The sequence below is a fragment of the Chitinimonas violaceus genome, assembly GCF_052601015.1.
Window position 1 is genome coordinate 1 of sequence record NZ_JBQXDJ010000006.1, and the last position, 115,343, is coordinate 115,343.

101 protein-coding genes (1 of these 101 running past the window's edge) are annotated in these 115,343 nt (G+C 53.0%); 32 read left to right on the forward strand and 69 right to left on the reverse strand.

Translation table 11 applies throughout. The features are described from left to right. The 6 genes from ACUHMQ_RS03320 to ftsY form a co-directional block, all read right to left on the reverse strand. A partial coding sequence (locus tag ACUHMQ_RS03320; RefSeq protein WP_445294027.1) for a transposase occupies positions 1-192 on the reverse strand: 192 nt, incomplete at its 3' end. 206 nt (positions 193-398) lie between these two features. Then, a complete protein-coding gene (locus ACUHMQ_RS03325) occupies positions 399-1,301 on the reverse strand; it encodes a carbonic anhydrase (protein WP_445294028.1) in 903 nt (300 codons plus the stop codon). 87 nt (positions 1,302-1,388) lie between these two features. Further along, positions 1,389-1,814: an arsenate reductase (glutaredoxin) gene (arsC, locus tag ACUHMQ_RS03330; protein ID WP_445294029.1), complete on the reverse strand. Its 426-nt coding sequence runs from the start codon at positions 1,812-1,814 to the stop codon at positions 1,389-1,391. A 30-nt stretch (positions 1,815-1,844) separates the two neighbouring features. Next, entirely contained in the window at positions 1,845-2,750 is a 906-nt protein-coding gene (ftsX, locus tag ACUHMQ_RS03335; protein WP_445294030.1) for a permease-like cell division protein FtsX, read from the reverse strand. Further along, complete coding sequence (gene ftsE, locus ACUHMQ_RS03340) at positions 2,747-3,400, reverse strand: cell division ATP-binding protein FtsE (protein WP_445294127.1); 654 nt, start codon at positions 3,398-3,400, stop codon at positions 2,747-2,749. The genes ftsX and ftsE overlap by 4 nt, the downstream gene beginning before the upstream one ends. Positions 3,401-3,431: 31 nt before the next feature. Beyond that, entirely contained in the window at positions 3,432-4,661 is a 1,230-nt protein-coding gene (ftsY, locus tag ACUHMQ_RS03345) for a signal recognition particle-docking protein FtsY (RefSeq protein ID WP_445294031.1), read from the reverse strand. 20 nt (positions 4,662-4,681) lie between these two features. Here ftsY and rsmD point away from each other — a divergent pair, with 20 nt between their 5' ends. After that, positions 4,682-5,284, forward strand: a complete 603-nt coding sequence (gene rsmD / locus ACUHMQ_RS03350; RefSeq protein ID WP_445294032.1) for a 16S rRNA (guanine(966)-N(2))-methyltransferase RsmD — start codon at positions 4,682-4,684, stop codon at positions 5,282-5,284. An 80-nt stretch (positions 5,285-5,364) separates the two neighbouring features. Beyond that, positions 5,365-5,646 (forward strand): pyrimidine/purine nucleoside phosphorylase, encoded by a 282-nt coding sequence (ppnP, locus tag ACUHMQ_RS03355; protein WP_445294033.1) that lies wholly within the window; start codon positions 5,365-5,367, stop codon positions 5,644-5,646. Between the two features lie 197 nt (positions 5,647-5,843). Here ppnP and ACUHMQ_RS03360 read toward each other — a convergent pair whose 3' ends face one another. The 4 genes from ACUHMQ_RS03360 to queG form a co-directional block, all read right to left on the reverse strand. Continuing rightward, a complete protein-coding gene (locus ACUHMQ_RS03360) occupies positions 5,844-7,343 on the reverse strand; it encodes a YdgA family protein (RefSeq protein WP_445294034.1) in 1,500 nt (499 codons plus the stop codon). A 21-nt stretch (positions 7,344-7,364) separates the two neighbouring features. After that, positions 7,365-8,732, reverse strand: coding sequence for an adenylosuccinate lyase (gene purB, locus ACUHMQ_RS03365; protein ID WP_445294035.1), 1,368 nt, complete (start codon positions 8,730-8,732; stop codon positions 7,365-7,367). Between the two features lie 246 nt (positions 8,733-8,978). Continuing rightward, complete coding sequence (murI, locus tag ACUHMQ_RS03370) at positions 8,979-9,788, reverse strand: glutamate racemase (protein ID WP_445294036.1); 810 nt, start codon at positions 9,786-9,788, stop codon at positions 8,979-8,981. A gap of 82 nt (positions 9,789-9,870) precedes the next feature. Beyond that, the gene (queG, locus tag ACUHMQ_RS03375) at positions 9,871-10,965 is read right to left on the reverse strand and encodes a tRNA epoxyqueuosine(34) reductase QueG (protein ID WP_445294037.1); all 1,095 of its coding nucleotides are present in this window, start codon (positions 10,963-10,965) and stop codon (positions 9,871-9,873) included. On the opposite strand from queG, the gene tsaE reads away from it, so the two are divergent. The 5 genes from tsaE to miaA all read left to right on the forward strand — a co-directional run bounded on the left by tsaE (position 10,960) and on the right by miaA (position 16,332). Beyond that, a complete protein-coding gene (gene tsaE / locus ACUHMQ_RS03380; RefSeq protein WP_445294038.1) occupies positions 10,960-11,457 on the forward strand; it encodes a tRNA (adenosine(37)-N6)-threonylcarbamoyltransferase complex ATPase subunit type 1 TsaE in 498 nt (165 codons plus the stop codon). The two genes, queG and tsaE, sit on opposite strands and share 6 nt — an antisense overlap. Then, positions 11,409-12,680 (forward strand): N-acetylmuramoyl-L-alanine amidase, encoded by a 1,272-nt coding sequence (locus tag ACUHMQ_RS03385; RefSeq protein WP_445294039.1) that lies wholly within the window; start codon positions 11,409-11,411, stop codon positions 12,678-12,680. The genes tsaE and ACUHMQ_RS03385 overlap by 49 nt, the downstream gene beginning before the upstream one ends. A 75-nt stretch (positions 12,681-12,755) precedes the next feature. Continuing rightward, a complete protein-coding gene (gene mutL, locus ACUHMQ_RS03390) occupies positions 12,756-14,627 on the forward strand; it encodes a DNA mismatch repair endonuclease MutL (RefSeq protein ID WP_445294040.1) in 1,872 nt (623 codons plus the stop codon). Further along, entirely contained in the window at positions 14,624-15,397 is a 774-nt protein-coding gene (locus ACUHMQ_RS03395) for a hypothetical protein (protein WP_445294041.1), read from the forward strand. Before mutL ends, ACUHMQ_RS03395 begins: the two co-directional genes overlap by 4 nt. Continuing rightward, positions 15,394-16,332 carry a tRNA (adenosine(37)-N6)-dimethylallyltransferase MiaA gene (gene miaA, locus ACUHMQ_RS03400; protein WP_445294042.1) on the forward strand — a complete coding sequence of 313 codons (939 nt, stop codon included), beginning with the start codon at positions 15,394-15,396 and terminating at the stop codon, positions 16,330-16,332. The genes ACUHMQ_RS03395 and miaA overlap by 4 nt, the downstream gene beginning before the upstream one ends. A gap of 256 nt (positions 16,333-16,588) precedes the next feature. On the opposite strand, the gene ACUHMQ_RS03405 is transcribed toward miaA, so the two are convergent. Further along, the gene (locus ACUHMQ_RS03405; protein WP_445294043.1) at positions 16,589-18,505 is read right to left on the reverse strand and encodes a ricin-type beta-trefoil lectin domain protein; all 1,917 of its coding nucleotides are present in this window, start codon (positions 18,503-18,505) and stop codon (positions 16,589-16,591) included. A gap of 704 nt (positions 18,506-19,209) precedes the next feature. Between ACUHMQ_RS03405 and ACUHMQ_RS03410 the strand changes: the two genes are divergently transcribed. From ACUHMQ_RS03410 to ACUHMQ_RS03435, 6 genes are all read left to right on the forward strand, one after another. After that, positions 19,210-19,356 (forward strand): hypothetical protein, encoded by a 147-nt coding sequence (locus tag ACUHMQ_RS03410; protein ID WP_445294044.1) that lies wholly within the window; start codon positions 19,210-19,212, stop codon positions 19,354-19,356. Between the two features lie 389 nt (positions 19,357-19,745). After that, the gene (locus ACUHMQ_RS03415; protein ID WP_445294045.1) at positions 19,746-20,702 is read left to right on the forward strand and encodes an aKG-HExxH-type peptide beta-hydroxylase; all 957 of its coding nucleotides are present in this window, start codon (positions 19,746-19,748) and stop codon (positions 20,700-20,702) included. A 222-nt stretch (positions 20,703-20,924) separates the two neighbouring features. Then, a complete protein-coding gene (locus ACUHMQ_RS03420) occupies positions 20,925-21,992 on the forward strand; it encodes a cupin-like domain-containing protein (protein ID WP_445294046.1) in 1,068 nt (355 codons plus the stop codon). Between the two features lie 113 nt (positions 21,993-22,105). After that, entirely contained in the window at positions 22,106-23,290 is a 1,185-nt protein-coding gene (locus ACUHMQ_RS03425) for an MFS transporter (RefSeq protein ID WP_445294047.1), read from the forward strand. 106 nt (positions 23,291-23,396) lie between these two features. Further along, positions 23,397-24,503: a HesA/MoeB/ThiF family protein gene (locus ACUHMQ_RS03430; protein WP_445294048.1), complete on the forward strand. Its 1,107-nt coding sequence runs from the start codon at positions 23,397-23,399 to the stop codon at positions 24,501-24,503. A gap of 31 nt (positions 24,504-24,534) precedes the next feature. Beyond that, positions 24,535-25,779: a YcaO-like family protein gene (locus ACUHMQ_RS03435; protein ID WP_445294049.1), complete on the forward strand. Its 1,245-nt coding sequence runs from the start codon at positions 24,535-24,537 to the stop codon at positions 25,777-25,779. Positions 25,780-25,939: 160 nt separating this feature from the next. On the opposite strand, the gene ACUHMQ_RS03440 is transcribed toward ACUHMQ_RS03435, so the two are convergent. Then, entirely contained in the window at positions 25,940-28,693 is a 2,754-nt protein-coding gene (locus tag ACUHMQ_RS03440) for a TonB-dependent receptor plug domain-containing protein (protein ID WP_445294050.1), read from the reverse strand. Positions 28,694-29,113: 420 nt separating this feature from the next. Continuing rightward, positions 29,114-31,933, reverse strand: a complete 2,820-nt coding sequence (locus tag ACUHMQ_RS03445; RefSeq protein WP_445294051.1) for a TonB-dependent receptor domain-containing protein — start codon at positions 31,931-31,933, stop codon at positions 29,114-29,116. Between the two features lie 299 nt (positions 31,934-32,232). Between ACUHMQ_RS03445 and ACUHMQ_RS03450 the strand changes: the two genes are divergently transcribed. Then, a complete protein-coding gene (locus ACUHMQ_RS03450) occupies positions 32,233-34,047 on the forward strand; it encodes a phosphoenolpyruvate carboxykinase (GTP) (protein ID WP_445294052.1) in 1,815 nt (604 codons plus the stop codon). Between the two features lie 203 nt (positions 34,048-34,250). Continuing rightward, positions 34,251-35,138 (forward strand): class A beta-lactamase, encoded by an 888-nt coding sequence (gene bla / locus ACUHMQ_RS03455; RefSeq protein WP_445294053.1) that lies wholly within the window; start codon positions 34,251-34,253, stop codon positions 35,136-35,138. Between the two features lie 400 nt (positions 35,139-35,538). Here the strand turns inward: bla and ACUHMQ_RS03460 are convergent, their stop codons facing one another. The 11 genes from ACUHMQ_RS03460 to ACUHMQ_RS03510 all read right to left on the reverse strand — a co-directional run bounded on the left by ACUHMQ_RS03460 (position 35,539) and on the right by ACUHMQ_RS03510 (position 43,924). Continuing rightward, the gene (locus tag ACUHMQ_RS03460) at positions 35,539-35,967 is read right to left on the reverse strand and encodes a hypothetical protein (RefSeq protein WP_445294054.1); all 429 of its coding nucleotides are present in this window, start codon (positions 35,965-35,967) and stop codon (positions 35,539-35,541) included. A 574-nt stretch (positions 35,968-36,541) separates the two neighbouring features. Then, positions 36,542-37,801 (reverse strand): 6-phosphofructokinase, encoded by a 1,260-nt coding sequence (locus ACUHMQ_RS03465; protein WP_445294055.1) that lies wholly within the window; start codon positions 37,799-37,801, stop codon positions 36,542-36,544. 79 nt (positions 37,802-37,880) lie between these two features. Beyond that, positions 37,881-38,450 carry an SRPBCC family protein gene (locus ACUHMQ_RS03470; RefSeq protein ID WP_445294056.1) on the reverse strand — a complete coding sequence of 190 codons (570 nt, stop codon included), beginning with the start codon at positions 38,448-38,450 and terminating at the stop codon, positions 37,881-37,883. A gap of 422 nt (positions 38,451-38,872) precedes the next feature. Next, positions 38,873-39,493: a PAQR family membrane homeostasis protein TrhA gene (gene trhA, locus ACUHMQ_RS03475; protein ID WP_445294057.1), complete on the reverse strand. Its 621-nt coding sequence runs from the start codon at positions 39,491-39,493 to the stop codon at positions 38,873-38,875. Continuing rightward, positions 39,472-39,912 carry a fosfomycin resistance glutathione transferase gene (fos, locus tag ACUHMQ_RS03480; RefSeq protein ID WP_445294058.1) on the reverse strand — a complete coding sequence of 147 codons (441 nt, stop codon included), beginning with the start codon at positions 39,910-39,912 and terminating at the stop codon, positions 39,472-39,474. The genes trhA and fos overlap by 22 nt, the downstream gene beginning before the upstream one ends. Positions 39,913-39,982: 70 nt before the next feature. Further along, entirely contained in the window at positions 39,983-40,639 is a 657-nt protein-coding gene (gene adk, locus ACUHMQ_RS03485) for an adenylate kinase (protein WP_445294059.1), read from the reverse strand. Between the two features lie 87 nt (positions 40,640-40,726). Beyond that, on the reverse strand, positions 40,727-41,494 hold the full coding sequence (gene kdsB / locus ACUHMQ_RS03490) for a 3-deoxy-manno-octulosonate cytidylyltransferase (RefSeq protein WP_445294060.1): 768 nt from the start codon (positions 41,492-41,494) through the stop codon (positions 40,727-40,729). Next, positions 41,491-41,676, reverse strand: coding sequence for a Trm112 family protein (locus ACUHMQ_RS03495; protein ID WP_445294061.1), 186 nt, complete (start codon positions 41,674-41,676; stop codon positions 41,491-41,493). Before ACUHMQ_RS03495 ends, kdsB begins: the two co-directional genes overlap by 4 nt. Before the next feature lie 39 nt (positions 41,677-41,715). Then, positions 41,716-42,750, reverse strand: coding sequence for a tetraacyldisaccharide 4'-kinase (gene lpxK / locus ACUHMQ_RS03500; protein WP_445294062.1), 1,035 nt, complete (start codon positions 42,748-42,750; stop codon positions 41,716-41,718). 148 nt (positions 42,751-42,898) lie between these two features. Beyond that, complete coding sequence (locus ACUHMQ_RS03505; RefSeq protein ID WP_445294063.1) at positions 42,899-43,312, reverse strand: ExbD/TolR family protein; 414 nt, start codon at positions 43,310-43,312, stop codon at positions 42,899-42,901. 3 nt (positions 43,313-43,315) lie between these two features. After that, positions 43,316-43,924, reverse strand: a complete 609-nt coding sequence (locus tag ACUHMQ_RS03510; RefSeq protein WP_445294064.1) for a MotA/TolQ/ExbB proton channel family protein — start codon at positions 43,922-43,924, stop codon at positions 43,316-43,318. 345 nt (positions 43,925-44,269) lie between these two features. On the opposite strand from ACUHMQ_RS03510, the gene xseA reads away from it, so the two are divergent. Continuing rightward, complete coding sequence (xseA, locus tag ACUHMQ_RS03515; RefSeq protein WP_445294065.1) at positions 44,270-45,625, forward strand: exodeoxyribonuclease VII large subunit; 1,356 nt, start codon at positions 44,270-44,272, stop codon at positions 45,623-45,625. Between the two features lie 297 nt (positions 45,626-45,922). On the opposite strand, the gene recG is transcribed toward xseA, so the two are convergent. Genes recG through ACUHMQ_RS03530 form a run of 3 tightly spaced genes read right to left on the reverse strand, consistent with a single transcriptional unit; the run spans position 45,923 to position 49,532 of the window. Beyond that, on the reverse strand, positions 45,923-47,953 hold the full coding sequence (gene recG / locus ACUHMQ_RS03520) for an ATP-dependent DNA helicase RecG (RefSeq protein WP_445294066.1): 2,031 nt from the start codon (positions 47,951-47,953) through the stop codon (positions 45,923-45,925). Continuing rightward, a complete protein-coding gene (gene tsaA, locus ACUHMQ_RS03525; protein WP_445294067.1) occupies positions 47,950-48,645 on the reverse strand; it encodes a tRNA (N6-threonylcarbamoyladenosine(37)-N6)-methyltransferase TrmO in 696 nt (231 codons plus the stop codon). The genes recG and tsaA overlap by 4 nt, the downstream gene beginning before the upstream one ends. Then, on the reverse strand, positions 48,642-49,532 hold the full coding sequence (locus ACUHMQ_RS03530) for a Rossmann-like and DUF2520 domain-containing protein (RefSeq protein WP_445294068.1): 891 nt from the start codon (positions 49,530-49,532) through the stop codon (positions 48,642-48,644). The genes tsaA and ACUHMQ_RS03530 overlap by 4 nt, the downstream gene beginning before the upstream one ends. A gap of 172 nt (positions 49,533-49,704) precedes the next feature. Here ACUHMQ_RS03530 and ACUHMQ_RS03535 point away from each other — a divergent pair, with 172 nt between their 5' ends. Further along, positions 49,705-50,223, forward strand: coding sequence for a DUF4124 domain-containing protein (locus ACUHMQ_RS03535; protein WP_445294069.1), 519 nt, complete (start codon positions 49,705-49,707; stop codon positions 50,221-50,223). A gap of 68 nt (positions 50,224-50,291) precedes the next feature. Here ACUHMQ_RS03535 and ACUHMQ_RS03540 read toward each other — a convergent pair whose 3' ends face one another. From ACUHMQ_RS03540 to ACUHMQ_RS03605, 14 genes are all read right to left on the reverse strand, one after another. Further along, a complete protein-coding gene (locus tag ACUHMQ_RS03540; RefSeq protein WP_445294070.1) occupies positions 50,292-50,777 on the reverse strand; it encodes a type II secretion system protein in 486 nt (161 codons plus the stop codon). Next, complete coding sequence (locus tag ACUHMQ_RS03545) at positions 50,764-51,153, reverse strand: type II secretion system protein (RefSeq protein WP_445294071.1); 390 nt, start codon at positions 51,151-51,153, stop codon at positions 50,764-50,766. The genes ACUHMQ_RS03540 and ACUHMQ_RS03545 overlap by 14 nt, the downstream gene beginning before the upstream one ends. Before the next feature lie 5 nt (positions 51,154-51,158). Further along, positions 51,159-51,647, reverse strand: a complete 489-nt coding sequence (locus tag ACUHMQ_RS03550) for a prepilin-type N-terminal cleavage/methylation domain-containing protein (protein WP_445294128.1) — start codon at positions 51,645-51,647, stop codon at positions 51,159-51,161. Between the two features lie 140 nt (positions 51,648-51,787). Then, a complete protein-coding gene (locus ACUHMQ_RS03555) occupies positions 51,788-53,707 on the reverse strand; it encodes a secretin GspD/PilQ domain-containing protein (protein ID WP_445294072.1) in 1,920 nt (639 codons plus the stop codon). Beyond that, complete coding sequence (locus ACUHMQ_RS03560; RefSeq protein WP_445294073.1) at positions 53,704-54,249, reverse strand: hypothetical protein; 546 nt, start codon at positions 54,247-54,249, stop codon at positions 53,704-53,706. Before ACUHMQ_RS03560 ends, ACUHMQ_RS03555 begins: the two co-directional genes overlap by 4 nt. Further along, on the reverse strand, positions 54,246-54,806 hold the full coding sequence (locus ACUHMQ_RS03565; protein ID WP_445294074.1) for a hypothetical protein: 561 nt from the start codon (positions 54,804-54,806) through the stop codon (positions 54,246-54,248). Before ACUHMQ_RS03565 ends, ACUHMQ_RS03560 begins: the two co-directional genes overlap by 4 nt. Continuing rightward, positions 54,803-55,345 carry a PilN family protein gene (locus tag ACUHMQ_RS03570; RefSeq protein WP_445294075.1) on the reverse strand — a complete coding sequence of 181 codons (543 nt, stop codon included), beginning with the start codon at positions 55,343-55,345 and terminating at the stop codon, positions 54,803-54,805. The genes ACUHMQ_RS03565 and ACUHMQ_RS03570 overlap by 4 nt, the downstream gene beginning before the upstream one ends. A gap of 1 nt (position 55,346) precedes the next feature. Continuing rightward, entirely contained in the window at positions 55,347-56,135 is a 789-nt protein-coding gene (locus tag ACUHMQ_RS03575) for a hypothetical protein (RefSeq protein ID WP_445294076.1), read from the reverse strand. Continuing rightward, positions 56,116-57,807, reverse strand: a complete 1,692-nt coding sequence (locus ACUHMQ_RS03580) for a GspE/PulE family protein (RefSeq protein WP_445294077.1) — start codon at positions 57,805-57,807, stop codon at positions 56,116-56,118. The genes ACUHMQ_RS03575 and ACUHMQ_RS03580 overlap by 20 nt, the downstream gene beginning before the upstream one ends. After that, positions 57,804-58,994 carry a type II secretion system F family protein gene (locus ACUHMQ_RS03585; RefSeq protein ID WP_445294078.1) on the reverse strand — a complete coding sequence of 397 codons (1,191 nt, stop codon included), beginning with the start codon at positions 58,992-58,994 and terminating at the stop codon, positions 57,804-57,806. The genes ACUHMQ_RS03580 and ACUHMQ_RS03585 overlap by 4 nt, the downstream gene beginning before the upstream one ends. 6 nt (positions 58,995-59,000) lie before the next feature. Next, positions 59,001-59,420 (reverse strand): type II secretion system major pseudopilin GspG, encoded by a 420-nt coding sequence (gene gspG / locus ACUHMQ_RS03590; protein WP_445294079.1) that lies wholly within the window; start codon positions 59,418-59,420, stop codon positions 59,001-59,003. Between the two features lie 107 nt (positions 59,421-59,527). Continuing rightward, a complete protein-coding gene (locus ACUHMQ_RS03595; RefSeq protein ID WP_445294080.1) occupies positions 59,528-60,112 on the reverse strand; it encodes a hypothetical protein in 585 nt (194 codons plus the stop codon). 89 nt (positions 60,113-60,201) lie between these two features. Then, positions 60,202-62,193 (reverse strand): M12 family metallopeptidase, encoded by a 1,992-nt coding sequence (locus ACUHMQ_RS03600; RefSeq protein WP_445294081.1) that lies wholly within the window; start codon positions 62,191-62,193, stop codon positions 60,202-60,204. A gap of 32 nt (positions 62,194-62,225) precedes the next feature. Beyond that, entirely contained in the window at positions 62,226-64,109 is a 1,884-nt protein-coding gene (locus tag ACUHMQ_RS03605; RefSeq protein WP_445294082.1) for a M4 family metallopeptidase, read from the reverse strand. A 437-nt stretch (positions 64,110-64,546) separates the two neighbouring features. Between ACUHMQ_RS03605 and ACUHMQ_RS03610 the strand changes: the two genes are divergently transcribed. Together ACUHMQ_RS03610 and ACUHMQ_RS03615 are read left to right on the forward strand one after the other, a co-directional pair. Then, positions 64,547-67,402 carry a collagenase gene (locus ACUHMQ_RS03610; protein ID WP_445294083.1) on the forward strand — a complete coding sequence of 952 codons (2,856 nt, stop codon included), beginning with the start codon at positions 64,547-64,549 and terminating at the stop codon, positions 67,400-67,402. A gap of 464 nt (positions 67,403-67,866) precedes the next feature. Next, positions 67,867-68,349 (forward strand): NirD/YgiW/YdeI family stress tolerance protein, encoded by a 483-nt coding sequence (locus ACUHMQ_RS03615; RefSeq protein WP_445294084.1) that lies wholly within the window; start codon positions 67,867-67,869, stop codon positions 68,347-68,349. 283 nt (positions 68,350-68,632) lie between these two features. Here the strand turns inward: ACUHMQ_RS03615 and ACUHMQ_RS03620 are convergent, their stop codons facing one another. The 13 genes from ACUHMQ_RS03620 to trbB form a co-directional block, all read right to left on the reverse strand. After that, complete coding sequence (locus ACUHMQ_RS03620; protein WP_445294085.1) at positions 68,633-69,301, reverse strand: hypothetical protein; 669 nt, start codon at positions 69,299-69,301, stop codon at positions 68,633-68,635. 26 nt (positions 69,302-69,327) lie between these two features. Then, positions 69,328-69,933: a lytic transglycosylase domain-containing protein gene (locus ACUHMQ_RS03625; RefSeq protein WP_445294086.1), complete on the reverse strand. Its 606-nt coding sequence runs from the start codon at positions 69,931-69,933 to the stop codon at positions 69,328-69,330. A gap of 45 nt (positions 69,934-69,978) precedes the next feature. Beyond that, positions 69,979-71,874: a type IV secretory system conjugative DNA transfer family protein gene (locus ACUHMQ_RS03630; protein ID WP_445294087.1), complete on the reverse strand. Its 1,896-nt coding sequence runs from the start codon at positions 71,872-71,874 to the stop codon at positions 69,979-69,981. An 89-nt stretch (positions 71,875-71,963) separates the two neighbouring features. Beyond that, positions 71,964-73,760 carry a TcdA/TcdB catalytic glycosyltransferase domain-containing protein gene (locus ACUHMQ_RS03635; protein WP_445294088.1) on the reverse strand — a complete coding sequence of 599 codons (1,797 nt, stop codon included), beginning with the start codon at positions 73,758-73,760 and terminating at the stop codon, positions 71,964-71,966. Positions 73,761-73,862: 102 nt separating this feature from the next. Continuing rightward, positions 73,863-76,997 carry a hypothetical protein gene (locus tag ACUHMQ_RS03640; RefSeq protein WP_445294089.1) on the reverse strand — a complete coding sequence of 1,045 codons (3,135 nt, stop codon included), beginning with the start codon at positions 76,995-76,997 and terminating at the stop codon, positions 73,863-73,865. A 276-nt stretch (positions 76,998-77,273) separates the two neighbouring features. Then, a complete protein-coding gene (locus ACUHMQ_RS03645) occupies positions 77,274-78,473 on the reverse strand; it encodes a TraB/TrbI/VirB10 family type IV secretion system protein (protein ID WP_445294090.1) in 1,200 nt (399 codons plus the stop codon). A 3-nt stretch (positions 78,474-78,476) separates the two neighbouring features. Beyond that, positions 78,477-79,649, reverse strand: a complete 1,173-nt coding sequence (gene trbG, locus ACUHMQ_RS03650) for a P-type conjugative transfer protein TrbG (protein ID WP_445294091.1) — start codon at positions 79,647-79,649, stop codon at positions 78,477-78,479. A 32-nt stretch (positions 79,650-79,681) separates the two neighbouring features. Next, positions 79,682-80,443 (reverse strand): VirB8/TrbF family protein, encoded by a 762-nt coding sequence (locus tag ACUHMQ_RS03655; protein WP_445294092.1) that lies wholly within the window; start codon positions 80,441-80,443, stop codon positions 79,682-79,684. 11 nt (positions 80,444-80,454) lie between these two features. Beyond that, entirely contained in the window at positions 80,455-82,281 is a 1,827-nt protein-coding gene (gene trbL, locus ACUHMQ_RS03660) for a P-type conjugative transfer protein TrbL (protein ID WP_445294093.1), read from the reverse strand. Then, a complete protein-coding gene (locus ACUHMQ_RS03665; RefSeq protein WP_445294094.1) occupies positions 82,278-84,737 on the reverse strand; it encodes a VirB4 family type IV secretion/conjugal transfer ATPase in 2,460 nt (819 codons plus the stop codon). Before ACUHMQ_RS03665 ends, trbL begins: the two co-directional genes overlap by 4 nt. Before the next feature lie 2 nt (positions 84,738-84,739). Next, a complete protein-coding gene (gene trbD, locus ACUHMQ_RS03670; RefSeq protein ID WP_445294095.1) occupies positions 84,740-85,054 on the reverse strand; it encodes a conjugal transfer protein TrbD in 315 nt (104 codons plus the stop codon). Positions 85,055-85,069: 15 nt separating this feature from the next. Further along, positions 85,070-85,354, reverse strand: a complete 285-nt coding sequence (locus tag ACUHMQ_RS03675; protein WP_445294096.1) for a TrbC/VirB2 family protein — start codon at positions 85,352-85,354, stop codon at positions 85,070-85,072. Between the two features lie 27 nt (positions 85,355-85,381). Beyond that, positions 85,382-86,422 (reverse strand): P-type conjugative transfer ATPase TrbB, encoded by a 1,041-nt coding sequence (gene trbB, locus ACUHMQ_RS03680; protein WP_445294097.1) that lies wholly within the window; start codon positions 86,420-86,422, stop codon positions 85,382-85,384. Between the two features lie 1,192 nt (positions 86,423-87,614). Here trbB and ACUHMQ_RS03685 point away from each other — a divergent pair. The 9 genes from ACUHMQ_RS03685 to xth all read left to right on the forward strand — a co-directional run bounded on the left by ACUHMQ_RS03685 (position 87,615) and on the right by xth (position 97,301). Further along, on the forward strand, positions 87,615-89,234 hold the full coding sequence (locus tag ACUHMQ_RS03685) for a type I restriction-modification system subunit M (RefSeq protein ID WP_445294098.1): 1,620 nt from the start codon (positions 87,615-87,617) through the stop codon (positions 89,232-89,234). After that, entirely contained in the window at positions 89,231-90,538 is a 1,308-nt protein-coding gene (locus ACUHMQ_RS03690) for a restriction endonuclease subunit S (protein WP_445294099.1), read from the forward strand. The genes ACUHMQ_RS03685 and ACUHMQ_RS03690 overlap by 4 nt, the downstream gene beginning before the upstream one ends. Next, complete coding sequence (locus ACUHMQ_RS03695; protein ID WP_445294100.1) at positions 90,528-91,031, forward strand: hypothetical protein; 504 nt, start codon at positions 90,528-90,530, stop codon at positions 91,029-91,031. The genes ACUHMQ_RS03690 and ACUHMQ_RS03695 overlap by 11 nt, the downstream gene beginning before the upstream one ends. 208 nt (positions 91,032-91,239) lie before the next feature. Beyond that, positions 91,240-91,830: a nucleotidyltransferase domain-containing protein gene (locus tag ACUHMQ_RS03700; protein ID WP_445294101.1), complete on the forward strand. Its 591-nt coding sequence runs from the start codon at positions 91,240-91,242 to the stop codon at positions 91,828-91,830. Continuing rightward, a complete protein-coding gene (locus ACUHMQ_RS03705; protein ID WP_445294102.1) occupies positions 91,802-91,999 on the forward strand; it encodes a hypothetical protein in 198 nt (65 codons plus the stop codon). The genes ACUHMQ_RS03700 and ACUHMQ_RS03705 overlap by 29 nt, the downstream gene beginning before the upstream one ends. 120 nt (positions 92,000-92,119) lie before the next feature. Then, positions 92,120-92,386 (forward strand): hypothetical protein, encoded by a 267-nt coding sequence (locus ACUHMQ_RS03710; RefSeq protein WP_445294103.1) that lies wholly within the window; start codon positions 92,120-92,122, stop codon positions 92,384-92,386. A gap of 30 nt (positions 92,387-92,416) precedes the next feature. After that, entirely contained in the window at positions 92,417-95,701 is a 3,285-nt protein-coding gene (locus ACUHMQ_RS03715; RefSeq protein ID WP_445294104.1) for a type I restriction endonuclease subunit R, read from the forward strand. Positions 95,702-95,704: 3 nt separating this feature from the next. Continuing rightward, on the forward strand, positions 95,705-96,415 hold the full coding sequence (locus ACUHMQ_RS03720) for a YgjP family zinc-dependent metalloprotease (RefSeq protein WP_445294105.1): 711 nt from the start codon (positions 95,705-95,707) through the stop codon (positions 96,413-96,415). Between the two features lie 118 nt (positions 96,416-96,533). Further along, positions 96,534-97,301: an exodeoxyribonuclease III gene (gene xth / locus ACUHMQ_RS03725; RefSeq protein ID WP_445294106.1), complete on the forward strand. Its 768-nt coding sequence runs from the start codon at positions 96,534-96,536 to the stop codon at positions 97,299-97,301. Positions 97,302-97,491: 190 nt separating this feature from the next. On the opposite strand, the gene ACUHMQ_RS03730 is transcribed toward xth, so the two are convergent. The 6 genes from ACUHMQ_RS03730 to ACUHMQ_RS03755 all read right to left on the reverse strand — a co-directional run bounded on the left by ACUHMQ_RS03730 (position 97,492) and on the right by ACUHMQ_RS03755 (position 102,338). Beyond that, complete coding sequence (locus ACUHMQ_RS03730) at positions 97,492-98,619, reverse strand: flavin monoamine oxidase family protein (protein ID WP_445294107.1); 1,128 nt, start codon at positions 98,617-98,619, stop codon at positions 97,492-97,494. A 1-nt stretch (position 98,620) separates the two neighbouring features. Then, on the reverse strand, positions 98,621-99,298 hold the full coding sequence (locus ACUHMQ_RS03735; protein WP_445294108.1) for an SDR family NAD(P)-dependent oxidoreductase: 678 nt from the start codon (positions 99,296-99,298) through the stop codon (positions 98,621-98,623). Positions 99,299-99,349: 51 nt separating this feature from the next. After that, positions 99,350-99,934, reverse strand: coding sequence for a TetR/AcrR family transcriptional regulator (locus tag ACUHMQ_RS03740; RefSeq protein WP_445294109.1), 585 nt, complete (start codon positions 99,932-99,934; stop codon positions 99,350-99,352). Positions 99,935-100,162: 228 nt separating this feature from the next. Continuing rightward, positions 100,163-100,933 carry a type 1 glutamine amidotransferase domain-containing protein gene (locus tag ACUHMQ_RS03745; protein WP_445294110.1) on the reverse strand — a complete coding sequence of 257 codons (771 nt, stop codon included), beginning with the start codon at positions 100,931-100,933 and terminating at the stop codon, positions 100,163-100,165. Between the two features lie 41 nt (positions 100,934-100,974). Next, positions 100,975-101,529, reverse strand: coding sequence for an OsmC family protein (locus tag ACUHMQ_RS03750; RefSeq protein WP_445294111.1), 555 nt, complete (start codon positions 101,527-101,529; stop codon positions 100,975-100,977). 29 nt (positions 101,530-101,558) lie between these two features. Then, positions 101,559-102,338: an SDR family NAD(P)-dependent oxidoreductase gene (locus ACUHMQ_RS03755; protein ID WP_445294112.1), complete on the reverse strand. Its 780-nt coding sequence runs from the start codon at positions 102,336-102,338 to the stop codon at positions 101,559-101,561. 807 nt (positions 102,339-103,145) lie between these two features. Here ACUHMQ_RS03755 and ACUHMQ_RS03760 point away from each other — a divergent pair. Both ACUHMQ_RS03760 and ACUHMQ_RS03765 read left to right on the forward strand, forming a co-directional pair. Beyond that, a complete protein-coding gene (locus ACUHMQ_RS03760) occupies positions 103,146-103,919 on the forward strand; it encodes a substrate-binding periplasmic protein (protein ID WP_445294113.1) in 774 nt (257 codons plus the stop codon). A gap of 357 nt (positions 103,920-104,276) precedes the next feature. Then, on the forward strand, positions 104,277-105,218 hold the full coding sequence (locus tag ACUHMQ_RS03765) for an IS481 family transposase (protein WP_445294114.1): 942 nt from the start codon (positions 104,277-104,279) through the stop codon (positions 105,216-105,218). 15 nt (positions 105,219-105,233) lie between these two features. On the opposite strand, the gene ACUHMQ_RS03770 is transcribed toward ACUHMQ_RS03765, so the two are convergent. The 5 genes from ACUHMQ_RS03770 to ACUHMQ_RS03790 form a co-directional block, all read right to left on the reverse strand. Then, on the reverse strand, positions 105,234-105,860 hold the full coding sequence (locus ACUHMQ_RS03770) for a lytic transglycosylase domain-containing protein (protein WP_445294115.1): 627 nt from the start codon (positions 105,858-105,860) through the stop codon (positions 105,234-105,236). Between the two features lie 19 nt (positions 105,861-105,879). After that, positions 105,880-107,592: a proline--tRNA ligase gene (locus ACUHMQ_RS03775; RefSeq protein WP_445294116.1), complete on the reverse strand. Its 1,713-nt coding sequence runs from the start codon at positions 107,590-107,592 to the stop codon at positions 105,880-105,882. Positions 107,593-107,740: 148 nt separating this feature from the next. Then, positions 107,741-108,745: a hypothetical protein gene (locus tag ACUHMQ_RS03780; RefSeq protein WP_445294117.1), complete on the reverse strand. Its 1,005-nt coding sequence runs from the start codon at positions 108,743-108,745 to the stop codon at positions 107,741-107,743. Further along, on the reverse strand, positions 108,745-109,191 hold the full coding sequence (locus ACUHMQ_RS03785; RefSeq protein WP_445294118.1) for a DNA polymerase III subunit chi: 447 nt from the start codon (positions 109,189-109,191) through the stop codon (positions 108,745-108,747). The genes ACUHMQ_RS03780 and ACUHMQ_RS03785 overlap by 1 nt, the downstream gene beginning before the upstream one ends. Positions 109,192-109,193: 2 nt before the next feature. Then, positions 109,194-110,831, reverse strand: coding sequence for a leucyl aminopeptidase (locus ACUHMQ_RS03790; RefSeq protein ID WP_445294119.1), 1,638 nt, complete (start codon positions 110,829-110,831; stop codon positions 109,194-109,196). A 212-nt stretch (positions 110,832-111,043) separates the two neighbouring features. Between ACUHMQ_RS03790 and lptF the strand changes: the two genes are divergently transcribed. Further along, positions 111,044-112,102 (forward strand): LPS export ABC transporter permease LptF, encoded by a 1,059-nt coding sequence (lptF, locus tag ACUHMQ_RS03795; protein ID WP_445294120.1) that lies wholly within the window; start codon positions 111,044-111,046, stop codon positions 112,100-112,102. Beyond that, positions 112,099-113,175: an LPS export ABC transporter permease LptG gene (gene lptG / locus ACUHMQ_RS03800; RefSeq protein WP_445294121.1), complete on the forward strand. Its 1,077-nt coding sequence runs from the start codon at positions 112,099-112,101 to the stop codon at positions 113,173-113,175. Before lptF ends, lptG begins: the two co-directional genes overlap by 4 nt. Positions 113,176-113,184: 9 nt before the next feature. Here the strand turns inward: lptG and ACUHMQ_RS03805 are convergent, their stop codons facing one another. From ACUHMQ_RS03805 to rpoH, 4 genes are all read right to left on the reverse strand, one after another. Further along, positions 113,185-113,688, reverse strand: coding sequence for a DUF456 domain-containing protein (locus tag ACUHMQ_RS03805; protein ID WP_445294122.1), 504 nt, complete (start codon positions 113,686-113,688; stop codon positions 113,185-113,187). Positions 113,689-113,856: 168 nt separating this feature from the next. Beyond that, positions 113,857-114,054 (reverse strand): hypothetical protein, encoded by a 198-nt coding sequence (locus tag ACUHMQ_RS03810; RefSeq protein WP_445294123.1) that lies wholly within the window; start codon positions 114,052-114,054, stop codon positions 113,857-113,859. A gap of 156 nt (positions 114,055-114,210) precedes the next feature. Further along, on the reverse strand, positions 114,211-114,528 hold the full coding sequence (locus ACUHMQ_RS03815; protein ID WP_445294124.1) for an MGMT family protein: 318 nt from the start codon (positions 114,526-114,528) through the stop codon (positions 114,211-114,213). 152 nt (positions 114,529-114,680) lie between these two features. After that, positions 114,681-115,343: the 3' portion of an RNA polymerase sigma factor RpoH gene (rpoH, locus tag ACUHMQ_RS03820; protein ID WP_445294125.1), read on the reverse strand. 183 nt of this gene lie beyond the right edge of the window; the window shows 663 of its 846 coding nt (coding positions 184-846); its start codon lies off the right edge, out of view — the gene reads right to left on this strand; the stop codon is at positions 114,681-114,683.

Here is a 115,343-nt window from a genome sequence, read left to right on the forward strand (position 1 = left end):
ATTGAAGCGTTTGTAGATGGTGTTCCAGCCGCCAAAAGCACTGGGCAGATCTCGCCATGGACAGCCCACGCGCATCCGGTAGAGCATTCCCTCAACGGTCATTCGCAGATACGGCTTGTGGTAAATGGTTTGCTGAAGCAGAATTTTCTCCAGCTTCGACCAAAGCTCGTCACTGAGCATCAATCGGGGCATAGCAAACCCGCAGGGTGATTGGTATAGGAACCGTAATTCTGCGGGTTTGCTGCGCTTCTTCAATATACCGAAGTCAAAACGTCAACAGACCCTAAGAACCTTGTATGGAAGTTCTGTTATGAAACGTCAATGGTGCTACAGGTTCCGGAGAAACAACCAGGGCCGCTATGCGGCCCTGGTTGTGATCAAGCTGGATACGCCGTGACTTACTGACTTTCAAGAATTTCACGGTCGTTTGTGGGTTGTAGGGGCCGCGCATTCATGGGGAACTCCTGCCTGAAGCGTTCCAACTGCGCGCTGGAGATTTCGGCAGGTGTTTTCAGGACCAGCCAGCGGACTTCTTCTGAACAGGGTGGTGTGGTGAGCGAGCCCTTGAACGTATAGAACTTCATGTTATCTGGCAGCAGGCTGGCCGGACTCAATACTCGTTCGCTATAGCTGCGGGTTTCACCAGGCTCTGTGGGGAGTCGGGGCCAGATTGCGTCCAATATGGGGTTGGCCCGGCCCTCTTTGAACAGCACGGCAATGACGGCCAGGGTATTGGCTTCGCTCATGTGGACGAAATGGGCGACCAGCGGATAACGTCGGCCCATGATGGATTCTTCACTAGGGGTATGAAAGTGAAATTGCTTGAGCTCGTAGCGCTCGCCCAGTGCTTCCAGCCAGCTGCCTGGCTCGATATTCACTTGAAAGGTGTGACCGGTGTTGAGGATTGTAAGTTTGCTTAAGCCGTAGGCGATCTTCAATGGGTCGATTTTCTGTTGAACTGCGCCCTCGATATTAATTGGCGATTGGGTTTTGCCCTCGCTACATAACGAATAGGCTGAATTCATTGTGCCCCATCTGGCGGGCCCGGTCAGCTTGCCCTCATAGCTCCAATGGCTCAGGTCTTCTTCTTCATGTGGTGTTAGCTTTTTGCCCGCAGCGGCGCGTTCACCGTGTTCTGCTGCAGCGGGTTTTGCGGCTCTCATGCCCGCACGGAGCTGTGCTTTGGTTGGCGCCAGTGTCTTGTCCGTTTTGGCTTTACTATCGGCTGCGCTGTGGGCTGGCTCGTTCGCCAATGTGACGAGTGATATTGCCAGTAAACAAAGCGAGGTAATGAACCGCATGGTGACAACTCCCTGGTAAGAGGTGTCTTGAAGCTTAGCTGGTGAAATCGGACAAGCTATTGTAGTTCAGCGGCTTCTTGCAGATGGTTACTTGGTGCGTTGCCCTTTTGCATTGATGACCACTTCACCATCTTCCTTGGTAAAAGGACGTAGAGTCTGATCAGGCAAGAGATCTAGCACCAGCTCCGAGGGCCGGCATAATTTTGCACCAGCGGTTGTTACCACGATGGGGCGGTTGATCAGCATCGGATGCTGCAACATAAAGTCGATGAGTTGCCCATCCGTCCACTTTGGGTCGTCCAACCCAAGTTCTTCGTAGAGATTGCCTTTCTTACGCAACAACTCACGCGGGGTGATATTCATCGCAGCGATCAACCCTAGCAGCGTGTCACGGTCTGGCGGGGTATCCAGATAGTGAATGACTTCGGGTTCTACGCCGACATGGCGAATCAAGGCCAACACATTGCGGGAAGTACCGCAACTCGGATTGTGGTAGATAGTGACCTTGCTCATGTTTCCTGGATTTCCAATGTTGCTGGATGCTCAGGCATCCAAGAGGCGCAAATGCTTGCGTACAGACAAGGAAGCGCCAGCCAGACTGAGCGCTGCGACGCATAGCAGGCTAAGTGCCAGCGTAGCGATTGCAGGCAGAGACAATTGAAAAGACTGACCATACAGTCCTGCCAGCTGCGCAACCGGTCCATTAAGGCGGCTCAGACCTGCTGCCACAAGACCAATACCGATCAAACTACCCAGTACGCCTTGCACTGCTGCCAAGTAAAGAAAGGGGCGGCGGATAAAGCTGTTTGTCGCACCGATGAGTTTGCTGACTTCGATTTCTTCTCGTCGGGTGAGTATCTGCATGCGGATCAGGTTGGCGGTGATCAACAGCAGGGCAGCGCCGAACAATCCGGCTACTGTGATGGCTGCCTCATGGCCCAAGCTGACGATGCTGCTCAGACGTTGTGCCCATTCCGAATCGAGCTGGATATGTTCGACAGCCGGGTCAGCCTTCAGTCGCTCGTTCAACTCGGCAAGCGCATTGGCATCGCCATGCTTGAGTGTGAGCTCAAAACTATCGGGCAACGGGTTGTTACCCAGGCCCGCCAACAGATCGCCCATGCCGCTGGTTTGTTCCAGATCTTTGAGAGCCTGGGTTTTATCGATATGCCGGCTTTGCTTCACATTGGCATCGCTGGCGAGCAATGACTTGATTCTGTTGATATCCGCTGTGGTGGCTTTCGCCTGCAGGAATATACTGGCTTGCGGTTCTGTAGGCAATTGTCCCGCCATGCCTTGCAGGTTGCTCACCAGGGTATAAAGCCCTAGAGGCAGGGCAACTGCGATACCGATAACCAACAGATTGAACAAGGAGCCCAGCGGGTTTGCCGCCAAGAGGCGCAGAGTGGCCAGAAAAGCCAGGTAATGAAGACGTAGCCAATGGGTCATTGGGTGAATTGTCCCTTGTTGAGTCGCAGGATGCGGCGGCCGTAATCAGCCATCAGGCTTTCATCATGCGCTGAAATCACGATGGTGACACCCACCTGGTGGAAGCTCTTGAACAACTCCATGATATCGAGCGCATAGGCCCGATCGAGGTTGCCTGTGGGTTCGTCGGCCAACAGTACAGATGGCCGGTGTACTACGGCTCGCGCAATACACAAGCGTTGTTGTTCACCACCGGAAAGAGAGATCGGGCTCGTCTTTTCGCGACCTAGCAAACCCACCTTATCCAGCGCCGCCCGGGCACGTCGCGCTGCTTCACGTCTGTCATAGCCGACAATATCGAGCGGCAGCATGACGTTATCGAACACGGTACGGTCGAACAGGATCTTATGGTCCTGGAAGATCAGGCCGATATGCCGGCGCACAAAGGGCAAAGCACCGCTGCTGATGCTGGAGAGGTTTTGTCCGTTGACCACGACCGACCCTGTCGTCGGCCGGTCAATGCCTGCGATCAACCTGAGCAGGGTAGATTTGCCCGCACCGGAATGCCCGGCCAGAAAGACAAGCTCACCGGTTTCGATTTGAAAGCTGAGGTTCTTCAGCGCTTCAAAGCCGCCGGTATAGCGTTTGCTGACTTGATTGAACTGGATCATGGTAGCTCGGGCCATTTATGGGCCCTGGTCCTCACTCGATTAAGGCGTCAACATAGTCCTTGGCCTCAAAGGGGCGCAAGTCGTCTATGCCTTCGCCTACACCGATAAAATGTAATGGAATCGGGTTTTGTTTGGCGATGCCGGCGATCACGCCGCCCTTGGCGGTGCCATCGAGCTTGGTTAGCACGAGGCCTGTCAGCCCTAGGGCGTCGTTGAAAGCCTTCACCTGCTGTAGTGCGTTCTGGCCAGTATTGGCGTCGAGCACCAGCAGTATTTCGTGCGGACCCGTTGGGTCCGCCTTTGCGATTACCCGCTTGACCTTGGCAATCTCATCCATCAGGTGCAACTGTGTGGGCAAGCGGCCGGCGGTATCAGCCAATACGATGTCGATGCCACGTGCCTTGGCGGCATTGATGGCATCAAAGCAGACTGCGGCAGAATCGCCGCCATCCTGCGCGATCACGGTGACGTTGTTGCGTTCACCCCACGCCATTAGCTGCTCGCGTGCGGCTGCACGGAAGGTATCTCCCGCAGCCAGAAGCACGCTCTTTCCCTGGCTTTGGAAGTACTTGGCCAGTTTGCCGATGCTAGTCGTCTTACCTGCACCGTTGACCCCTGCCACCATGATGATGAAGGGCTTATGGCTTTCAATCTGCAGCGGTTTTTCGAGCGGCGCGATCAGGTCGGTCAGTGCGCCTTTCAGTGCACCCCGTAGCTCGCTGGCGTCTTTGAGGCCGGAGAAGGTGACGCGCTGGCGCACATCTTTCAGCAGATGCACAGTGGCATCCACCCCCATATCGGCAGTGAGGAGTACGGTTTCCAGCTCTTCATAAAGGTTTTCGTCGATCTGTCCGCCACCAAAGAGCGCGGCCAACTCTTTGCCGAATTTATCGCGCGTTTTGGCCAAGCCAGCCTTCAGCTTGTACTGCCAGACCTCCTTGGACGCCTGGGCGACATCTTTGGCCAGAACTGTCACATCGGTGTTGAGCACCTCGACGGTTTTTTGCCAGAAGGATTTTTCCTCCGATACCGGGTCCTGTGGTACCGCAGCGATGCTTACCTCCGGCGCCGCAGCTTCAGGGGGCGGTGGGGTAGCGGGCTTCTCGTCGGTACGTCCGCCCAGGTCGGTGTTAAGCGCCTTCCAGAGCTTCTTGCCCCAGCCGATATCGTTGTTTTGTGTCGGTGTTTGTTCAGACATGCAATCGTAGCTTTCCAGTGCCGGTTTAACCGGTGAATTGGGGTAGGATTCTAGCCTGTTCAATCCCTTATCCCAACCTTCGCATGCCGAAGCTCGCACCTAAAACCACCAAGCCCATACGCGGCACCAATCAATTACGCATCATCGGGGGAGAGTACCGCCGCCGCATATTGCCGTTTCCCGACGGCGAGGGTTTACGCCCAACACCCGATAGGGTGCGGGAGACATTGTTCAACTGGCTGGGACAGGAACTAGATGGCCAAGTGTGTCTTGACCTGTTCGCAGGCAGTGGCGCCTTGGGTTTTGAAGCCGCATCACGTGGCGCAAGCCGTGTAGTGATGCTAGAAATGGCGCGGCCGGCATTAGCGGCATTACAGGCCAATCGCAGCCTGTTGCAAACCAACAAGGTGGAGATAGTAGGTACGGATGCACTGGCTTGGCTGACAAGAAACAACGAACAGTTTGATGTTGTTTTTCTCGATCCACCCTTCGCCAGTGATCTCCTTATACGGGCGCTGGCCGCAATCTCGCCGTGTTTGCGGGACGATGCGCGAGTCTATATCGAAACTGCTGATTGGCCGGTCCTGGACGGTTGGGAAGTGTTGCGTAAAGGCAAGGCGGGGGTAGTGCATTACGGATTATTACGTCGCGAGGCTGAACAAGCCGGTGATAGTCAAACCAAATAGTTCTCAGCCCAGCTTGTGAGATAGTGAACAGCTTATTTGGCATACTGGCCAGCCAGACTTACATCGTATGAGAGACAAGCATGTTCAAGGTAAACGAATACTTCAGCGGCAGTGTTAAATCGATTGCTTTTGGCATGCCTGAAGGCCCCGCCACGGTAGGGGTGATGGCACCCGGTGACTATGAATTCGGCACTACCCAACGCGAGGTGATGCACGTGGTGACTGGCGCATTGATGGTGAAGCTGCCGGACAGCGGCGGATGGGAAACATTTGTAGCCGGCAGCCAATTTGTAGTGCCCGCCGATAGCAAGTTCCAGCTCAAGGTGGTGCAGAACACAGCTTACTTGTGTGAGTACCGCTAGGCCGATCGTTTACTGGTGAGTATGGAGGCCAGCATGTAAGGCTTCAGACATAAAAAAAAGCCCGATTGTTTGATCGGGCTTTTTTATGCTTTAGAGCCTGTTCAGGATCTGTCGCGAGCAGCTGTCAGCAGAGTACAGAGCAGCACATAAGCCCTGATCACCGCTGCGCAGTAAGATTACGGACAGGTTCTTGGTCTTTATTTCTTTGCCGGCGCTTCCTTGGACGGCTTACCCGCATTAGCCGCAGCCTGCCACGGTAAGGGGATCACGCTGCCATTCACATTAAGGCGGCCGGCTTTCCATTCGGCGCTGGCGCTGAGTGTATCGCCTTCCGCTTTGATCAGGTTCTGCGCTGTCAGCTTGCGAATCTGGCTTTCCATCAGGTTACGGGCCAGATTATCCAGGTCGGCTGTATCAGGGTGCTCACCTTCTTCGGTATCCACGGCAATCATCCCGCGCGCCTGCCAAAGCACATAGGTCTCGATGACCTGCTTGGGCACTTTCAAATCTGCGCTAGCTTGCAGGCGTTCCAATAGCTTGATGGGCATATCAAGGTCTGCGTCCTGAAAACCCTTCAGCGCCAGATTGGCTTTAAGGAATACTTCACCCTCCGGCAGCTTGATCGACAGTTTCTTCACCGATAATGCCGGGTCGTTGCGCAGCAGCGGCAGGCCATCTTTACGCAAGGTGGCGAAGATCTTCGCCGCTTGGTCCGATGGATCAGCTACGGTCCTTTGGATATCACCGATGGTTTTGGATAGATTGGCCAGCGTGGGTGCATGCAGATGGTTGGCGGCTACCGACAATACGGCTGGGCCATAGTGCTTTCCGTTCAAGGTAAGAGCCTGTAGATTGACGTCACCGCTGGAGTTCAGGAAATCACCGGCTTCGCTGGTGTTGACCAGATAACTGAATTTATCGACGGCGATATCAAGTTCGGGGGCTTCTTCGCTACGTTTGAAAGTGGCGGAAGCAAGCGTCAGCTTGCCATCACCCAGCATCAAGCCAGCCTTGCCTCGTACATTGTGCGCCTCGAACCGAAGATCTTTGATGTCCAGGGTGCCTTTAGGGCCTGCTTCAAAATACAGGCCGGGGGCGACGACATTGATATCAACCTTGTTGAAGTCACCACCGTAGGCAATGGTCGCGTCCAGGCCTTGCCAGACCGACCTCACTTTGGCGAGTGTCTCTTCGTAGTTGAAGTTGGGTACTTTGATCCGTACGACGCCATCATTGTTGAAGGCGATCCGGTTTTCGATCTGCAATGCTTGTTGATCGCCAAACACCTTCTTCAATAAGGTCTGTGTGTCCGCATTGAAGACAATTTCGGTAGTGACCGCGGCTTGCAAAGGCGTGAGATTGCCTTTGCTCAACAGCGGGAGCGGGCCGTGTTTGATGGTCTGCACATAGGTCAGCTCCAACTTCACATCGCCCAGCTCCTGCAGTTGCAGCATCTGGTAAGGCTTGAGCAGGTTGGGGCTCAAGGCTACCGTCGTGCGCTCGTTTGAGCTGAAAATCCCGCGTTGGTAGTCGCGTGACTTGACCACGAAGTAAGGCAGATCAGCCAGTAGCTGATGCTGCTTGGCCAGCGTGGTTTCGGTCTGTTTGCCGACCCACCAGCTTGTACCTGTATAGGCGATGGCAAGCGCACCAATCGCGGCGCCGGCAATGAGAGGATTCTTCAGCTTGGGAGTCACGGACAAAAGGGCCTTGGGGAGTTAGATGTTACGGGCAAGCTCAATAGCACGGCCCAAATAGCTGGCTGGTGTCAATTCGAGCAGCCGCGCTTTTTCTGGTTCCGGAATGGCTAGAGTTTTAATAAATGTGTGCAATGTGTCGCGATTGATACCGGCCTTGCCACGGGTAAGGTCTTTCAACTGTTCGTAAGCGTTGGGCACGGCATAGCGGCGCATAACGGTCTGGATAGGCTCGGCGAGCACTTCCCAGTTGGCATCCAGGTCTTCAGCCATGGCGACAGGGTTGGCTTGCAGCTTGTCCAGGCCCTTGATCGCAGAAGCATAACCGAGCAGGGTATAACCCAGTGCCACACCCATATTACGAAGCACGGTGGAATCGGTAAGGTCCCGCTGCCAGCGCGAGATGGGCAGCTTCTGGCTCAGATGGGTCAACATGGCGTTGGCCATACCCAGATTGCCTTCGGCATTCTCAAAATCGATAGGATTGACCTTGTGCGGCATGGTCGAGCTGCCGATTTCGCCTTCCTTGAGTTTTTGTTTGAAGAAGCCCAGCGAGATGTAACCCCAGATATCGCGGTTCATATCGATCAGGATCGTATTGGCGCGGGCAAAGCTGTCATACAGCTCGCTCATGTAGTCGTGCGGTTCGATCTGGATCGTATAGGGGTTGAAGCGGATACCGAGCGATTCGACAAAGCGTTGGGCGAAGGCGGGCCAATCGACTTCTGGGTAGGCAGACAAATGCGCATTGTAGTTACCGACAGCGCCGTTGATCTTGCCTAGCAGTTCCACGTCTGCAATGCGCTGGCATTGGCGTTCGAGCCGATAAGCGATATTCGCCATTTCCTTGCCCATCGTGGTCGGCGTGGCTGGCTGGCCATGGGTGCGGGACATCATCGGTTTATCGGCCAACTCATGCGCCAGGGCCTTCAAACGGGCGATGATGCCCTGAAACTGCGGCAGCATGACTTCACGGCCGGCCTTCAGCATCAGTGCGTGCGACAGGTTGTTGATGTCTTCCGATGTGCAAGCAAAATGCAGGAATTCGCTGATCGGGCCGATTTCCGGGTTACCGGAGAGGCGCTCCTTCAACCAGTACTCAATGGCTTTGACATCGTGATTGGTGCGGCTTTCAATGGCCTTCACCTCTACGGCGTGGGCTTCGGAAAAATTGGCGACAACTTCATCGAGTTCGGCGATCGTGCTGTCAGAGAAAGCCGGGACTTCAGCGATGACAGATTCAGCCGCCAAGGCTTTTAGCCATTCCACTTCTACTTTCACCCGGTACTTGATGAGGGCATATTCACTGAAGCAGCTGCGCAGTGCACTGACCTGCTTGTGATAGCGGCCGTCGAGCGGGGAAAGGGCGGTGAGGGTAGAAAGCGTCATGGCGTAATTTAAAAAGTCCAATCAAAACAAGCGTGGGATTCTAGCATGCCCGCTCTTCTCTCCGAATGGAGACAAACGGAAAGCTGCCGGCAGGTAGGCGAATTAGTCGATGCTAATCAATGGCTTTCTGTCGAGCGCGTTGTCCGCGCTGTGATAAATGCCGTCTGGGGCAACACGCAATTGACTGCATCACCAAATTGGCGATGTGCTTTTCGATGTCTGTTCACGACAGAGCGTAAACAGAATTTACAGTTGCACCATCTCCAGATGTTTCAGGCTGCGCCCCAAAAAACGTTCCCCCATGGTTTGAAAGCGTAAGGGGATGTCGGTGACGTAATACCGATAAACTGGCTCGGTGCGCTGTGGATTGGCTAGGTCGAGCTCAACGAGCGTAGAAGCAACCTGTTCGGCAACGCTGACGGCAGAATCGACCAAGCGGACTTGCTGACCTACTTCCTGCGCCAACAGGGGTTTAAGGAGCGGGTAGTGGGTACAGCCAAGCACTAGGGTGTCGATGCCTTCGGCCAATACCGGTTTCAGGTATTCCTGCACGGTAAGCCTTGTGACGGGATGGTCGAGCCAGCCTTCTTCCACCAAAGGCACCAGTAGCGGGCAAGCCTGAGAATAGACACGTGCATCGGCATTCAAGGCATGCACACCACGGGCATACGCATTCGAGTTGACCGTTGTCGGTGTGGCAATCACGCCAATCGCGTCGTTCTGCGTAACCGAGACGGCATCATGCGCACCAGCTTCGATAACGTCGATCACCGGGATACCGACCCGGCCGCGGATTTTGTTCGCAGCCACTGCCGAGATTGTGTTGCAGGCAATCACCAATACTTTCACTTCCTGTTGCATCAGGAAATCGACAATCTGCTGAGTGAACTGCTCAATGGTTGCGACCGACTTCACGCCATAAGGCACACGGGCGGTATCGCCAAAATAGACGATGTCCTCGAAGGGCAGTCGCTCCATGAGCGCGCGGGTGACGGTAAGGCCGCCAATACCTGAATCGAAGACACCAATCGGGCGGGATGCTTGCTGGGGTGGCATGGGAAGCAATGCGGTGAAGAGGGAGCTAGCTATTCTACGTCAGAACCTATCCGCGATCTTACTGCGCAGCTGTGATCAGGGCTCATGGGCGTCTCACTTCCTGGTGACGCGCCAACGCCCAGGCCACATGCTCACGCACTAGTTCGGAAGGGTCATCCTGACGGTTGTGCAACGCTTGGATTACGGCGGTACTGCAGGGTGCATTGCCAAGACCCACGGCGATATTCCGTAACCATCGTTCGTAGCCGATGCGGTAAATGGCGGTGCCAGCAAGCCTGTTCCGAAAATCCTGCTCGCTCCAGGCGAACAACTCGACGAGGCTTACATCGTCCAGCCCGTTGCGTACAGCGAAGTCGCTTTCATTGCTGTCGACGGCGAAGCGGTTCCATGGGCAGGTCAGCTGGCAGTCATCACAACCATATACCCGGTTCCCAATCAGAGGGCGCAGTTCGGTTGGAATTGCACCCTTAAGTTCGATGGTGAGGTAGGAAACGCAACGTCGTGCATCAACCTGGTAAGGTGCGACGATCGCTTGTGTGGGGCAGAGATCAATACAGCGCGTACAACGGCCGCAATGTTCTTGTGCGAGCGGTGGGTCGATAGGAAGTGGCAGGTCGGTAAACAGCTCCCCAAGAAAGAAAAACGAGCCATGTTCGCGGGTGAGCAGCAGTGTATGTTTTCCACGCCAACCAAGGCCGGCCCGCTCTGCGGCGGCAACTTCCATGACGGGGGCTGAGTCTACAAACGCCCGGTAGCCGAAGTCGCCCGCTGCTGCGACGATACGTTCAGCCAATTTTTGAATACGATTACGCAAAACCTTGTGATAATCGCGCCCCAGGGCATAGCGCGAAACAAACGCAGCTTCGCCATTTTGCAACACTGCATCGCTGGATTTGGCGGCTGGGGGGCGGTAGTTCATCCGTAGAGAAATCACCCGACGCGTGCCGGGCACGAGTTCGGCAGGCCGGGCGCGCTTGCTGCCATGCGCGGCCATATAATCCATTTCGCCGTGGTAGCCGGCGTCCAGCCAGGCTTGTAGATCCTGCTCAGCCTTGGGGCCAAGGTCGGCATCGCAGATCATGGCCGCATCAAAGCCGAGCTCCATTGCCCAGCGTTTGATATCGCTGGCCAGTGCAGCCCAATCCCGTTCAACTCCAAGTGTACTGACATCATGCATAGCCAAGATCATACCCTGAGCGTCTTCCTGGCCGATGAAGCGGCGACTTTGGGTATGGGGAAATCCCTTGCACCGGTTATGCGCGGCGGGCTGACGATCTACCTGCAAGGGGACCTGGGAGCAGGCAAAACAACGCTTACGCGGGGTATATTGCATGCCTTGGGTCATCAGGGACGGGTGAAGAGTCCGACCTACACCTTGGTTGAACCTTACGTAATTTCTAACTTATACTTCCATCACTTTGATTTGTATAGGTTTGGTGAGCCGGACGAATGGGAGGATGCGGGCTTTCGGGAAATGTTCAACCCCGACAGTATCTGTCTTGTGGAATGGCCGGATAAAGCGGCTGGTCTGCTGCCTCCCCCGGATTGGATCATCAGCCTGGAACCTGAAGCCGACGGCCGGCGTTTTAACCTGCAGGCACCTACGCTTACTGGAAAAGCATGTTTAGCAAGTTTGACCGATTTACCCCTCAGCCCCAACGCCGCCTGATTCTGCAGGGGGCAGTCGCATCCCTGCTATTTGGTCTGGCGCCGCGTGCCTTTGCTGGCAGTGCGGTGGTGGCGGTGCGTGTGTGGCCTGCCAAAGCCTATACACGCATCACGTTGGAGGCCAATGCACCGTTGCAATTCAAGCATTTCATGGTGCCGGACCCGGACCGGTTGGTGATCGACCTTGAAGGTGCGGATTGGGGCGAGGAGCTGAGCAATATCGCCGCTCGAATTGGTACTGAAGACCCGTACGTCAAGCAGTTGCGGGCGGGGCGTTATAAACCGGGCACCGTACGTGTGGTATTGGACCTTAAGACGGAAGTGAAACCGCAGGTGTTTTCGCTTGAGCCGTTCGGGGAATACAAACATCGGCTGGTTATCGATCTTTACCCAGCCAAGGTAGAAGACCCGTTGCTGGCATTGTTGGATGACAACAAGCAATCACCTGTGCAATTGGAAAAACCGTCCAAGGAACCGAATACCAATACCAAAGAAAAGCTGCAGGTTGACCGGCTGGTCACCATTGCCATTGATCCTGGCCATGGTGGTGAAGACCCGGGTGCGGTGGGCAAGGGAGGTACCTACGAAAAAACCGTTACGCTGGCGATAGGCAAGAAGCTCAAGTCTTTGATCGACAAAGAGCCCAATATGCGTGCTGTTCTGACCCGGGACGACGATTACTTCGTGCCGTTGGCGCAGCGCGTAGTGAAAGCCCGTAAGGTGAATGCCGACCTCTTCATGTCCATTCATGCCGATGCATTTGTCCGGCCGGATGCGAACGGGTCGTCGGTATTTGCGCTCAGCGAAGGTGGGGCAACCAGTACGGCTGCCAAGTGGTTGGCCAAGACGCAGAACGAGTCGGACTTGATCGGTGGTGTGCGTTTGGATGTAAAAGACCCACATCTTGCCAGGACACTGCTGGACCTGACCCAGACCGCTACGATCAACGACAGTCTCAAACTAGGCAAAGCGATGTTGACTTCACTGGGTGAGATCAACCGCCTGCATAAGCCGAATGTCGAGCAGGCGGGCTTTGCGGTGTTGAAGTCGCCCGATATTCCTTCGGTATTGGTGGAGACTGCGTTTATCTCCAACCCTAATGAAGAGAAGAAGCTGGCCGATGATGCCTACCAGACCAAGATGGCTGAGAGCCTTTTGGCGGGTATTAAGCGTTACTTGTCCAAGAACCCGCCTCTGGCGCGGAACAAGCTGGCGCAGAGTTGAAGTCGGGTAGCAATGAGTCTCGGGGGTGGCAAGCTGGCTGATATACTGCCTGCCTGAATTCAAAGTGGTTGTCTGATGTCCAAAATCCGTCTTTTACCCGACCATCTCGTCAACCAAATCGCGGCTGGCGAAGTGGTTGAGCGGCCGGCGTCCGCACTGAAGGAGCTGTTGGAAAACAGCCTGGATGCCGGTGCCGGCGTGATCACTGTCGATTTGGCTGAGGGCGGCAGCAAACTGATTCGCGTCTGCGATGATGGCTATGGGATCGCCCGCGATGAGTTGGCGCTTGCCCTCTCCCGCCATGCCACCAGCAAGATCGCCTCGTTGGAAGATCTGCACAAGGTGCGCACGCTGGGTTTCCGTGGCGAGGGTCTCGCCAGCATTGCCTCGGTTTCCCAGCTGATCATGACTAGTAGGCAACAAGGCAGCGAGCAAGCCTGGCGTGTGGAAGCCGATAATGGTGTGATCCACGATGCGGAGCCTGCGGCGTTATTGGCTGGGACGTCGGTGGAAGTGCGGGACTTGTACTTCAACGTGCCAGCCCGGCGGAAATTCCTGAAAACCCAGGCTACCGAATATGCCCATTGTGAAGATGTATTCAAACGCGTGGCGTTGTCCTGGCCCGATTTGGCGCTGACCTTGACGCACAATGGCAAAGTGCAGTGGCGGTTGAAGTCTGAAACCGCTGCCGAACGTATGCGCGCAGTGCTGGGTAATGAATTTGCCGACAGCATGCTTGCTATCGAAGAGGCGGCGGGCAGCTTGCGTCTGGCGGGTTTTGCCGGTTCTCCCACGCTTTCCCGCGCGGGGCGCGATGCCCAGTTTGTCTTCGTCAATGGCCGTTTTGTGCGCGACAAGGTGGTGCTGCATGCAGTGCGTCAGGCGTATCAGGATGTGTTGCATCTCGATCGCCAGCCACTGTACGTCTTGTTCATTGAACTCGACCCCGAAGCGGTGGATGTCAATGTTCACCCAACCAAGACAGAAATTCGCTTCCGTGAATCGCAAGCCGTACACCGCTTCCTATTCCACTCGTTGAACAAAGCATTGGCAGAGACCCGCGCCGGCGCTCAACCTGCCAGCGCCAATGGTGATGTACCTGTTGGTGAGTTACCGGCTAGTACAGCACAGCCCAGCTACCCAAAGCCGGTTTTCGAGCAGATGCGCATGCCCCTGCGTGTTAGCGAGAGTGCGACCAACGATTTCTATGGTGCGATGTTTGGTGGCATGCGGGAGGTTGCACGGGCGGAGCAGGGCGCAGCGGACGACGATGTTGCCATCAAGCCGTTCGAAACCAATATCGCAAGGCCGGGATCGGGTAGCCAGCCAATACGGCCCGTTTTGCCGCCGAGTGATGACGATTTTCCCCCATTGGGGTTTGCCTTGGCGCAACTGCATGGCGTGTATGTGCTGGCCCAGATACGGGAAGGGCTGATTGTCGTAGATATGCACGCCGCCCACGAACGTGTGGTGTACGAGAAGCTCAAAACTGCGCTCGACACTGATGAAATGCCCACGCAACCGTTGCTGATTCCGCTGGCGTTTCCGGCAGACAGGCTTGATGTGGCAACGGTGGAGGAACATGCCGACACCTTGCGCCAGATCGGGTTTGAAATGGCGGTGCTGGGGCCAAACCAGCTGGCTGTGCGCGCTATCCCCATGTTGCTGCGTGATGCAGACCCCATTGAGCTCGCCCGTTCGCTGCTGGCAGATATCCGTACTGCCGGTGCGAGCCGTATGTTGACGGAAAAGCGTGATGAACTATTGGCGAGTATGGCGTGTCATGGTGCTGTGCGAGCCAACCGTAGTCTGACCTTACAAGAGATGAATGCATTGCTGCGCGAGATGGAAGCCACTGAGCGATCTGGCCAATGCAACCATGGTCGGCCAACCTGGTTTCGCCTGAGTATGGGGGAGTTGGATAAGCTCTTCATGCGGGGACAATGATGTCGATTGTCTTTCTGGTAAAGGTACTGGCCGCCCCGCTGATGATTGCGGCGGCAAGTGTGGCGGGCAAGCGTTGGGGGCCGAATATTGCCGGTCTGATGGGTGGTCTGCCCCTGGTAGGCGGGCCGGTGGTGCTGGCCTTATGGCTGGGTCAAGGCCCGGAATTCGCGGCGCAAGCAGCTATGGCTGCGCCCGTTGGGGTATGGGCCAATATTGTCTATATGTTGCTGGTGGCGTACGCCAGTGCCCGCTTTGCCTGGTATGCCGCTATTCCTATTGGTTGGGTAGGCTATGTAGCGGGTGGTTTGCTGCTGAATGAGCTGGGATTGGCGCATTCGCTCTGGTTTGGCCTGGCAGTGATACCGGGCCTATGGTTTGCGGCTACCCGGGCCATGCCTAAGCCTCTAGCGCCACCTCGTGCTGCCCACTTACCGCGTATTGAAATCGTTACCCGTATGGCTGCCGCTGCTGTGTTGGTACTGTCGCTCACCGGGGTTTCCAGCCTGTTTGGCCCTACCTTGACCGGCATTTTTACAGGTGCGCCCGTGGCTGCTACGGTGATTCCCGCGTTCACTTTCGCCAACGCCGGGCGTGATGCCCTGTTGCTGGCTTTGCGTGGTTTCCTTACCGGTTTGATGGGTTTTGCTGTGTTCTTCTATGTATTGGCCTACTGCATACCCGTGCTTGGTCCGTGGGCGTTTTTGCCAGCGCTGATAGCAGGGGTGGCGGTAGGGCTGTTTTCCACGCAAATGGCAAGGCGGGTTGGATGAGTACGCTGCCCAAAGCGATTTTCCTGATGGGGCCGACGGCCAGTGGCAAGACCGCGATAGCCGTGGAGCTTGCCCAGCGCTTGCCGGTGGAGCTGATCTCCGTTGATTCTGCCCTGGTGTTCCGCGATATGGACATCGGTACCGCAAAGCCTGATGCCGAAACACTCGCGATAGCGCCCCATCACCTGATCGACATTATCCCACCGACTGAGGTCTACTCGGCCGCCCAGTTCCGTAACGATGCCTTTCGCCTGATGGCCGATATCACTGCACGTGGCAAAGTGCCGCTGTTGGTGGGGGGGACGATGCTCTATTTCAATGCGCTGGAATACGGACTGCATGATTTGCCGCGTGCCGATGCGGCAATACGTGCTGAGCTGGAGGCTAAGGCTACCGAGCTTGGATGGCCTGCCATGCATGCCAAACTGGCAGAGGTGGATTCGGCAACTGCGGCTAGACTGAGCCCTAACGACAGTCAACGCCTGGGTCGGGCGTTGGAGATCTACCGTATCAGCGGCAAGCCTATGTCGCAGTGGTTGGCAGAGCAAACCAACGAAGCACTCCCGTACGACCTGCTCAAGCTCGCGCTATTACCGGCTGACAGAGCCGTCTTGCACAAACGTATCGCCTTGCGCTTTGAACAGATGCTGGCAGGTGGATTTATCGACGAAGTAGCGGGGCTGCGCGAAAACTATCCGCTTCAGCCGGATATGCCTTCTATGCGCTGTGTTGGCTACCGGCAGGCTTGGCAATATCTTGAAGGTGAAATTGATCTTGCCAGCCTACGTGATACCGGCATCTATGCCACCCGCCAGTTGGCCAAGCGACAAATCACCTGGCTGCGTGGAATGGAAGGGAATTTGGCGTTTGATTTGGAAGCTGCGCAGCAGGGAAGGGTGGTGCAGCTGATTCGGCAGTACGTCGAATCCGCGTAGAAACGGGTTCAAGGCCTGCTGTGCTTTAGCAATACGGTGTTGAAAATGCTCTCGGAATGCTCATCACACATATAGATTCCCTTTCCTCGGCGTTTGCCATTATGCTTTAGTTTGTGAGCCTTTGAACAGGTACTACGGGTTGGCACTGTAACCCGCTATCAGGAATATTCAAGTTTTGGCGCTCGGGTAGCCTGAGAGTGGAATACCCTCGGGCTACTTGAATCCATATGCTTTGTGTTTGCCAAATGAATAAAGATCACTCTGGGCGAATTACATAGGGTTTCCATGATCTAGTGGCCGCAGTGGAAGGCTGGGTATGCCCATCATCATTGGTCAGCCTGATAAGCGCCGTATCGGAAGAAGAGCTAGTTGAAGCAATATTCAACCACTTTTCTTCAAACTGGTTGATGAGCTTACTCTTGTCATTCTCTTCACCACCCCATGTCCATTCCTGGTGCGCACCTTGTTCGCATGCCTTGGTAATTAGGCGATCATAATTTCCGCTCATATCCAGACTAAGGCATTGCTGCGGATTTTCGAACGAGAGATATTGATTATTGGAAGTATATCCCCATGTCTGCGCTTTACTTCCATTACAGGCTTGCCCTTGTACTTCCCTATTTTCACCCACCATGGTCAGGCAATATAAGCCACGGTTGCGATGTGCCTTCAAGATGACAGGCACTTCTGATAAGAAATAAGGGGAGTTCCAATCAATGGTGACTTCGTTGAGCAAAGAGATATTATTAAAGTCTAAATAGGTAGGCATGTCATTGCTATTGTATGGAACATAGGTATAAATCATTCCTACCTCTGCTTCTGAGTAGACCTTAAATGTTGACTTTGCCTTCTTGCTAAAGGGGGCAAGGTAAGTAGCAATATAGCCGGGGATAAAATTAGAGTAAGAAATTGCACTGAACTCCCGACTTCTAACGGGCCAGGCACCATTATTTACAGATGATCTTGAATCCAGTAGGCCAGGGTTACTTGGCCTTGACCATCTTATATTAAAGACATTTCCAACAGTACTATTTATCGTCTCATATTCATTTGCATTGTATGTAACACTTACTTGGTTTTGCCTTCTGTTAAGCGAGCTTGCTTGAAACCCAACTTTAGGCCCTTGGGAGTTTATTTCGAAACTGGCTGAATATCCTTCATCAACAAAAATTGTCGATGTTTCAGTTATTTGAGTATTTGGGTTCTTGTTATGTGGCAAGTGGTCTATTAGCGTAATGCCTGTGTCACCCGGTTCAATGCGGGTGACGTACTTTTCAGCAAACGGACCGAAACGTGTATTTCTTTTTCCATTATATGTAAATTCTGTATTTACAGAGGATTGACTGTTAGCCAGATGCCAACCTGCCCCACTTAACCCAGTTAGACCAGAGCTGAATCGTACAATTTTCCCTTCTGGCGTCGCTGCAATAGTTGGACTGTTTTTTGACGGGATATAATCGAGCCTTACCTGAGTATTGAAAGAAGCTTTGCCATCACAGGGATCAAATGATCCATCCAAGTATTTAGTCCCCCAGAAATTTCTCGTGACTTCTTTCTTGACTGGGCAGGAAATATTTTCATGGAAGAAATGAAGAAACACGGTCTTACCGACGTGATAATTATCCGTATTGCGTTTGCTCCTTTTCGAAGATTTCTCAAATGCAGTCTTTAATAATGCTTTTGGTATTAAATATTCATGCCGGGCCGTTGGGCTGATACTGTAATAATAGATGTTCCCGTCGCTATTGCGCTTTAGTAAGACTAAGGATTTATTCAGTTCAATACCATTAATATTTGACGAAATCTTATTTACTGCTGTTGCAGTTTGAGCCTGTGTTTCGTCTAAAATTACTACGTAATCGTTATTCAGCAGCTCTCTGATACTAGGCAGTAACTCACCTAGTTTCTCTGAGTTTAGATAACTTAAGTTAAAGTATGCGTGCTGTCTGTTGGCTTTTATTGGGTTCTCAGTTTTCTTGCTCTTGTTTAAGGTGTCTAAAATTGAATTTCCAGCAGCCGATGGGAAGCCATAGCCAATTACTTGGCTATCTGTATTTGTTGTAGGTGAGGTGATCATCAACGATTGTGCAAATACAATTTGTACAGTTACATACAAAATACTTGCCAAACCCAAGTGCTTAGCTCCAGCGTACTTACGATTACAGGTATACATGCTAAATCCTTTGCAGTGTAGTAATGTATAAATTAGAAAACATTAATGCGACTGCGTAATAGGAAACATAGTTCCTGCTAAATTCAGCAATACTGGCTATATAAATTAAATTTTGAACTATTAATTTAGCATCAATCTGTTTGGTGATTGCACGCTAGCTAAGAACCCATAATGCTTCAGGAATGTTCCGTTCCAGTACACGGTGAGACTAAACATCTAAGTAAGCTTTAGCGGATTACCTGTGTATATCCAGTTCTTTATTAGATTCTGTGAGATTTAGCATGACGTGGGATATATAACTTTGGGGTCTGAAAAATAGGCAATCACTTGATCCGGCGCTCTCCTATGCCTGTAGATTGCAGTCGAATTCAAGCCAATCTTCTCAGTAGTAAGTGAGCTTGCATGCCTTCACTGAACTAGCCTGTACCAGAAGTCAAACCTAGTGTGATGGTATTTTGCAACAAAGTTTCTTTCGCTACTCTCTCTTAAAAAACTTCAGAACAAGTCAATTCATTAAATATCTGAACTAATAAAATCAAAGCCTTATCGGTGGAATTGGATTGAGAAACCGGATTGCTTAGGGATCTACTTAGGTGCCTCAATGACTTCTTATTTTATATATTGATGCAAAGTGTTTTGTACGGAAAAGTTTTTTGATTAGACTCGATACGCCTTTTTGATTAAAAAATAATGGAGTTCTTAAGATGACCAAACACACCGCAGAAATTGCTGTTAACGATGCAGAAATTAAGGTGTCCTCACAGGAAAACGCACTTATTGAAATTGAGCAAGTGAGTGCGGATGATCTGCCTATGTTTCGCGTTCTGCTTCAGAATGAATATCAAGGCTAATAAGTAGTTTTTGCAATTCCGGTCCCATCCTCTTAATTTTGTGTGGGATCGGAAAATACAACTTAGTGCTTCGGGGAAAACAATTCTACGAATATGGGTCTGAAGGAGTGCTGTTACACCATCTCATCGCATTAAGTTTTTGCTAGATGCCGACTTGGTACAGCAATGAACGGAAAGGTAAGATGGGTGCGCCTACGTGCTGCAAGAAATCAAACCATCCAGATCATTCTGACCTGCAGGAGCAGCTGAGTTGGACAGTACCGGATTACAGTACCGTTAGCTGATGTGAAGCAACATTGACGTAAAGATCCAGTACAACGCCGTAGTGAGCCTTATCCCCGCTGGTGAAACAGCGCCTGTTATTAAATTAGACTTTAAAAGAAAATACCATGCACATTGACTGGCAGCCGAACGCTGAGATTGCCTGTGTTGAACGCTCCAAGCTGGCACAACGATTTCTTGGTTTTTTAAAGAAGAAGTGCCCACAAGATATTGACGAATATGTAAGTAATGAAAAAGGTCTGGATATAGACCTGATGCTTGATCCAAGTTTGATAAGTTGCTGCTACGAGATCAATTCATATAGCGATGATCATCTATCGGGGGCAACAGATCGTGTAATAAGAGCAATACAATCCGCAAGTGAGAGTCAAAAGAGACGTACATTATATGAGCAAGACTATGCAATCCCATTTGATCTGAAGTATGTAGATACTGACTTTTTCCGGCCTATTGAAAGAGGTTTGGAAATGGCGCGGCAAGCAGTCAAGGATGCGGAGCTACAGTCTTTGAGTAGGGAGCTTGACGATGAAGAAAAAAGAATCGTTGCAAACGCATGTAAGATAATACGGGAAGTTTGGCCTGAAGCTTATACTGAACTATATACATACGTTAAGCGATTACATTTCTTTGATAGCAAAACTGCAATTGGCTTTGTTGATTTTGAAGCAAATGGCACGATTTTCTTGCGATACAAAACAATTAATAATCCCGTTAAGTTGGCAGAGGAAATTCTGCATGAGGCCGGGCATGTAAAGCTGAATTGTACTCTGGCAAATTCACCTCTCTTTCTAAATGATCCTGCCGAAACCTATTCATCTCCATTGCGACGAGACCCGCGCCCCATGTTTGGCATATTCCATCAAGTGTTTGTGCTGGCTCGTTTGCATCAATACTATACTAGACTCATTAAAAATGGTCAGACAGTAAGTACACCGATTGATTTGATAGAGTCTCATATTGAGCAAGCGATCAAAGTAGTGACTGACCACGCTAAATTAACCCCCTCTGGAAAATCAATGGTTGACAGCATCATGCTATATGCTGCACATATAAAAAGTGCATGATAAGCATTAAGGTAAAATTCTGCCCCATAGGCACTGAGAAATTGTTCAATTTTGGTACGGTTGAATAGCCAGTGGCTTCTTGAAACATGTCAAGCAGCCACTTCGCCTCAGTCACGCTTCATATTTCAATTTATTTTCAAAATCAATTGTCTTTGAATTCAAAGTGCACCAATGCACATTTGAATCCATAAACATAAGACTAGTTTACCCAGAATACTTAATATGAGAAATATTAACCAATTGCATCTTAATGATGCAAAGAAGCAATTCGGTAATTATATTAAGTCACGAACTCCCGTTGTGATTAAAGGACTTTTTGCTGGAAGCTTCCTTGAGCAGTTAACAGATTTTAATACTGCGCTCGATAGGTGGTCCAATGTTCAACTTTCTGTATGTAATGAACATTTTTATGATGTTCAGCGATACGAAGATGCCTGTACCCAGGTATACCAGACTGTATGCCTGGGTGAATTTTTCCAGAAAATTAGGGAGAAAGCATTTCACCCACGGATGTTGAGTTCCGCGCGTGTTGCACCAAAAGATATAGTTGCTGATTTGAATATGGAGCACATGGCACTCTTGGTGGACGACGTGGCAGAAATTCGCCCCTACTTTTTTGCAGGTGCAAAAGGGAATTTTGCTCATCTTCATTATGATGGTGACTATAAGCACGTATTGCATTACCAGATATGTGGAAGAAAGACATTTGTATTGATTGATCCTACCCAAACAAGAAAGCTATTACCATCCAGAAATTGGAGCTGCGTGAGTTTGGAGAATTTCACACTAAGTGATTTTCACACCTTTTTGGATATGGTAGACGGATGGACGATAACGTTGGAGCCAGGTGATACGATCTATATGCCTCCAACATTTTGGCATTACGTAGCGTATGAAGAGGATTCACTGTCGGTCGCCTTCCGGTATGGGAGAAGTAAGTTGGCTGGCATCCTATCTACAAAATTTCATGAAGACGTAGCGCTTCAACGGCTCGTTTATGAGCTTGGTGGGCCGGTTGATACTCGTTCCGAAGTTCTTCGATTTTTCAAGGATCTTATTGAGATTTACAATAGGCAGTATCAAGATTCATTGCATAAATTCCATACAATCGATGCGAAGTATAGAGAGATAAGAGCCTATTTTGGTATCGACATAAATAGCGGATATTTCTTTGCTCCTGATGTTATTGCCGAGAACACAAACTTACGGATGCTTCGAAGCGGCTACTATTACAGTGACTTTGATAAAGAGAATGTAATTGATGCCTCATCTATTCCAATGCTAGGATAATCTCTAAATTAATCCGATTTCTTTGCTAGATTTTTGTGTGTGTCCAGATGTGGAATGTCCATTGGTTTAATAAGGGCCAAAACTCGAAGTCGATCGCATTTAGGACATTCTGGTTGGGGGAAACGATCTCATTGCTTGGTAGCCAACTTTCTATCGTTGCTCTGCCAATTATCGCCCTTCAGGGGTTGGGCTTGTCCACCCCTCAGTATGTGTCTCTATTTACATTTGCAGCTTTAGCCAACATTATTTTCGGAATAATATCCGGGCTAGTTTGTGACTTGCAGCGAAGTACGACATTAATGTTGGCATCAGTTGCAGCCAGGGCCAGCTGCGTTTTTCTAATTGCACAGATGTTTGCTGACGGGCATCTCACAATGCTGGTGCTCGCAATACTGTTAACTTTGGATCGTAGCGCAAGAATTTTGTTTGATTCAGCAGTGAATGTATTCATTTACGATACTCAGAGAAAAGACATTCTTTCTGCGACGTCAAAAATTGCCACAAGTCAATCACTTGCAAGTATTGTGGGTGCAGCAGTCGCTGGGCTAGTTATCACTGAAATTTCCCTTCCTAATGCAATGTATTTGGATTGCATAAGTTATGCCATTTCCTTTTGTTTGATATTTCTTATTAGGGGATCTGTAGATATTCCTTTAGGCACGGGGCATAAAGAAATATTTATGCAGCGTTTTCGTAATGGACTAAGTGCAATTTGGGAAGATTCAAAGCTCCGAGCCTTGCTATATTTGGGCGGAAACTGGTGCTTGTTCTCTTCAGCTTTTGAATTGCTTTCGTCGGTGATTTATGTAAAGTATTTGGGTTTCAATGCACAAGAACTTTCAATTCAGTTTTCTTTGGTTGGGGGAGGTATGCTTATTGGAAACCTTACCTTGGTGAGATTGAAATCAAGTGCTGTAGTGCAACTGAGGAATTTGTATATTGTTCAGTTTGCAGGGTATTTTACCGGTGTATTATTTGTTGCACTTTATTTCTTTGGTTGTAAAAACGTTTGGGCTTTTGGTGTGATTTCTTTCCTTTTAGGGTTGGTGTATGCCACGAGAAATGCTCTGTCTATTACGCTGCGCCAAGAAAATATTCGATTGAATATGAGTGGTAGAGTTAATTCAGTTTTCAGTTCTTTGATTTGGATAATTTACCCATTAGTAGGCATTTTGGTTAGTTATGTTTCTGCATGGATCGATGCGACGAGTATTTTTTTTCTCATAACCGTAGCTGCCATAGTACTGAGCTTGATCAAAAAACTTTTCGTTACCACAACGCAGGAGCAACCGTGTTAAATGCTATAGGTAACTAAATAGTTTTGTCCCGTGTATACGGATTTGTATGTGGAGGGGTGGTAACGAATATCCCTGCCGTGACTTGGCTACTAGGTAAAAGCTGACTATGAAAAAGCTATTAATTACAAGAGCAAACTTTAAAGTAATCTGTAGTAGCCCTAATGAGTATTTTTTCTTTGATAAAGATGGCGTAAGTTTCAAACTGAAGGCTCAAACAGCAGATGAGGCTCATAGGCTATGTGCTGCACTTATCACCGGCTTGCCTGTTAGTAACGATCTGTCAGAATCTTTCGAATTGCACGGATTTTCTCTGCAATCACTTCAGGCGTCGCAAGCTTTGCTAAAGCATGGTGCTTTGGAAATAATTGACAATTTGCCAGATTTTACGGATCGACTAAATCAGGAATTTCGAAGAGAAATTGAATATTTCTCTGATACAGCAAGTATTGGGACTTCTGGGACAGCATGTTTTGAGCGAGTTCGGCAATCTAGTATTTTAATGATTGGTATGGGAAGCTTGGGCTCATGGGTTTTTCAACACCTTTGTGCAAATGGTGTGGGTAAGATAGTCGTGGTTGATGGCGATGAAGTTGAGCTCTCAAATTTGCCGAGACAGACTTTGTTTGATCATCAGCATTTGGCAAAAAGTAAGGTTTATTCTGCCGCTGAGATTGCTACTAGGCAGTTTCCGCATACCACGGTTACACCCATTCACCAATTTGTAGAGTCAATTAAACATATTAATTATCTAATAGCTAAATATGGGAAATTTGACTTGATGGTGCTGACAGCTGATTCCCCTCGTTGGGAAATCGCTCGGTGGGCGGCATCTGCAGCCAAAATTACTGGCACACCACTTATTCGAGGAACAAGCCAAGGTATCGGTCCGTTGTATTTGCCCGGAGAGTCAGCATGTCCATACTGCGAATGGGCATGGTTCCATGAGAAAGAACCCAACGCACAACGGATCGCTATGCTTACAGCCCAGCTACCAAGGCGTAGTACCGGAGCTTTAAGTACCATCGTGAGTATGAGTGGCGCGCTCCTTGCCATGCAGTCTTTGACTTACCTCTCAGGGGTTTCGCTTCCTGAAACTATTGACCATCAATTGATGATAAAGCCTGGCGGGCTTGGAATCAGCAAAGTCCTCTATTCAAAGCATGAGCTGTGTATGGCATGTGCCGAGCCATACACAGAATCCGTTGATGGTTAAAGATTGTTGATTTCAGATATGAATCATTCCAATGGATAGCGTTTCCAATTCTGAATACCAATACGATGGGATCGCATCATCGCGCCAGGTAAAAATTGAGCCCTATGCTGTCACGAGCTCGGGGCTTCTAATAGGTCGAACTGCGATAAGAATACGAAGTGCGGACAATTCCCTTTATCAGCTTACCGGCGCCTCACTAGGGATAGATGAAGCCTCTACGAGGCTACGTGCTTTTGCTGAATTGGTTGAGCGATTATCTGCATTCCAATCGCAGTTTACAGCGGAAGTTATTAATAGAAGCTACACAACTTTTGATGATTTGAACGATGCTTGTGCTATCAAGCCAAGCAGTCTGCAACATTTCAAAGCATTACCGGAACTGCTGCTGGATTCGAGGAATCCTGATACTTGCAGTCTAAGCTGGGTTATTGGGAGGAGGGTTCTTACTGAGTCCCCAGTATGGGTTCCCGCGCTTGCAGCTTTCTTGTGGTGGAAGGTGAAGGAGAATGATTGTCTGTTTTTGTGGCCGAGTGCAACAGGACTTGCCGCCGGAACAGAAATTGAAGCAGCGGAAATGCATGGGCTTCTTGAAGTAGTTGAACGAGACGTTTGCATGCTCTCGTGGAGGGTTCCGGGCTTCCCTCTATATCGACTGTCTGCTGAAGAACTGCCTGACTACCTCCAGGAAGAGTTGTTACGTCATCAACTCGTTGTAAATCTATATATCTATAGCCAAGCCAATTTCCCTTCTGTTGTTATTTCTATGATGACTCGAACGGACGGCTCGGCGCTTACATGCGGGTCGGCGGCTGGATTTAAGATTGCCCACATTGCGGAGAAGGCTGTGCTGGAGTCTTTGATGCTTCGCTGGACAATTGCACGAGAGCCTAATACATCAGTATTTGAAGATGCGTTGCCAACCAACTCATTTGGCCATGTACTCTATGCTTATCACCACCCCAAGCCGATATTGGATTGGTATTCAAATGCGTGCATTGGTGACTTTAAACCTGAGCCACAATGTATCTTTTCTAAGAAAGGGATTATTTCCGCTGTGGAGGAAGAGTATGGCAGTAGTGTTGTGAGCGTTGATCTCACTACAGCGCAGGCTCGGAAAAGCGGCTGGTGTGTAGTTCGGGTGGTCGTTGCAAATGCACTTCCCAGAGAGACTGACCATCGCCTTATCCATGATGGTGGTGCTCGTCTCATGCAAATTTGCGATCGCTATAACGTTGACTATTCAAAAATCAATTTAAGTCCTAATCCGTTTGGTTAGATTTACCTAAAGGTGATGTCTCTTTGGGGTGTTATCTGAATCTGGGGCTACCATCCAAATTCTTATGACAAACCAACTTCTGTCGCGCCAGCCATCAATCTGATACGGGGCGCTGTCGTACTGGTAGGTTTGGTTCGCAGCACCCCTTGCAACGGTTGAATTAGAACTGATAACCCATCGCCAGTTTGACTTCCCTATCGCGATAGATGAATCCATTACGCAGGTTGACCGGGTAGTCGCGTCCCAGCAGATTAAACACGTTTATGCCAGTAGTAAGGTTCTTGAAGCCTGTGTAAGTGACGGTAAGGTCTGTACGCAGGTCTGAGCTGACTTTGCAGTACTGCGCCGGGTAGCCTTTCTTTGCACAACCGTCGAGGTTATAACTGTTCTCGTCATACAGATGGTAGAGCGATGTCCCAGCCACATAGTAGAGGCGCAACGAGGTGGACCATGGCCCTCTTGCCAAGCTGGTCTTTAGCGTCGCGCGTAACCGAGGATAGCCATAGCGACCGATATAGTTGGCCTGCCATGTATTTGCATCTCCATCGTAAGTCTGGTGCTTGAGCATATAGGTCGCTTCAAGCCCAACGCCGACACGACCGATATTTGCCAGATTAAAGCGGTTGTCGATATCGATGTCGACACCCGATACACGTGTACGAAGCAGGTTTTCGTACTGCAAGGACATGCGCTGGACCTGTCCTACATCCCAGGTGTAAGACTGCCCGGTGATTTGGGACGCACGCTGGGCAAAGTATAAATCCATGGCCGAAACCGATTGGCGATCAAGCACAGTTTCAAAATTGGGTTTGCCTTCGTTCTTCAGCACATAGGCTGGTAGGCGGTTGCGTATCTCGTTTTTGCGCTCGATAGCAAAGTAATCCGCCGCCAAACTGAAATGCTGGTTGGGTTCGAAGACGAAGCCGATCGACTTGCTGGTTGAAGTCTCGGGCTGGATCGCCGGGTTGGCCTTGATGATGACAGGGACTTCGATACTGCAGCCGCTATCAAATGCGAGGTTCGCATCGTTGATATCGGTAGCGTTGCCGGTACGTAATGCGTTGCGGATAGCAGTTGCGGTGACGCATCGCCGCGGGTCTTCCTGCCGGTGGAAACGACCTGTAAGCCCGCCTTGCCCCATTTGCTCGGGAATATTGGGGGCGCGAAAGCCTTCGGCGTAGGTACCGCGGAGCAGCAGCTTGCGAATTGGGTGAAAGCGGAACCCTACTTTGGGGCTGATGCGGTCGTTGGTACCCGCCTTGTCGTAGCGTGCAGCAGCAGATATCTCCAAATCTTTAATGACAGGAATGCTCAGTTCAGTAAAGAGAGCACTTAGTCGCCGGCGGCCATCGACATCGAATCCGCCGCGGTTGACGATTTCAGCGCGTTGGATGTTTTCTGACGAGCTGATCTTCAACGACTCTTCACGTAGGTCGAACCCAAATGCAATGGCGAGTGGTCCAGAAGGCAGGTCCCACACCTCGCCGGAAATTTTGCCGTCGATGAAGTTCTGGTAGGTCTTGCCTGTCATGCCGATGTTGGGAAACAGGCGCGCCAGGACTTCGTTGTTATTACGTTCGCCTATCCTATACTCCCCACTGGTGACGAGCTGGGTCAGTGCTTGGGCATTGGGCGAACCGCGTTCATTGGAATCAGTATCCGTTCCGATGCGGCCTATTGCGGCATTCCAGTCCCATTCGCGCACACTGCCTTCCAGGCCGGCGAGCAGGCGGTATTGGTTTGATGTGACCTCACGCTTGAAGAGGCTTACATCATCCATGAACCTATATTCGATGCCGACAGGGAAAGTATAAGGATTGGCTGGGTTACCAACAGCCAGGGTAGGGTAGGCCATTGAGTTGACCTCGCCGGTCATGCCATTGAGCCACTTGGCAGGCGCCATGGCAGAACGGAAGGCATAAGGCTCGTGCCGGTAGGTGTTCTGAGTACGCGAGTAGCTGAATTCACCAAAGCCACCTAAATCGGAATCAAACCTAAAGCGCGTGCCGCTGTGGATGTTGATTCGCTTGGCAGGGCTGATTATTTCAACCGTGTCGTTAAGGCTTACTTTGCATGCTCCATCGACAATCTGCGTAGTAGGGCAGTTGTACATGGGGCGACGGTTTACGCCGTTGGCTGGGTCAAAGAGGTTGCCCGGGTAAGACGTCGAGTTCGGCTGCCGCAGGGCAGGGTTGACATAAGCGGTGTGCCATTCTGGATAAGCCCCCAGGATGTCCGCTTGGTTATAACCCTCTCGGCGATACAACTCGATATGGCCAAAGAGGTTATATCCATCGCTTGCCAAATCCCCAGTACCAGCCGTTACTGTGGCGGTGTGTTGTGTACCGACATGCTTATCAAGAGGGCTTTGCGTGCTGGCAGTGGTAGACAACCCAGAGAATGTCTTGCGGGTAATGATATTGACCACGCCAGCGATGGCATCAGAGCCATAAATGGCAGATGCCCCATCTTTAAGGATTTCCACCCGTTCGATTACCTCCGTGGGGATGGTATCGATATTGACGAAATTTTCTTTGGCGCCATCAGCCAAGCCGTAGTACGAAATACGGCGGCCATTGACCAGTGTCAACGTAGCCCTTTTACTCAAGCCCCTTAATGCAAGGCCAGATGCACCACTGGCGAAACCTTTTCCAGAATTGACGTCTGAGAGTGCTGCAGGGTCTGCCGCCGTTATCGTATCGAGCAGCTGGCGTAATGTATTGGCGCCTGTCTGTTTGATTTCTTCGCGGCGGATAATCTGTACCGGCGCCTGGGTTTCTCTAGTCAACCGTTTGATGTTTGAACCAGTAACTTCGATTTTTTCTGCATGCTGAAGCGAGGGGTCTTCTGCTGCGAATGCTATTTCGGTACTACCTAGTGTTGCCACTGCAATTGCGAGGTACTGCTTTTTCACACCAACATCCTTTGTTTTCAATTTATTACAGTCAGCTTGATTGCTGTGATTTATTTTTTAATAAAATCAGAATTAAATTCTATTTGTTAAATCACAGTATGCGATCAGGTTTTTGTTATTGAATGAAATGACGGGTGAATTGTTGTTTAAAAGACTCGTTTAAATATGATGTATTTTCTATTCTATTTTTTATATTTGAATTGAATTCTCTTTGTTGCTTTTCTTTTCTTGAATTAAATGCGTGATCCAGGGTGTTGGATAAATGGGGTAATAAAAAAGCCCCCGGCAGGGCGGGGGCTTTGAACGGCGCACAAATTGTGCGTTATGAATCGTAATTAGGTCGTTATAACCTGTTCAGGATCTGTAACGGGCAGCTGTCAGCAGGGTACAGCGTTGCACAGTAAGATCGTGAATAGGTTATTAGAAGAATTTGTACTCCAGACCCAAATTCACAACACGGCCCATGGCATTGGCCAATTCAAGTATTTGCGGTGAGATACCGCCACCGTCGCTACCCCAGGCACGTTGGTCGAATTGCTGGCGGTTGAATATGTTTCTTACAAACAGCGAGGCTGTCATATTCTTAACCCCGGTGTATGCCATCGAATAATCCACGCGGGTGAAACTGTCGACCCGGCAATCTGCTTCGGGGATGCCTTTCTTATTGCAATCTGCGATCGTATAGTTTGGATCGTCAAAATCTGCCTGTAATGAAGTGGCGCTTTGGTGTTTGACGCGGATGCTATTGGAAAAGGCCCCAGTCTTCAGTTTGAATGTTACATCCCCAGTCAGCCGTGGAGTCTTATAACGCCCCGCTTGATTGTCGCCCCAGTCGTTCCTACCCTCGCTGAATTTGCGCAGCATTAATAGATAGGTGGCATTCAGTTCTGTCGTCAGCAAACCAATAGCGCCGAGGTTCTTGCGTACCGTGAAATTGAAGTCCACACCATCGGTCTTGGTTTTGGAAACGTTTTTGAATTTGCTGATCATCGATTCAAGCGCGCCAACTGTAACGCCATATTGGGCTTGCTCAGCGAGGCTGAAGGTACGGTCATTCGCAGTGAGGGGCTTGCGCGTGATGATGCCTGGTGCGAGCGAGTCTTCCCGATTAAGCAAGTCGTCGTAACTGTCGATTCGGATCTCATTCTTACGTTCGATACGCCAATAATCAGCGCTCATATTGAAGCTTTGCACTGGCTCGAATACAAAACCGAAACTAAGGCTCTTGCTTTCTTCGGGCTTGATATCGGGGTTATTGGTTACTTTGCTGAAAAGGCCGGCACTGCACTCGCTGCTGGTAATCGTATCTGCGCGAGCCAGTAATACGGTCTTTTGTGGGTCGGAGCTGGGTAGTGCGTTAGCTTGCGCGGTCAAGTCTCTTGCAAGTGCAGTCGCTGCGCCGCAACGTTTGGGATCGTTGGCGGAGTCGAAAGCGGTTTTCAAGGTCTGCGCGCTTTCGGATAAGTTGGGCGCACGGAACCCAGTCTCGATGCTGCCGCGCAAGACCAGGTTTCTGTTCGGTTGGTAACGCAACGCCAGCTTGGGCGAAATATGCGGGTCCAGACGTGGGTATTTATCAATGCGTGCTGCAACCTGCGCTTCGAGATCTTTAAGGACTGGGATGCTCAGTTCACCAAATAAGGAGCCAAATGTGCGCGATGAATCCGATGCGCTGAACCCATAGCCGACGATGTCGCCTGCTCGCAGATTGGCCGAGGTATCCACTTGCAGGGTTTCATGGCGGATATCGATACCGGCAGCGAAGCCCATTGGGCCATTGGCCAGTTCAGCCAACTCACCCGACAGCTTGGCATCGGCAAAGTTGACCTTGGTTTTGCCAAAGAAACTGTACTCGGGGAACAGTTCGCTCAACACGTCTGCACTGTTGGGCTGACCGATCTTGTATGTACGGTTGAAGAACAAGGGGTCACCACCATTAACAGCAGCGGTGTAATCGCCAATGTGCTTCAAAAAGCCAGTCTCGCTGAAGCTGCCGCGTAGAGTATTGGTCGCTTTGGAGCCAAGCTGACCCAAAGCCGCATCCCAGTCGTAGTCACCCAGCGTGCCTTTAATACCTGCGAGCGCGCGATATTGCGATGCATCTGATTTGTTGCTTGCCCCTGAATCGGCAAAACGATAACGCAGCCCAGCCAGGTCACCCGTTGTATTAAGGGGGTGGGTCGTAGGCAACGGCGCCGTCTTATCCATGTACTTGATTTGCCCCGTCAGAGGGTTTGCCCAGGTTGGGCCACCCGTTCCCCATACGCCATATGTACTCAAATATTCGGTCGTTATTTTTGAATACGTTACATCACCATATGCCTGTAAGCCGTTGCCGAGGTCCAAGGTGCCGGAGGCCATGAAGTTACCGCGCTTTGACTCGGGGGTCATATTGATGCGTGAGTAACGGTCGTACATGCATAGGCCATTGGCGGCCGGCGTACAGCCCGGAACAGGAACAATGGTTCCGTTCACGTTATCTTCGATATTGCCGGGGTACGAATAGCTGGAGTAGCTGCCTAAGTTGGCATTGAAACGACGAGCATCGGGGTGGATATAACCCAGGCCGTCGCGCCAGTTTGACCCATCCCGTTCGAACAGCTCTGCATTGAACATCACGTTGTAGCGGTCTTCTGCCAGAGAGCCCATCCCGCCGGTAATGCTGGCGCTTTTGCTGCCAAACAGTCCTCGCTGAATCGAGTTGCTATAGGTGGCTTTGGCTTGCATGCCCCGGTAGTCCTTACGGGTGATGATGTTGATCACTCCTGCAACGGCGTCGGAGCCGTAAATCGCTGACGCGCCGCTTTTGAGAATATCGACCCGTTCAACGACTTCGAGTGGAAGTGAGTCGATATTGGTAATGGTCTCTGCGTAGTCTGGTGTACCGAAGGCTGCAATCCGTCGGCCGTTGAGCAGGATCAAGGTGGATGAGGTGCCCAGGTTGCGGAGCGAAGTTGACGAAGCACCTGATGCGAAGGAGTTGTCACCCGTGATGTCGCTCAGTCCCCCTGTCGCCACCGACATCGATTCAAGCGCGTCTTTAATCGTCAGCGCCCCCGTAGCTGCGATGTTTTCCTTGGTGATCATCTGTACGGGGATGGCAGTTTCTTTTGTAGTACGTTTGATATTTGAACCAGTAATAACAATTTTTTCCGCTTTTTGTGGCGTCGTATCCGCGGCGTGTGCAGTCGTCAGGCTGCCGATGGCTGCGACGGCGGCGGCCAATATTTTGATTTGCATTGCAATTCCCTCTTTTTATGTCTAGTGCGTCAGACGCACCTTCTGTGTGAAGGCCGTGAGCGCCATAACGCTAGCATGGGCCTAGGGTTTACCCTGACGACAGAACGGAGGGGAATGGTTGCTTGTAGCCTGATTGCAACACTCAGGTTAGGAGGAGTACTGTTTTGTAGTTTTATTTCCGCCACTACATTTTTGACGACTACGCCAAGCTTTTTTGCGAAAATAAATCTACCTCACAGCTGTCGATATCGACAAAACGCTGTACGAATCTTCGCCATCGCCCAAAGAGATCACATCGCATGCAGTTCGCCCCTCCTGCCTATATCCAGCATCAAGCCCTGCTCAACTGGGTAGCCAAAGTTGCCGCACTGACCAAGCCCGATGCCATACATTGGGTCGATGGTTCTGAAGAAGAGAATGAAATGTTGCTGGCCCGGATGGTGGCTGCCGGTACATTGAAAAAGCTTAACCCAGCCAAACGACGCAATAGTTACGCCGCTTTTTCCGACCCGAGCGATGTCGCGCGGGTGGAAGACCGTACCTATGTTTGCTCGAAAGAAAAGGTCGATGCCGGCCCGAACAACAACTGGATGGCTCCGGCAGAAATGCGCACGACGTTGGACGGCCTGTTCGACGGTTGCATGCGTGGCCGTACCCTGTATGTCATTCCATTCAGCATGGGGCCTTTGGGCTCGCCGATTGCCCACATCGGCATCGAGGTAACCGATTCGCCCTATGTTGTTGCATCAATGCGCATCATGACCCGTATGGGTCGTGCTGTTTACGACGTCTTGGGTAAGGATGGCGACTTTGTGCCGTGTGTGCACTCGGTGGGCGCGCCGTTGGCAGCGGGACAAGCCGATGTGGCATGGCCGTGCAACAAAGATACCAAGTACATTGTTCATTTCCCCGAAACCCGCGAGATCTGGTCTTTCGGCTCGGGCTATGGTGGCAATGCCTTGCTGGGCAAGAAGTGCTTCGCGCTGCGTATTGCGTCCACCATGGGGCGCGACCAGGGCTGGCTGGCGGAACACATGCTGATTCTTGGCGTGGAAAATCCGCAGGGCAAAAAGCATTACGTGGCGGCGGCTTTCCCTTCCGCCTGCGGCAAGACCAACTTTGCGATGCTGATCCCCCCCAAGACTTATGCCGGCTGGAAGGTCACCACAGTGGGCGACGATATTGCCTGGATCAAGCCAAGCGCTGACGGCAAGCTGTACGCCATCAACCCGGAGAATGGCTATTTCGGTGTGGCGCCTGGGACGTCAGTGAAGTCGAACCCGAACGCCATGGCCATGCTGAACGAAAACGTGATCTTCACCAATGTCGCGTTGACGGATGATGGTGATGTCTGGTGGGAAGGCATGAGCAAGGAAGTACCGGTTCATTTGACGGATTGGCAAGGTAAGGATTGGACGCCCGCCTCGGGTACGAAGGCGGCGCATCCCAATGCCCGCTTCACAGTATCCGCCGCCCAGTGCCCGTCGCTTGATGCCGCCTGGAACGACCCGGCAGGCGTACCGATTTCGGCCTTTATCTTCGGCGGTCGGCGCTCGTCCACTGTGCCCTTGGTGTTCGAAGCCAAGAGTTGGGAAGACGGTGTATATATGGCGGCAACCATGGGTTCGGAAACCACCGCGGCAGCCGTTGGCGCGACCGGCCAGACCCGACGCGATCCTTTCGCCATGCTGCCGTTCTGTGGCTACCACATGGGGGACTATTTCCAGCATTGGCTCAGCATGGGCGAGAAGGTCAAGCAGCATGCCCCGCATATTTTCTGCGTGAACTGGTTCCGCGTGGATGAAGAGGGCAAGTTCATCTGGCCAGGTTTTGGCGACAATATGCGTGTGCTTGAATGGATGGTGGGGCGTATTACAGGACAAGCCAAGGCAAAGGAAACCTTGCTGGGTTGGGCGCCTGACTATGCTGACTTAAACTGGACCGACCTTGCCGAGATGAACCCGGTATTGTTCGAAAAGCTGATGTCGTTGGATACAGAAACCTGGCGGCATGAATTGCAGCTGCACGATGAGTGGCTGGCCAAGTTGTCAGACCGGCTTCCAGTCGCGCTGTCTGTCAAACGTAGGCGTTTGGGCGAGGCATTGGCGGGTTGATGCCAACATAGCTTGTAAAAGGCCACCTTTATAGGTGGCTTTTTTATGCCGTTTTCGCCGGCTGATTCCCGACGGACTGCCTGAAAGCGGGTTGTAATCAGTATCACCAGCAACGTACGCGTTACACCTGAGACAGTGAACTGGGGAGCCTTAGCTTTGCTTAGCAGTCACAATCGGCCTTCCCCCTGCCATAGGAAAATAACATGAGTCACTCACCTGCCCGTCGTTCACTGTTGCTTGCCGCAGCATTGACCCCCTTCGCCAGCGCATGTTCTTCTTTTCTAGGGGGTAAGCGTGGTGCTAATCCGGCGCAGAGCCGGCTTGCCGCGCTGGAAACGGTATCGGGCGGGCGGCTGGGTGTTGCAGCCTTAAATTCAGCCAATGGTGAACTGCTGGTTCACCGTGCGGACGAGCGTTTCCCGTTCTGTAGCACATTCAAGGTGATGGCCTCCGCGGCTATCCTGAAACACAGCGAAACCAGAAGTGGTTTCCTGGAAAAACTCATTACGTATACAAAAGACGACTTGGTTAATTATTCACCGATCACGGAGAAGCACATCAGTGACGGCATGACAGTGGCGGCGCTATGCGCGGCTACTATCCAGTACAGCGATAATGCCGCGGCCAATTTGTTGATGAAGCAGATTGGCGGCCCTGCTGCCGTGACTGCGTTTGCGCGTTCGGTTGGCGATAGCCAATTCCGACTCGACCGTTGGGAAACCGAACTCAATACTGCTATTCCGGGCGACCCACGTGATACCTCCACGCCGGCTGCAATGGCAAAAACACTGCAACGGTTGACGCTGGGAGATGCATTGGGGGCATCGCAGCGCGACAAGCTTGTGGAATGGATGCGAGGCAATACAACCGGTGCCACGAGAATACGTGCTGGTGTACCGGCAGATTGGGTAGTAGGGGATAAAACCGGTACAGGCGACTACGGCACGACCAATGATATTGGCGTCGTATGGCCGACAGGCAAGGCGCCTATCGTAATTACTGTCTATTTCACACAGCCCAGCAAAGACGCAAAAGCCCGCAACGATGTGATCGCGTCGGCTTCGAGGATTGTGGCCGAGGCGTGGGGTTAGTACGTTGCTGCAAGAGTCGGCTACGCGTCAGCGACACGGTGTTGAGAACCCCCGAGGAATGCTCACTTAAGCTGTGTAAATTCCTCTTCCTTCCTTGCTTTCGCCTTGTTTTGCCTTAGCTCGCGAGACTTTGGACTGAGACTAAGAGTCGCTAACAAAACCCAGCGAAGCGATGTTGGCTAGGCGCGCAAGCGTAGGCAGTGTAGGTACGGCAAGCTTGCGCAACAACGCCAGAAGGGTTTTGTTAGCGACTCTAAAAGGTGGTTAACACAAGTTCGCTACTGCTATGTACGAACTTGTGTGCCTTGGCTGTTGGAGCTGGAATTATTGGTAATGAGATAAGCCGGCGACTGTAGTCAGAATTAAAATAAGCTTTCCTGTATTTAAATAAGTCCAAGACTTAATTTTCCGCTATGCTGTGAATAGTCTCAAAAGAATCAGTTACTTCATTGCCCCAAATTTGTATAGCTTCGTTAAATTGAGTACCCGATGTATTACTGCTTGGTGTTCCAACATAAAGGCGTACGCTTGGAAAGTTGCAAAATAAAGTTCGGTTAATTACTGGAATAGAGAGCATGCCTGAATATTTGTCATTCGCTTCTGTAGTGACTTCAGCCACGATTTCCAGATAAATACAATGTGAATCGCCCTTGGCAAAAGAACTGACGACCCAAACTCTATTTACAACCAGATCGCACTCATGGGCTGTTTTGAAGTAAGGGTCTTGCCAACTTATCGAGACCTTGGATTTTTTGCACAGACTGGCGCAAATTCTTTCGAGCAAGCACGAAAAGTATTTTCGTGGCAGGCTATTTTCCATCGTTTTCATATCGATTACAGCTTATCTATTAAGGCATGGCTAGGGGGTAAGTATTAGCCGGTGCATTATTTTCGAGAATCAACGCCTTTTGAGCGCCAAGTTGAGAACAGGATAGATGTAAGAATGTCTGTTTAATTGTTTAACGTTGTGCTTCTTCTTTATGGGTGATGACAGGTGAATATTGGTAATTGTTGCTAATTGTTATTTGTATTTATATTAATGGTAACGGTAATAACGGTTACGCTAATGAGGGAAGTGCCAATGAGGCTAACGCCAATATGTTCGCTTTCTGATTTGCTACCTAGGTGCAGGAGTAGCTTATTTCCATGCAGGGCAGAAAGACGAGTTTTGGATAACCGGGCGGTGGCTCTCAGCATATTGAGATAGCTGAACTTACTAGTGTTGAACAGGTGCTTACAGTTACTGAGATGGGGGCCTGATGCGACCGGTGCAACGTGTCCCCCTTAGTGTTCAAGAGGCAGCCTTGTCAGCAACTTAGGGGGACTTAATGCAGTAGAGGAATTTGTGCAACACGTGGCCAATTGGCCACGTGCAGTAAGATCGTAAACAGGTTCTTAGGGCTTTAAATCTTGAATTCCGGCAATTTCTTTGCGACGGTATGGTTTTGTAGCCTTACATAGTCAGGCAGGCCATTCTTGAACGGTGGGTAGTCTTCGCCTTCGATCAATGGTGAGAGGTAGCGGCGGCAGGCATCGGTGATATGAAAGCCATCGGGCGAGATGAAATCGCGCGGCATGAACTTTTCGACGTTGGCGACTTGGCTCAATGGGGCCTCGGCAATGTCCCATTTGTACGGTGCGTCGTTCAGGCGACGTATTGCTGGCATGACTGAATTCTTACCTGCCAGCGCCATTTCAACGGCGGCCTTCCCAAGCGCATAGGCCTGCTCGACATCGGTTTTGCTGGCGATATGCCGGGCTGCGCGTTGCAGGTAGTCAGCTACTGCCCAGTGATATTTGTAGCCGAGCTTGTCTTTCACAAGCTGGGCAATCGTAGGGGCGACGCCACCCAGCTGTGCGTGGCCAAAGGCATCCTTCAAGCCGGTTTCGGAAAGGAACTTGCCGTCCTTGTTCTTGATGCCTTCTGACACGCCGATCACGCAGTGGTCGTATTTTTCCACCGAGGCTTTCACTTTGGCGAGGAAAGCAGCTTCGTCGAACTCGATTTCTGGGAACAGCAGGATATGTGGACCTTCGCCTTCGCTCTCGGCTGCAAGGCCGCATGCGGCGGTAATCCACCCTGCGTGCCGGCCCATGACTTCGAGGATAAAGACCTTGGTCGAGGTCTTGGCCATCGAGGCGACGTCGTAGCCGGCTTCACGGATCGAGGTGGCAACATACTTGGCGACCGAGCCAAAACCAGGGCAGCAGTCTGTAATAGGCAGGTCGTTGTCCACGGTCTTGGGCACATGGATAGCCTGGATGGGGTAACCCATGGTTTCGGACAGTTGGGCCACTTTGTAGCAGGTATCGGCAGAGTCACCACCACCGTTGTAGAAGAAGTAGCCGATGTTGTGGGCCTTGAAGACTTCGATCAGGCGTTCGTACTGTTCCTTGTGGGTATCCAGACTCTTGAGCTTGTAGCGGCAGGACCCAAAAGCGCCAGAGGGTGTGTGCTTGAGTCGGGCAATGTCGGCAGCGCTTTCACGCGAGGTATCGATCAGCTCTTCGGTTAATGCGCCGATAATGCCATTGCGGCCTGCGTAGACCGTGCCAATACGGTCACCATGTTGGCGGGCGGCTTCGATGACGCCGGCGGCGGAGGCGTTAATGACGGCGGTAACCCCGCCCGATTGGGCATAAAAGGCGTTTTTGATGCTCATGAATACTCCAAGGGAATGGTGTTGCGGCTAGGTGGCTAGGCAAGCTGGGGGTTGCAGCCACCCTTGGCCGATCTGGTTTCTACTTTTGTTTAGCGGCTTCCTGGGCATGCCATTGCTTGAGTTGTTCGCGCCATTCGGTCCAGTCATGGGGCTTACCCGTCTCGAAGCGGGTTTGCAGGTTTTTCAGCACCTTTGGCCAGGCTTTTTCGAAATAAGCCTTTGCTTTGGGCCATTCACCATTGCTGCCCCAGCCCAGATGCGTCAACGTCAGGCGGGTTGCCTCACCTTCCGGTGCAAAGCGCAGAATGACTACAGTGCGTTGTGCTCTTGCCGCTGCTAAGTGAGGCGGGGCATTCCAGGTGAACGACAAGAGCTGCTCGGGCTCGACAGCCAATACCTGCATGGTATCTGCCCCCTTCATGCTTGGTTCACCATAGGGGTCCATATAGATGTGGAAGGGACCATCCGGGCGGGGTTCCACATTGGCTTCCGGCGCAAAAAAGCTGGTGATGCCCTCATTACTGGTCCAGGCCTGCCAAACTGCGCTTACCGGAGCTTTTACCGTCACAGCCAGCTCTATGGCGGGTTCAGCGGCATGTAACGTGCTGCTGGCAAGGCAGGCGGTGGAAATCAGCAGGCGGCGCAGCATTGGGGGTGCTCCCGACAGGCAGTAGACGGGCGCAATTGTAGTCCGAAACTACGAATTACGCCCGGTAGGCATGCGAAGTTTGCGCAACAGTATTAAAGGGATTTTGCTGGCCGCGCTGAGAACCTATTCACGATCTGTCGCGAGTAGTTGTCAGCAGGGCACAGCGCAGCGCAGAAACCGGAATGTACTTAGGTACATGAGGTTGCGAACTTCTTGGTGCGAAGCACCGTAGCAGTTCGGCGTCCCCCTGGCGGGGGCTTTCGAGCAGCACATGAATCCTGATCACAGCTGCGTAGTAGGTGGTTACTAAGCGTAGCTAACAAAACCCAGCGCAGCGGTTCTGGCTAGGCGTACAAACGCAGACAGTACCGATGGGTACGGCAAGTTTGCGCAACAACGCCAGAAGGGGTTTGTTAGTTATGCTAAGCCACGTAGAACAGGATGCTGATGTACTGGCACAGACTCCCGCCCAAAACGAACAAATGCCAGATGCCATGATAGTGGCGGACTTTCTCATCATTGAGAAAGAAATAGATACCGATGCTATAGACAACACCGCCAGCAGCCAGCCAGGCAAGCCCAGCCGTGGGTAATGCGGCAACCAGTGGCTTGATGGCGATGACGACCAACCAGCCCATCACGACGTATAAAATCATTGATAGCAGGCGGGTACGGCGGCCAAGAGTCAGTTCCTGGATGATACCGAAGAGGGCTAATCCCCATGTAACGCCAAAGAGCGACCATCCCCATCCACCACGGAGGGTAACAAGCGCGAAGGGTGTGTAGGTGCCTGCAATCAGCAGGTAGATTGCGCAGTGATCAAACTTCTGCAGTACTGCTTTGGCTTTGGGGTGCTTGATACTGTGGTAAAGCGTGGAGAAGCCATATAACACGACGAGCATCGCACCATAGATGCTGAAACTGACGACTTTCCAAGGGTTGCCCTGTTGGCTGGCCAGCACGACCAGAACAACCAGGCCAGCGATGCTGAATAGGGAACCGGCCAGATGCGTAATACTGTTTAAGCGTTCACCGTGGTACACGCAGTTTCCTCATAGGGGTCGAAAAACACCATGCCGGCGTAGGGTCCAACACGGCAGGCTGCCAGGCGAGTTGTGAGGTCTCCGGCGTGGATTTCCAATCGATGTCCATCCGGATCTAATAGATAGAGCGAATCCCCTTCGCTTCGGTTCACTTTCCATTCGCGTACGTTAGCATTGCGTAGTTTCATTGCGGTTGCAGCGAAGTCGTTGGTGCTGAAGGCGTAGTGCGTGTAATCCTGCGCAGCATCGGGTTGTCGTGTGGGATCAAGCGATAAGCAGAGCCACAGAGGGCCAATGCTCAGATACGCACCACTGTCCCACCGAGCATGCGGCTGCGCACCGAGGAGGTCGACATAAAAGCGGAAACTCTCTTCCAGGTCACGTACTGCCAAAGTCAGGTGATTCAGTCCGGTAAGCATGTGTGTGTAGCCCCAAAAGCAAACAGGCGGTTAAACCGCCTGTAATAACTGCTATTGCGCTCAGTATGCTTTATGCACCAAGTGCTTTGAACACCGTATCGCAAATTTTATCGACAGCACCAACACCTGGCACCTTGATGTACTTCGGTGCTTTGGCATCGCCTGACTTGGCAAGTTCGCCGTAGTAGCTGACCAGCACTTCGGTTTGCTCGTGGTAGACCGACAGGCGCTTTTTGACGACTTCTTCCTTGTCGTCGTCACGTTGCACCAGTGCTTCGCCGGTTTCGTTGTCTTTGCCCTCGACCTTGGGTGGGGCGAATTTGACATGATAGACACGGCCAGAAGCCGAGTGAACGCGACGGCCGGTGATGCGTTCAAGGATTTCGCTATCAGGCACGTCGATTTCGACAACGTAATCGATATCTACACCGGCTTCCTTCAAGGCATCTGCCTGGGGGATAGTGCGTGGGAAGCCATCAAACAGGAAGCCCTTGGCGGCATCGGGCTGGGCAATGCGCTCCTTCACAAGTCCGATGATGATGTCGTCACGTACCAGACCGCCGGCGTCCATGATGGCCTTGGCTTCGAGGCCCAGCGGTGTGCCTGCCTTGACGGCGGCGCGCAGCATATCGCCGGTGGAAATCTGCGGAATACCGAACTTTTCCTTGATGAAGTTGGCTTGTGTACCCTTACCGGCGCCGGGTGCGCCTAAAAGAATCAATCGCATTGGGGGTGAGTCCTGGTTTCAGTGGTTTGTTTAAATCGTTTCGGCGGCAGGCCAGCTGGAAGGCTTATGTGCCGTGATGATGGCCGTTCATGCCTGTAGTGCCGCCCAGCGTTGGCGAACGCGTTCAAGATCGGCTGGTGTGTCTACGCCCGCTTCGGGTGCGTGGTCCATGACGGCAACCCCGATGGTGTGACCGTGCCATAGCACGCGAAGTTGCTCCAGGGCTTCGAATTGTTCGAGGGCACAGGGCGCGAGGTTGCGGTATTGGCGTAGAAAGCCGGCGCGATAACCGTAAATGCCGATGTGCCGAAACACGGGCAGATCAGCCGGCAATACCTCACGCGTCTGCATAAAGGCGTCGCGTGCGTAGGGGATAGGGGCCCGGCTAAAGTAGAGGGCGCGGTCATTACGGTCAAGCGCGACCTTGACCACATTGGGATTGAACATGTCTTCCGCACTACCAATAGCGTGGCAGGCTGTGGTCATTGGCAAGGTGTCGTCACCTCGCAACATATTGGCAACAGCGTCGATAAGCGTGGGGTCGATCAGCGGTTCATCGCCCTGCACATTCACGACTGCCGTTTCGTCTGGCAGGGCAAGCAGGTCGGCGGCTTCCGCCAGCCGTTCTGTGCCCGAACTGTGGTCTGTACGGGTCATGAGCACATTCAGGCCATGTTCCCGTACCGCGTCGAAGATACGGTGGTCATCGGTAGCGACATGCACGGCGCTGGCCCCGCTTTGCAAGGCCCGTTCTGCGACACGCACAATCATGGGCTTACCGCCGATATCGGCCAGCGGTTTTTCCGGCAGGCGGCTGGATGCCAGCCGGGCTGGGATCAAGGCGACAAAACTCACTGACCGACTTCCTCGTCTGCGGGCAATTCGCGTGCTTCGCTTTCCAGCATGACTGGGATCCCGTCTTTGATTGCAAAGGCCAAGCGGTCTCCTCGGCAAATCAATTCCTGACGTGCTTTATCGAGATGCAAAAGGCCCTTGCATACAGGACAGACGAGAATTTCAAGCAGTTTGGCGTCCATAGGGATTCCGAAAATTTATTGGGCACGTAAAGAAGCGCCCTAGCCACGCGGGTTTTGATGCCCATATGACTGGGTGTAAGCAGTATCAAGGCGCTGGATAAGCCAGCTGACCAGGTCGGGGACAACTTGCGCCACGACCGGAACAACCCAAATATTAACATCGTGCTGCACTGCGGCGAATTTCACGGCGTCTTTCTCAGTGCATAAGATGGCATCGGCTTTGATCTGTGAGAGATCTGTTGCGCTATAAGCATGGTGGTCGGGAAAAGGGTGTTCACTTACCGCTAAGCCCGCACTACGCAGGGTTGCAAAGAAACGGCTGGGGTTGCCTATGCCTGCTACAGCAGCCAATTTTTGGCCGGTAAAACTTTCGAGGGCACGTTGCTCGTGCTTGGCACCGAGCCGATAAACGGGGGCCGGTAGTAAGTGCATCTGGAATGTGGGTGTCTGGTCTGGGGCAATCTTCTGTACGCCTGCCGTTGTGCCATTGAACACAATCGCATCTACGGTAGCGAGCCGACCAGCTGCTTCCCGCAATGGGCCTGCGGGCAACAACCACCCATTTTGCAAGCCACGTTGAGCGTCGATGACGACGATCTCCACATCGCGCTGAAGGCGATAGTGCTGAAGACCATCGTCACAGAGAATCAAATTCGTTGCCGGATAGGCTTTTAGCAACGCTTTGGCTGCGGCAACCCGGTCACGGCCGACGAAAACCGGGCAGCCACTGTTGCGGGCCAGCAGAAGGGGCTCGTCGCCCAGTTGGCTAGCCTTGCCTGTGATGGGTACCTCGGCAACACCATTTACCTTGCCGCCGTAACCGCGACTGACAATACCAGGTTGCAAACCTGCTTGTCGTAACGCCTGGGCCAAATAGAGCACGGTGGGTGTCTTGCCTGCACCGCCGGCATTGATGTTACCGACAACCACAACAGGAACCGCCAACCGTTCGCTACGTAACCAGCCGAGCCTGTAGAGCATGCGCCGTCCAGCTGCAAGCGTACCAAACAGCAGGCTGAGAGGAAGCAACAGGACAGCAGGGAATCGACTTTGCCAATGGGCTGGTGTTTGCATGTAGGGGATCGGTCACGCTTTTAGAGCACAACCATGTTCAGTGTTCGGTATGGTTCAAAGCCGCTGTGCTTGTGGACTTTGAACCTTAAAAAAAGACATTCCCGCTATGGCAGCGGGAATGTCTAAGGCTGATACTTCCAGATGCTAGCTAGTTTGGCGACTGCGTGGCGAAAGTCAATTTGCCATAGCCAGCAATACGGGCAGCTTCCATGACATTGACGACCGACTGGTGCGTACTGGCGCTATCTGCGTTGATCACGACAACCGGGTCCTGGCCGCCTGCAGCGCTGCGCATTTCGGCAGCCAGGCTTTCAGGGTTCTGATATTCGATACGCTTACCATTGATGGCATAGCTGCCATTGCTGGTGATCGAAATTTCCACTTCCTGAGACTTGGTCTCCTGCTTTTCGGCGCTAGCTGTGGGCAGGGCGATTTTCAGTTCGGCAAACTTCGAATAAGTGGTGGTGGCCATCAAGAAGATCAGGATCACCAACATCACGTCAATCAACGGAATGAAGTTGATCTCTGGCTCTTCCCGGTGTCTGCCGCGGCGGAAGTTCATTGCTTAACCCCGCTCGCCGTGGACAACTTCCACGAGTTTGACCGCTTGTTGTTCCATCTCGACAATCAGGCTGTCGACGGTACCGCGGAAGTGTCGGTAGAAAACCAGGGCGGGCACAGCAACCATGATGCCGAATGCGGTGTTGTAAAGCGCAACCGAAATACCATGGGCCAATGCGGCGGGGTTGGCGCCACCTGTAGGGGACTGGGAGCCGAAGATTTCGATCATGCCGATTACGGTGCCTAATAGCCCCAGCAATGGTGCTGCCGTTGCAATGGTGCCCAGTGTGGTTAGCAGGCGTTCCAGATCGTGGGCAACGGCACGGCCGCTTTCCTCGATCGATTCCTTCATGATTTCACGCGTACTTTTTACGTTCTTCAGGCCTGCAGCCAATACACGGCCTAGTGGCGAGTTTGCTTGCAGTCGAGAGAGCATGTCAGGGGTGACGCCGCTCTTTTTCAGTTCCTGTACGGTCAGGGCCAGTAGCCCTTCCGGCAATACCTGCGAGCGTCGCAGGCTTACCAATCGTTCGATAATGATGGCAACGGCTACAACGGAGGCGAATATGATTGTGTAGATTGGCCAGCCGGCAGCCTGAATGATGGCGAACATGAATATCCTACCCGGTTGGGAGTTGGCGAAAAACCGCGTAACTTTAGCTGTGCTAGATGTACCCGGCAAGACATTCGCATAGCCTGTTGGTTCAAATACCCCGTCGTTACTGGTTGGTTGTGGTTGTTAACATGAGTTGTGGATAAGTTTGTGGGCAACTGGACAGTTAAATCCGCCAAGCCCCTAAAAACCAGCAGGTTGTTGAGTTGCTTAAAAAATAAGCAACGATTATATTCATTTTAAAATCAATAACTTAAGCGTTTTCTGTAACGCGAATGTAGCAATTTTCCACAACACTGACACATTAGCTTTCGATGTGGATGAATTCCCTCTTTGTGAGACCAAATGAACGAGATGCTGTCAAGCGTGACCCCGGTATGGTCAGTCAGTGAATTGAATCGTGCAGTCAAACGCCTACTGGAACGCGAGCTGCCACTGCTTTGGGTCAGCGGTGAGATATCCAACCTGACCATTGCCGCCAGTGGGCATTGTTACCTGTCTCTCAAGGATGCTGGCGCCCAGGTGCGCTGTGTGATGTTTCGCAACAGAGCCTTGTTGCTACCTTTCAAGTTGCGTGAAGGAATGAAGGTGGAAGCGCGGGCTGTCGTGACGCTTTATGAGGCGCGTGGCGACTATCAGCTGAATCTTGAGAGCATGCGGCCGGCAGGCCTTGGTGCATTGTTTGAGGCTTTTGAGAAGCTCAAGCTGGCCTTGGCGGCAGAAGGTTTGTTTGAGCCAGTCCGTAAGCGTCCATTGCCCCCCAGCCCCCGAGCGATAGGTGTTATCACATCGCCCAATGCAGCGGCATTGCGTGATGTGTTATCCACGTTGCGGCGTCGTGCTCCCCATGTGCCCGTGGTGCTATACCCTACGCCTGTGCAAGGTGAAGGCGCTGCAGACACCATTGTGGCCATGCTGGAGAAAGCGAATGCTCGCACTGAGGTCGATGTGCTGATCCTGTGCCGTGGCGGCGGCAGTATCGAGGACTTATGGTCGTTTAATGAGGAGATCGTGGCCCGCGCCATTGCGGCTTCGGTTATTCCTGTCGTGAGCGGGGTAGGGCACGAGACGGATTTCACGATTGCAGACTTTGTTGCTGATGTTCGGGCGCCAACGCCAACCGCAGCCGCTGAGCTGGTATCGGTCGATCGTGAAGCGCAGTTGGCAGCAGTCGTCCAGTTGCATCGCCGTTTACAACGTGTTTGCAGCCAACAGTTGGAGGCCAGAATGCAGCGGCTTGACTATTTGAGCCGGCGGCTGGTTCATCCAGGAGAACGCTTGAAGCGCCAGGCTCAGCAGCTGCAGAGCGCGGCGCAAGCCTTGCGCCGCAGTATGGCGCGGGTGATGGAGCAAAAGCGTTGGCAATTGGTTGAACTGCGCCAACAACACAGCTATGCGAAACCCGGGGTGGCTGGCTTGCGTGCCCAGTTGGTCGTGTTGCAGCAGCGACGAAAGTTTGTTGTGCAGGGGCAGCAAGGCAAAGTAGCAGCCCAATTGTCCACCTTGGCAGCACGATTGGAAGCACTGAACCCAATAGCGGTATTGGGGCGTGGATACAGCTTGGTTGAAACCGCGGATGGAAAGTTGGTTCGCGAAGCGGAGGGCTTACGCCAAGGGCAGAAATTGCGACTGCGCTTTGCACAGAGCGAGGCAGGAGTTGTAGTTAGTGATGTTCCGGCAGAGCAAGGCAACCTATTTTGAGGGTACGTTTCTCAGAGCCTGTTCAAAGTCTTTTGAATTTGGCCAAGATAGGGGTAAATACCCTTAAAAACGCGGCTTACGGTGAGTAAATAATGTGCTTCAAGGGCAGTTTTAACGCCGTCTCACTCCAATTTACGAGACTTTAGACAGGTTCTCAGAGCTTATCTAAAGGCTTGCGAGCTAAAGCAAGACAAGGCGAAAACAGCCGAGGAAGCGGAGTTTACAAGTGGTAAATGAGCATTTCGAGGGTGTTTTCAACGCAGTATTGCTGACGCGCAGCAGACTTTGAATAGGTTCTCAGGTCTTCAGTAGCTCTTCGCGCCCCGCCAACCACCTCTGCAGGTGTGTATCTGCCACCTGCGGCGCCCTTGCAAGTAATTCGGCAGCGACGTCGCGGGCGCGTTCCAATAGTTCGGTATCGCGTTCCAGGTCCGCAAAACGTAGCATCGGTACACCAGACTGGCGTGCGCCAAGAAATTCGCCCGGCCCGCGGATACGCAGGTCTTCGCGGGCAATCACAAAGCCATCGGTTGTTTCATAGATGACCTTGAGGCGTTGCTTTGCCACTTCTCCTACTGGGCTTGCAAACAGCAGCACGCAGCTGGATTCCAACGCACCACGCCCCACCCGGCCACGTAATTGATGCAGCTGAGCCAGCCCCATCCGTTCGGCGTGTTCAATCACCATCAGGGTGGCATTGGGTACGTCGACCCCGACTTCGATCACGGTGGTTGCTACCAGTACTTGGATTTCATTGCGACTGAAAGCCGCCATGATTTCGGCTTTTTCGGTGGCTTTGAGCCGACCGTGCACCAAGCCGACACTGTATTCGGCCAGTGTTTCGGACAGTGCCGCATGGGTGTCCTCTGCGGTTTGTAGCTCTAGCGCTTCAGATTCTTCGATCAGTGGGCAGACCCAATAGGCTTGCCGGCCTTCACTGCATACTTTGCGGACGACCTCGATCATCTCCTCACGGCGTGTATCGCTGACGAGGCGGGTTTTGATCGGTGTTCGGCCTGGCGGCAATTCATCGATGATGCTGACGTCAAGGTCGGCGTAGTAACTCATGGCAAGGGTGCGTGGTATGGGCGTGGCTGACATCATCAGTTGATGAGGAGACCCTCCTTTACCACGCAAAGCCAAGCGTTGATGTACGCCAAATCGATGTTGCTCGTCGACTATAGCCAAACCAAGCCGGGAAAAGGCGACGGAGTCCTGAAAGAGGGCGTGGGTACCGACAGCCAGTTGGGAACCGCCAGTCTCTACCTGAGCGATGGCAGCAGCTTTGGCCTTGGGCTTCAGTGAACCAGCCAACCACGCAACTTCGATTCCCAAGGGGGCCAGCCAGCTTGATAGCTTCTTGTAATGCTGTTCCGCCAGGATTTCGGTCGGCGCCATCAATGCGACCTGATAACCAGCCTCAATGGCATCGAGTGCAGCGAGTGCGGCAACAATGGTTTTCCCTGCGCCGACATCGCCCTGCAACAGGCGTTGCATGGGGTGGGGTGAGGCTAGGTCGTGGCGTATTTCACTCAATACCTTGTTCTGTGCATTTGTCAGACCAAAAGGCAGGGTCGCGATCAGGCGTTGGGCCAATTCACCTTTGGCTTTGAGCACAGGAGCGGTTTGCTCGTGACGGCGTTGGTAGGAGAGGCGCATTGACAATTGCTGCGCTAAAAGCTCGTCGAATTTGATCCGTAGCCAAGCCGGATGCATACGTTCGCTGAGTGCACGGCTAGGGATATCCGGGGTAGGGTGATGCAACAGCTGTACGGCCTGGTGAAATGGTATCAAGCCAAGGTCGCGTAACAGAGCGGCAGGTAAGGTATCTTCCAACGCCCGGCCTTCGATAGCTTGGGCGATGAGTTTGCGCAGCGTGGGTTGTGTGAGGCCGTTTACTGTTGGGTAGACGGGCGTCAGCGCCTCGGCTAGTGCCGTACTTTCACTGACAAGGCGTATTTTGGGGTGGACCATCTCCTCACCGAAGAATCCACGCCGGATTTCGCCCAGCAGCCGCACTCGTCGCCCCACTGCCAGCACTTGCTGTTGGTTGGGGTAGAAGTTGAGCAGCCGGATATGGAGTTCACCCGTGGCGTCCTCAATGCGTGCGACAAGCTGTTTGCGGGGCTTGTAGGTGACTTCAGCATGCTTGACCTCGCCTTCGACCAGGACAGGACTGCCCACCGGTGCATCGGCAATCGTGTATAGATGCGTTTCGTCCTCGTACCGAAGTGGCAGGTGTAAGATGAGGTCCTGTACTTGCTTGATACCCAGCTTGTGCAATCTATCGAGCACCGCCTTTGGGATTTTGTTGAAATCAGGTTTCATACGGGCTCAATAGCGGTAACCACGGCACCAGTAGTATCGCAACGCCATTTGATATTGAGTTGGTAGAGCGCCATACCGTACTCGCGCGTGGGGTCGTCGGCATAACCGGGGCGTGGGTCCTGTGACAGGACTTCGGTGATCAGATTACGCAGGAGCGGGTACTGCGTTTGCAATTGCATCAACTGTGTTTCTGCCTCAGCTGAAAAGTGAACCTGCAAGGGGGCATGGCCGGTATCGGCATAGCCATTGGCGGCATCGACGATTGCATCGGCATATCCCAGATAAGGTTTGAGATCGATGATGGGGGTACCTTCGAGCAGATCGGCACCACGAAGATGAATACGTACGCCTTCATGGGTGTCGATACCTGTGAGTTTGGTGACCGATAGTCCGATGGGATTGGGCCGGAAGGTGGAGCGGGTGGCAAATACGCCCATGCGCTGGTTGCCGCCGAGTTTAGGGGGCCGTACCGTGGGCCGCCAACCCTGCGATGCCGTTTCGTGAAAGATGAACATCAACCAGACGTGACTGAATTGCTCGAGGCCGCGGACGGCATCTGGTGTATCGAATGGCGGTAGTAGGGTCAGCGTGGCTTCCGCCGATGGTGATAGCCCTGGCTGGCGCGGAATCGCAAATTTTTCCTTGAAGCAGCTTTCGATCACCCCGATGGTTTGCATCGGCCAGATGCTCATGGTTTTGGCCTCAGTGCTTGTTCAAGTGCTGCCAATTGCTTAGAAGTCAGTCCGCCCTGCTCGATTGGACGGGCGGCGGCGAGTTCAAGTGCTACCAATCCGAGCGAGTGGTAACTGGCGGCGACTTTGGCGTCTAAGGCGGATGTCGCTGCCATTTGACTTGCGACAGTAGCAGCATCACCACGAGCGATAGGGCCAGTCAGTGCCTCTGCGGCTGGTAGTTTATCCAGGTTATTCAGCGTTCCAACCACCAGTGGCCGCAAGGCTTGCCATGCGGTATCACGTGTTATGCCAGCTGCTGCCATACAACGCAGCGCAGTTTCCATCAACGCGACCAGATTGTTACAGGCCAGTACCGCGCCTGCGTGGTATAGAGTCTTCTGTGCTGGGTCGATCATGAAACGGCGTGCACCTATGGCATCGAACAGGGGAGCCAGGCGCTCTATGGCAACCCTATCGCCCTCGCAACCGCAGTAGGTACCATCAAACTGTTTTACCGCCACTGCTGGGTTGGCAAATGAAGCCAGTGGGTGAACACTGCCAATCAAAGCGCCTGCTGTTTTCAGTGGGGTCAGTACAGTACTCGCCAATGCACCGCTGCAATGGAAAATCACATCGCCGGTTCGTACCATGCCTGTGGCTGCGAACATTTCTGCCGTGCTGACAAGCGCGTCGTCGGGCGTGGCAACTAATGTGAAGTCAGCAGGTCTGATCGCTGTGAGTGTGCAAACTTTTCCTGCGTCAATAAAAGCGGCTGCTTCTTGGCAATGGACCGGATCTCTGCCCACAATATCCTGGATATGTAAAACACCAGCTTGTTGCCATAAATAGGCTAGGCTACGAGCTAGACGGCCCGGACCAATCAGATTAAGAGTAGGAAGGCTCATACCAGAAGAAGGCGATAGGATGTCGAATTATCGCATGAGCAGGCAAGTGTTATGGTCTACAAGCTTGAGGCATGGCGATGCCAGCAAGTTTGATTAGCTTGTTTACAATGTACATATGACGGGGAGCCTACTTTCCGTATAATTCCATTGTCATTTTGATTTGGAGTTCCCAATGCGACGCTTACTTCTAATTGCCTTGTTTGCGCTCTCGCCTTTGAGCCATGCTTCCAGTGTGTACCAGTGGAAGGACGCGTCTGGCAATGTCATTTTCTCGGATCAACCGCCGCCTAACCAGCAAGCGCAGAAGCGCGAGATCAAAACGAATGTGATGCAGACCAGCGGTGGAAATTTTAATACCCGCGAAGCAATGCGCAATAACCCTGTGACGTTGTGGTCCAACAGCTGTGGCCAAGCCTGTGACGATGCACGCAGTATGTTGAGCAAACGCGGTATTGCTTACAGCCTGCGTAACCCAGAAGCCAGTGCGACCGACTATGATTTGTTGAAGAAGTTGGTAGGTTCCGCTACGGTGCCTGTACTTCAGGTAGGCAGTAAGACTTTGACTGGGTTCAATGCTGGAGCCTGGGCAAGTGCATTGGACGAGGCAGGCTACAAGACGCCAGATCCGACCGTAAAGGGAGGCGCTACGCCAGCGGATAAGGGTGACAATAAGGCCAGTGCAAATCCCTGAGTTTTGCCATCGGTTAGGAAATCATAAAACCCCGTATGAAAGCGGGGTTTTTGACTTATTGGGGATAATTAGGGCCGATTTCCGGCTCCAGCCTGGTATACAAACACCCATTCTGCCAGCGATTGCTTATTGGTAAAGTCAGCATCTGCTTCGCTAAAGCCATCGATTTTATGAGGTTTGCGTGTCGATACGGAACGTACGCCCATAATGCCACCCCCTGGCGCACCGATCAGTGACCAGTCGCGTTGACCGGTTTCGGGGTCGGGATAAATCTGGCGTAAGTGGCGGACTGTATTGGGAAATCGCGGGTCAGATACCAGATCCTCCAGCTTTGAAGGATACCGGTTACCACCCCCTTTTGTTTCTACATAATGCTGTATGGCCTGGCGGTAGAGGTTACCGATGTAGAGCAAATCTGCCTCACGTTGACGTTCTGCCTGGGTGGCGCTGATGTCTACGGCTTTCCCCATCATCAAGCCCATCACCAGCAGAACGCCCATGAGCCACAGATAAGCCATCCCGGCTTGATGCGGCAGATACCTACCAGTCGCCATAACTCGTGCCATCTGAAGCTTTGCCCGGCGCACCACTTTTGACATCCGCTACATTACCCTTGGCATCGGCGCCAGGTGCAATAACACGCCAGCTATCACGACGCTCGGTAACAGGGTCGATCGGAATTTCGCGCAGATAACGCAATTCAACCAGCTCTTCCAGGCTTTGTGGGTAGCGACCTCGGTCACCATGGAATTGGTCGATGACGCGTCGCATAGTGGTCAGGTCATCGCGTAGTACGGTTTCGCGTGCGCGATCCACGCTGCCGTAGTAACGCGGCGTAACCAACGTCAGGAGGATGGCGATGATTGCCATTGCCACCAGAAGTTCGATAAGGGTGAAGCCCATAGGCTTACGCTGTAGGTAAGTAGCCATGCCGGTCACCATTCACGGTAAGGTCGACCATTCAGTGCTGTTTCGGGGCTGAGCGAGTAAACATCATAGACGTCATCCCCTTCCCGAGGCGCGTCGGGCGGGCTCTGGTAGCTGCGATAGCCCCATGTAGCGGCAGCAGGTGCCGTTTCATCGGGAAAGAACGGGTCGCGTGGAATGCGGCGTAGAAAGTAGATGCGTTTCTTTTCAGGCGATTTACGGTCTTCCATGCCGTCTACCATTACTTGGAGGTTCTTGGGGTAGCCGGTACTGGTGGCGGACTTTTCAATACGCCCTTCATCGGCAGCGCGTTTGTAATCATCCAGCGCTGATCGGATATCGCGCAAGGCGAGCTTCAGTTCCTGTTCTTTCGCCCGCCGTGCGTTCAACTGGGTCAACGGCATGACAGCGGTGGCCATGATAGCTAACAGCGTCAACGTGACCAGCAGCTCAATCAAGGTGAAGCCTGCAGCCCTTGTCGTTGCTGAAAACGTTATCCCAGCTTGCGGCCTATGAAGCTTCTGGGCTTCTGGCTCGACACAAACCCCACTCTGGCTCCTGACTCCTATAGCCTTCCAACTGTGCTTAAGCTTTGATGCAGGCTGTACAGCCTGCATGCAAACAGCCTCAAGTCGCCTCATGGGCGCGTGCCACCTTGGCCTGGCTTGTTGTTGGCCGGTGGAGGGGGGGGCGGTGGTGGCGGTGCAGGGGGCGGTAGCCCAGAGGTTGGGCCACCAACGGTTACCCCCGATCCATTCGGTACGCTTACTTTGGACTTCCTGCTGGGTAACTGAAGCGGATCTGCGCCGATGGAATTCTCGGTACCACTTGCGAACTGTGTCTGGTCCGCGTTGGGAATCTCCAGATTTCGTACGATACGTGGTGTGATCAGTAAGACGAGTTCGGAGCGTTTACGTGTATTTTTTTCGGACGAAAATAAGCGCCCTAATATGGGAAAGTTACCTAAACCAGGCAATCGACTTGCCTCATCGGCATCCTCACGTTTGATCAAGCCAGCGAGTACTTGGGTTTCACCATCCTTTAGGCGCAATATGGTTTCGGCTTCTCGCTTGCCGATCTGAGGATATGATATGTCACCTGCCTTTACAAAACTAACAATATTGCTAGATTCTAGTCTTAGCTTAATCCCCACTTCTTCATTAGGATATATCTGGGGCGTAACTTCAAATGTTAAACCCACGTCCATATAGTCGACACTATCGTCCACGGATAAGGTGGTCCTAACTTTCTTAACAACCGGTACCCTGTCGCCAATGACGATTTTAGCTTTCTCACGATTCTTAACTCTAATACGAGGGTTGGCGAGGGTATTGGTGGCGCCATCTGTGTTCTTGAGGTTGAGGATTGCCAAAGGGTTGGCAACATTGACAAGTAATCCCTCTCGGCCCATGTCTTTTAGCTGCTTTATGGTGGGCAAACCGTCTGAACCATTATTGGCCCCGGTAAAGCCACTAGGTACCTTAAGTTCTATCTTGTCTGTCAGAGCCAAGCCCAGATTGAGTTCATCGCTGTTGCTGATTTCCAATATCTCGACATCCATAACGACTTCGGGATCGACCAGATCTTGGGAGGCTAACAGTTTCTCTGCTACGGCGATGGCTTCTGGTGTATCGCGCATCACCAGCGTATTTAGCTTTTCGTCGATATAGATATCGCGTGTCTTGATAATGGTTTTAAGCAATGCCAGGGCGGCCTTGGCCTCCATATTACCGAGATAGAAGGTTTTCACATGCAGAGGGTCGATATCCTTCTGCCGGTTGGCATTGGCTGGGTAGATCATTACGGATTGATCATTAAGCAGCCGCTTGGACAGTTGGTTGCCGGCCAGTAGTACATTCAGCGCGTCGTTGAGCGGTGTGTCGCGCACGATGATGGTAGTGCGGCCATCCAGTTGCGCTTCTTTGTCGAATACAAAGTTGATTCCGGTGCTTTGGCTCAGCACATCGAAGATGGAGGATAACGGGGCGTTACGGAACTCCAGCGTCACCGGGGTGTTCAGTGGCGAGTCCGCGCTGATAGGGGTGTTCTCACTACGTAGGCGTTCGGCTTCCATTTCAGACCACAGTTTCTTGGCCTGTTGGTGGCGTGGGTTGTCTGCGATCACCTGCTTAAGAATAGATGCAGCACGCTTATTATCTTTGTCGGCGATGGCTTTTGCAGCTTCTTTGACTTGTCCCGTCTGCTGTTCTTCTTTTACTAGTCGTGCCAAACCATCGCGGGCGCGTGGGTGGTTGGGCATTACGCGCAGAGCGTTCTGATAGCGCGCTTGTGCTTCCTCAAACTGTTGGTTCAGTCGTAGGGCATCGGCTTCCCGCACCAGTTGGTCTGCTTGCATTTCATGTTGGCGCGCCCAGTTGGCACGGATAGCGCTGTTTTCTGGGTACGCCTTTACTAAACGGTCGAGTTCGGCAATGCCTTCCTCTTTACGTCCTTCGTTCAGCATTTGTTTGGCGCGGTCCAGGGCAACCTGTTCGGTGGCGCAACCGCTGATTAACGCTAGCAGTATGAACAGCGAGCCGCGATTCAGATGTTTCATGGGGTGGCTCCGATAGGCAACACTTGGCGGCGTTGCGTGGCCAAGTGGATGAATGTGAGGCCGGCATTGTCGAGCCGGTCCAGCCGCCAACCATCAGGCAAGGTTTCGCCGATATGGGCAACCAATGGGCTTCCCTGCAAGTCGAGGTAGATATCGAGGCTGCCATTCCGCTCCATTTTGCCCATGTATTGGAAAGGTAGAACTGCCTCTACAGGTGTTGGCGGTGGCATATCCACTGGCGGTGGAGGTGGGGGAGCTGGGGCTGTTGCAGGTGTACGGCCCTGCGGCTTGGCTGAATGAAACGGGTCGCTTTCTGCCGGGCCTACCGTATCGCGTTTAAGCTCACCCAGCCAATCATCTTGGGCTGTACTGGTTGTTCCCGCATTGGCTGCCACAGTGGCGCTGTTTGATGCGCTTTGTGCGGTGGCAGGCTGTTTCAATTCGATTCCCGCATCGGTCTTATCGAGTTGGTTAGACCACCAGGCCAGCACCCCAATGCCAACCAGCGCTATCCACCAGATTGGCTTGATACCCTTGCTCATTGCTTGACTCCACCTGCTGTTTTCGAACGAGGGTCGTCGCGGTAGTAGAAGCTGAAGCGTAAGCGGGCAGTTACCACATCGCTGTTTTCGTCACGGTCAAAACGTACTTCATCGAGTACGGCATTTGGAGCATGGTCGAGTACGGCTTTCAAAAAAGTACGTAGAGATGGATAGTCTCCATCAATAGGCAGGCTTACCTGATAGCGCAGCAGCGGCAAGCCAGTAAGGGGTTGAAGGCGATATTCAGACTCACGGACGGCCATATCAGCTGCTGTAGCAGCGGTGTCGATGGCGGCCAATTGATCTGGCAAGGTAGAGAAACCTGGAAAGTAGGCGTAGAAGGTACTGAGCGGGTCTTTCTTTTCCGGGCGTGCAGCTTGCTCTTCCCGGGACATCCGTAGTTCGGCAGTGAGCTCACGTACTTTCGCATCACGGGGCCGTACTTGCACCAACCAGAGAACGATGGCCGCAAGTACCAAGAAGAAACCCAGCCGCCCAGCCGTACCAAGCTGCTGCCAAAACCAGCGAAGCCAAACCTGCAAATGGCTGGTATTCATTGGGTTTTCCCCGATGAGGCGTTCTTTGAACTGCCCCAATGCGCTGCAATTTGGAAACGAATTACATTGGCGTCATCGTCCCAACGTTGCTGCAACAGATGCACCTGCTCCAGGCCAGACTGATCGCGTAGTCGTCGCAGGTAGTCGTATAGTGAGGCGGTTTCATCGGCCTCCCCCCCCAATAAGACTCTACGCTGCCCTTCTTCTATACTCTCTGCGGCTTGCGGTTGTACTTGGGAAAGTTGTACCCCTTTCACATCTGTTTTTTCCAATTGTAGGAAAAGCGCTTCCCAGGGACGACCAAATTGAGCTGCTAATTCGCGAGCACGGGTTATCGTTTGCGGATCGGTACGCTCAGCCGATGTCTGTGCGCTGGTTTGCTTCCAGCGCTGGCCATCCAGACGAGCGAGTCGGGTATCCAACGTATTTTGACGCCAGCTGGCAACCAATAAGAGAACAATACCCAAAACGGCTATGGTGATGCCGAGGATAGGGTTCCCGCTGGGTTTTTGGGCAAAATCCAATTCAACTTTGCGCATCTCAACATCCGAGGCAGAACGCCCACTCTTTATCTTCTCGTGGATGGAAACCTGCTCGTGCAGGTAGCCTTAGCCAAGTGGCGTCCAGCCTTCCTAAGTCGGGCCGCTCGCGGTTTGGTGCAACCACAAACACCGGGGTATCGAGTGCATTAAGGCTGGCGCTGGCTTGAGCGACCAAACCCGGCAGCCGTCGCTCCCATGGTTCACCTAACATGCGGTTATATAGATTCACCCAGTCTCCGCCGCCGATTTGCAGCAGGCAAAGCCTTTGCGGTTCTACTACGGCAAGCAATGCGTCCTTGGGGAGCTTGCTCACCAGTTGGTTATACACGCTGGCAAGCAAAGGTCGAACGCTGCTTAATTTCAAATTATGTGAGCTGGCAAGTTCATTCAGGGTGGCCAGCCAACGCGCATCAATCGCGCTGATGATGCGGTTACGGTTAGGAATCAGTGGCGAAAGCGTTAGGACCCAGCCATTTGAGGTTTCGCCATATTGTTCGGTTAACAATGTGCGGGCATAGTCCTGACACAAACCATCATCAGCAAGATTGGTTTGCCAGTGCAGTACGGCATAGCGTACCCAGGTATTCGATACGACGACTTCCAGTTTGCGTGCCCCAGAACCATCCACATTAAGCCATTGGCTTAACTCATCCAGTTGCAATACACCATCGTTCAAACGAATGGTGAAACGGCGTGTAGCCACGGGGCGGTTACCGGATAAGCGTACCAGTTGTAGGCTGTCGGCCATGATGGCCAAAACGACGCGCTCAGCGGACGAAGGAAACACGGTTGATTTCCTGTAGGGTGGTTTCGCCCCGGGCCACTGCGGCCAGCGCTATTTCACGTAATGGGCGGGTACCAAATTGGCGCGCAGTCTGTTTGAGTTCGCTCATAGGGGCACGACGTAAAATCAGTTCACGTAATTGATCGTTTAGTCGTAGCACTTCTGCGATGGCGATGCGACCTTGATAACCACTATTACGGCAACGTGCGCAGCCCGTACCGGCCTGGAAGTTAAAGTGCTTGAGCATGTCTGGCCGGATATGGGAAGCCGCCAGTAGTTCTGCGCTGGGTTGGCTTGGTGCTGTGCAATTGGGGCAGACTCGCCGCACGAGGCGTTGTCCCAATACGCCGTTCAAGGCAGACACAAGACTGTATGGGTCTACTTCCATATGCAAAAAGCGGCTGATCACATCGAACACCGAGTTGGCATGAACGGTGGACAAAACCAAGTGACCAGTTAAGGCAGCCTGTACGGCAATTTGCGCAGTATCTGGGTCACGTATTTCTCCGACCATGATTTTGTCGGGGTCATGACGCAATACCGAACGTAAGCCACGTGAAAAGGTCAGCCCTTTCTTTTCATTGACGGGGATTTGCAGAATACCTGGCAGCTGGTATTCCACAGGGTCTTCAATTGTGATGATCTTGTCACTGCCGTCGTTGATTTCGCTGAGTGCAGCGTAGAGGGTCGTGGTTTTTCCTGAACCGGTGGGTCCTGTTACCAGCAACATGCCATAAGGTTCGGCGGCCAGTTCACGCACAATTGCCCGGGTTGCCTGGTCCAAGCCCAGGCTTTCCAGGCTCAGACCTGCCATCTGGCTGGTGATGGCCTGTTTATCCAGTACCCGTAATACAGCATCTTCACCGTGGATACTGGGCATGATGGAGACGCGGAAGTCGACTTCGCGCTCCAAGATAAATGCCTTGAAACGTCCATCCTGAGGTATACGACGCTCGGCAATATCGAGCTCGCTCATGACCTTGAGACGAGAGATCGTCTGTTCTGCCAGTTCTATGCCGCTGACCCGTTTACCTTCGCCAAGAATACCGTCGACGCGGTATTTGATGACAAGACCTTCATGATCACTCTCGATATGAATATCGCTGGCACCGCTTTTGAGGGCGTCATACAGCGTGGAATTGACAAGTTTGACGGCTTGGCTGTTTTCCTCGGCAATCTTCGCCAGGGTGATGATTTCGACCGGTTCACCTCGCCGATTTCCTTGAGCCTGTGGTACCAGACCGTCGATTGCGCGACGACCCTCTTCCAGCTCGGTAAAGCGAGCAGTCAAATCTCTATCGTCGCAGAGCGCCAGTTGATAAGCGCCGTCGAGCTTGTGTTCCAACCAGTGCAGCAGCCCTGGCTGCATGGGGTCTGCCACGATGGCAACTGTTCGATCCTTATGCTTTACAGGTAAGCAGAGTCGGGTCTGGCATTCGGCAAAAGGTATACGACTGAAATCGGCATTCAAGTCAGCTAACTTTGGGCCAGGAACCAGCGGTATACGTAGGGTGGAGGACAATGCGGACAGCATTGCTTCGCGTGAAGTTTTCGACTCGGTTGCCAATGCTTCAAGCAAGGGGATGCCGTCGGTATTCGAGGTCTCGCGAGCCCGTGCAAGCGTTGTTTGGCTAAGCTTAGGGTGCATTTCCGAAGTATGGACGCGTGCGTTCATTTCAGACCTCCTGCCAGATCGAAGATAGGCAGATACATCAATACTACGATCAACCCGATAAAACCACCCATCAGCAGCATCAATAGCGGCTCGATCAGCTTGGTGGCGGCATCGACAAAGCGACTTAATTCATCGTCGTGAAAGCTGGCGATTCTTTCCATCATCTCGCCAAGTTTCCCGCTCTTTTCTCCAACCCTTAAGAGACGTAATGCAACCGGGGTAGTCAAGCCCGCACGCTGCATGGTATCGGCCAATGGCTGGCCTTGCCGTAAAGCACCTACCACCTGTAATAGCGGACCACGCAGAACAGGGTGCAGCAGTCCGGCGACACGTTCATAAGCCGTCACAACGGGTATGCCGCTACACTGCAGCATGCCCGCAGCACGATAAAAGCGCGCCAATTGAAAGAGGCGCAAGCGTTCACCCAGCCAAGGGCTGCGCCAGGCACGCGCCATCATGGCTGCCCGTACTGCAGGTAAGGTACTGAGCCACCCAAGCACGGACAGGGTGCCCAATAGAATTAATACTGCGGCCATCCGATTTTTTTCGATGGCTCCGCCAAATGTCAGCAACATCTGCGACATGAAGGGCAGCTCAGTATGCATGCCTTCGTAAATGCGGCTGAACTTGGGTACCAAGTACCCCAGCAGAAACAGGCAGACACCACCGCCAACCATCAGCAGCATTGCAGGGTATATCGCAGCGCCGATCAAGCGTTTTTTGAGCGCATCAATTTGCTGCTGATAGGCAATGAACCGGCCCAGTGCCCGATCCATATCCCCAGTTGTTTCGCTGGCACGGATATTGGCCACCAACAACTCGGGGAATATGGTTGGTCGTGCAGTCATGGCTTCAGACAAAGGCTTACCCTGACGTAACGCCAACATCAGTTCGTCTAGTATTGTCCGTATCGCAGGTTGTGCTTCTTTTTCCGCCAGTGTTTCTATGCACTCTGTAAGGGAAAGACCCGCTTCCAGTAACGCGACTAGCTCTTGAGTAAAAAGAAGTAGATCGAACTTCGGTTTACGTTGTATTGACCAACCAGCCCCGGTTGCAGTGACACCAACGACCTTTAGACCCTGTGCCTGTATTTGGGCACGGGCTTGTTCCGGTGAGTCAGCGTTGATATTTAGGCTGACCAGCCGACGTGCAGAATCAATGGCGCTGACACGAAACGATTGGGCCATGATCGTCTAATTGGTGATTGGCGCGTTTTCACCAGTACCACCAGGCCTGCCGCTTGGCCCGTGGGATGACAAGTCGAAGTCGCGTCCATTAGTACCTGGGCTACGATATTGGTACGGTTGGCCCCAAGGGTCTGCTGGAACTGCTTTTTTAAGGTAAGGACCACGCCAGCGTGGTTCATCTGCAGGTTGCTGTACTAGTGATGCCAAACCTTGCTCAGTACGGGGGAAATGGCCGGTATCGAGCCGGTATTGTTCAAGAGCTTTTGATAGAGCGTCGATTTGCTGTTGCGCGGTTGTTATTTCAGACTTACCAAGGTTCTTGAAAAGATTGGGGCCGACTACGCCCACTAGCAGGCCAATAATGACCAGTGCTATCAAAAGTTCCAATAAGGTGAAGCCAGCTTGGCGAAGGCGCAAATAGGGCATAGTAGGCTCGTTGACAGCAGAGGTTGGAGTATGCCATCCGTATAATACTTCAGCATAGCTTGATTTAATTTATAGCTGGGAGATCGACGACCCAAAAAGTATTTACGCTATTTGGAGGCCGGCCAAGCTAAGTCGAGGTCCAGTGTTAACGGCGTATTTACGACGGTTTCCCGGCGACATACTCCTTGCATGTCATCTGTGCGGCATGTTGCATCAGCTGGATTGCCGTCAGACTGCGAACGATGCTGTTTCGCAATGAGCTGAGCGTGCAGGCGGCCAGATGAAGAACTGAGGAAGCGGAGCTGGGCTTCTGCTTTTACATCTGATGCAGCATGGACCGCTAAGATCCGGCCATCGGGCTGCGGGATATAGATATCGGCATAGCTGAAGTGCCGATTTAGGTTGGCTGGATTACGTTCATCTGCCGGCAGGTCACCGGAAAACGAAATGTATACTTCTGCTCCCCCTGATTGCCACAGCAAAGCACGATAGTCCGGTTTGCCATCACAGGCCTGTCCCGCAGGGCATTTTATGCTGGGGGCGGCATCCAACGTGAGCTGAGCAGATGCCAGAGTAGTGGCTTTGCTCGTAGTGGTAGTTGGTGGAGAAGGTGGTGTTGGGCTTTGCGCCATGCCTTGGCAACCGAGCATAACACTGACCAAGGATAGCGGTAACAGGCGGTAGCGGATCATAACGGGCTCGCTATGGAAAAACCCTACCCGCAGCTCTTTGTGACCGAGCTGCGGGTGGGTGAACTGCGCCTAAACGCGACTATTGGAGTTTAGTTTGGCAATTGCTTTTGTGGTGCAAAACCAGGATCAGCTGCTGGGGCTTGCTTGATCAACCAGACTTCAGCTTGTTGCAACTGCTCCTGAACAACAGGGCTGCCATCGGGGATGCCTACGACAGCAGTGCCAATACCCAAACCACTGTGTCGGACAACTAGCTGATGGCCACCATATGCTGGTTGTGGGCACCACTGCTGGTTTTCACCGCCGTGAGCCGACCACATGATAACTTCGCCACCTACAGTTTTGACACTATTTGATGCATCCAAGACCAAGCCGGTTTGCTTGCTGGCAATTTGATAGTAGCCATCCGCATTCCGCTGTAAGCGCCAACGGGTAACACCACCATCTTGCCACACGAATACTGGTGACGAGAGGGCATCCCCGGCAGGGGTAAGCGATTTATTGCTACCGGTTTGTACGATTTGGTAATCGCGATTGACATCAAGCACCGTCGCGCACTTTTGGCCGGTTGTTGGAGGTACTGGTTTGGTGCCGCCACCTGTACCACCACCTGTACCACCACCGGCATCTGTGCTGGTCCAGTAGGTATTCAACCAACCACCGTAGGTGAATGGCTTGTCTTTGCTGCAGGCGGTGGGATCGCAGTACGAACCCCAGATCCAGTAAGTACCGCCAGGCTGGTTGTTTACCAGCAGCGTGAGGGTATAGCGCTTGCCATTTACTTCGACAACATCACCATGCTTGTACTTACCACCGCGATCGTACTTGCTGGCGGTACCACCACCCGTACCGCCGCCGGTGCCACCACCCGTACCACCACCATTTTTGTCTTCCAGCACGGTCAGCTTGAAGGAAGCCGTGGCTTCTTTACCGTTGGTGGCAATGACGCGCATCGTAACGTTGGCTGTACCAAAGGCATCCTTAACGGGTGTGATACGCACTGTACGTTGGTTTACACCTTGGCCGGCTTGAACACTGACCCCGGTAGGAGCAATAACACTCGCGTTATCTGAACGGGCTTCGAAACGAACACCAGCCAGGTTGGTTCCTGCGAGATCCAGCGTCAGGCTGCCGCTGCCATTCTCATCGATTGTCAACTGCTGGGCGCTGAATGTGGCTTTAAGCGTTGCTTGGCCTGTATCACCAGGGTAGAACTTCTGCACAGACGCTACGTCGCCGGCACTCAGGTCATTACGCTGGCCCATTCTTCGTGCATCAACATCACTTCTAACTGGAACAATCGTAGCCTGACCATTCTTGGAAAAGGCTCCGGCAGGATAATGCATGATCGAGTCGTAGTCATAGCCACCTACGGGGTCAACATCGCCCGAACGTAACTTGGTGAAGTTACCCTTAGCCCAATCCTCGATATTTTCGTCGCGTACTTGTACGTAGCTGTCACGATCTGGTCGCATTTGTTCGTGCATCCAGCCCAGTGCATGCAACATTTCGTGTGCAGCGATGCCTGGCCATTCACAACCGGAACCGATAGAGATGTCTTGCCCGCGTTGCTGCATACCTACGCTTGAATAACAACCATCGCCACGGAAGAAGCGTACGAAGTTAGGTTCGTTTGTCCGTTGAACAAAACGTACGGCGGTCTTGTCTGAAATCAGTTTCATGCCAGCTTGAATGGCATTACGTGCGGTTTGCGACAACTGAGCATCGTAAGTGTAATAAACGGTATTGTTAGGCCACCGGGTAGCACCAGCCAAATGATTGTCAGCAGCAACTAGCTTGGATTGAATGGCGCTGGGTTGGCTCCAATCAGTTACCGTGAATGGTTTAATGCCTGTCCGCTGAATTTCCTTATGCTGACCAATCACCATGTCGCCATAAAGGGCATCGCCGTTCGCTAGAATGCGGTAGGTGATAAGGTCGTCTGAGCCTTGTATTTTACCGGTGGCAGTCTTCGGATTACGGGGGACGTTCAGTTCCGGGTTACCCACCACATTGGGTTCGGCCATCGCGCCTAAGGCGGTCACCACCAGTAAAGTGAGAGCAGAGAATTTAAGTTTCATGATGTGTTCTCAATCGTTTGACAATGTGGTGATCAGCGCGTAACGGCGATCAACGATAGGCCCTGGACCGCAGTGTAAGCATGTACCAGTACGTAGTAGCGACCAGACTGAGGTTGCTTGATCAGTACGGCTTCATTGCTGGCGGTGCTGCTACCTGAGTAAATGGTGCTGGGGTCGCTGGTGGTGACTTGTGGCGCATTACCGTATTTCACGTACAAGTCGGCATCACCTGTACCACCGCCTGTGCGGATGCTAAGGAACTGTGCGCCTGCTGGTACGTCGATGGTGTAACGCAACTGCCCATTGGCTTGACCAGCCAAGTTCAGCTTGACGACACCGTTTTTCAGGGCATTTTCGGTACCACCACCTGTACCACCGCCCGTGCCCCCCCCACCTCCTGGTGACGGCGGTACATTCGGGCAACGTACTCCTACTTGATTGAACACGTCGATCACGTCAGCGCGTGGCATGCCGCGGTCGTCTGCTGCACGTATCACACCGCAAGCACCATCGTCGAAAGTCGACTGCGGCTTCCAGTACAACATGTTGGCAGTAGCAAACGTAGTGAATGCTTTCTTTACGTCCCAGCCTGGTTTATTGGCGAGCAACGCGAAGGCCTTGTTGTAGACACCACTGGAATGGTGTACGTCTATGCCACTGTAATACCTGCTTGCGTGGCCAATCGATGCCCCATCGCGCTCTGGTTCCAGCATGTAGCGCATGGCGTCATTAGCGCCACCGCGCATAATGTCGTCACCGATCATGAACTTGGTTTTACCACGTGCATATACCTCAGCTGCTGCTGACGCCATGTCCGAGAATGCCTCGTTCATCCCGCCTGACTGGCCTTGATAGACCAAGCCAGCATTTTGTTGGGTAAAGCCGTGACTGACTTCGTGGGCAATGACGCCCAGAGAAACCAAGGGGAACATACGGCGACCACCATCGCCAAAGTTCATTGCTTGGCCGTCCCAAGTGGCGTTTTCCCAGTTTTGACCGGTGTGGACGCGTAGGGTCAGCTTTTGTTGGATAGGACGTTTCCCTAGCCATTCGTTGTACATCTTGAAGACGGTATTACCAAAGGACTGGGCATCGTTCAGCGGTGCAAATGCGCCGTTGGCTGGGCGGGCAGTGTTACGTGCTGTTCCGCTGCTAGGGCATGAAGGGGAGCGGTAAGCTACATCCGGACCACTATTTTGATTGCGCATATCAACGGTCTTGACGGTGGCGCTTTCATAGCTACAGTCCTGGCTTACTTCGAAAGCGGGATAGTCGCGACCAAATTCATATTGCCCCAGCTTTTCGTTACCGCCGGGGCCCGTCATGTCACGGGATGCTAGGCCTTCCCATTGCTTGAGGACTTCAAGGGTTTCTGCATCAACAATGAAGCTAGGGCGAGTAGGGTTTGGCGAGGGGATGTACAGAGAGACTAGGTAGACTCGTTGAGCACGATTGCTACGCTGGTCTATCACGGCTACTACGAGCTCAATGTCCTTATGCTCTGCTTTATCTACCTGAATTCCCTTTTTCCGGAGCAGGTTCCATACATCATTTTCGCTGTAGCGAGCTTTAGGACTAGGCAAGTCAGCGGCAATACCACTTAACAAAGTACCACTTGTATAACTTGGCGCATCGGAAAGTGCACCTTCAGCATTGCGTGAGCGGCTGGAGACTGGAGAGGTTTCACCCCATACACGTAGACCTTGGTGATACTGGGTATATTTGGTTTTTTCGCTGCCGGTGGCTGTGGTGATACTCGCGCTCGGGCGTAGGTCGACACCAGCCCCAGTTGCGGAATCTAGCGTTGGCATACCTTGGCTTAAATCAATACGGCTGGCTGCCATTGCAGATGTTGCGCTGGCGACAGCAACTGTCAGTACGGCCATCCGCCAAATTGAAACTTGCTTAGTCCTCATGATCGTCCTCAGGTGGTGATTTGTATGACACTGGCGATTAAACGGCACAATATGAAGATTGTAAATATGCGTTCGTCATATTTCATCACTCTTCACGGCATGGGTGTTATGGGTTACTCCGGGTGATCCCTGCGGAAGTATTACATATTAATATGCGCATGGAATATTTTCCATGGGGCGTTATTGAATTGTATTCAGGAGGGGGACGAGAGGTCGTTCTATCTGATTCTGTAAGGCTTTTGTACTTATTGGTGTAACACAACGTCATTTCTTCCCCTGTGGTATGTGGTAGTGCCTGCCTGAAAATAAATACGTCAGATAGCCAAAAATTGCCTAGATTTTGTTGTGGCAATCGTACGGTCTGGCTTGTTCCATCAGCTGTTTGCCGGGGGTTGTCAGCACACCTACCCACAGTATTCACTATGGAAAAATAAAAAATGAACTATCGTCTTAGCCCTCGTGGCTTATTGGTTTCAGCGCTCGCGCTGGCTTTTGGTAGCGCGCAAGGTGCCATTCCGCCTAGTGCATCAGTACAGAGTCAGATTCACCCTGAAAAACGTCATTCAGTAATAGGGACGGTGACTAAACCCATCCCTGCTCCAATTTCGGCAGAGGTGGCAAACCCGGAATTGGCGCGGAAGCGGCTGATGCAACAGCTGAAGAATGAAACGCCTTGCCGTATGGAGGATTTTGCCGCGGCGCGTGGTGATGTTTTGGTCCGCCTTGTCAGATCGCAATCGGTGTCCTGTGTCAACCAGCTGTTCTCGGTGACGGGCCAGATTGCCCGCGATGCGTTCAGCGAAGCACAGATGGTGAATATTGCCGCCGAACTCAAAAGGCAGGCACAAAGTTACGATGGCACCAATAGCGGCCAGATCCAGCAGCTGGTTTCCTTTATGCGCGCGGGTTACTTCGTCCAGTGGTACCAGCGTGATGATGTCGGCGAGTATGGCCCTACTTTGAAAGCTGCCATTCGTGGTGCTTTGGATGTGCTGTTTGAAAACCCTGCGACTCGTAAGGTGACTGCTGAGAATGGCGATTTGCTCAGCGAGGCAATCACACTCATCGATAGTGCTGCTGAGAACGCCCGGTATTTGCCGGTGGTGCTCGATCTACTCAAACGGGCGGACGACAGTTATTTCCAGCTATGGTCGATGCGCAGCGCAGTAAACAATGTCTTCACTGTACTTTACCGTGGCCATCAGAACGATGACTTCGTAGAGGTTGTTCGTAACGATCCCAAGATTGTCGAGGCGCTCACTAATTTCTATCGTCAGCGCTTATACCTTCGGGGGACTGAATCCGAATTCGTGCTGGTGAATGCAGTACGCGAAGGCGGCCGCTTCATGAAATACACCGAACGCAAGCCGGAAGCTCAGGCTTTGATGCGGATGGTATTGCAGGAAAATGAGATGGTTGGCCGCGGGGCTATGCTGTGGGTGACTGCTGCGGGCATGATCGATTTTTTTGATTCCGCAAACTGTAATTACTACGGCACCTGTAACTACAAGGAAGCGTTAAAAGCCAAGGTACTCCCGAATCGATATGAGTGCAGTCCATCGCTGAAGATGCTGGCGCAAGACATGACGATTGATCAGTTCAAGCAGTCATGCGCAATCATTGGTGCTGAAGAAAAGCTGTTCCACTACGGTATGTTGGGAAGCAGCAACCCGCAAACCAGTAAGCCGGTACCCAATGATAAAAATACTGCCCTGGAAGTGGTCGTATTTGACGACTACAGCAACTATTCGAACTATGCGGGCCTGTTCTACGGCATTAGTACAAATAATGGGGGGATGTATTTGGAAGGAAACCCTTCCGACCCGAACAATCAAGCGCGTTTTATTGCGCATGAAGCTTCATGGAACCGCCCGAAGTTCCAAGTCTGGAATCTGGAACATGAATATATCCATTACCAGGATGGTCGTTATGACATGGAAGGCGACTTTACAAAGACGATCAGCGCCAAGACTGTATGGTGGGTAGAGGGAGTAGCTGAATACTACTCACGCCAGAATGATTACCCTGAAGCAATAACGGAGGCGCGTAAGAAGACATACACGCTGAGCACGATTCTTGGTAATACCTATGAGATGGGCGACTACACCAATCGTGCTTATCGCTGGGGTTATCTGGCAGTCCGCTTCATGTTTGAACGTCACCGTGATGATGTTGAAAGAGCGGTGGCATTTACCCGCACTGGCGACTACGCCGGCTACACCACCCATATGAATGGTATAGGCAGCCGTTACGATGCAGAATTCACTCAATGGCTGGATTTGGTAAGTTCGTCCGGTGACTTTGCAGGTGGTAAGCCAAGCAACAGTCCGCCAGCCTTGACTGGCTTGGCAGATACCCGCATGGGCATGGGGCAGTCCGCGTCGGTTGGCTTTACCGTTACAGATAAAGAAACCCCTGCTGCACAGCTGCGCGTGGCAGCCAGTACCAACAACCCCACACTATTTCCGACATCAGGTTTGGTATTGGGGGGAAGTGACGGGCAACGTACCCTGCGACTTACACCAAGCGCCGGCAAGCAGGGGACCGCACAGATTACGCTGACTGTAACAGATGGCCAGCTCTCCACCAGCGGCACATTCAATGTAACAGTGGGGGATGGTGGTGGCTCCGGGAGCTGCCCGGCTAATCCAGATGCATTGGGTGATGGTTGTACACGTATGGTGAATGGTCCGGCAAAGGCGTATTACTACGTCTATGTGCCACCAGGAACCAGACGGCTCAGCATCAAAACCTATGGCGGTACCGGAAATGCCGACCTGTATGCTCAGGACAGTAAAAAAGGGTGGCCTAGTGAGAGTAACTATCTGGTCAAATCTACCCAGCCGGGTAATGACGAAAGCATCGTGATCAATTCCCCAGCCGTAGGGTACTACCATCTATTGGTTAACCCACAGCCAACTTATTCAGGCTTGAGTTTGATGGCTGACCTGGTCGGTGAGGATGAATACAGTGAAAGCAATTGCCCGGCCGATGCAATGGGTCTGGCAGATGGTTGCCTGCGTTCCAAGCTTTCGGGCAATAGTGCTTATTACTGGATATATGCCCCATCTGGCACTAAACGTATCACTTTACGTGCCGAGGGAGGGCAAGCCAGCGATGCAACTCTGTATGTGAAGACGGTGGGCTGGCCTACACCGAGCGACTATCTGTTCAAATCCCAAGCTGGTACGTTGGTCATCAACAATTTGCCAAGCGGGGATCGTTATTACCACATCCTGCTGCAAGGCAAAACCCCTTATCAGGGGGTGAACCTGAAGGCTCGTGTCGACTAAATACACGTTGCCAAACTTGAGGGATGCCGGTGGCTAAATTGCCACCGGTTTTTATTTTGGCAACTGATGACACTGATCAGCGGTGGGAACAGAATTACCGCCTGAATGTCTGCTTGACGGAGCACAAAAGGTAGATGACCTATGCTGGTGTGTTGCCGTGTGGCTAATGAATTTATGCCAACTGACGGGAGTGTTCTTATATGTTGTGAAAACCAGAAATCATTCTCAAATGTGTATTGGTTCTTATAAGTAGTTTAAAAGTCAATTGGTGGAAGTGTGCGTAGAGCAGCAGAATAGGCTGAGTAATTATGCTAGCCGTCGCAAGCGCTTTTGTTAATGAACAATAATTCATTAGAAATGAATAAAAGATTTACGCAATATATAAGCTTCATTAAGGTAAGTAATAAGTTTTGTGTGCGGTTTTCATCTGGGTTTTAGACTTTACTTTTTCAACGGAGGTTTTTGTGAAATTGAATTTCAAACATAGTGCTATTTTCTTAATGGCAATTGCAGGTACAAATTTATATGCAGTAGATGATCTTGATCTAGAACCTAGTAATCTCAGCGTTGGCAAGGTGAAACAAAGCGCACATGATGATCAAATCGTGAGCGTGATGGGAAAGTTTGTAAGGCGTATTTATGGCGACCACTATAAATTTACCGGTCAAGATGGCGCCAGTATTTGTGTTGAAGTAGATAATGATGACGGCGGTGTATTAATCAATAACCGGCATACTTATTTTGACCTGGGTCGATATGCAAATCGCACTGTAAGAATCACTGGCCAGGTTGACAGGGAATATCTTACTTTCGAAAAAGGTTGTGAGAAGATCAAAATTGATGTTGAACACATCGACTTTGCAGACAGCCGCCCCAGCCAGGGGGAGCGCCCAGTTCAAGGCCAGCCCGATCCAGTGAGAACTAATGTGGATCCCGATTTAAATTAAGTAGAAGCTATCTTTTAAATGATACGTAACTGGGGATACTTCCCGGTTACGTATCATTCTATGCCCTGTTATTGAATACAGACTTTTGAACAAGTTCTAGGGCTTCCACACATATATTAATAACGTGCAGCGGCTTTTCATGTAATCAAGACAGAAGCGGTAATTTAACAAGATGCGGGAACGCATCTTTTTTTTATTATTTGGCATCGGGAAACATTCTGACATTTCTGATCGCCATGTGGTGAGAGGTGTATCAGTACGCCTCGCTACCCAATATTCATGATCAGCCTGTTGTGTTGTTGTCCGTTGAAGCGGTGACCGGCTTGTTCGGGTTATTGAGCCAGTCTAAGGTGGTCTGGGAGAATTGGTCGGCATTGGTGACAAAATTAGCAGGGCTACCGTTGCATGACATGCTGAACGGCCCGTTGCCTGAGGTATCGCCAGTGCAGTCGCTGCGAACCGATTGAATGCCGACTGAACCATCGCGCTGCAATTCGGCAAGCTTGGTTTTCATTTTTTCCTGGTTATCCAGATCATCGAAGTCCGCGGCAGCTGGCAAAGTGAATTCCACTACTTGGTTTTCTTTTACTTCCAGCCCAGGTTTCACCAGCATCACGCTCCAGCCGTATGGGGTGTAGACGATCGCCACACTGCTGCCCGGTATATTGGGCAGGTTATTTTCCTTGATCAGCGCTGCCGCCTCGGGTTCACTAGCCGGCAGCACGGTTAGCACGGTACTGATTAAACGGGGTTTGATCTTGCCTTCTTCCTTGTCTTTGATCTTCTTGTACACCTCGGCCATCGACTTGGTGTCGACGGTGTAAGGGCGCAATTCGGGTATCTGTGCCTGCAAATTCTCGAACTCTGACTTGTCAGCAGTACTCATGCCTGGGCAGGCGGTGAGCAAAGGAAGGGTGAGCAGGGCTACAAGCAATCGGACAACCACTTTCATGAGGCAACGCTTTCTATAGATGTTGGCTACCCTGCACGCAGGGTGGAGGTGTTCTGTGTCATGCCAAAGCCCTCGATGGCGCTGTCGGCGGTATGGGGTTGGACGGCTGGAGCACCCTTGGCCGGGCGTGGTGACGGTGTAGTCAGCAACCGAGCCAAATCCAGTGTTGGGGTAGAACGGGCAGTGGATGCCTGCACGACTTTAGTGACGTAACCGTTACGAAAACCACCCTGGAAATTACCGGTGTTGTACGCGGAAATGGCCTGCAGCAGCGCCTTGGTTCCGGTGCCATGGGTTTGGGCGGCCCGGCCGTATTGCGCTGTCAGAATGGCAGCCCCGGCACGCAGGTTCTGGCAGGCATCGAATGCACCAGCCGTTGTCAGCTTCAGCCGGGGCAGATTGCGGGAGTTGATTTGCATCAGCCCCATATCCACCGAGTAACCTTGCTTGATCAACCAACTGGCCCAAGCCGCGGCCTCTGATGCCGTTTTGGGTGCACGCTGTAGGCGAGCATTGCCGTTTATGTGCAGAGCCAGCGGATTGAACCCACTTTCTGTACGGATGATGGCATGCATCGTACTCGCGGCTACGTTCGGGGCGCATTGCTGCAAAAGGATAGGGAGGTCGATCATATAAAACTTGTGCTGTGGCGTATTGGCAAGGCGGTTTTGGCAGCATCATTTCTGCTGGTCGATGACATCGCTTTTTTCTGGTGCAGCCACTTTAGCGCGTGCTGAAAAGGTGGGGTCAAGAAAGTACAGAATCTGCTTGCCGTAAATGGGTGTCTGCCCAGCCATGAAGATCAACATGTCGCCAGGTTCGCTGACATTGCCCTTGGCGTCTTTTTTCGCGGCGGGCAAGCGCATTACCTCATCCGCGGTCAGCAGCGGCCGTTGCGTTTCCTGGGTAGACGTAGAGAGGCTGGATTGCGAACCATAAAGGCTGCCGGAATACGAATGCGATTGTTTGACAATGGTGGCGGTGCCGCTCATCTTCGACAGCAGTTCAGCCGTCTCGATTTTGTTGGGGGCATAGGCTACCCGTACATGGCAATTGGAGAAGATGCTTTCATCCTTGCCATAGGCTGTCCAAAGCTGCGAGATATCCTGGATGATCAGGTAAGCCTTCATGCCATAGCCTGCGATAAACGCCATCGACTCTTCAAACACATCCAGCTTGCCCAGGCTGGGAAATTCGTCCAGCAATAGCAGCAGCCTGTGCTTGTAGCCAGCAATGCTGCGGCCGTCCTTGAATTCCATCTTCTCGGTGAGACCACGGACGATCTGAGTGATGATCAAGCGGATCAAGGGCCGCAGGCGGTCCTTGTCTGATGGCGGTACCACCAGGTACAGCGATACCGGTTTTTCGTCGTTCATCAAGTCGCTGACCCGGAAATCACTGGCGGCGGTGTTGCGCGCCACGATAGGGTCACGGTACAGCGTCAGGAAGGAAATAGCGGTAGAGATGACACCGGATTGTTCTTCGTCCGCCTTGTTCAGCATGTCTCGGGCGGCAGCGGCTACCACCGGGTGGCAGTAACTGGGGGTGCCATTGGGAAGTGGCCAACCATTGCCTACGAGGTCATGATCGGTATCCAGCATGAATTGCATAGACTGGGCCACGGTGCGTGTTGGGTCGCTCAGAAAGGCAATCACCCCATTCAGTGTCTTGTTCTTTTCGGCATACAATACATGCAACGCGACCCCTACCAACAAGGCTTGGCTGGACTTCTGCCAGTGGTCTGCCAACCCTTTGCCATCCGGGTCGACAATCATGGTCATGATGTTTTGTACATCGGCCACTTCCCGGTCGGTGCCGACCCGTACTTCCGCCAAGGGGTTGTAGCGTGCACTGGAGCCATCCAAGGCCGAGGGTTCGAACTTGATGACGCGGTTACCGGCTTCTTGTTTACGCCAGCCCGCAGTCAGCGCCCAGTTTTCACCCTTGATGTCATAGATCAGCGCGCTATGCGGCCACGACAGCAGGGTCGGCAGTACCAGCCCCACCCCTTTGCCGGACCGGGTCGGCGCAAAGGCCATGATGTGTTCCGGTCCATCGTGGCGTAGATAGCGAATCTGATGGGTACTGGTGTCTTTCCAGGCGCCTACATACACCCCATTGCCATTACCCAGCAAGCCGGTCTGCGCGACTTCCTTGGCGGATGCCCAGTGGGCAGACCCGTGTAGATGCTCTGACTCACTATCCATTTGGGCTTTATCCCGCTTTGCCCGGTAGGCGATGAAGACAGCGATGGCAATTGCACCAAACAGCGTTAGCCACAATGCAACCCGAAATGCACTCTGAACTACCGGGTTAGCTACCGCGTGCCAACGGCTGTACCAACCCCACCAATCCACCGGTGTGTACAACTTCCAGCCGCCAATAGACAGCATCGGTTCGCCCAGGGCGGTCTGGTACGCCAGCTGATGGCCGACGTATTGGGTACACAGCCAGCACAGAATCAGCGTCAGGAAGACACCGGCGCCGATATTGCGCATCAGCAGGGTGCCAGGGTTGCTGCGCTTGTTGGGTACGGTATACAGCGGGGTTGCGAGCGAGTCTCGATCAGACATGATTTATTTTCAAAGGATGACGGCGGGTGTATCGCGGAAGCTCAATACGAGGCGGCAGCTGGACGTTCGATTCGTATAGCAACAAGGGCTTACCGCTTAGAAAATCCCAAACTCTTGTTTTTTACTGGTCCTTCAGTGGATGAAGGTTGGGTTTGGCGGGGGGAGTCCGGCCGACGTTGCGGGGGTAGTTGAGGCGAGATCACATCGGTTCGCTCGCTGCTGGCACGGCGCTGTGGCTGTACGGACGAAGAGGACGAACCAGGAGGTGTTGTCGATGGTGCTGTATGACTATGCGCATCTGGTTTCTGCAACCAGCTGTGGTCCATCTCCGCACGACCCGGATTGGGGAAATTGCGAAAGGGGATAATGATCGAGCTGTGTTCTTTTAATATGCCAAATTCTTTTAATTCATTGGTGAGCAGCAAGTTCATATTCAACGATGCAGGACCTGTGGTGTTCAGTGTTCGGTCCTTATAGTCACCATCCAGATCGTTGTAATATCGGTGCTTCTTTTCTGGCGTAGCCACCGCAGCTTCAGTCAGTTCACCAATTTTCTTTGCCCACTTGGCCAAGGCAGGCGCATCGGCTCGTGAGGTCGCTATTGCGCTGTTGCTGGAAGCACCGCCTATTGTGCTCAGTTGCCGGACCTTGAAAAGAACGGGCGCAACGTTGATGCTGTCGAGTTTTTCGAATGCCGTGCCAATTGCCGGGTTGGCAATGCGGTGCTTTATGTCATCAGACCACGCATCGAATGCACTTCTGACTTCACCGGCCTTACCTATGCTCTCGGCGAATGCTATCAACTTGTCGTATTCAGGGCCTTGTGGCGAGATCTTGCTGTCTGGGCCGAGGCTGAGTTGATCGATACGTTCCTCGACTGCGGCGATTACATGTAGATAGGTTTGGTTATTCAGCAGGTCGTTCGAGCTATTCACAGGCATGTCGATGCCCGCTGCTTTCAAGCTGTCTGCCAATTTGGGAAATTCAGCAATTGGCGGTGTTATATCGGTATCGACATATAGCCCAGGTTCATCGTGGACAGCTACCAGCCTGACGATGTCGGATGCCGCAGCTGGATTGCAGCGCTCGCCCAATTCACGTTGGTATGCTTTGCGTAGCGTATTCCGGTCTGCAGCCGATAGCGAGCCCGGTGTGCCGGAAAGGCTTCCCTGGCGATGATTGACCAATAATTCGCTTACATCCCTGATGGCGATTTGGCTATTGGCTTCGGAGAGCCTTGTGGCAAGGGAGTCCAGATCTTGCTGGTACGTAGTCAGCTTACTGGTAAGCGACGAATGCTGCGCAGTCAACAGTGCATCTAATCCCGTGGCGTAGTCTGCATTGTCTTTCCAGGTACGGATACGTGTTGCTATTGCTGGATCGGGAGCGGTAGAAAGGTCTACCTCTTCCCGCATTGCAGCAGTACTCTTTCTAAAATCATTGGCCAACAGATTGTTTTTATCGGTCCAGATATTAACTTGGCAATCAGGTTGGCTGTTGGCCCATATTTTTGCACTTTTTAATACATCATCGGGTGGCACACTGCCGACCCAGGCAAGATGAATCGTTTTTGGGATCTCAACTTCGGTTTGAATGGCATCTTTCTGATTCAGAAATGCACGTGCATCTTGAACCGCCGTAACAAGATTGGTTACTGGAAAAATGGGTGGTGTATCGCGACTGCTGTTGTGCAGCGGCTTGGTTTGAAGCCAGGCATGCAGGGACTTTTCGACTTCATCAAATGTGTCGTTGGATTTATTGCTCTCGAAGTTGGCTAATGCGATATCAAGTTGCTTAAGTTCGCTACTGCGGGGTTTGAAGAATTGACTCGTCTGTTCCCGCCACTGATCAGCAGATGGAAGTGCGGTTGGGATTTCGAAGCTCATCTAAATCTCCTTTGAGCAAACTATTTATTTTTCTGCGCAAGCAATGTTGATTGAGCTTTAGCGCCATTTTCTGTGTTTAATGCTTATTCAGAAATGTAGTCTTCATCTCTTGACAGACTTTTTCTGCTCTGCCATCTCTTGCTTACTTAACATGGTTATTTGATTGCCAACTGATGGCAACTTGCTCAGATCAGACAGTGGGACATAGCACCTCGATTTATTAGGGTCTCGTTGTTGTGCATTGAGACTCAAAATAGCAAACTGCTTATCGTACTGAATATCACTCACTTTGAATCGGCTTGCATCATCTTCACGCTTGAATTTGTTTAATGCTACGCCATCTATATTTGGTGTGGGAGGTTCAATCAAATTTCTATTCAATTGAAGTTTAGTATCAATTTCTTTGACGGTAGTATTCCAAAGTTCAGTACTCCCCGTCATTTGAGATAACGTGCGCTGATAAAGCTCAGTATTGCTTTTCTTTTCAAGGCCGACATTATTATCGCGGCATTCATCGAATGTTTTCAGGAGCTCCTTCCCCATATTCCCAGTGTCGTAACGGGCTACTGGGTAAAGTGCCTCAAACATAGAGTGATACTGGTTTTTCACCATGAATGCGGCATTTAACAAGAACAAATCGTTTTTTTCTTTAGATGGCAAATCGGGAGCAATGGTCGGCAATGCTTTGCAGATATCCCGTGTTGTCCCAGAGATACCACCTTTAAATGGCGTATCGAGTTTATTCATGTAGACCGTTGCATCTTTTTTGGGATTAGGCACATAGGTGGCTGTACTACGATGTATATCAAATGGTAAGCCAGATGCTTGTGGTGTTTGATTTAACAAAGCGGAGTAATCGATTTTTTGTAATCGATTATTGACGGGTACGTCGAGTTCATTGCCGTCTGTACCGGCGATCGTTTTGTGCGGTATTGGATCGGGACGTATAGCGCCAGGTGTCTGATTAATTTCTTGAGCGACAATACGCAAGCTGTGGAAGAAGAGATTAGCACCAAGATGGGTGGTTTTAAGATCTTCACCTCTTGCAAACTTTCGAAGTTCGTTAATGAATAGTTCTGCTGACGGTTTTTCGCCTGTATTTCGGCTTATCGCCATCAAGTCATTCTGTACCAGCTGGTTCTTCAAAACCTTTTGAATCAGTGGTGAAGTTTGAAATAGGCGATCCCGCTCACTCTCTGCTTGGTTGAGTGTCGCCTTGTTTTTGTCTATTTGGTTGCTTAAATATTCATTATCTGAGCTTTTAGAGTTGATTTGCCTACTTAATTGCTCACCCGTACTTGCGATGTTTTTATCAAGATTGGCAATACTTTCGGTTCGACCTTTCTCCAGATAATCGATCAAGCCATTAACGGTATTGTTAAGTTTTCTTGATCTGTCCTTGAGTAACTGTGTGGCGATTTCATCTTCAATGATTACTTTTATAAGGTTATCGCCACGTGTATCACGTTGATTTTGAGAGATATCTTTTGCTGGCAAGACGAGTGCACCTGGCGTCAGATGATTGATTGCCAGGAATTCCCCGAAGCTTTTTATTGTTGCCTGGTTTTCATCTGAACCTAGGTCCACTTTTAAAGGAAGTGTTGGCCCATGGTCTTCAATGTCCGCATCGCTGCTGTAAAAAAGATCGAGTGCATCGGGATGGCGATCATCTTCATAGTCAGGGCTTGCGGCGACGGTATGATCTTCCGACTCGTTGGTACTGAAATTCCGTTCCTCGCTGGCGCGACTCTCCAAGTCTTGAGCGGAGATGTCGCTTCCGGTACCACGATCGCTTTGAGAGTCGGATTGGCTCGATGAAAGGCTGCGCCGATCACTACCGCTGAGGCTGCCTGTATCAGCAAGATAGCCGCTGTCGATATCGTCTGACATACGCGATGATGTTGGGCTTATTGGCGCAACGGTAGGAGCTTGACGGTGCTCAGGTGCTGGGGTTTCAAACCCATCGGAAGCAAGCGAGAGCGAGGATGTTTTGCTATGCATCTGCTCTAATTGAGTCAGCATGCCCTGTAGAGATTTAACTTTTTTTATCTGGTCTTCTGTGGTGCTGAATTGCCAAGTCTCTTTGTCGTCGTTATACGTGTGGAACATCGTATTGTTACGATCAAACAAATAAACGGAAGGCCCTTCGCCACCAACGGAAATGCCAAGGTCCTTCATAAAGTTTTGGACATCGACCCGTTTTCCGTCGATTCCCTCGGGTCTGGAGCGAAGGTTATGTCTGAATGAAATGGTTTCGAGCGTTTTCGGGTGAGCATTTTCCAGAAACGATCGCATCAGTGCGCTCTGTTGGGTATTACCACTTATGTCTTGTGTGGTTGTATCAAGCCCAAGCTGGTTGAAGCTCTTTACGTCGACATACGCCAGTCTTGGTTCGTTGATGCCCTCAACGGTGTTGTATCGCACACCGCCTTCTGGTGTTGCCTCTGGTAGGTGCCTATCGAAGAATGCCCGGTTGACTTCTACCGACCGTATCATGGGTTGACCGGGTAGAAACTCTTCTGAGCCATTTGCATTCTTATTCTTCCTGTCCAGGGTGTCCTTGTTATTGTCCAGCTGATATTTCTGTAGCCATCCCAATGCCTTGTAGGGTGTGCCAGCACCTATCCACAGTTGATTCGACTTGGCGTCAAGCTGGCCTTTGTCATCAAGTATCAAATCTTTAAATTGGCTACCAGGTATATATGGGGCGTAGACGGCCATATAGACACGTACCCGATCAGGATTTTGATCGGTTCCAATGTCATGGAATCTGTGATTAGGTAGCGTCAGTTCCTGAGGGGCTCTGGCCTTCGCTTTCGCTTCGGCTTCGGCATGGTTGTTGGAGAGTTCAAAGCCTTCCTTAACGGTATCCAGCTTCTGCAATTCATCTTGAAGATCAGCCAGCCGCTTTTCTTTTGCGGTATAGGCTGGGTCACTAGGTAGGGTATTCGCTAAAGATTGGTTTTGTTTGTCGATAAGGTGATGAAGAATCCCTTGTCTGGCTTCAATGCTTAGGTCTTCCGTTTCCTTGGATTCCAGTGCGATTGCATGCGCAATGGTGAGTGATGAATCCTGCACTCTCTCTAAATGTGTAATGACCTTTTTGGTGTATTCATTCAGTGCTTCATCACTCAAGCTGTACCATGGGCTTCTGGTGTCGGTATTGCGGGGATTCTGGTCTGCAATCGTTGCTTTAAGAATCTCACGTACTACTTCATGCTCAAATTTGTAAGCCATGTTTTGTTCCTATCCAGAAAGCCTGAGTACTCAAAGTGCTGAAGGGGGTATTTATCTTGCGTTGTACTGAGGCCAATTCTTTTTCGGGTCTCGCTTCTATCTATGCTTGAAAGCGAGACCCAAAAAATTGACCTTAGAACCTGTCTAAAGTCTCGCGAGCTAGGGCAAGACAAGGCGAAAACAGCCGAGGAAGCGGAGTTTACGATTGGTAAATGAGCATTCCGAGGGTGTTTTCAACGCCGTATTGCTGACGCACAGCAGACTTTAGATAGGTTCTTAAAAGTCGTAAGCCCCGGGGAATGTAATGTCCTTGTTCACCATGACATTCATCTGATAGCCCTTACGGATTTCGATGGTGGGCTGCACCCGCATATTGCGCTTGGCCATTTCCACGCCCAGTTGCGCCATCTGCTGCCCGACTGCTGCACCGACCACCTGTCTGTTGGTCAATGCACGGTCGTCACGGCGGTCTTGTTCCGGTTGGGACAGTTGGTAGCTGGCGGATAGCAAGGAGGTGAGCAGGCCCCAGCCGAAAATGCGGCCATAGTGGTTGTTCACCCGGTCGGCGAGGCCGGCTTTCCCTTCCTGGTCGTGGCCGGACATGCCGCCCAGCTCCAACGTGTAGGCATTGGGGTAGATCAGCCGTTGCCAATTGATCAGCAACCGTTCCTGGCCAAATGAAACCTGCGAATCGTACCGGCCGAACAGCTTGGTGCCCTGTGGAATCAGCAAATGGTTGCCGCTGGCGGTGTCGTAGACGTTTTGCGAGACCTGGGCAATGATTTCGCCGGGCAGATCGGAATTCAGTTCGCTGACCAGAATGGACGGAATCACCGTGCCCGCTTTCAAATCAAACGGGCTGACCGGTGGCGTAAGCTGGCTGTTCAGATAGCCGGTTTTATGGGTTTTCTGTTGGAAAGCCAGCTTTTGCGCCTGCCGGTTCAGGTCCGGCTCGTCGGCAGGTTCGCCACTTGCCGCGCCGGCCAAGTTGCTGGCTGCGCGTGCCAAGCTGCTGCCTTGGTCGACACCGGGTATGCCACCGGTTGCACGCAGGCTTGCCGTTTCACCGGCCGAGAACCGAGTCAATGCTGTGTCTGCCATTCGCGCATCGTCTTCACTCGTTTTGACGGGTGCCGCCGGTGCGCTGGTACTGGCGTTGGTGGGGCCGGGCAGGGTAGGAGGGGGGGGGGCTGCCAGTACCGGTGGTTCGCTTTGCTTGGGCTCGGCGACGATGTCCGGGATATCCTTGGTCAGGGTCTTGGCTGCGTTCAGCGCCGGCTCCAGGTTCTTGGTCGGCGCATTTTCCTCGGCGGTTTTCTTGGGTTTTTCGCTGGAAACATTGGTGACGATCACGCCCAGGATGGCGGCCACCACCGCAGTGGCGGCAATGGCGGCTTTCTTGTTCAGGCGGGCGCTGGCCAAGGGGGTACCGCGTATTTCCAAGCTGTCGGGCGATTTGGGTGTGTTATCGGCCATGGCTTACTCCTTTGCATCCCAGCAGATACCCAACCAACCACGCTTCTGGCATTCGTCACGGGCGACTTCGATACGCTGCTGATCGCTGCCTACACCTGAAATAAGTGCCAGCTTGAAGATGGTGCCGTCAACCACATACATATTCCCCTTGAGGCGGTAGTTGATCATCTGCTCTTCACCACTGGGCGAAATGCCGATCAGGGCTGGGGCTTGCTGCTGTGGCAGTTCTTCATTCATGGCGATATAGGTGTGGTAACCGTCGTCCATGGCGCGTAACGGCTTGAAGTAAGGGTGGCCTTTGACCACCTTGATCTTGTAGTTGAAGTTGAGGCGGTTGACGGCGACGGCGGGCATATCGCCCTTGCTGTTCTTACTGGCGGTACCGTTACCGTTGCTCTTTGCCAGGGCTTCCCATGCTTGCGGTTGATCTTCGTCCGGGTATTCGAAGGCGATACGGGATACATAGCGTTCGGCGCTGGAAACGAGGCGGATGTGATAGGTGCGGCGATCGGTCGGAATGATCAGGTTGGTGTCCAGCCCGGGTTCGGTGGGCTTGATGATCAGATGGGTCACCTTCTGATCGTCGCTACCGGAAACAGCCGGCGCGACCTTCCAGCGAACCCCGTCGCCAATATGCGGTGCGCCTTGCACTGTTTCGCCAGCTTGCAGTTCGATGTCGCAGACACGTAGCGGTGCGCAGACGATGGTGGGGGCGGAAGCGCCGAACGGAAACATCACCCGGCCGCCTGCATCGCGCACCGGCATGGCCATACGATTTTCCGCCCAGTTGTGCGACTCGGTGATGGCGCGTTGCGCCGGTTCACCAATGCTGACCAAGGGAGACAGCTCGGATTTCCGCTTGCGGGCCTTGGCCGATGGCTTGCCAGATGAGGGCTGGCACCCGGTGGCAGTGCAGCTGTCACCAGTCAGGGCTGGTACTTGAAGCGGCTGGCTGGCCGGTGGTGCAGCGGGTGGAATCAATTCCACCGCGGGTTCAGGGGTTGGTGCTGGGGCCAGTACCGGTACGACGGCTGGCGGCATTGCCAGCTCTGGTGGAATGTTCGGTACTTTGATCTCGGCTGCTGAGGGGGCTGCCGGTTTATTACTGTCGGTATTGGCGGTTGCGGTGCCAGCGGCCAAAAGGCAAAGCGCCAGCGGTAAATGCTTGTAACTCATTTTGCTATGTATCCCTTGAAAGCACGTACTAACTACAGTTGTTGTGACCAGTTCAGGTCTGTGATGTAAACCCCAAGCGGGTTGATCAGAATCAAGCGCTCGTCGGTCGGTGGGGTGATGCCGACGATGATGGAAACTTTCATCCGGACATTGCGTTGCAGTTCACCGCGCAAGTCGCGGGTGACCTCCTGCCATTCCACCTGCCAGGTCTGGTCTGAGATCGGCAGCAGATTGGTGACGGCTACAGCGACGGTCTGGTTGGCGGCAACAGCGAATGGGTTGTGAGCCTTGAAGTGATCGTTCAGCTTGCTCAGTGCTATCGAGCTGCTGGGTAGCATGGCGTAGACGCGATCAATCGCACCTTTCTGCGCTTGCCGATCGATCGTGACGGTGCGCCAGTCAGAAACGAAGCGGGCCAGGTAAGCCTTGACGACGCGTGGGTCGACGGTTGTGGGTTGATCTGCGCGGGCAACTGCGGTGGCCTGGCCGAGTTTGTCGACCTGGACCACGTAGGGCACGATCTTGTTCTGTGCGCCGATATACGCGATACCGATCACCGAGATCAGCGCCACCAAACCCGAGATGATGGCCATGGTGCGCCAGTGGTGCGCCTGCTGGATGTAGTTGCCATAGCGCTCATTCCATTCACGGCGGGCCTGGACATACGGATTCAGCTCGTTTTGCGCTGCGATGCTGGGTGGGGCTTTGGCGGTTTTATTCGGTTCCACTGGTAGCGAATAGCCGCCGTCCGTACGGCCAAGTAGTGCAAATAGTGGGTTGAGTAAGCGTTTCAAGATGACATGTCCTAGCTGTTCTTAGGTGGCCTAGGTGGTTGCGGGCGTGTTGTGGTGGCTTTGTTCAACGATGGCCTGACAGTGCTTGCCGGCTTGAAAGCCGATGTCCCCCCCGTTGGTTTGTTTGGCGCGCCCCCTTTTGTCGTGGTGGTGCCGTTATTAAGTACCTTGATGCCAGTTGAGGTACTGCTACGTGTGCTGCCGCCGACCTTGCCTGTACTGGTTGCGCTGGGTGTATGGGCGGCGGTGTTGCCCGAATCGCTGGCAGCAGCGTTTGACGAGGTGCTCAAGGATGAAGCGCTGTTCTGCAATCCAAGTTCGCTACTGGCGCTTGAACTGCTGGTACCACTGTGCGGATTTGAGCTATCGGTAGCGGTGGATAGTGCTGTTGTATTGCTCATTGATGACGCTGAGCTGCCTCCGTCAGCTTTTTCAGCAGCTTTCTCAGCATTGCCCTCGGCGACACGGCTTTGCAGGTTTTGTTTGGTGCGGTCGAGCAGGCCGGGGTTGGTCCCGTGTTCACTCTTGCCTTTGACGGCATCGAGCAATTTGCCGGGTAGTGCCTTGGCGGAGTCTGCGATTTTCTGTCCGCCATCCCGTCCGGCTTGCCCTGCTGCTTTGCCCAGCCCACTCAGCGTGGCGGCAGTTCCGCTTTTTCCTTCTTGCTTGGCTAATTCTCGGCCCGCGCTGACGGCCTTGCCCATATTGCTCATCCCTTGCGCGGCAGATGTCCCGGCGCCAGCTGCGGATTTCAACGCACCTGCGAGCTTTCCTGCACCACCCGAGGCCATGCTGGTGGCCATCTTCATGGTGTTGAACGAGGTGGTGCCGGCACCCATGGCAGAGCCTGCTGACAAGCCTGCACCGCCATTCAGCAGGGCTCCAGCCATTTCCGGGGCCCGAATACCGAGGATGGCTTGCAATACCGCGACCGCCAGCAGCTCGAACAATTCGGCATATTCAAAAGCGAAGCCATCGCCCTTTTTGGTGATGGTGCTGAGCGTCAGGCTCAGAATCAGAATCAGCACCAGCAGGCGGACACCCACGTTGATGGCGTAGTTGAGGTATTTGGAGACGTAGTCCTTGGTCCAGCTGGAACTGCCCAAGCCCAGGAAAATCGCCCCGGCCGCGAACAGGATGTAGGACTCGATCTTGAGCGTAAGGTATTGGGCGGCGACCACCACAAAGGCGATCACGACGCCGATGGTGACAAAGCAGGCCACGATGATCTTGCCCAGACCGGCCAGTATGGTGAATATATTGGTGGGTGATTTGGACCATATCAGTTTGATGGTCGCCATACCCAATGCAATGATGCCATCGGTGCTGACTGGGCCGCTCTTGGCCGCCTGCTCGCCCACTGTCTGGAATGTGTCGGTGATGGTTGGAATCCATTCCGGTGCATATTGCAGCAGTGCATAGAAGAAGCCGATGAACATGATCTTCTTGATGATCTCGACGGCCAGGCTGTTGAGGTTGTCCTTCTCGAATGCCCAAATGGCGGCAGCCCAGCAGATTTCGATTGTGCCCAGCAGTATGAAGGTAGGGCGGACCAACTTCAGGATGGTGTCGAACCAGGTGGTGCTCTTGGCGTGTGCGTCAGCTTCCAGCGAGTCGAACAAAACGAATTCGGCTGTCTTGCCCCCCACTGAGGGCGATATGGCTGCCCAGGCTGTGTTGCTGAACAGGGCATACAGCACAACCACTGCGAATGATGCCCATAGGAACCAGCGCAAGCGGCGCGCCATTTCTGGGTCCAGGGGGCGGCTCGGTGGCGCGGCAGCACTGTCTGCCTGCAATTGTGCGAATACCGACAGGGTTTGGGCGAGGGCGTTCATGCGGGTAATTCCTCGGCTTGCCACAAATCCGCCCACTCGTTGAGGCCACGTTGCCGCAACCAATAGGCTGGCCAGTTCTCGCTATGGGTTTCCATCAGCTGTTTGGCGGCGCGAATGTCGTCCTGGCTGCTCGCACCGACAAAAGACAGCGCTACCGGCCCGAAGCCGAACGAGAAAATGCGTCGGCCAAGTGGGGACTTGTAGTAGTAGTGCCGCTTGACGGTGGCGTTGGCGAGTATCTGTATTTCCCGGTCATTCAGGCCGATCAGCTCGTACATCGGGCGTGATGAGTTTTCGTTGGCTTCCGGGTTGGGCAGCAGGATCTTGGTGGGGCAGCTGGCCAGGATCACATCGCGGATCGGGCTGTTCATCACGTCCGCCAATTCCTGCGTCGCCAGGAACACCAGCGCATTTTTCTTCCGCCAGGTCTTCAGCCATTCGCGTACCTTCTCGCGAAATAGCGGGTGGGCCAGCATCAACCAGCACTCGTCCAGCGCCACTAGCGTGGGGCGGCCATCCATGCGCTTTTCCACCTGCCGGAACAGATACAGCAACACAGGCACCACGTTCTTTTCACCCATATTCATCAGGTGTTCCATCTCGAACGACTGGAATGACCCTTCCACCAGACTGTCTTCTTCCGCATCCAACAACGAGCCCATTGGCCCAGCCAGCGTGTAATGCGACAGCGCCTGGCGCAGTTCGTCGTCCTGCAATTCGGCGACGAATTCGGTGAGGGTGCGGCGTGGCGAACGTGTCAGCCGCATGATGGCTTGGTACACCATTTGCCGTAGTGAGGGAGTGACGTTGACGCCCTGTAGGGTCAACATGATCTCGATCCATTCGGCAGCCCATGCCTGGTCGGCTGGGTTGTCGATATGCTTGAGCGGACAAAACGCCAGATCGCTGTTCTCGCCGCCGATGTCGTAATAGGTACCGCCACAAGCGTTCACCAGCAGATAGGACGAATAGCCCTTGTCGAAGATGAACACCTGCGCATTTGGATAACGGAAATGCTGCGCCAGCAGGAAGTTGAGGGCGGTTGACTTACCGCCACCGGTTTTACCGATCATCAAGGTATGGCCGACGTCGCCGACATGCAGGCTGATACGGAACGGTGTGGAGCCCGTGGTGGCGGCGTAGGTGAGCGGTGGACTGTTCTCGGGGTAGAACGGGCTGGGGTTGTGCACCTCACCAGCCCATACCGCGGTGATTGGCAACAGATCGGCCAGATTCAGGGTATGCAGGATAGGCCGCCGCACATTCGGGTAGGCATGGCCAGGAATCGAGCCTAAATAAGCCTCGACGGCGTTGATGTCCTCGATACGGGCACCAAAGCCAAGGTTTAGCAGGGCTTTGCGTACTTCACGCGCTTGTTCCAGCAGCAGTTCGCGATCTTCATGCATCAAGACCACGCAGGAGGTGTAGTAACCGAACCGGACCACGTTGCTTTCCGCTTCGCCGATGGCGCTCTGTGCGTCTTCAGCCATCTCCAGCGCGTCCAGGTCGATTGCACCGCTGCTGGTATTGAACATCTGATCTTTAAGCCCGCGCTGTTTCTGCTGCCAACGCCGACGTATGCTGTTCATTACCGAACGGGCCTGCTGCGGGTCAAGGAAGATGAAGCGGGTTGCCCAACGGTATTCGTAGCCCAACGCGTCCAGCTCATGTAAAACGCCGGGATAGCTTTCCTGCGGGAAGCCATCGATGGCGACGACTTTGATATGAAAGTCGCCAACCCGCGGTGAAATACCACCGTAGAACGCATGGCCGCCAATGACCGCATCCAGATACATCGGAACGCTTGGCAAGCGTACATGCCGAAGCACACCGCTGACGCAGAAGTCCATATATTGCAGCAGCTCGTCCTCGACATACTCCTGGCCAAAGGCGTCGGTACGGGGAACACCACGCATGCGGCGTAGTGGCAGGGTGGCGGACAATGCGGATTCGAAATCATCGATCTGGCGCTTGAACTGGTCGAGGATGCGCGCAGCGAAGCCTGCTTTCGAATCATCACGGCCCTCGTCCTCGTAGATCATCTCGATGATCTTGTTGGAGGTACGCAGAGGAGGGAGATAAGTCAGCGACAACGCATAGGTGGTCTCGAAATGCGCGCCTTCCAGCTCATGCTGGTGGCGGCGCTCTTCATCGATCAACCAACTGGTGAGGTCTGGAAAATGGCCATGCGCAGGGTAGGTGGTAGCAGGCCGGCGAATGGCGTCGCAGTTCAACATCCACCCATTGCCCAGTCCCACCAGAATGCCATTCAGGCGGGCAGAAATGCCCGACAGTTCAGCATGGGTGGCGCTGTCCATGTCCTCGCCGCGGAAATACCAGCTGACAGTAAGGCTGCCATCCTTGTTCTGCAGGATGCCATCCTCCGGCATCAGTGCGAAATTCAGCAGGTCCGGCAGGCCTTGTGTGCGGTCGCGGAATTGTTTCAGTTTCAACATGATCAGGCCTTTGGCGAACCACCGCCGGGCAAGGGGGCATCGATGCAGCTATGGGCGCTGTAATACGCGCGATAGCGGATGTGGCGCTGATAGACCAGGCTCATCTGCGGGTCGGCTTTGGCCATGCGAACCAACGCCCAGAACGAACCGCTCCAGAACACAATCGCCAGCATGATCGACCATACGGAGATGTTGCCGGAGAAGATCAATAGCGCCGTGATCAAGCCGGCCATCAGGACCAGGCTTCGCTCTGCACCAAGCAACAGGTGCGCACGATTCAGCGAACGATGGATAGTGATGCGGCGTGGTTCGTCCATGGCCTGCCCACCCGCTTAGCCGAACATCGACATGAAATTGTTGGCCAGCAGCATTACCGACAACGCCAACACCACCATCATCATGCGCTTGGTGAAATCACTGAGTTCGCCGCCAAAGGCCAACATACCGCCAGATGCAGCCAGTGCGATGACGCCGATGGACTTGGCGACAGGGCCGGTCAATGAGCTTTGCAATTGTTGCAGCGGGCCTTCCCATGGCAGTGCTGCATGGGCAATACCGCAGGAGAGTGTTGCCAGGATCAGTACAAGACGACGCCAGATTGAAGACAGGATTTGCATGAGTAGAGCTCCTTTGGTTGGTGGTTATTAGTGAAGGTCGACTGACCGCATGACAAAACGGCCTTGAATGAAATCGCTGATTTGCATCAGCTCGCTGACTGAACGCCCGGCTGGCGTGGCCGAACGTTCAATGAATACCACCAGGTTCACGGCTTCCTTGATCATGGTGGCGATAGAGGTTTCCGACAGATTGCGGGCTTCCGGGGCTTCGTAGATCAACTGCGACAGGCGAATCAGCCCGCCTTCGGCTGAATTGGCGTGGATGGTGGCGATGCCACCGGGGTGGCCGGTGTTCCAACTCTTCAGCAGCGTAAGCGCCTCACCGCCACGTACTTCCCCCACCACGATGCGATCAGGCCGTAAGCGCATCGTGGCGCGTAACAGGCGCTGCATCGAGGCTTGCTCGCTGGTACGCAGCAGCACGCTATTGGGCATGGCGATCTGAAGTTCCATCGTGTCTTCGATGGCGACTAACCGGTCTTCCCCACATTGCATTGCGATTTCCGCCAGGATGGCGTTGGCGAGCGTGGTCTTACCGCTGCCGGTTCCGCCTACGATCAGGATGTTGTGGCGTTGGCGCACCGCATGGCGTATGGCTTCAATAGGGTGGGTATGAACCGGCTGGGCATCGGGTTTGGCTGATGCAGCCTGGCTGCCGAGGAGGGATGTGCCGATGATGCCTTTGGTGCGATAGTCATCCAGCGTGAATACTTTCAACGCCTTTTTCCGGATGGTGAAGGTCGGCGCGCGGACAATGGGGGGGATGATGCCTTCAAGGCGTGAACCATCAAGCGGGAATTCACCTTCCAGAATCGGGTTGTCACGTGTGACTACCGTATTCAACATACTGGCACAGGTGGTCAGTACGCTTTCCGCAGCACCGGGAGACATGCTATGCCCAGTGCATTCCATACCCTTACCAGCAACGTCCACCCAAAGTCTGCCATCGGGGTTGAGCATGATCTCGATGACGGCGGGGTCGCGCAGTGCATTCATCATCACCGCCCCGCACTCCCGCTCTAGCTTTTCTTCTAGACGTTGCTTGACAAGTTCTTTCTGGCTGTTCATGCAAAACCCCTGTAGTTGCAATAATGGTACATCGCAAAAGCAAGTGCTAGAGCGGGTTTGCGGTGAATGAGTTGCTTAAATGAAACAGAATGGGTGTTTCTTGACAGGCCAGTCTGATGACCCTGAGAAATGACGAATCAATGAGAATCAAGCAGTTGTAGAAGTGAAATAGCAAAATTCTCTGGCTTATAAAGCCAAATGTTTTTATTTTTTATTTTTATTTAATAAAAAATTATTTGATATTTTTTTAAACCATATTTCTTATTTTTTATGGTTGATTAGTGCAATGTAAATGAAGATTTTTGCGATATATAAACACGGAAGATAAGTATTTCTATTTGTATATGTTGAAAAAGAGAACATTATTAAGCACATGATTCTTATATTGAAAAATCCCGTCAGCATGTCTTCTCTTCGGTTCGAAATGCCGTTCAAATGATGGTGAAGACCTAGAGGTAGGGACAAGAATGTGAGAGGGGCTACACCAGACAAACTGTGTAGGAGTAGGCGACTTGAAGGAGTAGGGCACGTTCTGACCTAGCGCCTGTGCAAGGCGCCAAAATGTATTTTTCTGGTGCCTGTTAGCGGTTGCCAACGATCAATTCGGCTGTTCTGGTGAAGGATGAACAGCTTAATTTGTGCCCGACTGAGCGGATGTATTTCGCTGAGTGTTACTTTTTTGAGCTATGGATAGGGTTTCTCAAGGCTGATGTTGAGTGCCTGAATCGGTAAAATAACCGGGCGAATGGTGCCTAGTTATTTGTGTAGCGGGTCCCGTTTTTTAAAGCCTGTTTACGATCTGTCGCGAGCAGCATCCCTTATCAATAGCTGAGCAGTAAGAGCGTAAGCAGGCTCTTAATAAGCGGTGCAGGCACGTAGACTTTGGCGTAATACTGTCTGCTAGATATGGCGTGCTATTTGGCAGGGTGCCGTAGCATTTGAGGATGATCGAGAGGCACTGCCGGTACTCCTTCGCTAACGCCGTTAATTGCTGCCCAGTGTGTACCCGCATGGATGTGGCAGCAGATGCTTTGGACCTATAGGCGTGCACTATGAGCGAAGTACGCACGCCTATGCGCATGCGAACCTCCTTGTCAGTCTGTCGTTATGCTATCGCTTCCGATGTACTGGTTAGCCGAATTAATCTTGGCAAATGGGTACAATCATCGGCCTTTCTTACCCGTTAGTCGCCATGGCCAATCAACTTACCCTCGACACTCTAGAGTCCTGGCTCTGGGAGTCCGCCAACATTCTGCGCGGCTCCATTGACTCGTCTGACTTCAAGAACTACATCTTCGGCCTCTTGTTCCTGAAACGCTTCAATGACGTGTTCGAAGAGCGTGTAGCCAAGCTGGTGAAGGAAGAAGGCATCAGTCGCGAAGAGGCCGACGCCGAGGTCAGCGACGACATCGGCGCATTTCCGCTTACTGCCCGTTGGGAATGGCTCATCACCCGTACCGAGAACATCGGCGAAGCGCTCGACAAAGCCTTCCACGACATCGAAGCCGGCGTAAAGGGCAACGACCTGCAACACGTGCTCACCGCCACCCAATATGGCGACAAGCGCGTGCTGTCCGACCATACCCTGCAACGGCTGCTGCGCCACTTCAACCAGTACAAGCTCGGCAATGACGACCTTTACAAGGCGGACATGCTGGGCGATGCCTACGAATACCTTATCAAGCAGTTCGCCGACGATGCCGGCAAGAAGGGCGGCGAGTTCTACACCCCCAAGGGCGTGGTGCAGCTGGTGGTCGAATTGCTCGACCCGCAGCCAGCCATGAGCGTGTACGACCCTACCTGTGGCAGCGGCGGCATGTTGGTGGAAAGCGCCCACCATATCGCCCAGCTGCCGGGCGGCCTGCTACTTGGCGGCAAACCCAATGTGCTGCTGTTCGGGCAGGAAAAGAACCTGGGTACTTGGGCCATCGCCAAGCTCAACCTCTACCTGCACAACATGCGTGCCGAGATTGAACGTGGCGACACCTTGGTGGAACCCAAGCACCTCGACGGTGATTACCTCAAGACCTTCGACCGGGTCATTGCCAATCCGCCTTTCTCGGCCAAGGCGTGGTGGTCGCCACTGGAGTTGGCCAACGAAGCCGAGCAGGAAAGCGCTAAGAAGCCCAAGGCCCCAAACTATAAGCAGGTCAACGACCCCTTCGGCCGCTTTAGGTATGGCATCCCACCGCGTGGCTATGCCGACCTCGCTTTCGCCCAGCACATGCTGGCCAGCCTCAAGGCCGACGGCCGCATGGGCATCATCCTGCCGCACGGCGTGTTGTTCCGCAGTGGCGAGGAAGGCAAGATTCGCGAAGGGCTGCTGTTCGGCACCGACGCAGCTTCTGGCAATCAGTCGGGTGATCTGATCGAAGCCATTGTCGGCCTGCCTTCGGCGCTGTTCTACAACACCGGCATCCCGGCCTGTGTGCTGATTCTGAACAAGCAGAAGCCAGCCTCTCTAAAGGGCCGCGTCATCATCATCGACGCCAGCCGCGACTACCTCGAAGGCAAAGCTCAGAACTCGCTTCGTGCCGAAGATATTCGCCGCATCGTCAGCACCCACAAGGCCGCGTTCGCGCAGCAGACCGAGGTAGAGAGTTACTGCCGGGTGGTGACGCTGGATGAAATCCGCAGCAACGACGGCAACCTCAACATTGCCCGCTACATCGACAACGGCGAGACAGAAGAGACCGTCGATGTGGCAGCGACCTTGGCGCAACTAGCTCAATTGGCAGAGGAAGAAGCGCAAATTGATGCGCGGCTAAATGGCTATCTGGCTGAATTGGGGTTGTTGGAGACTGGAGCATGAGTTTGGTCGGTCGGGAGACCAAAGTTGGTTGGGTTCCGAGCGATTGGTCAGCCTCGTCGTTGGGTAACGAGGTTGAAGCCATCATTGGAGGCGGCACGCCTTCCAAGGATGTACCTGAATATTGGGAGGGGGACATTCCTTGGGCGAGCGTCAAAGATTTTGTCGCTACCCGGCTAAGTAGAACCGAAGATTACATAACTGCCAAAGCAGTTAAAGAGAGTTCAACCAATTTGATTCCAGCCGGCACCTTGATTACGCCGACGCGGATGGCACTAGGCCGAGTTGCATTCTTCTACTGTGACGTGGCCATAAACCAAGACCTAAAAGCCATTTTTCCGAAAAAATCCTTGGCAAAGGAATTCTTGTTCTATTGGTTTCAATTGAATGCAGACGCGATTGAAGCTGCAGGTACAGGCTCGACCGTCAAAGGTATTCGTCTGGAGTTGTTACGGGACTTCGGCATAGCTGTCCCTCCTCTCCCCGAACAACAAAAAATCGCTGCCATCCTCACGGCCGTGGACGACAAGCTAGACGTGATTGCCCGCCAGATTGAAGCCACCCATACCCTCAAGCAGGGCCTGATGCAAACCCTGTTCAGCCGGGGCGTTGGCACCCAGGACGCCAACGGACGCTGGATGCCGCATACCGAATTCAAGGACAGTGAACTGGGGGAGATTCCGGTGGGGTGGAAGTGCCTAAAACTTGGAGATGTCTTGACCGAAAAGCCGGAATACGGGGCCAACGCATCAGCAGTTCCATTTGATGCCCATAACCGCACTAGATATTTGCGAATCACGGACATTGATGAACACGGGCGGTTGCGCGCGGACTCCGTCAAAGCTATTCCTAGCGCCGAAGCCAAAGACTACATGCTCGCCGAAGGCGATTTATTGATTGCCCGGTCAGGGAACACTGTCGGGAAATCGATTCTGTATAAGAGCGCGATGGGGCCATGTGCGTTTGCTGGTTACTTACTGCGTTTCAGATTTTGTCGCAAGGCGCTGGTAGATTTCATCGCAGCATATTTGACCTCAGATACTTACTGGGCTTGGGTTAAAGCTTCGGTAAAGGTCGGAGCGCAGCCAAACATCAACGCGCAACAATATCAATCCATGATAATTCCAATACCGCCCACTGACGAGCAATACCAAATCGCGATGATTCTCGCTGGAGTTAATGCCAAAGTTGAACTGCTTCGGAGTCGAGAACTTCAATATCAAACCCTCAAACGCGGCCTAATGCAAAAACTGCTGACCGGCGAATGGCGGGTCAAACTTGATAGGGAGACCAGTCATGGTGATTGACCGCGCCATAGCCGACCGTTACATCAACAGTTATAAAGATTTTCTTGGCACGCTGGTCAGCGCCAAGGAAAAACACGGCAAGCGGCCGCAGGAATGGTTGGCGATTGGCCGCGCGCGTTATGCCGACGACCGCAGTACGCTGGCGCGCTATCGCGCTGCCCATCCCAAGGCCGATAGCGAAATGCTCGACGCCATCGCCAAGCTTAAGCTAGGTCGTTGGGTCTACTTGAAGGATACGCGCGCCTATTCGGTATTAGTGGCCGAGGACGGCAGCGCAGCCTACGGCGTGGTGGGCCTGACAGACCGGCTGCGCACCGTGGCACAAGGCGCAACCGGCTCGGTGCTGCGAGCAGGCTTGATACCGTTGCAAGGGCGTTGGGTATGCGATGGCTTGCTCGAAGGCATGGTATGGCTAGGGCCGAATCTGCGCCGCGAGCTGAACCAGACTTATCAAAACTTGCGTGATGAGGGGCGCTTCAGCCTTGGTCCGTAGTATGTAGTGGTCAGGTATTTTCGGACGCGCCAATCGGTTCTTTTGCAGCCGTTTCCTGCTCATAAATAATGGTTGCAATGCGATCTGGCATTGCAGCCTTGTTGTAAAGCAAAAGGCCTTTGTGGCCATCTCAATACGCTGGGCATGCAACTTGTATCGGGGTAAAGTGTGGCCTTATTTGCTACATTTGTAGCCAAAAAGGCGACGTATGCTGGCTGACTTGTTACTCGGGCAATATCGGCGTCGTGTGCTGGCGCTGCTGCTGCTGCACCCGGAATCATCCTGGCATGTGCGCGAAATCGCGCGGCTTACTCAAACCCAGCCCGGCACGTTGAATCGCGAGCTAGCCAAATTGGCCAATGCTGGCGTGCTGGTGCGTACCGCCGTAGGCAATCAGGTGCGCTACAGCGCCAATACGGACTGCCCGGTGTTCGCCGAGTTGGCCGGTTTGCTGCGCAAAACCGCGGGGGTGGCCGATGTGCTGGCGAATGCGCTGGCAGATAGGGCGGGCCAGATTCAACTAGCCCTGATATTCGGTTCGGTCGCGAGGGGAGAAGAGCGTGCTGGCAGCGATGTGGATGTGCTGATAGTGGGCGACCTTAGCTTTGCTCAGGCGGTGGCGGCATTGCACCCGGTGCAGCAAGACTTGCAGCGCGAAATAAACCCAGCGGTTTATACGGCGACCGAATTCCGCCAGAAAATGCAGAAGGGTGGTCGCTGGGTGCAGGAAATCCTTACCCAGCCCAAGCTGTTCATGATTGGGGACGCTAATGACCTTGGCCAACTTGCTGGCAATTAATAAGCTGATTGCGTTTGAACCCGACCGTGCTGGCGTACAGCGTTTGTTGGAGGCAGCTACGCGCAATCTGGCCGATGCGCATGTGGCGGCCATCAGCCCGGAAAACCGTTTCGATGCAGCCTATAAGAACCTGTTTACGATCTGTAGCGAGCAGTCGTCAGCGGGGTGAAGCGCAGCGCAGAAACCGGAATGTACTTTGGTACATGAGGATTTTGAGCAGCACATGAACCCTGATCACGGCTGCGCAGTAAGATCGTAAACAGGTTCTAAGTGCGTGATGCAAAGTGCCATGGCGGCGCTGTGGGCGAACGGCTACCGAACTGCCACCAGTCAGCCCGGCCACCATCAAACGGCCATTCAGGCCTTGCCCAAAACGGTGGGCCTGCCGATTGAGACCATGGTGCTGCTGGATGCCTTGCGCAAGCAGCGCAATTTGTCGGATTACGAAGGTGACGCCATTGCTCCAGGGGCGGTGGATGAATGCTTGAAGCAGGCGCAGGCCTTGTTGGTGTTGGTGAAAGCCTGGATGGCGGAGCACCGGCCAGACTTGGGCTAGCGAAAAAAATAGAAAAATGTAGGAGGAAACATGACGCAAGGCGGTGCAGAAAAAACCGGCGTAGAGCGACCGGCCATCGAGTCGCTGATCAAGCTGGGCTACACCCACCTGCCGGGTAGCAAAGTTGTAGTTGAGTACCGCCACTTGGCCCCACAGTTGGAAGACATTCTTCGGCCTCGCTTGCTGGCATTGAACCCATGGTTGGGTTTGGCACCCGGTGGGGTTGATGCCGCACTGATTGAGCTACGCAAGCGAGTGAATGACAACTTGCTGCCGGCAAACAAGGCGTTCTGGGAACAGGTGGTGCATCGGTCAAACATCCAGGTGAAGGATGCTGATGGCAGGTTGCAAAGCGTGCGCTTTTTCGATGTGGCCACGGTTAGCAATAACGATTTCCATGTGGTTGACCAGTACGTTGGCAAGAACGCCGAGGGCGATCTGCTCCGGCCCGATCTGTTGCTGTTTATAAACGGGCTGCCACTGGCCATCATCGAATGTAAAGCCAGCCATCACCGCCTGGATGAAGCATTGGCGCAATTGGACGGCTACCAAGCCCGTTTTCCGTCCCAATTTGTGTACAACCAAGTTTGTGTTGGGCTGAATCGACGCGAGGGTTTGTACGGAGCCATCCTGACCAAGCCAGCCTTCTATTCCCATTATCGTTTGCAGGATGCCGAACGGGAGAACGTGGCCGACCTGCTGGGGGCGGAGCCCAGCGAGCAGGACCAGTTGCTGTGGGCATTGTTCGAGCCGAGCAGGTTTCTGGAACTCATCACCCACTTCGTCTTGTTCGAAACTCGCAATGGCAAGACAGTGAAGAAGCTGCCGCGCTACCAGCAGTGGCGGGCGGTGCGCAAAACCATCGCCCGCCTTACCGCACCCAAGCCGCTTGGCGGCGTGGTGTGGCACACCCAAGGCAGCGGTAAGTCACTGACCATGGCGCTGCTGGCCAGAATGCTGCGGGCAGACAGCACTGGTTTGAATAATCCCACCGTGTTGGTGCTCACAGACCGCAAAGACCTCGACAAGCAAATCTTCGACACCTTCCACGCCGTCGGTATCAAGGCCATTCAGGCGGTGTCGGTCGAAGAATTGGTGAAGCTGTTGGGCAACGATTACGGCAGCATCTTCACCAGCACGGTGCAGAAGTTCCAAGAAAACGAGCAGCCTGGCGATACCGCTGACACCGCGCCGGATGACGACGAGGCCCTACAGGTGACCCGGCATAGACGCGTGCGCGAGGGGAAAGACTTCTTCATGGCCACAGAGCGCAATGTCCACTTCGGCCAGCATGATGCCGATGGCGCGTTGCTGAATGCCAAGTGGGAAGAGGTTAGCCGCGAGAAGGTTCACTTCCGGGTGCTGAGCGCCAAGCCGAATTTTTATGTACTGGTTGATGAAGCACACCGCAGCCAGTATGACTTCTTGGCGGCATTCATGCGGGCCAGCTTGCCGAACGCCAAGTTCATCGCCTTCACCGGCACCCCGCTGCTGAATGACGACAAACACACGCTGGCCGAATTCGGTGGCGATGCCTACATCGACGAATACCGGCTGCACGAAGCGGTGGCCGATGGCGCGACCTTACCGATCAAGTACCAGGATGCTTGGGTGGCATTGGCTCCTAGCGCTGGGCTTGATCAGGCCTTTACGGATCATTTCGCGCAAGAGAATGAAGCAAGGCAGCAGGCGCTGAAGAAGGCGCTACTGGCCAGATGGCGGCAGGCAGGTGACCGCATGGAACAGGTGGCGGCGCATTTGGCCGAACACTTCATGGCCAATGTACACGCCAAGGGCCTGAAGGCAATGCTGGTCTGTGACGGTCGCGAGATGGCGGTGCGCTACAAGGACTTGCTGGATGGGCTGATGCAGGAACGCCAAGCCAATGGGCAGCCCACCTTTGAAAGCCGTGTGGTCATCTCACTGGCCAGTACGACCGCATCGCGCACAGGTGCTTCGGTGCAGGAGGCCGCGGCTGAGTACAAGGTCAGCCCGGACAAGGTTCAGGCCATTGAGGAGCGGGTGAAGGCGGAAATCAAAGATGGCAAGGAACCGGTGGCAATGCCATCTGAGCAGATTGCCAATTTCGTCAGCAAGCTGTTCCCGCTGCCCTATGGCGATGAAACTAAGGCCAAGGACGGCCAGGTCCATGCCAACAACGTCGGCCTCATCATCGTCTCCGATATGCTGCTGACCGGCTGGGATGCGCCCATTGTCGGCACCATGTACCTCGACAAGCCACTGAAGGAACACACCCTACTGCAGGCCATTGCACGGGTGAATCGCACCATGGCGGGCAAGAATGCCGGCTATATCGTGGATTACCACGGCGTGGTCGAACACCTCGACCATGCCCTGAAAATCTATGGTGGAGAGGTACAGCCGACGCAGGTCTGGGAAGGGGTGGAAAGCGAGCTGCCGAAGCTACAAGCCACCCTCGACCGCATCCTCAAGCTGCTGCCGAAGAAACATGACCCGGTAAAGCAGCGGGAAGATTACAAGGATGATGCCGAGCGCTATCTCGACCCGGCCAGTCGGCTCGATGCCGTCGAGGAGTTTCTGGAACTGGTGAAGCAGTTCAATCGCAGCGTCGACATCATCTTGCCCGATGTCCGTGGCGTGCCATTCAAGCCCTATTTCACGCTGTTCGCCGAAATCCGCCTGATGCTGCGCGATAAGCTGCCAGGTAGTACCTACCGCGAGCGCATCACCAAGCTGGAATCGATGTTGCTGCAGCAATTGCTGGACGAGTACATCGCCGCCAGCCCGGCGAAGAGCCTATTGGGCAAGGAAGTGTCGATTCTCGACGCGGCCGACATGGCCCGTCTGAAAAAGCTGGCCAGTCCCGGCAGCCAGGCGCTGGTGATGAAAAACCAGCTGAAACACACCATCGTTACCGGCCGCGACAAAGACCCGGCCTTCTTCGACAAGCTGGCCGAAGAGCTGGAAAAACTACTTGCGGAAGAAAAGGCCGGCCGTATCTCGCAAGCGCAGTTCCTTGATCAACTCGACCTGTTCGGCCAACGCATCAAGGATAAGGACAACACCGGGTTCGCCATTCCAGCCCATTCGGCGGTGTTCCACTATCTGGAATCCCATCTGGCCAGCGATACCGCCCGCGTTGTCACCACCAAGCTGTTCGAGGATGCTGACCTGAGTCACGCCATGGCATCGGGCAACTGGAAGCAGATGCCCGACCTGCACCCGGAAATGAAGAGGCGGATTGGTGGCTTGCTAGTACCGCTGGCCGGCTGGCAGCGCTCGGTGGCCCGCGACCACGCTGGCCATATCCTGACCATCCTGCTCAAGAACTGACCCATGCCGCTGCTGCAGTACGGCCAGACCACCATTGAGTGGCAGTTCCAACCGGATGCCAAGCTCAAGCGTCACTACGTGACCGTGGAGCGTGGCCGGCCGGTGCTGCTGCGTGGGCCCTCGGTTGGCGAGCCCGAGCAAGAAGCGCTGGTACGCCGCCGCGCCCGTTGGATACGCGAGAAACTGGCGCTGGTGAACCTGCCACAGTCCAACGAGCCGGTTGTGACCGGCAGTCGGCTTCGTTATTGCGGGCGCAGTTATTTCACCGAGGTACGGCATGTACCGGAGCTGGCGAAGCCAAGCTTGGCCTTCACCGCATCGCGCTTCGTTATCGAAAATCCAGACGGCAGTAGCATTGAGCAGGACAAGCTGGCGCCAATGCTGGAGCGTTTTTACCGAGAGCGCGCCCACGAGAAGCTGCTCACGCGACTGCGGCACTGGGAGCGGGAAACAGGCCTGCAGGCCCATGGCGCCCGCGTCCGCCAATTCCAGAGCCGTTGGGCGAGCTGCGACGCGCGCAATGTGTTGGAGTTTCACCCCCGGATAATGGAGCTACCGGCGAGTGTGCAGGATTACGTCCTAGTACATGAACTGTGCCATACCATCGAGAAGAGCCACACCAAGGCGTTTTGGGCGCTGGTAGCGCGACATATGCCGGACTGGCATCGGCAGCATGAGGTGTTGGAACGGGCTGTGTTTGGGGATGCGGTTTAGGTGAGGCTGTGGAGTATAAGTGTCAGTGTGCAGGCAGGTGTTTCATGTGTATCTAGACGTGTATCTGAAAATATTTATTCTAAATAAAATATATAAAAATCAACAAGGTAGGAAATAAATGCAAATCGCCACTTGGAACGTTAATTCACTCAAGGTTCGTCTTCCGCAAGTGTTGGAGTGGTTGGCCGGTAGACCGGAGCTGACCGTGCTTGCATTGCAGGAAACCAAGCTGGAAGACCATGCCTTCCCCAAAGCGGAAATCGAGGCGGCGGGGTTTCATGTCGCTTTTACCGGGCAAAAGACGTACAACGGAGTGGCGCTGATTTCGCGTGCGCCATTGGAAGACGTGCATTTCAATCTGCCAAATTTTGAAGACCCGCAAAAGCGGGTGATTGCAGCTACCGTGAACGGTGTGCGGGTGATTGGCGCTTATGTGGTGAATGGGCAAGCGTTGGACTCAGAAAAATACCCCTACAAACTGGCATGGTTCGATGCGCTGATTGCCTATGTGCGAGACGAGCTGACCCGGTATCCCAATCTCGCTGTCGTAGGCGACTACAACATCGCACCCGAGGACCGGGATGTGCATGATCCTGCCAAGTGGGAAGGCGAGGTGTTGGTCAGCCCGCCAGAGCGTGAACGGTTCCAGGCATTATTGGCCTTAGGTGTGGTGGATAGCTTCCGTCTGTTTGAGCAGGCAGAAAAGTCATTCAGCTGGTGGGATTACAGGATGATGGGTTTTCGCCGTAATGCAGGTTTGCGCATCGACCATGTGCTGTTGTCCAAACCATTGGCCGAGTGCTGTATTGCTTGCGAAATCGATAAGGAACCACGGCGTGTGGAACGCCCCAGTGACCACGCCCCGGTGATCGCGACTTTGCGCTGAGTTAAATAGCGACGTATTCGCTAATGTGGTTAACACATAGTGAAAGTGGTGTACTGAACATTTAAAAGGTTCTAGCTGCCATGAGCCTATTTACGATCTGTTACGAGCAGCTGTCAGCAGGGCGCAGAGCAGCACAGAAACCGGAATGTACGTGGGTACATGAGGATTTCGAGCAGCACATAAGCCCTGATCACAGCTGCGTAGTAAGATTGTCAGCTGGCTCTAAAGAATTTAAAAGCGCATCCACGGCTTCATCCGCGGCTTCCAATGCACCTTCAAGAAATCCGCCAGACTGCTCAGCGAACTCAGTGCCTGCAAGGAACACACGGCCGGTCCAAGGCTCAGGCAGCGAGTATTGGCTGTAGAGTGGGTGACTTGTCGGTGTCCTTAAATCGAGCTCAATTGAAGTTAAAGGCTCGACTGACCAATCCTGCCAAGCAGTCCATATTGGCTGACTCGCTTCATTGCCAAATAACCGGACTAATTGTGCCAAAGCAATCCGACGTACTTCGTCAGCGCCGAGCGCGTGGCGATAGGAAGGTGACCCTCCGACAAAACCGAAAAGTGCTGCCTGCTCACCCTTGGAATCCGATGCGTCGTGGACTTCAACGAGTGGTCCCCTTTGACTGACTGCATGGCCAGAGAGATCCTTGCGACGCCAGAATGGCTCGGGATAGGCAGCAACAAATTTGGCTTGCCCTGCCATCCAGGTAGGTGTGGAAAGCCAGGATTTATGCACGATGGGCGGCCAGGGCGGATTTGCTTCAATGTTTCCGGCCAGCAATCTTGGCGCAAGGGTACTGATTACCCTTGATGCATTAAGCGTCCAGCTTCGACTTTCATCGACCAGTTGCAGCTCGATCTCATTTTCCGGTGTGAACCGTAAAGCGGTCAGCCGTGTACCGAAGTGCCATTGCACCTGCCCAAGCTTGCTACGGATTCCTTCTGAAATGGCCGACATGCCGCCAGTAACGCGTGTCGAGCTGGATTGCTGTGACCAAGCCCCACCTGTTCTCCGAACCTCACCGGTCTGCATTTCATAAATACTGGCGCCACGGGTGTGCTGAGGATACGTCGACAGACCAAGCCGATTAATCCAGGCCTGCAGGCGTGGATTGAATTCCGGCCAATACCACGATGGGCCGAGGTCCACTTTGTGGGTACCATGCAGAACATTCGGGCTCAGTATGCGGCCCCCTGCGCGTGTACGCGCTTCAATCACTACAACGTCAATTCCTTGTTCCTGCAGTCGCCAGGCGGCATGTAGCCCACTGAGTCCTGCCCCAATGACGACGACAACTTCTTCATTCGGTTTCATTTTAGAAGCTGCCCATTTGCGGCCGAATGTCCAGCTCTTGAGTCCAAGCGCTGCGCGGCTGATGAAAAATATTGAAATATTGATCAGCAAGATCCGCCGGCTCGATCATGCGTGCGGGGTCGCCAGCAGGAAAGCGTTTAGCTGTTTTTTCGGTACGGATGAGCCCGTCTATGACTACATGGGCTACGTGGATACCCTGGTCAGCATGTTCACGTGCAACGGCTTGGCTCAGCCCTCGCAATGCGAATTTGGCTGAGCTGAAAGCTGCAAATTTTGGTCCGGCTCTCAGGCTGCCTGATGCGCCGCTGAAAATAAGGCTGCCTCCACCCTGTGCAACCAGCCGGGGCACAGCCTGTTGGGTGACGTGAAATGCAGTCATTACCATCGAACGCCAAACGCTCTCCATCTGGTCCTCAGATGTGGAAATGAATGGCTCTCGCAGGAACGCCATTGCGTTGTGAATCACCCCAGCCAAAGGAGGGTGGTGTTGATCCAAAGTATTAAAGAGCGCGTGAACCGCTTCTTTCTTGGTCAGATCTGCTTGCAGCTGCGCCCCGCCGCTCGTACGGGCTACGCCGATAACTGTATAGCCCGCGTCTTCAAATCGGTCCCTGAGCGCGGCGCCAAAACCAGCGCCATAGCCGGCGATCAACAGGGTCCTTTTAGTTTGTTTCGTCATGATTATTCAATAAAACCAATTGATTGGTAGGCTATGCGCCTACAGAGATGATCAGGTCTGCCAGGCTTGAAATAGCGTCTGCGTGACCGCAGCCGGACCTTGGGTATCGGTCAGGCCTCGACCGACGAGCATCGAACCTTCAAGCGCAGACAGGAAGAGTTGCGCCATATCGTAGGCGGCAGGTTCTTTGTGCAGTTTTTGCTGTTCCTGGCCATGCAATATCACGTCGCGTAGCCACTCCACGTTGATACGGAAGAAGCGCTGCACTTCTGCGCGAATTTCTTCTGGCAAACTATCGGTCTCCGCACCGAGCATGCCGCAAACGCATAACCGTCGATGATTGGCAAAGGTGGATGCAAAGAGTTCTGCATAGGCTTGCAGTCGATCCGGCCCACGAGGGTGTATGCCTTCAATACGCAGTAGTTGTTCACGGAAGCGGTGGGTATAGCGCTGCGTCATCACCACGACAAGCTCAACTTTTGTCGGAAAATGATGATGCACACTGGGTTTCTTGATCCCTACTTTCTGTGCGATGTCTTCGTAGGAGAATCCGTTAAACCCTACCTGTTGGACCAAGGCTTCTGCGGCGTCTACGATTCGTTCTGCTGCGGGAGAGAGTTCGGCAAAGTGTTTCATAATGACCTATGTGTTTAAACCTACCAGTAGGTTTGCACAGATAGATGTTCCTTTCAATACATTTAGCAATCGCTACGATCCCGTTCGAAGAGCCTATTCACATTCTTACTGTGCTGTTGTGATCAGGGCTTGCATGTTGCTGCGCCCTGCTGACAACCGCTTGTGACAGATTTGGAACAGGCTCTAGGAACCTGTTCCAAATCGTGGGATCCACAGCGATTCATTGCTTTACTTCAGGCGCTTGACCAAGGCGTTAGCCAAGACTGGCGCGCTGGCTGGGTTCTGACCTGTCATCAGAGGGCCGTCGATTTCAATGTGGGCTTCCCAATTCTTGGCTGTTCCTTTGTATTTGGCGCCACGCGCTTTAAGCATGTCTTCCAGCGAGAACAGCAAGTGACGCGAAAGATCCAGTTCGTCATCTTCGGCGTTCATGAAGCCGGTAACCGTCAGGCCCTTCACCAACCATTCACCGTTTGGCTTTCTCGCATCGCGAAGAATGGCTGGGGAGTGACAGACCATGGCGATTGGCTTGCCGGCAGCGTAGAACTTCTCGATCATACGAATCGTGCGCATATCGCTGGCAAGATCCCACAAGAGGCCATAACCACCTGGGAAGAACACTGCGTCGAAATCATCTTCATCTAGATCATTCAAACGATTCGTGTGGGTCAAGGCATGCATCGCCACTGGATCTTTGCTGAATCGTTCAGTGTTCTTCGTGGTGAAGGGGGCTTGCATGCTCAAGAGGTCAATCGGCGCTTCGCCACCATTTAGCGTTGCAAGAACGACTTCATAACCAGCTTCACGCAACGTGTAGTAGGGCGTGGCAACTTCTTCGAACCACGTGCCGGTGACTTTGCCGCTTAGGCCCATCGCACTGTGCGAGGACATCATGATCAACACACGTTTCGGACCTGCAGCGAATGCTGAGCCTTGCACTACAGCGACCAAGGTAATGAGGGCCATCAATCGGGCCACGATTCGGGTAAACAGTTTCATACGATTTCTTTCGGTTAAGGATGCCAGTGGGCAACTAAGGTTTACTGTTGATGCAGCTTGGTCTGCATGCGGATAGGGCGTGCGAAATTATTGAAATTTGGCGACGTCTGAAGCACATGGGCGTACAACGCATCGATGTCAGCAGGGCTGGCACTGGAACGCAGATGGATGTCGACCTGGACAGTGTCGTAACCAGGGTTGATCTCCGGGTCCAAAGCGAGGAATCCGCGGAGATCCAGTTGCCCTTTGCTGTGAATCTGCAAGCTGTCGATCTTGATGCCGCGTGCAGCTGCATTGGCTACGAAGCCGACGGTCATACAGGCATTCAGTGCAGCCAGCAGCAGTTCCTGGGGATTGGCTGCGGTGTCGTTGCCAAGCAATTCGGGCGGCTCGTCTGCCTCGATACTGAATTGACGTGTCAGTGTCTTGTCACCCAGCGTCAGCGGCTGAGCAGCTGCGCGAGAACGCGTACCACCAAGCCATTGGGTGTGTACTGCAAAGCCGGCCTGGCCTTGTTGGGGGTTCGCCTCAACACCTGCAACAATGGTTTGAAGTGCGGGTACATTGATGCCGTTCAGTCGGTTCAAATCAGTCATGATGTTCTCCGTTAAGTAGTTCAGTTAAATCAAGCTTGGTTGCGGCCAGCCATTACGCCACCGTCGACGTCCCACACTGCGCCGGTTACCCAGTCAGCCTTGTCGGATAGAAGGAAGGTGATTGCTTCTGCGACATCGCGTGGTGTACCGACGCGACCAATTGGATGGAACGTGTTGAAGCCTTGCAGGGCGGCATGTACGTCCGCCTTTGGGATGAATCCTTCGTAAATAGGTGTTTGCACAACTGCGGGAGAGACGGCATTCACACGGATGCCTTTGTCGGCTAGTTCCATTGCCAGATGCTGGGTCAACGAATGCAAGCCAGCTTTCGCCATCGAATAGGCAGATGAGGGTGTTGCCCCGATCGCTTGTTTTGCCCACATGGAGCCGATATTGACGATGACGCCCTTGCGACCTGTAGCCACAATGTTCTGCGCGACCTTTTGCGTTACAAAGAAGAAGGCGCGATTCAGATTCATGTACATGTCGTAATCGGTGACGCTATGTTCCAAGAACGACTTGGGAAAGAAGACGCCGGCGGCATTGACCAGAAGGTCGATGTCCTTGTGTTGCGCATCCAAGGTTTGAAGGAGCTGGTTGACACCTGCTTCGTTACTGAGATCAGCAGTAAGCGCTGTAACTTCGCCGAGTGGTGCTAGCTGTTGGCGTGCATCTTCGGTTTTGTCGGCGCGATGTCCTACTACAACCACACGCCCGCTTTGTTCCAATACCATGCGGGCGGTTTCCAGGCCCATACCGCTCGTGCCACCAACTACCAAAAGCTTCTTTCCTGCAAATGACTTGTTCATGATCTTCTCTACAAACCAACCAATAGGTTGGTGTAAAATTTAAAAAAATACGAGTTGTCTCGCAAGTTGGTCGAGTAGGTGTTATCTGTGATTTCGTTGCGATGAAACTTAACGAAGTGATTGAAACAAACCTATCGATAGGTCAGTATTCTGGAGATAAAAAAAGAAATGCGCAAGTACTTTTTCATACATCAATGGTTTGCCTCGGATGGGAAGTGTATGCAGTAGTGCGCAGAACAAGCGATTTCGTGTGTTCATGTTAGATGTAATTGGGGAAACCGACTGGGTGGTAGATGACTTTGGCAGGGATGTGGGTTCTGTCCCGGAGGCTCTATCCGCAATAGGATCTGGACTCGATTCAGTCGACTGTAACGGGAGGTTGGCTTGATTACTTGCAGACTAAGTATGTCTGCGGCGCTAAGAACCTGTGCAAAGTCTCGCGGGCTAGAGCGAGACAAAGCGAAAACAGCCGAGGAAGCGGCGTTTACTCATGATAAATGAGCATTTCGGGGGTTCTTTCAACGCGGTATCGCTGACACGTAGAAGACTTTGAACAATCTGCTGACGATCTGTCATGTGCAGCTATCAGTATGGTGCCGAACAGAAACCAGAGTGAACTTGAGTACGAGAGGATTTCGAATAGCGCACATGCCTCAATCGCCGTTGTGTAGCAGGTTTGTGAACATGCTCTAACGATTCCAGTGAATCTTGAAGCCTATCAGGTGTATATAGATACAAGCACGAAGGCTCCTGGGCACTGCTTTATCTACTTGATGGCGGAAGGCTAAGACAATCTTGGAGATTACAATGATGAGCAGAAACGCTTGGGTTGGCTGCGGGCTATTTATTTTGGCCAGTCGAGCCTTCGCCTGTGAAATTTCCCTGGCTTACAATAGTGATGCTTTACCGCCTTACTATGTTGGTGTGGGCGATGTTTCACCTGACCACCCAGGGGTAGCTGTTGAATTAGCTCAATTGGCGGCTGCAAAAATAGGCTGTGCGGTTACGCTAAAAAGACTGCCCACCAAGCGGGTAATGGCAGAAACTGGGATGGGAAAATATGACGGCGCTTTTTTGTTTTCGTACAGCGTTGAACGGACCGCAATATTTGCCTTTCCAATGCAGGGTGAAATGCCCGACAAAAGTCGAAGAATAGCTACCCTTTCATATTCACTTTATAAACTGAAGGGTAGTCCAGCAAATTGGAATGGGGAGACTTTCAGTGGTATATCTGGCCCAATAGGGGTGAATATGGGCTGGTCCATCGGTAAAGATATACAGGCGCTTAAAGTACCTGTTCTTGAGTCTTATACGACTCAGGAAAATTTTAACCAACTGCGCCTTGGCAGAATTGCTGCTTATGCAACGCTGGATACTGTGGGCGATGCTGCTATACAGCGCGCGGGAATGAATGATATAGAGCGGCTGCCTACACTTATCTCTAGTAAAGATTACTTTATTATATTCAATAACCTGTACTACCAAAAAAATAGAGAACGTACCGAACAATTTTGGACTGCAATAGGCAATTTAAGAGAGAGTACTTTGCAAAGTTTGATAAAGAAATACAGCACTGATTAATTAATGAAGAACACCACTAATGCATAATGGGGCTGAGAATAGATTTCCCTTTTTCTTTGAACAGGTTCTTAGAACCTGTTCAAAGTCTCGCGAGCTAAGGCAAGACAAGGCGAAAACAACTGAGGAAGCGGAATTTACATAGGGTAAATGAGCATTCCGAGGTTGTTTTCAACGCCGTATTGCTGACGTGCAGCAGACTTTGAACAAGTTCTTAGACAGACGATTGCTTGAAGCAACGCATCTCTCGACTATGTCCGAGGGTGGCTGTTTCACTTGTTTGATCTTAGTGGGTGTGCCTAGCTGTTTAGTCCCACAGTATGCTGGTCTAATCTTTAGCCAGCTACGAAAGGATGAGCTATGGGACAGGTTCTACATGGAAGCGCCACAACGACACCGGCAACCCGTCGCGCGATACAACATAGTCAAGCGAGCCTGAGCACACTGGCCAAGCTGCATGGGGTGAATCCCAAGACCATTGCGAAATGGCGGGCACGCTCATTTACGCATGATGCACCCATGGGGCCGAAGGCAGCCCGTTCGACGGTACTGACGCAGGAGGAGGAAGCCGCCATCGTTGCCTTCCGGAAGTACACCTTGCTGCCTTTGGACGACTGCTTGTACGCACTCCAGCCCAACATGCCGCATTTGACCCGCTCTGCCTTGCATCGCTGCTTGCAGCGTCATGGCATTTCCCGACTACCCGAAGTCGAGGGAGATCAGCCACAGAAGAAGTCGTTCAAGTCATACCCTATCGGTTACTTTCATCTTGACATTGCCGAAATCCAAACGGACGAAGGGAGGCTGTATCTCTTTGTCGCTATCGATCAGACGTCAAAACTGGCCTACGCTGAGCTTCATTCCAGGGCAACACGCCTGGTGGCAAGGGATTTTCTATCTGGCTTGATCGCCACAGTGCCTTACACCATTCATACGATCTTGACGGACAACGGCATTCAGTTTGCCAAGCGGCAAGGTACTGAAGCCTACTGGTCGATTCCATTTGATCGACTCTGCCAAGTCCACCACATCGAACATCGGTTAACCAAGGTCTGCCATCCTTGGACCAATGGACAGGTCGAACGCATGAATCGGACGATCAAGGAGACGACGGTCAAGCGTTACCACTATCAATCGCATGATCAGCTGAAATCCCATTTGCAGGCATTCCTGATGGCGTACAACTTTGCTCGTCGCTTGAAGACCTTAACCCCTTATGAATATGTTTGCAACATCTGGGCAACTGAACCACAGCGCTTCTGGATTGATCCGTTCCAGCACACTATGGGACTAAACACCTAGCGTAAACAGGTGTGCTTACTTGATGGAGTAGGACACGGCCTGAAGGCGTACTTGCCCTGTTTGCCAATCCCATTGTTTTTTCCAGGCGCCTAGGACAAGGTTCGGGTACTCGGGCCTGCCAAGGCTACCGTTGTAGCGGCCCAGTGCACGGTAAAGATCACCCTGCTCGATGTCGAGGTAATGGCGTAGGATTGTGCAGCCAAAGCGCAGATTGGTATACATATCGAACAGGTTATGCTTGCCATTGCCAATGCTGCGTAGCCAGAAGGGCATGACTTGCATAAGGCCGCGTGCGCCTGCTGAAGAGATAGCGTACTTGCGAAAACCACTCTCTACTTGAATCAACCCGAGCACCATCTGCGGGTCCAGGCCGGCACGGGTGGCTTCGTAATGGATAGCGGTCAGCAGCTTTTCCCGCATGTAATCATCAGGAATCTTCTTTTGCAGGCGGCCCGACATTTCTGCCAGCCATGCTTTGCCAGCATCAGGATTGGCAAAAGCCAAGCGGGGTTCGGCCTGATCACTGATCGAACGTTGCATGGCCGTTGCGACCGACAAAGACAAAGCCTCTTCTTTCTGCGCCCCGGCCAAAGCAGGCAGCGCAGTGAGAAAGAGTGAAAAAACAATGGCTAGGCGAAGCATTTACAGAAAATAAACCTTATTAAGCCAATTTGCCAAGCAGACAGGACACGATGTTTGCTTGGCTGATCAGTTCAGTCTCGCCGCTCTGGCGTGACACGTACTCGACTTTCTCTTCAGCCAGCGACTTATCGCCTATCGTTACCCGGTGCGGAATGCCTATGAGCTCCATATCGGCGAACATCACGCCGGGGCGTTCATTGCGGTCATCCAGCAATACGTCAACTCCCTTGGCCTGTAGTTCCGCGTAGAGGGAGTCGGCAGCAGCTTTAACAGCTTCGGATCGCTGGTAACCCACCGGTACGATAACCACGGTGAATGGCGCCATGGCATTGGAGAACTTGATGCCTTTGTCGTCGAAGTTCTGCTCGATGGCAGCACCGACGATACGGGAGACGCCAATGCCGTAACAGCCCATTTCCATCGGTTTCAACTGGCCTTCGCTATCCAGGTAATTGCAGTTCAATGCCTCAGAATACTTGGTACGTAACTGGAAAATATGGCCTACCTCGATACCACGGCAGATTTCCAGTACACCTTTGCCATCTGGCGATGTATCACCCGCAACGACATTACGGATATCGGCGACAACATCGGCTTCGGGCAGGTCCCGGCCCCAGTTAACCCCGGCAATATGGTATTTCGGCTTGTTGGCACCCACGACGAAGTCGCTCATGGCTGCGACACTACGGTCGGCAATCAGTCGTGCACGGCTGCGATCGATACCGACAGGGCCAAGGAAGCCGGGTGGGCAGTTGAAGAACGCGCGCAGTTCTTCCTCAGTGGCGAAGCGGAAATCCGCCATGCCTTTAACTTTGGCCAGTTTGACTTCATTGAGGTTATGGTCGCCGCGCAAGAGGCAGATGACCATCTGATCGTTCGCCATCAGCGCAATCAGCTTCACAGTGCGCTGCAGTGGAATACCCATCAGTTCGGCAACTGCAGCGCAGGTGGTCTGTTTGGGTGTGTCGATATCACGCATGGCTTCGGCAGGTGCTGCACGGGGTGCGGCAGGCGCCACAGCTTCGGCCAGCTCCACATTGGCGGCAAAGTCCGAGGTAGGGCAGTAGGCGAGGGCATCTTCGCCGGCATCAGCCAGCACATGGAATTCGTGCGAGCCATCGCCGCCAATCGCACCGGTATCTGCGGCTACAGGACGGAAATGTAAACCAAGCCGGGTGAAGACGTTTGAATACGCCTGATACATCACCTTGTAAGTGGCTTCCAGGCTGGGCTGGTCGGTGTGGAATGAGTAAGCGTCTTTCATCACGAATTCACGCGAGCGCATAACGCCAAAACGGGGCCGTATTTCGTCGCGGAATTTGACCTGCATCTGGTAGAAGCTCAGCGGCAGCTGCTTGTAGCTCTTGACCTCGCTGCGGGCGATATCGGTGATCACTTCCTCATGGGTGGGGCCAAAGCAGAAGTCGCGCTCGTGGCGATCTTTAATCTTCAGCATTTGTGGCCCGAATACAGCCCAGCGGCCGCTTTCCTGCCACAGTTCAGCGGGCTGAATGGCCGGCATCAGCAATTCCAATGCGCCAGCTTTGTTCATTTCGTCGCGCACAACAGCCTCTACCCGGCGTAAAACACGCAACCCCAGTGGCATCCAGGTGTACAGGCCGGAACCCAACTTTTTGATCAGACCGGCGCGCAGCATCAGCTTATGGCTGGGCAGTTCGGCCTCGTTGGGGGCTTCTTTCAGGGTAGAGAGGAAGAATTGCGAGGTACGCATGTACGGAATGCCCAGGTAATCGATTGAAAAAAAGCGATTTTACCGTAGGCAGGCGGTTACGCGTAGTCGGTAATGTATGAGGTGTTGGGAAGTACTGCTGCACGTCGAAGCCATATTGCTGACGTGCAGCAGTCTTATGAAACAGATTCTAATAATTCTTGAGCACTTCTTCGATACGTGTTTGGACCAGTTTGTCCAGCTGCGGCTGTAGTACCCCTAGGGTACGTTTCAGCGCTTCGGTATGCAGGACTGCGACTTGGCGGGCCATCTCGGTACGCAGCAACTTTTCCACTTCCGGACGTAGGCTGGCGAGCACCTCAGCGGCGATGGCAGCAGGGTCGATTACTGGGCGTGCAACGGGGAAGGCTTCATCCGGCAATTCGATACTGAATCCGGCAAATTCGTCGTCCGCATCGAAGGGTTGCGATTGAATTACCGGTGCAGCAACGGGAGGAGCTGCTGGTCGTGGTGCAGGTACGGTTACCGGTGCCGCCGCGGGTACAGCCGCAGGGCGTGGTGCGGGGGCTGGAACGGGTGCTGCGACAGATGCAGTAGGTATGGGAGCCGATGCGGGACGAGGCGCAGCAGGTGCAGCAGGTGCAGCGACAGCTGGCTTCGCCACTGGTGCCGGCGTACGGCTTACATCAGGGGGGGGCGTGAAATCAAAATCGAGCGCCAATTCCGGCATCAACGGCCCATCTGCCAATGGTGAGGGGATAGGTGCGGCAGGGGGCGGCGGGGCAGGTCGTGCAGCTGGTGTAAAGCTGGGGAGCGTCAGTTCCGGAAAGTCAAACTCCGCCTTGGCTGGCGCTGCAGCAGGTTTGGGAGAGGCTTGTGGCTGTGCCGGGGCAGCGGTAGGTGCTGCTGCAGGTTTGGCTGGCGCTGCGCTTGCTGGTGGAGAGGCGACCGGTGTCTTTGCGTCAGCGCGGATTTCCTCCGGGGAGAACATCAGTTCATCCCCTACCATCGGCGCGACATTGGTCAGCACAGGAATATCCCCCTGTGACAGTTCAGCATCAAGGTCGGTCAGCACCGGCACGTTTGCATCAGATCCTTGGCCCCTATGGCGGGCAATCAGTGCATCTGTCTTACCCAGCACACTGGGCGTGTCGTCATCAGGGCCCGGCAGGGAGAAGTCAAAATCTTGTGCCATTACGCGCCACCTTGGGCCAGCTTGGCCATATCTGTGTATTCCACTTCATAGCCGGCTTGCTTGTATTGTGCAACGCGTTGACGGGCTGCTTGCCGGCCAGCCTCGTCGTCATGGGCGACGATTTCGATCACACGGGCGAGATTTGGGCTGGCAGGTACCATTCTAGGCGTCCAGTTGAAGAGCACATCGCGGGGACCCAGTTTTTCCAGACGATGATCAATCAAAGCGGGTGTCTGAGCGGCGCAACTATCTTCCGCCAAGCAGTGTGGCACAAAACCCGTTGGTGGTACTTCCCACAACAGCCGGTCTATTACCCGGCTGGCGGTTTCCGACTCGGTGATTACGCCTATGGCGAGCTTGCGCTTCAAGGCTTTACCAACGAGTTGGCAAAGCGCCAACTCTCGGTTGGCAACATTGAAATAAAAACTCGCCATAGGTACGGACATACTTATTTCTTCTTGGTTACAGGTTTCGCTGCTGGCTTGGCTGCAGGTTTTGCTACAGCTGACTTACCGGCAACTGCTTTGCTGGCAGCCTTAGCCGCTGGTTTTTCTGCAGCTTTCACAGCAACCTTGGTAGCTGTTTTGGTTGCACTCGTTGCTGCAGGTTTTGCTGCATCCCCTTTAGCGGCGGCTGGCTTCGCAACACGGCTACGCAGGAACTGGGTCAGCAATGGTACAGGACGGCCGGTTGCACCTTTCGCTGCACCTTGCTTCCAGGCAGTACCGGCGATATCCAAGTGGGCCCAGTCGTATTTCTCGGCGAAACGCGACAGGAAGCAGGCTGCAGTCACCGAACCACCGCCAGGACCACCAATATTGGCCAGATCTGCGAAGTTGGACTTCAACTGCTCATGGTATTCCTCGCCCATCGGCATCTGCCAGGCCCGATCTCCCGCTACATCGCCGGCGGTTTGCAGTTCGCGCGCCAGTTCTTCCTTATTGGCATACAGACCGCTGGTATGGTTACCCAGTGCAACTACGCATGCACCGGTTAGGGTAGCGACATCGACCACGACTGCAGGCTCGAAGCGCTCTGCATAGGTCAGTGCATCACAGAGTATCAGACGGCCTTCAGCATCGGTATTCAGGATTTCAACCGTCAGCCCCTTCATGGTGGTGACGACATCCCCTGGCTTGCTGGCATTGCCTGCAGGCATGTTTTCGCAAGTAGCTACGACGGCATAGACATTCAACGGCAGTTTGGCTGCACCAACGCCATGCATGGTGGCGAGGACGGAACCTGCACCCATCATGTCGTACTTCATTTCATCCATGTTCGCACCCGGCTTGAGGCTGATGCCGCCGGAGTCGAACGTGATGCCTTTGCCGACCAGGACGACAGGCTTATCGCCCTTGGCGCCGCCTTCGTGCTTGAGGACGATCAGCTTCATCGGTTCGGTCGAACCCTTGGCGACCGATACGAAAGACAGCATGCCGAGTTTTTCGATCTCGGCACGGTCCATTACATCCACTTTCATGCCGAACTGCTTGGCGATGGACTTGGCAGTGTTGGCCAGATGGGTAGGGGTACAGAAATTAGGAGGCAGGTTGCCAAGATCCTTGGCAAGGTTCAGTGCTTCACCCAAAGCGCTACCAGCGGTAATGGCTTTGGCAACAGTGGCCTCATCGGCTTTGCCAGCCAGCAGGGTAACTTTCTTGAGCCCTGGTTTTTCGCTTTTCTTGGACTTGGTGCTGTCGAATTTGTAGCTGGCATCGAAGGCTGCGACGGCAATCTCTTCAGCCGCCCAGGCAGTATTGCGGTGATCAAAGCCAACGGCCAGTTCACCGCCGACACTGACAGCTGCTTTTACAGCAGCACGTGCTGCCTCGCGGAAATCTTTATTGCTTTCGCCTACGCTAACCAACAACACACGCTCTGCGGTTACGCCTGGTACCTTGTGCAACAGCATGCAGCTGCCAGCTTTGGGGTCCAGGTCGCCCAGCTTGAGCACTGCGGCCAGGTGGCCGGCAGCGGTCTTATCCACCGCTGTTGCTGTTGCGCCTAGTTTGCCGTTTTGTACAGACAGGGCGAGTATGGCGGCCTTTTGTTTTTCGGCGTTCACGGCCTTGACAATGATTTCCACGGAGGACTCCTGTAAGATCGCGGCTTGGTGGTTTTTCGGGATTGAAAACACACCGCCTGCGTTGTGAATTCGCGCCGCTGCTTTTGTTGGCCCCAGCGCGGAAAACTGGAAAACGTCTGCGATTTTCCGAACTCAACCGGTAAAAGTCAAAGCGCGCCTTGCCGTCCTCTAATAAATATTCATTTCTTTCTCGTTGTCTGCCGTCCGAACGTTTGTTCGAGCGTGCCATGTTGCGTGAATTTACCGGCATGGCGGCAGGCGTATTTTTTGTGCTGCTCGCGATTGTGGTGGTAACCCGAGGGGCCAAGTTGCTTGGGCTCGCAGCGGGTGGCTCGGTGGCCTCTGAAGCTGTGGTGGCGTTGCTGGGGTTTATCCTGCTCAGTATCGTACCCTGGCTGCTTTCACTCACCGCATTCATTACTGTTCTGATGACGCTGACCCGGGCATGGCGCGATCGCGAGATGGACATCTGGTTCTCTGCAGGCCAGCCGTTGACCGCGTGGATACGCCCAGTGCTGATGTTTGCCGTGCCGCTGGCCTTGTTGTCCGCATCCCTTAGTCTAGGCATGACGCCGTGGGCCAAACAGAAAAGTCGTGAATATCGCGAACAGTTGGCGACGCGCGACGATATGTCGGCGCTTGCACCGGGTATGTTCAAAGAGTCTGCGCGATCCGACCGGGTATATTTCATCGAGAACTACTCGGGTGAAGGTGGTGCAGCGCGCAATATCTTTGTGCAGTCAACCGAGAGTGACCAGCAGACCGTTACCGTGGCGGCTGAAGGGTATTTGTTGAGCCACCCGGATGGTGAACGGATTCTGGTGCTGCAGAATGGCCGGCGCTATGAAGGTACATTGGGCATGCCCAGTTATCGGATAGTGGAATTCAATGAGGCGAGGATACGCGTAGAGGAGGGGGACCACCGTGCGGTAAGCACCAGTACGGAGGCGAAGACGACCCTGGCCTTGATGGGTAGTGATAAGCCCGAAGAGGAAGCCGAACTCGCGTGGCGTATTGCTATCCCGATCTCATTGGTATTGCTGTCACTGGTAGCGGTGCCACTTGCGTATGTGAACCCGCGGGTCGGTCGTACATTCAACCTCTTGATTGCTGTGTTGTTGTTCTCCATCTATGTGAACCTGATCAATCTGGCGCAAAGCTGGATTGCTGCGGGGCGTTTGTCGGCATGGGTAGGGATGTGGCCTGTCCACTTAGCGGTGATCGCTATTGCGTACAGCCTGTTCCGTTGGCGGTCGAAGGCGCGTACATGAAAATCCTGAGCCGGTATCTGATCGTTGAGGTAGTACGAACCAGCCTGTTTGTGCTCGCTGCATTGCTTGGCCTCTTTTTGTTCTTTGATTTGATCGGCGAATTGGGGTCGCTGGGCAAAGGTGGGTACACCTTTGTCAAACTGTTGGCCTATGTGCTGCTGCTGACACCAGGGCATGCTTATGAGCTGATGCCGATTGCTGTTCTTATCGGTGGTTTGTTTGCCCTGTCGATGCTGAACCAGAATTCGGAACTGACCGTGATGCGGGTTGGCGGCATGTCGGTGAAGCGCATGCTGGCTATTCTGAGCATTGCCGGGGTGGGTTTTGCCGCATTCACATTGTTGGCGGGTGAATATCTTGCTCCTCGGGCTGAGCGCGCAGCTACACAGCTTCGCCTGGCGGCCAAAGGGCAATTAGTGACGCAGGATTTCCGATCCGGTTTCTGGATGAAAGATGACGGCAGCTTCGTCAATGTGCGCGAAGTATTGCCAGATCAGACGCTGCACAACATCAACTTCTACCAGTTTGACGTCAAACGACGGCTTAGCCTGCAGGGCAGGGCAGAGCGTGGTGTTTGGCAACCTAAGGAAGGCGCTTGGTTGCTGAGCAATATCACCGCCACGCATTTTGAGAACGGTAGCGTGAAGGTGGAGAAGCTTGATCAGTTCGTCTGGCACTCGGTGCTGACGCCAGACACGCTTTCGGTATTGTTGATTGCGCCGGAGCAGATGTCGGTGGTGACTTTGATGGAATATATCGACCATCTCAAGCGCAACCAGCAGCAGACCCGGCGTTACGAGATTGCCCTGTGGACCAAGCTGATCTACCCATTAGCGTGCTTGGCCATGCTGGTTATCGCATTACCATTTGCACAGACCCAACGCCGCGCCGGTGGGATAGGGGTAAAGCTATTCGTCGGCATCATGCTTGGGTTGGGCTTTTACTTTGTGAACAAGCTGGTGGGTCACCTTGGGCTTTTATATGACTGGTCGCCTATTCTGGCGGCAAGCTTGCCTTCCACTTTGTTCTTGGTGCTGGCGATTTATCTGCTCTGGCAACAGGAACGCCGCTAGTTTTTCTGGTTAAACGAAGAAAGCAAAAGCAAACAGCCCTATCATAACGAGGCTTAGGCCGAGCTTGGCCACGGTGCCGATGAGTAAGCCCAGCCAAGTAGCCAAGCCGACCTGGCCTGCGCGGATCGCGTCGCCGCGTGCTAGCCACTCGCCAATTGCAGCGCCAATGAATGGCCCGAAGATCAGGCCCACGATATTGAAGAAAATCCCCAGAATGGCACCCAGTGTCGCGCCGATGACAGCCTGACGGCTGGCTCCTAGTTTATTGGCCCCCCACGCACCTGCAATAAAGTCGATAATGATCATGACAATGCTGAGTGCCAGCAGCACGCCCAGCCAACCCCAGCCCACCCGCTGAAAATCATCCAGCCACGCGCAAAGAACAAAGCCGGCCATCAGTAAGGGTGCTGAGGGCAGTAATGGCAGCAGATTGCCAGCAAAGCCCGCTACGATCAGCAGAATTGCCAGCAGGTAACCCGCGATGGGTAACGCATCCATAATTTTCCTTGTCATGAAGCAGCCGACAAAGCTGCTAATCAGACAAGGATATGAGGGGGGCTGGAAAGTTTCACAAGTGCCGATGTTATCAATACAAATGCAAAGGCGACCTCGTATGCGGTCGCCTTTGTGTGGTCGGTTATACCGACGACGGCACCTTAGTGTGCCGTAAGCATATAGGGGCTAATGAAATGTGCCCGACAGTACAAAATAATCGTTGGCACGTCGACCTAGGGAACCGCGTGTATCACTACCGACCAGTGCCAAATTCTGTATGCGCCAATCACGGTCTTCCAGGTGAATAGGAGTGCGGCGCTCTTGCATTCGCCGCTCCGGGCCATTGTAACCAAGGGTATATTTCAGCAGGGAGTCTTCTAGCATCCAGTCTCCTTTTCCGTGGGGATCTTGATAGAGGTTGTTGAGGTCGAGACCTTAACTCTAGTCCGCTTGGGGTAATTTTGCTCAGCCGTTTGTCCGAGGTGATGAGAACAGATGTCAGTTAGAACCAATCTCACGACTTTACGTATTGCTGGCGCGCTACGACGGATTCCAACTGAAGCATCGCATATCTATCCGTCCGGTTTCGTCGAATTGGACGCCTTCTGCTTCCAGTAATACGCGCTGCAAGTCGTTATTACCATCCAACCCTCGCGCGCTGATACGACCTTCGCCATTAACTACGCGCCACCAAGGCACATCAGCTTCACCATCCAGATTTTTCAGGGCCACGCCTACATGGCGGGCATGACGTGGCAAACCTGCACTTTTGGCCACTGCGCCGTAGCTCATTACCTTGCCCGGCGGTATGCGGCGAATTGTGGCAATGAAACACGTGTGCAAAGGTTGAATTGGCATCGTGCAGATTGATGTACCGGCTTAATCGACAACAGCAGTAAATACGACTCGACACATCTGCGATGTTATGGGCGAACCCATAGCAGAAAGCCTATTTATGTTCTTGCTCGCCGCGTGGTTTCTGATTGAAAACACAACGCGGCGTAGCGGTATCAGCTGAGCGAAGCTTTCATCTTTTGCAAGGCTTTGACTTCGATTTGGCGTATACGTTCTGCCGATACACCGAATTCATCAGCCAGTTCATGCAAAGTGGCGCCATTTTCGTCACCCAACCAGCGTGCCTCTACAATTCGACGGCTACGTGGGTCAAGCGCTTCCAATGCAGAATTGATACCTTCACCATGCAGATGATCGGTAGCACGGCGTTCCAGTACGGCAACGGGTTCGCTGTCGTGGTCGGCCAGCCAGTCAATGGGGGCGTAACTGTCTTCGTCGTTGTCTTCCGCGACAAGCGCCACATCGTGGCCTGTCATGCGGGTTTCCATTTCCAGCACTTCTTCGGGCTTCACACCCAAATCGTCTGCGATTTGCTGTGCTTCCTTGTGCGTCAAGGCATTCAAGCCGGATTTCATGCTGCGCAGGTTGAAGAACAGCTTACGCTGGGCCTTAGTGGTCGCGATGCGGACAAGCCGCCAGTTACGCAGAATATACTCGTGGATTTCGGCGCGAATCCAATGGACGGCGAAAGAAAACAGACGCACGCCGCGTGTTGGCTCAAAACGCTTTACCGCCTTCATCAAGCCGATATTGCCTTCTTGAATCAGGTCGGCTTGAGGCAAGCCATAGCCGGCGTATCCACGCGCAATGGATGCCAC

What these genes read in the sequence shown, in the direction of transcription:
- ACUHMQ_RS03720 (WP_445294105.1), top strand. Translation starts at nt 95,705, where the DNA reads ATGCCGCTGCTGCAGTACGGCCAGACCACCATTGAGTGGCAGTTCCAA.
- ACUHMQ_RS03735 (WP_445294108.1), bottom strand. Translation starts at nt 99,298, where the DNA reads ATGACGAAACAAACTAAAAGGACCCTGTTGATCGCCGGCTATGGCGCT.
- ACUHMQ_RS03470 (WP_445294056.1), bottom strand. Translation starts at nt 38,450, where the DNA reads ATGCTGCGCCGCCTGCTGATTTCCACCGCCTGCCTTGCCAGCAGCACG.
- ACUHMQ_RS03325 (WP_445294028.1), bottom strand. Translation starts at nt 1,301, where the DNA reads ATGCGGTTCATTACCTCGCTTTGTTTACTGGCAATATCACTCGTCACA.
- ACUHMQ_RS03685 (WP_445294098.1), top strand. Translation starts at nt 87,615, where the DNA reads ATGGCCAATCAACTTACCCTCGACACTCTAGAGTCCTGGCTCTGGGAG.
- ppnP (WP_445294033.1), top strand. Translation starts at nt 5,365, where the DNA reads ATGTTCAAGGTAAACGAATACTTCAGCGGCAGTGTTAAATCGATTGCT.
- ACUHMQ_RS03600 (WP_445294081.1), bottom strand. Translation starts at nt 62,193, where the DNA reads ATGAAACTTAAATTCTCTGCTCTCACTTTACTGGTGGTGACCGCCTTA.
- lpxK (WP_445294062.1), bottom strand. Translation starts at nt 42,750, where the DNA reads ATGCAAACACCAGCCCATTGGCAAAGTCGATTCCCTGCTGTCCTGTTG.
- ACUHMQ_RS03460 (WP_445294054.1), bottom strand. Translation starts at nt 35,967, where the DNA reads ATGAAAACGATGGAAAATAGCCTGCCACGAAAATACTTTTCGTGCTTG.
- ACUHMQ_RS03395 (WP_445294041.1), top strand. Translation starts at nt 14,624, where the DNA reads ATGATGTCGATTGTCTTTCTGGTAAAGGTACTGGCCGCCCCGCTGATG.
- ACUHMQ_RS03405 (WP_445294043.1), bottom strand. Translation starts at nt 18,505, where the DNA reads ATGTATACCTGTAATCGTAAGTACGCTGGAGCTAAGCACTTGGGTTTG.
- tsaE (WP_445294038.1), top strand. Translation starts at nt 10,960, where the DNA reads ATGCATAGCCAAGATCATACCCTGAGCGTCTTCCTGGCCGATGAAGCG.
- rsmD (WP_445294032.1), top strand. Translation starts at nt 4,682, where the DNA reads ATGCCGAAGCTCGCACCTAAAACCACCAAGCCCATACGCGGCACCAAT.
- ACUHMQ_RS03555 (WP_445294072.1), bottom strand. Translation starts at nt 53,707, where the DNA reads ATGAAACATCTGAATCGCGGCTCGCTGTTCATACTGCTAGCGTTAATC.
- ACUHMQ_RS03745 (WP_445294110.1), bottom strand. Translation starts at nt 100,933, where the DNA reads ATGAAACTGTTTACCCGAATCGTGGCCCGATTGATGGCCCTCATTACC.
- ACUHMQ_RS03675 (WP_445294096.1), bottom strand. Translation starts at nt 85,354, where the DNA reads ATGCAAATCCTGTCTTCAATCTGGCGTCGTCTTGTACTGATCCTGGCA.
- ACUHMQ_RS03415 (WP_445294045.1), top strand. Translation starts at nt 19,746, where the DNA reads ATGCACATTGACTGGCAGCCGAACGCTGAGATTGCCTGTGTTGAACGC.
- ACUHMQ_RS03505 (WP_445294063.1), bottom strand. Translation starts at nt 43,312, where the DNA reads ATGAACTTCCGCCGCGGCAGACACCGGGAAGAGCCAGAGATCAACTTC.
- ACUHMQ_RS03625 (WP_445294086.1), bottom strand. Translation starts at nt 69,933, where the DNA reads ATGATCGACCTCCCTATCCTTTTGCAGCAATGCGCCCCGAACGTAGCC.
- ACUHMQ_RS03760 (WP_445294113.1), top strand. Translation starts at nt 103,146, where the DNA reads ATGATGAGCAGAAACGCTTGGGTTGGCTGCGGGCTATTTATTTTGGCC.
- ACUHMQ_RS03640 (WP_445294089.1), bottom strand. Translation starts at nt 76,997, where the DNA reads ATGGCTTACAAATTTGAGCATGAAGTAGTACGTGAGATTCTTAAAGCA.
- lptG (WP_445294121.1), top strand. Translation starts at nt 112,099, where the DNA reads ATGAAAATCCTGAGCCGGTATCTGATCGTTGAGGTAGTACGAACCAGC.
- ACUHMQ_RS03385 (WP_445294039.1), top strand. Translation starts at nt 11,409, where the DNA reads ATGTTTAGCAAGTTTGACCGATTTACCCCTCAGCCCCAACGCCGCCTG.
- ACUHMQ_RS03610 (WP_445294083.1), top strand. Translation starts at nt 64,547, where the DNA reads ATGAACTATCGTCTTAGCCCTCGTGGCTTATTGGTTTCAGCGCTCGCG.
- ACUHMQ_RS03780 (WP_445294117.1), bottom strand. Translation starts at nt 108,745, where the DNA reads ATGGCACAAGATTTTGACTTCTCCCTGCCGGGCCCTGATGACGACACG.
- ACUHMQ_RS03420 (WP_445294046.1), top strand. Translation starts at nt 20,925, where the DNA reads ATGAGAAATATTAACCAATTGCATCTTAATGATGCAAAGAAGCAATTC.
- tsaA (WP_445294067.1), bottom strand. Translation starts at nt 48,645, where the DNA reads ATGAGCATCTGGCCGATGCAAACCATCGGGGTGATCGAAAGCTGCTTC.
- ACUHMQ_RS03560 (WP_445294073.1), bottom strand. Translation starts at nt 54,249, where the DNA reads ATGAGCAAGGGTATCAAGCCAATCTGGTGGATAGCGCTGGTTGGCATT.
- queG (WP_445294037.1), bottom strand. Translation starts at nt 10,965, where the DNA reads ATGCATGATGTCAGTACACTTGGAGTTGAACGGGATTGGGCTGCACTG.
- ACUHMQ_RS03700 (WP_445294101.1), top strand. Translation starts at nt 91,240, where the DNA reads ATGCTGGCTGACTTGTTACTCGGGCAATATCGGCGTCGTGTGCTGGCG.
- ACUHMQ_RS03540 (WP_445294070.1), bottom strand. Translation starts at nt 50,777, where the DNA reads ATGGCGACTGGTAGGTATCTGCCGCATCAAGCCGGGATGGCTTATCTG.
- ACUHMQ_RS03450 (WP_445294052.1), top strand. Translation starts at nt 32,233, where the DNA reads ATGCAGTTCGCCCCTCCTGCCTATATCCAGCATCAAGCCCTGCTCAAC.
- ACUHMQ_RS03770 (WP_445294115.1), bottom strand. Translation starts at nt 105,860, where the DNA reads ATGCTTCGCCTAGCCATTGTTTTTTCACTCTTTCTCACTGCGCTGCCT.
- ACUHMQ_RS03630 (WP_445294087.1), bottom strand. Translation starts at nt 71,874, where the DNA reads ATGTCTGATCGAGACTCGCTCGCAACCCCGCTGTATACCGTACCCAAC.
- bla (WP_445294053.1), top strand. Translation starts at nt 34,251, where the DNA reads ATGAGTCACTCACCTGCCCGTCGTTCACTGTTGCTTGCCGCAGCATTG.
- ACUHMQ_RS03690 (WP_445294099.1), top strand. Translation starts at nt 89,231, where the DNA reads ATGAGTTTGGTCGGTCGGGAGACCAAAGTTGGTTGGGTTCCGAGCGAT.
- trbL (WP_445294093.1), bottom strand. Translation starts at nt 82,281, where the DNA reads ATGAACGCCCTCGCCCAAACCCTGTCGGTATTCGCACAATTGCAGGCA.
- ACUHMQ_RS03595 (WP_445294080.1), bottom strand. Translation starts at nt 60,112, where the DNA reads ATGATCCGCTACCGCCTGTTACCGCTATCCTTGGTCAGTGTTATGCTC.
- ACUHMQ_RS03585 (WP_445294078.1), bottom strand. Translation starts at nt 58,994, where the DNA reads ATGGCCCAATCGTTTCGTGTCAGCGCCATTGATTCTGCACGTCGGCTG.
- ACUHMQ_RS03565 (WP_445294074.1), bottom strand. Translation starts at nt 54,806, where the DNA reads ATGAATACCAGCCATTTGCAGGTTTGGCTTCGCTGGTTTTGGCAGCAG.
- ftsX (WP_445294030.1), bottom strand. Translation starts at nt 2,750, where the DNA reads ATGACCCATTGGCTACGTCTTCATTACCTGGCTTTTCTGGCCACTCTG.
- purB (WP_445294035.1), bottom strand. Translation starts at nt 8,732, where the DNA reads ATGACGCTTTCTACCCTCACCGCCCTTTCCCCGCTCGACGGCCGCTAT.
- fos (WP_445294058.1), bottom strand. Translation starts at nt 39,912, where the DNA reads ATGCTTACCGGACTGAATCACCTGACTTTGGCAGTACGTGACCTGGAA.
- ACUHMQ_RS03750 (WP_445294111.1), bottom strand. Translation starts at nt 101,529, where the DNA reads ATGACTGATTTGAACCGACTGAACGGCATCAATGTACCCGCACTTCAA.
- ACUHMQ_RS03775 (WP_445294116.1), bottom strand. Translation starts at nt 107,592, where the DNA reads ATGCGTACCTCGCAATTCTTCCTCTCTACCCTGAAAGAAGCCCCCAAC.
- ACUHMQ_RS03705 (WP_445294102.1), top strand. Translation starts at nt 91,802, where the DNA reads ATGACCTTGGCCAACTTGCTGGCAATTAATAAGCTGATTGCGTTTGAA.
- ACUHMQ_RS03730 (WP_445294107.1), bottom strand. Translation starts at nt 98,619, where the DNA reads ATGAAACCGAATGAAGAAGTTGTCGTCGTCATTGGGGCAGGACTCAGT.
- ACUHMQ_RS03635 (WP_445294088.1), bottom strand. Translation starts at nt 73,760, where the DNA reads ATGAGCTTCGAAATCCCAACCGCACTTCCATCTGCTGATCAGTGGCGG.
- arsC (WP_445294029.1), bottom strand. Translation starts at nt 1,814, where the DNA reads ATGAGCAAGGTCACTATCTACCACAATCCGAGTTGCGGTACTTCCCGC.
- ACUHMQ_RS03435 (WP_445294049.1), top strand. Translation starts at nt 24,535, where the DNA reads ATGGATAGCGTTTCCAATTCTGAATACCAATACGATGGGATCGCATCA.
- ACUHMQ_RS03755 (WP_445294112.1), bottom strand. Translation starts at nt 102,338, where the DNA reads ATGAACAAGTCATTTGCAGGAAAGAAGCTTTTGGTAGTTGGTGGCACG.
- ACUHMQ_RS03765 (WP_445294114.1), top strand. Translation starts at nt 104,277, where the DNA reads ATGGGACAGGTTCTACATGGAAGCGCCACAACGACACCGGCAACCCGT.
- recG (WP_445294066.1), bottom strand. Translation starts at nt 47,953, where the DNA reads ATGAAACCTGATTTCAACAAAATCCCAAAGGCGGTGCTCGATAGATTG.
- ACUHMQ_RS03430 (WP_445294048.1), top strand. Translation starts at nt 23,397, where the DNA reads ATGAAAAAGCTATTAATTACAAGAGCAAACTTTAAAGTAATCTGTAGT.
- ACUHMQ_RS03545 (WP_445294071.1), bottom strand. Translation starts at nt 51,153, where the DNA reads ATGGCTACTTACCTACAGCGTAAGCCTATGGGCTTCACCCTTATCGAA.
- ACUHMQ_RS03695 (WP_445294100.1), top strand. Translation starts at nt 90,528, where the DNA reads ATGGTGATTGACCGCGCCATAGCCGACCGTTACATCAACAGTTATAAA.
- ACUHMQ_RS03715 (WP_445294104.1), top strand. Translation starts at nt 92,417, where the DNA reads ATGACGCAAGGCGGTGCAGAAAAAACCGGCGTAGAGCGACCGGCCATC.
- ACUHMQ_RS03815 (WP_445294124.1), bottom strand. Translation starts at nt 114,528, where the DNA reads ATGCCAATTCAACCTTTGCACACGTGTTTCATTGCCACAATTCGCCGC.
- ACUHMQ_RS03785 (WP_445294118.1), bottom strand. Translation starts at nt 109,191, where the DNA reads ATGTCCGTACCTATGGCGAGTTTTTATTTCAATGTTGCCAACCGAGAG.
- xseA (WP_445294065.1), top strand. Translation starts at nt 44,270, where the DNA reads ATGAACGAGATGCTGTCAAGCGTGACCCCGGTATGGTCAGTCAGTGAA.
- murI (WP_445294036.1), bottom strand. Translation starts at nt 9,788, where the DNA reads ATGCCACCCCAGCAAGCATCCCGCCCGATTGGTGTCTTCGATTCAGGT.
- adk (WP_445294059.1), bottom strand. Translation starts at nt 40,639, where the DNA reads ATGCGATTGATTCTTTTAGGCGCACCCGGCGCCGGTAAGGGTACACAA.
- ACUHMQ_RS03580 (WP_445294077.1), bottom strand. Translation starts at nt 57,807, where the DNA reads ATGAACGCACGCGTCCATACTTCGGAAATGCACCCTAAGCTTAGCCAA.
- trbD (WP_445294095.1), bottom strand. Translation starts at nt 85,054, where the DNA reads ATGGACGAACCACGCCGCATCACTATCCATCGTTCGCTGAATCGTGCG.
- ACUHMQ_RS03535 (WP_445294069.1), top strand. Translation starts at nt 49,705, where the DNA reads ATGCGACGCTTACTTCTAATTGCCTTGTTTGCGCTCTCGCCTTTGAGC.
- ACUHMQ_RS03495 (WP_445294061.1), bottom strand. Translation starts at nt 41,676, where the DNA reads ATGGACGCCAAACTGCTTGAAATTCTCGTCTGTCCTGTATGCAAGGGC.
- gspG (WP_445294079.1), bottom strand. Translation starts at nt 59,420, where the DNA reads ATGCCCTATTTGCGCCTTCGCCAAGCTGGCTTCACCTTATTGGAACTT.
- ACUHMQ_RS03530 (WP_445294068.1), bottom strand. Translation starts at nt 49,532, where the DNA reads ATGAGCCTTCCTACTCTTAATCTGATTGGTCCGGGCCGTCTAGCTCGT.
- trbG (WP_445294091.1), bottom strand. Translation starts at nt 79,649, where the DNA reads ATGAGTTACAAGCATTTACCGCTGGCGCTTTGCCTTTTGGCCGCTGGC.
- ftsE (WP_445294127.1), bottom strand. Translation starts at nt 3,400, where the DNA reads ATGATCCAGTTCAATCAAGTCAGCAAACGCTATACCGGCGGCTTTGAA.
- ACUHMQ_RS03710 (WP_445294103.1), top strand. Translation starts at nt 92,120, where the DNA reads ATGGCGGCGCTGTGGGCGAACGGCTACCGAACTGCCACCAGTCAGCCC.
- ACUHMQ_RS03570 (WP_445294075.1), bottom strand. Translation starts at nt 55,345, where the DNA reads ATGCGCAAAGTTGAATTGGATTTTGCCCAAAAACCCAGCGGGAACCCT.
- ACUHMQ_RS03445 (WP_445294051.1), bottom strand. Translation starts at nt 31,933, where the DNA reads ATGCAAATCAAAATATTGGCCGCCGCCGTCGCAGCCATCGGCAGCCTG.
- ACUHMQ_RS03805 (WP_445294122.1), bottom strand. Translation starts at nt 113,688, where the DNA reads ATGACAAGGAAAATTATGGATGCGTTACCCATCGCGGGTTACCTGCTG.
- ACUHMQ_RS03645 (WP_445294090.1), bottom strand. Translation starts at nt 78,473, where the DNA reads ATGGCCGATAACACACCCAAATCGCCCGACAGCTTGGAAATACGCGGT.
- mutL (WP_445294040.1), top strand. Translation starts at nt 12,756, where the DNA reads ATGTCCAAAATCCGTCTTTTACCCGACCATCTCGTCAACCAAATCGCG.
- ACUHMQ_RS03665 (WP_445294094.1), bottom strand. Translation starts at nt 84,737, where the DNA reads ATGTTGAAACTGAAACAATTCCGCGACCGCACACAAGGCCTGCCGGAC.
- miaA (WP_445294042.1), top strand. Translation starts at nt 15,394, where the DNA reads ATGAGTACGCTGCCCAAAGCGATTTTCCTGATGGGGCCGACGGCCAGT.
- ACUHMQ_RS03410 (WP_445294044.1), top strand. Translation starts at nt 19,210, where the DNA reads ATGACCAAACACACCGCAGAAATTGCTGTTAACGATGCAGAAATTAAG.
- ACUHMQ_RS03810 (WP_445294123.1), bottom strand. Translation starts at nt 114,054, where the DNA reads ATGCTAGAAGACTCCCTGCTGAAATATACCCTTGGTTACAATGGCCCG.
- trbB (WP_445294097.1), bottom strand. Translation starts at nt 86,422, where the DNA reads ATGAACAGCCAGAAAGAACTTGTCAAGCAACGTCTAGAAGAAAAGCTA.
- ACUHMQ_RS03510 (WP_445294064.1), bottom strand. Translation starts at nt 43,924, where the DNA reads ATGTTCGCCATCATTCAGGCTGCCGGCTGGCCAATCTACACAATCATA.
- ACUHMQ_RS03605 (WP_445294082.1), bottom strand. Translation starts at nt 64,109, where the DNA reads ATGAGGACTAAGCAAGTTTCAATTTGGCGGATGGCCGTACTGACAGTT.
- ACUHMQ_RS03740 (WP_445294109.1), bottom strand. Translation starts at nt 99,934, where the DNA reads ATGAAACACTTTGCCGAACTCTCTCCCGCAGCAGAACGAATCGTAGAC.
- ACUHMQ_RS03620 (WP_445294085.1), bottom strand. Translation starts at nt 69,301, where the DNA reads ATGAAAGTGGTTGTCCGATTGCTTGTAGCCCTGCTCACCCTTCCTTTG.
- ACUHMQ_RS03465 (WP_445294055.1), bottom strand. Translation starts at nt 37,801, where the DNA reads ATGAGCATCAAAAACGCCTTTTATGCCCAATCGGGCGGGGTTACCGCC.
- xth (WP_445294106.1), top strand. Translation starts at nt 96,534, where the DNA reads ATGCAAATCGCCACTTGGAACGTTAATTCACTCAAGGTTCGTCTTCCG.